The organism is Zobellella iuensis (genome assembly GCF_016746085.1).
Lineage (GTDB): Bacteria > Pseudomonadota > Gammaproteobacteria > Enterobacterales > Aeromonadaceae > Oceanimonas > Oceanimonas iuensis.
The window spans coordinates 1-106599 of sequence record NZ_JAERTZ010000033.1; the positions used below are offsets into that span (position 1 = coordinate 1).

General features: G+C 62.5%; 95 protein-coding genes, 1 rRNA gene and 1 pseudogene. 30 read left to right on the forward strand and 67 right to left on the reverse strand.

Annotated features, from left to right (window positions below; all coding sequences use genetic code 11):
- Positions 1-249: 249 nt before the first annotated feature.
- Entirely contained in the window at positions 250-1566 is a 1317-nt protein-coding gene (paeA, locus tag JKV55_RS18505; RefSeq protein ID WP_202088486.1) for a polyamine export protein PaeA, read from the reverse strand.
- Between the two features lie 386 nt (positions 1567-1952).
- Here paeA and JKV55_RS18510 point away from each other — a divergent pair, with 386 nt between their 5' ends.
- The 3 genes from JKV55_RS18510 (at position 1953) to katG (ending at position 8586) form a co-directional block, all read left to right on the forward strand.
- Complete coding sequence (locus JKV55_RS18510; RefSeq protein WP_237332996.1) at positions 1953-2966, forward strand: substrate-binding domain-containing protein; 1014 nt, start codon at positions 1953-1955, stop codon at positions 2964-2966.
- Positions 2944-6045, forward strand: coding sequence for an EAL domain-containing protein (locus JKV55_RS18515; RefSeq protein ID WP_202088488.1), 3102 nt, complete (start codon positions 2944-2946; stop codon positions 6043-6045). The genes JKV55_RS18510 and JKV55_RS18515 overlap by 23 nt, the downstream gene beginning before the upstream one ends.
- A 351-nt stretch (positions 6046-6396) precedes the next feature.
- Positions 6397-8586 (forward strand): catalase/peroxidase HPI, encoded by a 2190-nt coding sequence (katG, locus tag JKV55_RS18520; RefSeq protein ID WP_202088490.1) that lies wholly within the window; start codon positions 6397-6399, stop codon positions 8584-8586.
- Between the two features lie 52 nt (positions 8587-8638).
- Here the strand turns inward: katG and glmS are convergent, their stop codons facing one another.
- The 32 genes from glmS to gspE all read right to left on the reverse strand — a co-directional run bounded on the left by glmS (position 8639) and on the right by gspE (position 40420).
- Positions 8639-10471, reverse strand: a complete 1833-nt coding sequence (gene glmS, locus JKV55_RS18525) for a glutamine--fructose-6-phosphate transaminase (isomerizing) (RefSeq protein WP_202088492.1) — start codon at positions 10469-10471, stop codon at positions 8639-8641.
- A 10-nt stretch (positions 10472-10481) separates the two neighbouring features.
- Positions 10482-11252 (reverse strand): DeoR/GlpR family DNA-binding transcription regulator, encoded by a 771-nt coding sequence (locus JKV55_RS18530; RefSeq protein WP_202088494.1) that lies wholly within the window; start codon positions 11250-11252, stop codon positions 10482-10484.
- A gap of 225 nt (positions 11253-11477) precedes the next feature.
- Entirely contained in the window at positions 11478-12836 is a 1359-nt protein-coding gene (gene glmU, locus JKV55_RS18535) for a bifunctional UDP-N-acetylglucosamine diphosphorylase/glucosamine-1-phosphate N-acetyltransferase GlmU (protein ID WP_202088496.1), read from the reverse strand.
- Between the two features lie 103 nt (positions 12837-12939).
- Positions 12940-13365: a F0F1 ATP synthase subunit epsilon gene (locus tag JKV55_RS18540; protein WP_202088498.1), complete on the reverse strand. Its 426-nt coding sequence runs from the start codon at positions 13363-13365 to the stop codon at positions 12940-12942.
- Between the two features lie 18 nt (positions 13366-13383).
- Positions 13384-14772 carry a F0F1 ATP synthase subunit beta gene (atpD, locus tag JKV55_RS18545; protein ID WP_202088500.1) on the reverse strand — a complete coding sequence of 463 codons (1389 nt, stop codon included), beginning with the start codon at positions 14770-14772 and terminating at the stop codon, positions 13384-13386.
- Positions 14773-14805: 33 nt separating this feature from the next.
- Entirely contained in the window at positions 14806-15666 is an 861-nt protein-coding gene (gene atpG, locus JKV55_RS18550; RefSeq protein ID WP_202088502.1) for a F0F1 ATP synthase subunit gamma, read from the reverse strand.
- 42 nt (positions 15667-15708) lie between these two features.
- The gene (gene atpA / locus JKV55_RS18555) at positions 15709-17250 is read right to left on the reverse strand and encodes a F0F1 ATP synthase subunit alpha (RefSeq protein ID WP_202088504.1); all 1542 of its coding nucleotides are present in this window, start codon (positions 17248-17250) and stop codon (positions 15709-15711) included.
- Between the two features lie 14 nt (positions 17251-17264).
- Positions 17265-17795 (reverse strand): F0F1 ATP synthase subunit delta, encoded by a 531-nt coding sequence (gene atpH, locus JKV55_RS18560; RefSeq protein WP_202088505.1) that lies wholly within the window; start codon positions 17793-17795, stop codon positions 17265-17267.
- A 13-nt stretch (positions 17796-17808) separates the two neighbouring features.
- Entirely contained in the window at positions 17809-18279 is a 471-nt protein-coding gene (gene atpF, locus JKV55_RS18565) for a F0F1 ATP synthase subunit B (RefSeq protein WP_202088506.1), read from the reverse strand.
- A gap of 49 nt (positions 18280-18328) precedes the next feature.
- Entirely contained in the window at positions 18329-18553 is a 225-nt protein-coding gene (gene atpE / locus JKV55_RS18570; protein WP_094038960.1) for a F0F1 ATP synthase subunit C, read from the reverse strand.
- A 61-nt stretch (positions 18554-18614) separates the two neighbouring features.
- Positions 18615-19394: a F0F1 ATP synthase subunit A gene (gene atpB / locus JKV55_RS18575; RefSeq protein WP_202088507.1), complete on the reverse strand. Its 780-nt coding sequence runs from the start codon at positions 19392-19394 to the stop codon at positions 18615-18617.
- A gap of 8 nt (positions 19395-19402) precedes the next feature.
- On the reverse strand, positions 19403-19795 hold the full coding sequence (locus JKV55_RS18580; RefSeq protein WP_202088509.1) for an ATP synthase subunit I: 393 nt from the start codon (positions 19793-19795) through the stop codon (positions 19403-19405).
- 190 nt (positions 19796-19985) lie between these two features.
- On the reverse strand, positions 19986-20891 hold the full coding sequence (locus JKV55_RS18585; protein WP_202088510.1) for a ParB/RepB/Spo0J family partition protein: 906 nt from the start codon (positions 20889-20891) through the stop codon (positions 19986-19988).
- Positions 20888-21691, reverse strand: a complete 804-nt coding sequence (locus JKV55_RS18590; RefSeq protein ID WP_202088512.1) for a ParA family protein — start codon at positions 21689-21691, stop codon at positions 20888-20890. The genes JKV55_RS18585 and JKV55_RS18590 overlap by 4 nt, the downstream gene beginning before the upstream one ends.
- A gap of 9 nt (positions 21692-21700) precedes the next feature.
- A complete protein-coding gene (rsmG, locus tag JKV55_RS18595) occupies positions 21701-22324 on the reverse strand; it encodes a 16S rRNA (guanine(527)-N(7))-methyltransferase RsmG (protein WP_202088643.1) in 624 nt (207 codons plus the stop codon).
- 8 nt (positions 22325-22332) lie between these two features.
- Positions 22333-24222, reverse strand: coding sequence for a tRNA uridine-5-carboxymethylaminomethyl(34) synthesis enzyme MnmG (mnmG, locus tag JKV55_RS18600; RefSeq protein WP_202088513.1), 1890 nt, complete (start codon positions 24220-24222; stop codon positions 22333-22335).
- 490 nt (positions 24223-24712) lie between these two features.
- Positions 24713-25159 (reverse strand): FMN-binding protein MioC, encoded by a 447-nt coding sequence (gene mioC, locus JKV55_RS18605; RefSeq protein WP_202088514.1) that lies wholly within the window; start codon positions 25157-25159, stop codon positions 24713-24715.
- A gap of 95 nt (positions 25160-25254) precedes the next feature.
- Entirely contained in the window at positions 25255-25506 is a 252-nt protein-coding gene (locus tag JKV55_RS20260; protein WP_369409665.1) for a general secretion pathway protein GspB, read from the reverse strand.
- A 427-nt stretch (positions 25507-25933) separates the two neighbouring features.
- Entirely contained in the window at positions 25934-27649 is a 1716-nt protein-coding gene (locus JKV55_RS18615) for an ExeA family protein (protein WP_202088518.1), read from the reverse strand.
- 264 nt (positions 27650-27913) lie between these two features.
- Positions 27914-28561: a LuxR C-terminal-related transcriptional regulator gene (locus JKV55_RS18620; RefSeq protein WP_202088520.1), complete on the reverse strand. Its 648-nt coding sequence runs from the start codon at positions 28559-28561 to the stop codon at positions 27914-27916.
- Between the two features lie 709 nt (positions 28562-29270).
- A complete protein-coding gene (locus JKV55_RS18625) occupies positions 29271-30191 on the reverse strand; it encodes a hypothetical protein (RefSeq protein WP_202088522.1) in 921 nt (306 codons plus the stop codon).
- A gap of 148 nt (positions 30192-30339) precedes the next feature.
- Complete coding sequence (gspD, locus tag JKV55_RS18630) at positions 30340-32427, reverse strand: type II secretion system secretin GspD (protein WP_202088528.1); 2088 nt, start codon at positions 32425-32427, stop codon at positions 30340-30342.
- On the reverse strand, positions 32424-32969 hold the full coding sequence (locus tag JKV55_RS18635) for a hypothetical protein (protein WP_202088529.1): 546 nt from the start codon (positions 32967-32969) through the stop codon (positions 32424-32426). The genes gspD and JKV55_RS18635 overlap by 4 nt, the downstream gene beginning before the upstream one ends.
- Positions 32966-33577 carry a type II secretion system protein GspM gene (gene gspM / locus JKV55_RS18640; protein ID WP_202088530.1) on the reverse strand — a complete coding sequence of 204 codons (612 nt, stop codon included), beginning with the start codon at positions 33575-33577 and terminating at the stop codon, positions 32966-32968. The genes JKV55_RS18635 and gspM overlap by 4 nt, the downstream gene beginning before the upstream one ends.
- On the reverse strand, positions 33574-34656 hold the full coding sequence (locus JKV55_RS18645; protein ID WP_202088531.1) for a PilN domain-containing protein: 1083 nt from the start codon (positions 34654-34656) through the stop codon (positions 33574-33576). The genes gspM and JKV55_RS18645 overlap by 4 nt, the downstream gene beginning before the upstream one ends.
- Before the next feature lie 12 nt (positions 34657-34668).
- Entirely contained in the window at positions 34669-35568 is a 900-nt protein-coding gene (locus JKV55_RS18650) for a type II secretion system minor pseudopilin (RefSeq protein WP_237332997.1), read from the reverse strand.
- A complete protein-coding gene (locus JKV55_RS18655; RefSeq protein ID WP_202088532.1) occupies positions 35558-36229 on the reverse strand; it encodes a prepilin-type N-terminal cleavage/methylation domain-containing protein in 672 nt (223 codons plus the stop codon). Before JKV55_RS18655 ends, JKV55_RS18650 begins: the two co-directional genes overlap by 11 nt.
- A complete protein-coding gene (locus JKV55_RS18660) occupies positions 36226-36627 on the reverse strand; it encodes a type IV pilus modification PilV family protein (RefSeq protein WP_202088534.1) in 402 nt (133 codons plus the stop codon). The genes JKV55_RS18655 and JKV55_RS18660 overlap by 4 nt, the downstream gene beginning before the upstream one ends.
- Positions 36620-37072, reverse strand: coding sequence for a GspH/FimT family pseudopilin (locus JKV55_RS18665; RefSeq protein WP_202088536.1), 453 nt, complete (start codon positions 37070-37072; stop codon positions 36620-36622). The genes JKV55_RS18660 and JKV55_RS18665 overlap by 8 nt, the downstream gene beginning before the upstream one ends.
- Positions 37041-37472, reverse strand: a complete 432-nt coding sequence (gene gspG, locus JKV55_RS18670) for a type II secretion system major pseudopilin GspG (protein WP_369409666.1) — start codon at positions 37470-37472, stop codon at positions 37041-37043. Before gspG ends, JKV55_RS18665 begins: the two co-directional genes overlap by 32 nt.
- A gap of 10 nt (positions 37473-37482) precedes the next feature.
- On the reverse strand, positions 37483-38703 hold the full coding sequence (locus JKV55_RS18675) for a type II secretion system F family protein (protein ID WP_202088544.1): 1221 nt from the start codon (positions 38701-38703) through the stop codon (positions 37483-37485).
- Position 38704: 1 nt separating this feature from the next.
- Positions 38705-40420 (reverse strand): type II secretion system ATPase GspE, encoded by a 1716-nt coding sequence (gspE, locus tag JKV55_RS18680; protein WP_202088556.1) that lies wholly within the window; start codon positions 40418-40420, stop codon positions 38705-38707.
- A gap of 227 nt (positions 40421-40647) precedes the next feature.
- Here gspE and gdhA point away from each other — a divergent pair, with 227 nt between their 5' ends.
- From gdhA to urtE, 6 genes are all read left to right on the forward strand, one after another.
- Positions 40648-42000, forward strand: a complete 1353-nt coding sequence (gene gdhA, locus JKV55_RS18685) for an NADP-specific glutamate dehydrogenase (RefSeq protein WP_202088557.1) — start codon at positions 40648-40650, stop codon at positions 41998-42000.
- A gap of 249 nt (positions 42001-42249) precedes the next feature.
- Positions 42250-43560: an urea ABC transporter substrate-binding protein gene (gene urtA / locus JKV55_RS18690; RefSeq protein ID WP_369409667.1), complete on the forward strand. Its 1311-nt coding sequence runs from the start codon at positions 42250-42252 to the stop codon at positions 43558-43560.
- A gap of 278 nt (positions 43561-43838) precedes the next feature.
- On the forward strand, positions 43839-45437 hold the full coding sequence (urtB, locus tag JKV55_RS18695) for an urea ABC transporter permease subunit UrtB (RefSeq protein ID WP_202088559.1): 1599 nt from the start codon (positions 43839-43841) through the stop codon (positions 45435-45437).
- Between the two features lie 3 nt (positions 45438-45440).
- Positions 45441-46547, forward strand: a complete 1107-nt coding sequence (urtC, locus tag JKV55_RS18700; RefSeq protein WP_202088560.1) for an urea ABC transporter permease subunit UrtC — start codon at positions 45441-45443, stop codon at positions 46545-46547.
- Positions 46544-47389, forward strand: coding sequence for an urea ABC transporter ATP-binding protein UrtD (urtD, locus tag JKV55_RS18705; protein ID WP_237332998.1), 846 nt, complete (start codon positions 46544-46546; stop codon positions 47387-47389). Before urtC ends, urtD begins: the two co-directional genes overlap by 4 nt.
- A complete protein-coding gene (urtE, locus tag JKV55_RS18710) occupies positions 47389-48087 on the forward strand; it encodes an urea ABC transporter ATP-binding subunit UrtE (protein ID WP_202088561.1) in 699 nt (232 codons plus the stop codon). Before urtD ends, urtE begins: the two co-directional genes overlap by 1 nt.
- Positions 48088-48381: 294 nt before the next feature.
- Here urtE and JKV55_RS18715 read toward each other — a convergent pair whose 3' ends face one another.
- Positions 48382-48747 carry a DUF4168 domain-containing protein gene (locus JKV55_RS18715; protein WP_202088562.1) on the reverse strand — a complete coding sequence of 122 codons (366 nt, stop codon included), beginning with the start codon at positions 48745-48747 and terminating at the stop codon, positions 48382-48384.
- Positions 48748-48957: 210 nt separating this feature from the next.
- Between JKV55_RS18715 and JKV55_RS18720 the strand changes: the two genes are divergently transcribed.
- Entirely contained in the window at positions 48958-50421 is a 1464-nt protein-coding gene (locus JKV55_RS18720) for an ATP-binding protein (RefSeq protein WP_202088563.1), read from the forward strand.
- Complete coding sequence (locus JKV55_RS18725; protein ID WP_202088564.1) at positions 50393-51754, forward strand: sigma-54-dependent transcriptional regulator; 1362 nt, start codon at positions 50393-50395, stop codon at positions 51752-51754. The genes JKV55_RS18720 and JKV55_RS18725 overlap by 29 nt, the downstream gene beginning before the upstream one ends.
- Here JKV55_RS18725 and JKV55_RS18730 read toward each other — a convergent pair.
- Complete coding sequence (locus tag JKV55_RS18730) at positions 51751-52101, reverse strand: RidA family protein (RefSeq protein ID WP_202088566.1); 351 nt, start codon at positions 52099-52101, stop codon at positions 51751-51753. The two genes, JKV55_RS18725 and JKV55_RS18730, sit on opposite strands and share 4 nt — an antisense overlap.
- A 97-nt stretch (positions 52102-52198) precedes the next feature.
- Between JKV55_RS18730 and JKV55_RS18735 the strand changes: the two genes are divergently transcribed.
- Positions 52199-53998, forward strand: a complete 1800-nt coding sequence (locus JKV55_RS18735) for a hybrid-cluster NAD(P)-dependent oxidoreductase (protein ID WP_202088567.1) — start codon at positions 52199-52201, stop codon at positions 53996-53998.
- Positions 53999-54110: 112 nt separating this feature from the next.
- On the opposite strand, the gene JKV55_RS18740 is transcribed toward JKV55_RS18735, so the two are convergent.
- The 6 genes from JKV55_RS18740 to JKV55_RS18765 form a co-directional block, all read right to left on the reverse strand.
- The gene (locus JKV55_RS18740) at positions 54111-55229 is read right to left on the reverse strand and encodes a hypothetical protein (protein ID WP_202088568.1); all 1119 of its coding nucleotides are present in this window, start codon (positions 55227-55229) and stop codon (positions 54111-54113) included.
- A 176-nt stretch (positions 55230-55405) separates the two neighbouring features.
- Entirely contained in the window at positions 55406-58213 is a 2808-nt protein-coding gene (locus tag JKV55_RS18745; protein WP_202088569.1) for an FAD-binding and (Fe-S)-binding domain-containing protein, read from the reverse strand.
- 257 nt (positions 58214-58470) lie between these two features.
- A complete protein-coding gene (locus JKV55_RS18750) occupies positions 58471-59124 on the reverse strand; it encodes a LutC/YkgG family protein (RefSeq protein WP_202088570.1) in 654 nt (217 codons plus the stop codon).
- Entirely contained in the window at positions 59124-60542 is a 1419-nt protein-coding gene (locus JKV55_RS18755; protein WP_202088571.1) for a LutB/LldF family L-lactate oxidation iron-sulfur protein, read from the reverse strand. The genes JKV55_RS18750 and JKV55_RS18755 overlap by 1 nt, the downstream gene beginning before the upstream one ends.
- On the reverse strand, positions 60532-61305 hold the full coding sequence (locus tag JKV55_RS18760; protein WP_202088573.1) for a (Fe-S)-binding protein: 774 nt from the start codon (positions 61303-61305) through the stop codon (positions 60532-60534). The genes JKV55_RS18755 and JKV55_RS18760 overlap by 11 nt, the downstream gene beginning before the upstream one ends.
- Positions 61306-61639: 334 nt before the next feature.
- Entirely contained in the window at positions 61640-63340 is a 1701-nt protein-coding gene (locus JKV55_RS18765) for an L-lactate permease (protein ID WP_237332999.1), read from the reverse strand.
- Positions 63341-63499: 159 nt separating this feature from the next.
- Between JKV55_RS18765 and JKV55_RS18770 the strand changes: the two genes are divergently transcribed.
- A complete protein-coding gene (locus JKV55_RS18770; RefSeq protein WP_202088574.1) occupies positions 63500-64405 on the forward strand; it encodes a LysR family transcriptional regulator in 906 nt (301 codons plus the stop codon).
- A gap of 12 nt (positions 64406-64417) precedes the next feature.
- A complete protein-coding gene (locus JKV55_RS18775) occupies positions 64418-65455 on the forward strand; it encodes a Gfo/Idh/MocA family oxidoreductase (protein ID WP_202088576.1) in 1038 nt (345 codons plus the stop codon).
- A gap of 264 nt (positions 65456-65719) precedes the next feature.
- Here JKV55_RS18775 and JKV55_RS18780 read toward each other — a convergent pair whose 3' ends face one another.
- On the reverse strand, positions 65720-66724 hold the full coding sequence (locus tag JKV55_RS18780) for a YeiH family protein (RefSeq protein ID WP_237333001.1): 1005 nt from the start codon (positions 66722-66724) through the stop codon (positions 65720-65722).
- Positions 66725-66907: 183 nt separating this feature from the next.
- On the opposite strand from JKV55_RS18780, the gene JKV55_RS18785 reads away from it, so the two are divergent.
- Positions 66908-67804: a LysR family transcriptional regulator gene (locus tag JKV55_RS18785; protein WP_202088579.1), complete on the forward strand. Its 897-nt coding sequence runs from the start codon at positions 66908-66910 to the stop codon at positions 67802-67804.
- Here the strand turns inward: JKV55_RS18785 and JKV55_RS18790 are convergent.
- Positions 67801-68376 (reverse strand): TetR/AcrR family transcriptional regulator, encoded by a 576-nt coding sequence (locus JKV55_RS18790; RefSeq protein ID WP_202088581.1) that lies wholly within the window; start codon positions 68374-68376, stop codon positions 67801-67803. The genes JKV55_RS18785 and JKV55_RS18790 overlap by 4 nt on opposite strands.
- Before the next feature lie 140 nt (positions 68377-68516).
- Here JKV55_RS18790 and JKV55_RS18795 point away from each other — a divergent pair, with 140 nt between their 5' ends.
- The gene (locus JKV55_RS18795) at positions 68517-69563 is read left to right on the forward strand and encodes an alkene reductase (protein WP_202088583.1); all 1047 of its coding nucleotides are present in this window, start codon (positions 68517-68519) and stop codon (positions 69561-69563) included.
- A gap of 34 nt (positions 69564-69597) precedes the next feature.
- Here the strand turns inward: JKV55_RS18795 and JKV55_RS18800 are convergent, their stop codons facing one another.
- The 5 genes from JKV55_RS18800 to JKV55_RS18820 form a co-directional block, all read right to left on the reverse strand.
- Positions 69598-71226 (reverse strand): methyl-accepting chemotaxis protein, encoded by a 1629-nt coding sequence (locus tag JKV55_RS18800; protein ID WP_202088585.1) that lies wholly within the window; start codon positions 71224-71226, stop codon positions 69598-69600.
- A gap of 147 nt (positions 71227-71373) precedes the next feature.
- A complete protein-coding gene (locus JKV55_RS18805) occupies positions 71374-71838 on the reverse strand; it encodes a YehS family protein (RefSeq protein WP_202088587.1) in 465 nt (154 codons plus the stop codon).
- The gene (locus JKV55_RS18810; RefSeq protein ID WP_202088589.1) at positions 71828-72094 is read right to left on the reverse strand and encodes an RNA recognition motif domain-containing protein; all 267 of its coding nucleotides are present in this window, start codon (positions 72092-72094) and stop codon (positions 71828-71830) included. Before JKV55_RS18810 ends, JKV55_RS18805 begins: the two co-directional genes overlap by 11 nt.
- Positions 72095-72246: 152 nt before the next feature.
- Positions 72247-72969 (reverse strand): polyphosphate kinase 2 family protein, encoded by a 723-nt coding sequence (locus tag JKV55_RS18815; protein ID WP_202088591.1) that lies wholly within the window; start codon positions 72967-72969, stop codon positions 72247-72249.
- Positions 72970-73038: 69 nt separating this feature from the next.
- Positions 73039-73503: an Lrp/AsnC family transcriptional regulator gene (locus JKV55_RS18820; protein WP_202088593.1), complete on the reverse strand. Its 465-nt coding sequence runs from the start codon at positions 73501-73503 to the stop codon at positions 73039-73041.
- Between the two features lie 138 nt (positions 73504-73641).
- Between JKV55_RS18820 and JKV55_RS18825 the strand changes: the two genes are divergently transcribed.
- Positions 73642-74580 carry a DMT family transporter gene (locus tag JKV55_RS18825; protein WP_202088595.1) on the forward strand — a complete coding sequence of 313 codons (939 nt, stop codon included), beginning with the start codon at positions 73642-73644 and terminating at the stop codon, positions 74578-74580.
- 77 nt (positions 74581-74657) lie between these two features.
- On the opposite strand, the gene JKV55_RS18830 is transcribed toward JKV55_RS18825, so the two are convergent.
- Together JKV55_RS18830 and JKV55_RS18835 are read right to left on the reverse strand one after the other, a co-directional pair.
- Complete coding sequence (locus JKV55_RS18830) at positions 74658-75599, reverse strand: PDC sensor domain-containing protein (RefSeq protein WP_202088596.1); 942 nt, start codon at positions 75597-75599, stop codon at positions 74658-74660.
- A 190-nt stretch (positions 75600-75789) separates the two neighbouring features.
- Entirely contained in the window at positions 75790-76419 is a 630-nt protein-coding gene (locus JKV55_RS18835; RefSeq protein ID WP_202088598.1) for a LysE family transporter, read from the reverse strand.
- Between the two features lie 64 nt (positions 76420-76483).
- Here JKV55_RS18835 and JKV55_RS18840 point away from each other — a divergent pair, with 64 nt between their 5' ends.
- The gene (locus tag JKV55_RS18840) at positions 76484-77407 is read left to right on the forward strand and encodes a LysR family transcriptional regulator (protein ID WP_237333002.1); all 924 of its coding nucleotides are present in this window, start codon (positions 76484-76486) and stop codon (positions 77405-77407) included.
- Between the two features lie 28 nt (positions 77408-77435).
- On the opposite strand, the gene mnmE is transcribed toward JKV55_RS18840, so the two are convergent.
- From mnmE to azu, 9 genes are all read right to left on the reverse strand, one after another.
- Positions 77436-78797, reverse strand: a complete 1362-nt coding sequence (gene mnmE, locus JKV55_RS18845; RefSeq protein WP_202088600.1) for a tRNA uridine-5-carboxymethylaminomethyl(34) synthesis GTPase MnmE — start codon at positions 78795-78797, stop codon at positions 77436-77438.
- 78 nt (positions 78798-78875) lie between these two features.
- Positions 78876-80537 (reverse strand): membrane protein insertase YidC, encoded by a 1662-nt coding sequence (gene yidC / locus JKV55_RS18850; protein ID WP_202088602.1) that lies wholly within the window; start codon positions 80535-80537, stop codon positions 78876-78878.
- A 3-nt stretch (positions 80538-80540) separates the two neighbouring features.
- A complete protein-coding gene (gene yidD / locus JKV55_RS18855; RefSeq protein ID WP_176442004.1) occupies positions 80541-80789 on the reverse strand; it encodes a membrane protein insertion efficiency factor YidD in 249 nt (82 codons plus the stop codon).
- Positions 80750-81112 carry a ribonuclease P protein component gene (gene rnpA / locus JKV55_RS18860; RefSeq protein WP_202088604.1) on the reverse strand — a complete coding sequence of 121 codons (363 nt, stop codon included), beginning with the start codon at positions 81110-81112 and terminating at the stop codon, positions 80750-80752. Before rnpA ends, yidD begins: the two co-directional genes overlap by 40 nt.
- Positions 81112-81246: a 50S ribosomal protein L34 gene (gene rpmH / locus JKV55_RS18865; RefSeq protein WP_082633349.1), complete on the reverse strand. Its 135-nt coding sequence runs from the start codon at positions 81244-81246 to the stop codon at positions 81112-81114. Before rpmH ends, rnpA begins: the two co-directional genes overlap by 1 nt.
- 255 nt (positions 81247-81501) lie before the next feature.
- The gene (locus tag JKV55_RS18870; protein ID WP_202088606.1) at positions 81502-82242 is read right to left on the reverse strand and encodes an amino acid ABC transporter ATP-binding protein; all 741 of its coding nucleotides are present in this window, start codon (positions 82240-82242) and stop codon (positions 81502-81504) included.
- A 7-nt stretch (positions 82243-82249) separates the two neighbouring features.
- Positions 82250-82915, reverse strand: a complete 666-nt coding sequence (locus JKV55_RS18875; protein WP_202088608.1) for an amino acid ABC transporter permease — start codon at positions 82913-82915, stop codon at positions 82250-82252.
- Positions 82916-82917: 2 nt separating this feature from the next.
- Positions 82918-83676, reverse strand: a complete 759-nt coding sequence (locus tag JKV55_RS18880) for an amino acid ABC transporter substrate-binding protein (RefSeq protein ID WP_202088610.1) — start codon at positions 83674-83676, stop codon at positions 82918-82920.
- A gap of 203 nt (positions 83677-83879) precedes the next feature.
- The gene (gene azu, locus JKV55_RS18885; protein WP_202088612.1) at positions 83880-84332 is read right to left on the reverse strand and encodes an azurin; all 453 of its coding nucleotides are present in this window, start codon (positions 84330-84332) and stop codon (positions 83880-83882) included.
- A 356-nt stretch (positions 84333-84688) separates the two neighbouring features.
- Here azu and dnaA point away from each other — a divergent pair, with 356 nt between their 5' ends.
- The 6 genes and pseudogenes from dnaA (at position 84689) to JKV55_RS18915 (ending at position 91851) form a co-directional block, all read left to right on the forward strand.
- Positions 84689-86053 (forward strand): chromosomal replication initiator protein DnaA, encoded by a 1365-nt coding sequence (gene dnaA / locus JKV55_RS18890; RefSeq protein ID WP_202088614.1) that lies wholly within the window; start codon positions 84689-84691, stop codon positions 86051-86053.
- Between the two features lie 13 nt (positions 86054-86066).
- Positions 86067-87167 carry a DNA polymerase III subunit beta gene (gene dnaN / locus JKV55_RS18895; protein ID WP_202088615.1) on the forward strand — a complete coding sequence of 367 codons (1101 nt, stop codon included), beginning with the start codon at positions 86067-86069 and terminating at the stop codon, positions 87165-87167.
- Positions 87168-87169: 2 nt separating this feature from the next.
- Positions 87170-88261, forward strand: coding sequence for a DNA replication/repair protein RecF (recF, locus tag JKV55_RS18900; RefSeq protein WP_202088616.1), 1092 nt, complete (start codon positions 87170-87172; stop codon positions 88259-88261).
- A 4-nt stretch (positions 88262-88265) separates the two neighbouring features.
- On the forward strand, positions 88266-90683 hold the full coding sequence (gyrB, locus tag JKV55_RS18905; RefSeq protein ID WP_202088617.1) for a DNA topoisomerase (ATP-hydrolyzing) subunit B: 2418 nt from the start codon (positions 88266-88268) through the stop codon (positions 90681-90683).
- Between the two features lie 109 nt (positions 90684-90792).
- Positions 90793-91367: pseudogene (locus tag JKV55_RS18910) on the forward strand (dihydroxy-acid dehydratase domain-containing protein).
- Positions 91368-91428: 61 nt separating this feature from the next.
- Positions 91429-91851: an Hsp20 family protein gene (locus JKV55_RS18915; RefSeq protein WP_202088618.1), complete on the forward strand. Its 423-nt coding sequence runs from the start codon at positions 91429-91431 to the stop codon at positions 91849-91851.
- Between the two features lie 63 nt (positions 91852-91914).
- On the opposite strand, the gene JKV55_RS18920 is transcribed toward JKV55_RS18915, so the two are convergent.
- The 4 genes from JKV55_RS18920 to glyQ form a co-directional block, all read right to left on the reverse strand.
- Positions 91915-93168, reverse strand: a complete 1254-nt coding sequence (locus JKV55_RS18920) for a valine--pyruvate transaminase (RefSeq protein ID WP_202088619.1) — start codon at positions 93166-93168, stop codon at positions 91915-91917.
- Positions 93169-93305: 137 nt separating this feature from the next.
- On the reverse strand, positions 93306-93647 hold the full coding sequence (locus JKV55_RS18925) for an antibiotic biosynthesis monooxygenase family protein (protein ID WP_202088620.1): 342 nt from the start codon (positions 93645-93647) through the stop codon (positions 93306-93308).
- Positions 93648-93798: 151 nt separating this feature from the next.
- Complete coding sequence (gene glyS / locus JKV55_RS18930; RefSeq protein ID WP_202088622.1) at positions 93799-95868, reverse strand: glycine--tRNA ligase subunit beta; 2070 nt, start codon at positions 95866-95868, stop codon at positions 93799-93801.
- Between the two features lie 4 nt (positions 95869-95872).
- Positions 95873-96784, reverse strand: coding sequence for a glycine--tRNA ligase subunit alpha (glyQ, locus tag JKV55_RS18935; protein WP_202088624.1), 912 nt, complete (start codon positions 96782-96784; stop codon positions 95873-95875).
- Positions 96785-96885: 101 nt separating this feature from the next.
- Here glyQ and JKV55_RS18940 point away from each other — a divergent pair, with 101 nt between their 5' ends.
- The gene (locus tag JKV55_RS18940; RefSeq protein WP_202088626.1) at positions 96886-97455 is read left to right on the forward strand and encodes a DNA-3-methyladenine glycosylase I; all 570 of its coding nucleotides are present in this window, start codon (positions 96886-96888) and stop codon (positions 97453-97455) included.
- A gap of 86 nt (positions 97456-97541) precedes the next feature.
- Positions 97542-98192, forward strand: coding sequence for an OmpA family lipoprotein (locus tag JKV55_RS18945; RefSeq protein ID WP_202088628.1), 651 nt, complete (start codon positions 97542-97544; stop codon positions 98190-98192).
- A 72-nt stretch (positions 98193-98264) separates the two neighbouring features.
- Here the strand turns inward: JKV55_RS18945 and JKV55_RS18950 are convergent, their stop codons facing one another.
- From JKV55_RS18950 to fadB, 4 genes are all read right to left on the reverse strand, one after another.
- Positions 98265-99191, reverse strand: coding sequence for an AEC family transporter (locus JKV55_RS18950; RefSeq protein ID WP_202088631.1), 927 nt, complete (start codon positions 99189-99191; stop codon positions 98265-98267).
- Between the two features lie 79 nt (positions 99192-99270).
- Complete coding sequence (gene tusA, locus JKV55_RS18955) at positions 99271-99516, reverse strand: sulfurtransferase TusA (RefSeq protein WP_202088633.1); 246 nt, start codon at positions 99514-99516, stop codon at positions 99271-99273.
- Positions 99517-99646: 130 nt separating this feature from the next.
- Positions 99647-100810 (reverse strand): acetyl-CoA C-acyltransferase FadA, encoded by a 1164-nt coding sequence (gene fadA, locus JKV55_RS18960; RefSeq protein ID WP_202088634.1) that lies wholly within the window; start codon positions 100808-100810, stop codon positions 99647-99649.
- A 22-nt stretch (positions 100811-100832) separates the two neighbouring features.
- A complete protein-coding gene (gene fadB, locus JKV55_RS18965) occupies positions 100833-102977 on the reverse strand; it encodes a fatty acid oxidation complex subunit alpha FadB (RefSeq protein ID WP_202088637.1) in 2145 nt (714 codons plus the stop codon).
- Between the two features lie 280 nt (positions 102978-103257).
- On the opposite strand from fadB, the gene JKV55_RS18970 reads away from it, so the two are divergent.
- The 4 genes from JKV55_RS18970 to JKV55_RS18985 all read left to right on the forward strand — a co-directional run.
- Positions 103258-103881, forward strand: coding sequence for a YigZ family protein (locus JKV55_RS18970; RefSeq protein WP_202088654.1), 624 nt, complete (start codon positions 103258-103260; stop codon positions 103879-103881).
- Positions 103882-103904: 23 nt separating this feature from the next.
- Positions 103905-105362 carry a TrkH family potassium uptake protein gene (locus JKV55_RS18975; protein ID WP_202088639.1) on the forward strand — a complete coding sequence of 486 codons (1458 nt, stop codon included), beginning with the start codon at positions 103905-103907 and terminating at the stop codon, positions 105360-105362.
- 9 nt (positions 105363-105371) lie between these two features.
- Positions 105372-105896 carry a menaquinone-dependent protoporphyrinogen IX dehydrogenase gene (hemG, locus tag JKV55_RS18980; RefSeq protein WP_202088641.1) on the forward strand — a complete coding sequence of 175 codons (525 nt, stop codon included), beginning with the start codon at positions 105372-105374 and terminating at the stop codon, positions 105894-105896.
- Positions 105897-106258: 362 nt separating this feature from the next.
- A 16S ribosomal RNA gene (locus JKV55_RS18985) occupies positions 106259-106599 on the forward strand; the annotation flags it as partial.

Below are 106599 nucleotides of genomic sequence, written 5' to 3' on the forward strand. Positions count from 1 at the left end.
CCCACACAGTTTGCTTGATAGATTGTTAAAGAGCGTTGACCTTGTTCGGGTCAGGGCTGCGTATTCTACGCCGTCCTTTTAATTCGTCAAGCGTTAAAACCGAAGTTTTTTTTCCGCTTGCGACCCGGCGGGTTGCGCCGTGTCAGTGGATGCGCATTATAGGCAGCCGCGTTTTTTGCGCAAGGGCTTTTTTGTGAAAAACATCACTTTTATGCCCACTCGAACAAAACTTGAGCATAACGCCGTTTTTTACCGCTTTGTCTCTTCCAAAGCAGGCTCGGATGAGCCAATCCGGGTCACCAGCAGCTGATCTATCTTGTAACTGTCGATGTCGACGACTTCAAACTTGTACCCGGAGTGCAGCACGAAATCGGTGCGTTTGGGGATTTTGCGCAACATATACATCATAAAGCCGGCGATGGTTTCGTAGTTTTCGTCACTGGGAAAACCGTCAATATTCAGCACCCGCATCACATCCTCCAGCGGAGTCAGCCCCTCCACCAACCAGGAGTTCTCATCCCGGGCAACAATCTGCTCCTCCTGGGTCTGTACCAGCTCTCCCATCACGATACTCATCACGTCCTTCAGGGTGATAATGCCCACCACCAGCGCATACTCGTTCATGATGGTCGCAAAATCCTCACCCGTGGATTTGAAATGCTCCAGTACTTCATACATGGAGAGGGTGTCGGGGATGATCAAGGGAGTACGGATAATCCCCTCTTTCTGCAAGGAGATGGGCTGCTGATGCAATACCTGCATCAGGATGTCGCGGGAATCCACATAGCCCACCACCCGATCGAGGCTCTCTTCGCAGACCAGAAACTTGGCATGGGGATGCTCGGCAATTTTAGCCTTGATGCTGTCCTGGCTTTCGGCAAGGGTAAAAAAAATCAGACTCTCGCGAGTCGTCATGGCAGAGGTCACGGTGCGCGATTCCATCTCGAACACGTTTTCGATCAGGTGATGCTCCTGCTCCTGCAGCACCCCGGCCTGAGCCCCGGCATCCATCATGGCGATGATGTCTTCCGGTGTAATTTCATCATTACGCATGCTTGGCACCCGGAACAGACGGAAAAACAGGTTGGCCAGGCCATTGAAGAACCAGACCAGCGGCTTGAGCACCACAATAAAGAACCCCATGGGCCTGACTACCGCCACGGCGACACGCTCCGGCGCTATCATCGCCAGCCGCTTGGGCATCAGATCGGCAAACAGGATAAACAGTGAGGTCACAATAAAGAACGACAGAATAAAGGCCGTTTTATCCACCCAGGCGCCATCGAAGAAGAAACCGAGCACAGCTTTCGCAAAAGGCGTAAAAGCCGCTTCCCCCAGGATCCCTCCCAGGATGGCCACGGCATTGAGGCCGATCTGCACTACGGTAAAAAAGTTACCGGGCTGCTCCTGCAGCAACAGCACCTTCTCCGCATTGGCATCGCCGTCGGAGGCCATCAGCCGCAGTTTCATCTTGCGAGCTGCGGCCAGGGCAATTTCAGAAATGGAAAAAAACGAGCTGATCGCGACCAACAGCACAATTACCAGCACATGCTCAAACACTGTCATTTTTATTTACTACCGATATAGCCAAGGAGGGATGCCGACACCGAAGACACGGCGCCCGGCGACAAACGTCTCAACATCATAACACTGAAGAAATGTTCGCCAGAATTATCATAAAGCGGCCGTTTTTTCCACCACTGCCTCCGCGGGTACCTACTATATTGTGCTGTTCCCTTCGACAGGAAGAAACGGCAGGTCTCCGCTCAGATACCATGCCAAGCAGGACTCAAACTTGGCATCCAGCAAAAAGACTCAGATGAACTACACTCATTAAAAATAAAAAGAGAGCACACGGATAGATGCCGGTATCGAGCTGCCTTGCCCGCTGGGCAACAATCGCATTGCTTTTCTCTTGGCCGGGACATGCCGGACAGCAGGAGTATTGGTCGTTGCAGGACTATCTGACCCGCTTTCCGGAACAGCAGGCACGAATGGCGCCTTTCGCCCAGCGGATCAGCAATCCTGCCATTCGCTGGCAAGGCGCCAACGACCGGCCGGTACAGATCGCCATGATTTCCCCCGGAGGCCAGGTTTCCGACTACTGGCGCCGTAACAAGCGCAGTATCTCAGCCCGGCTGGATGATATCGCCCTGCCTTACCGGCTCGACTGCTATTTCGACTCCCCTCACCGCCCGCTCAGGGAACAGGAGCAGCTGCTGGCCGACATACTGGCACGAGATCCCGACTACCTGATACTCACCCTGGATTCCCGCCGCCACCGGGTATTGATCGAAAAATTACTGGCCCGAGGTCGTCCCAAACTGATACTGCAAAATATCACCACGCCACTGAAACACTGGCAGCAGCATCAGCCCCTGCTCTATGTAGGGTTCGACCACGCTCAGGGTACCCAGCAGCTGGCGGCCAGGCTATCGCAACTGGCCTCCCCTCCGATACATTACCTGATGCTGTACGGAACACGGGGCCATGTAAGTATGGCCAGGGGGGACGAATTCATCCGGCAGCTATCCGATGATCCTCGTTTTCATCTACGTCAGCGGGTTTATACGGATCTGGACCCACAAAAAACCGAATCGGCGGTACTGCAGGCCCTGTCCGACATGCCGGAAATCAACCTTATCTATGCCAGCACCACAGATATCGCCCTGGCGACAACCCAGGCCCTGAAACAGGCCGACAATACCGCCGGGATCATGGTCAATGGCTGGGGTGGAGGCCAGGACGAATTGGCGGCCTTGCAACAGGGGGAGTTGGCTCTGACCGTGATGCGGATGAATGATGACAGTGGAGTGGCCATTGCCGAAGCGATTCGCCTCGACTGGGAGGGAAAAACGGAGCTGATCCCCGGTGTCTATTCGGGTGAATTCGTGATTGTCACCAAAGACACGCCTCGGGCCGAACTGGAGCGACTGAAAGCCCATGCATTCCGCTACTCCCGTTAACCCGCCCAAAGCCGCCCGCTTGTTGCGGCGGATCCTGCTGGCCCTGCTTCCCGCTTTTATGGTGCTGGCCCTGGCGTTGCTCGGCCTGACCTACTACAGCTCTTCCCGCATCATGGATGCAAACCTACAAGGCCAGTTCCTGCAGGCAAAGAGCCGGCTGCAAATCAATCTGGATACCTACCTCAACAGGCTAGATACCCTGCTGTCGGCGACGGCCGAACACGCAGGCCTGGCCTCCCTGATGGCAAACGCAAGGCAGGGCGCAGCGGAAACCGCCTTGCACACCGCTCTGGAAAAGCCCGATGGGGAGCATCTGGATATACTGATGCTGCTGCGCCAGGATAACGCCTGGCTGAACCTCAACTCCCCCTACTATGATCTGGCACCGCACGAAGCCACACTGATCGAAGCCGCCAACCAGGATCAGCAATGGGTTTTGCTGCAACTGGAGCCCTATCTGACCGTCCTGCTGCACCGTTACCCCATCATCGCCAACGATTCGGGACGGGTTGAAGGCAGCCTGCTGGGCGGCATTGTGCTAAACGATAACCTGACACTGCTCAACCTGCTCAGCCAGGAACTGGAGCCGATGAATATCCGGCTGCTATACCAGGGCAACCTGCTTGGCCCTGCTGCCAGCGGTAATACCCTGGCCCGGGATATACTGGACACCATACTGGCTGACACCGCCTTCCAGGGCCAGGTACGAGGCCATCATTTCAGTGTCCAGCCCTTGCAACTGGGCCAGGAAACCACCCTGCAGGCCCTGGTGGTGACTGACAATCAAGCCAGCCGACAGCTGCGCCAGGCTTATTGGCATCACGGTCTGCTCGCCCTGGTACTGGTGCTGGCGGCAGCCCTGCTACCCGCCTTTTACACCATGCGACTGATCGCCGCTCCCCTGGCCCGGCTGACCGACTTTGCCGAACATATCGGCAAGGGTCTGCCAGCGCGTTTTCAACCGGGGCGGATCGCGGAATTCAATTTTCTTGGCCAAAGCCTGGAGGAAATGGTCGAGATACTGCACAGAAGAGAACGAGAGCTGGCCAACCTGTTCAACTCGGCCAACTCCCTGACCATTATCCTGGACCGGCATAACCGCATCCAGGCCATCAATCCGGCCGCCGTGCGGCTATTCGAAGGGCACTCCGAGGCCGTGCTCGGCACTCCGCTGTCGGATCACTTCAGTCCGCAACAATTGGCTCCGCTCCGCCAGGCCATCAGCCAAGTCACCAGGGGCCATATCATCAGTGGCGTTGAAGCCGGACTGACCCGCGGCAGCCAAGATCGCCAGCATCAAATCTGGACCCTGGCACCGGTGTACGAGCAAGACTCGGTCGTTGCGGTACTGGCCCAGGGGCAGGATATCACCCCGCTGAAACAGGCCAGGGCGTCCCTGGAGCTCAATGATCTGGTACTGAAGAACATCATGGAGGCCGTACTGATCTTCGATCATCGCCTGCGGCTGATTTATGCCAACCACGCCTTCACCAATCTCAGCGGTTACCAGGCGGTGGAAATGTCCCACAAAAAGCCCGGGGCCGTACTCCAGTTGCAAAGCAGCCACCGACAGCTGATGGCCATGTGGCAAACCCTCAATTCGGCAGGCTATTGGCGGGGGGAAGCATCCGCCCTGCGTAAGGGAGGCACCCCTTACCCGATCTGGCTGTCGGTCACCGCATTGAACACCGCCGGGCCGGGTAAACGGCATTACGTGGCGGTGTTCTCCGATATCTCCATGCTCAAGGAAACCCAGGACCAGCTGCAGAAAATGGCACACTATGACTCCCTGACCGGACTGGCCAACCGCACCCTGTTTGCCGAACTGTTCCGGCAAGCCCATTCCCGGGCCGAACGCCATTGTGCCAGCATGGCCATGCTGTTTATCGACCTGGACCGCTTTAAACAGATCAACGACAGCCTGGGGCACCAAGTCGGCGATGAGTTCCTGCAAATTGCCGCCAAACGCCTTCGACGCCATACGCGCAAGGAAGATATTTTATGTCGCTTCGGCGGTGATGAATTTATTCTGTTGATCACCCACACCCTTTCCCTGCAGCAAGCCCGGGCCACCGCCCAGCGCATCGTGGATGCCTTCGCCAAACCGGTACAGATCCGAGGGCAAAGCCTCTATATCAGCATCAGCATCGGAGTGGCGTTTTCCCCCCAACACGGCACCAGCATGGAAACCCTGATGCAACACGCCGATACCGCCCTCTACCATGCCAAGGAAAAAGGACGTAACCAGGTACAACTGTTTGAAAACGGAATGAATATCCGCGCCGTGAACATGATGAAAATCAGCGGCGAGCTGCACCAGGCACTGGAAAAAAATCAAATGGAGCTGTATTACCAGCCCCAGTTCAGCCTGAGTGACGGCAAGCTGGTCGGGGTGGAAGCCCTGGTTCGCTGGAACAAGCCGGGCGCCGGCCTCGTCTATCCCGGCGACTTTATCCCCCTGGCGGAACAAACCGGCATGATACTGCCCCTGGGTCAGTGGATCCTGGAGTCCGCCTGCCGTCAGTTACAACTCTGGCATGCCCGCGGCCTGGGCCCGTTACGCATGGCCATCAACCTGTCGGCCCGCCAGTTCCGCCAGCCCGGGCTGGTACAGGATATTGCCAGCCTGCTCGATAAACTAAAACTGGATCCCGAGTCCATAGAACTGGAAATTACCGAGAGCATGCTGATGGAAGAGATGGAAATGGCGGTAGCCACCATGGCTTCCCTGAGTAGCCTGGGCATCAAACTGGCGATCGACGACTTTGGCACCGGTTACTCATCCCTCGCCTACCTGAAACGCTTTCCCATCCACCGCCTGAAAATCGACAAGTCCTTTATCAAGGATCTGGCTCGGGAAAATGAAGATGCGGCCATCGTTGCTTCCATCATCACCCTGGCTCACAGCATGAAAATTGCCGTGATCGCCGAAGGCATCGAAAACGAGTATCAGCTACAGCAACTGGGCCGCCAGGCCTGTGATGAAGGCCAGGGCTACCTGCTGGCCAAGCCCATGCCGGCCGAGGAAATAGAACCGCTGTTATGCCAGGATTTCCGCTATCCCGTACTACGGAACTGAACCCTGTCCCTCCGGAGTTGTAACAAAGGATGAGATGAAACGTTGCTCTGGTATTGACTTGCCACGACGCATCTCCTCAATCATGGTGCTTTGGCCGAGGCTTCGAACAACATGCGTGGCCGAGATGACCCGAGGCCTTCACCGTTATGGCTGGCAGCGGAATCCCCACGCCCAATCCCGGTAGTGCTCAAACGGCGCACTGTCATTAATAAACACTCTCTAATTTAGAAAACAAAAAATTTCATAGATAGTCTATCCTCTCATGAGTAGGACTGCTTCACCGCTTCTCCGGCTTAGGCCACAGGTACTCTCTGGTAACAAATCAACCACAAAAAAAAAAGGAGGTTGAACATGAGTCAGCACACCAATAGTGCTTCCGGAAAATGCCCTGTCATGCACGGTGGTCATACCGCAGCCGGGGCTTCCAATATGGATTGGTGGCCCAAGGCACTGAACCTGGACATCCTCCACCAGCATGACACCAAGACCAACCCGCTGGGGGAAGACTTCGATTATGCCGAAGAATTCAAGAAGCTGGATCTGGACGCGGTCAAGCAGGACCTGCGCGCCCTGATGACCGACAGCCAGGACTGGTGGCCGGCCGACTGGGGCCACTACGGCGGCCTGATGATCCGCATGGCCTGGCACGCCGCCGGCACCTACCGTATCGCCGACGGCCGGGGTGGAGCCGGTACCGGCAACCAGCGCTTCGCGCCCATCAATTCCTGGCCGGACAACGGCAACCTCGACAAGGCCCGCCGCCTGCTGTGGCCCATCAAAAAGAAATACGGCAACCGGCTGTCATGGGCCGATCTGCTGATCCTGGCCGGTAATATGGCCTATGAGTCCATGGGCCTGAAAACCTTCGGCTTCGGCGGCGGCCGTGCCGATATCTGGCACCCGGAAAAAGACATTTACTGGGGCTCCGAGAAGGAATGGCTTCAGCCCAGCGGCGGCCCCAACAGCCGCTACTCCGGTGAGCGCGATCTGGCAAACCCGCTGGCGGCGGTGATGATGGGGCTTATCTACGTCAACCCGGAAGGCGTGGATGGTAAACCGGACCCGCTGAAAACCGCGCAGGACGTACGAGTCACCTTCGCCCGCATGGCGATGAACGACGAAGAAACCGTGGCCCTGACCGCCGGCGGCCATACCGTGGGCAAGACCCACGGCAACGGCAATGCCGCCAACCTGGGGCCGGCTCCCGAAGCGGCCGAACTGGAAGAGCAGGGCCTGGGCTGGATAAACCACCAGACCCGGGGCATTGGCCGCGATACCGTGACCAGCGGTATAGAGGGCGCCTGGACCACTCACCCGACCCAGTGGGACAACGGTTACTTCAAGATGCTGCTCGAGCACGAGTGGGAGCTGAAGAAGAGCCCGGCCGGGGCCTGGCAGTGGGAACCGGTCGATATCAAGGAAGAGGACATGCCGACCGACGTGGAAGACTCGTCCATCCGCCGCAAGCCCATCATGACCGACGCCGACATGGCGATGAAGATGGACCCGGAATACCGCAAGATATCCGAGCGCTTCTACCAGGATCCCGCCTATTTATCCGACGTCTTCGCCCGCGCCTGGTTCAAACTCACTCACCGGGACATGGGGCCCAAGAGCCGCTATCTCGGTCCCGACGTACCCAAGGAAGACCTCATTTGGCAGGATCCGGTACCGGCGGTGGACTATACCCTGAGCGACGCCGAAGTGGCCGATCTCAAGGCGAAGATCCTGGCCAGCGGCCTCGGCGTATCCGAGCTGGTCGCCACCGCCTGGGACAGTGCCCGCACCTTCCGTGGTTCCGACTATAGGGGCGGCGCCAACGGAGCCCGCATCCGCCTGGCACCGCTGAAGGACTGGGAAGGCAACGAACCCGCCAGGCTGCAAAAGGTGCTGAGCGCGCTGGAAAACATCCAGTCCGGGCTGAGCAAGAAGGTGAGCATGGCCGACCTGATCGTGCTGGGCGGCTCCGCCGCGGTGGAAAAGGCGGCACGTGACGCCGGTGTTGCCATTACCGTGCCCTTCGCCCCGGGTCGTGGTGACGCCAGCCAGGAGATGACCGACCAGGAATCCTTCGCCGTGCTCGAACCCCTGCATGACGGCTACCGCAACTGGCTGAAGCAGGACTATGTGGTCACCGCCGAAGAGCTGATGCTGGATCGCACCCAGCTGATGGGCCTGACAGCGGCCGAAATGACGGTGCTGGTCGGGGGTATGCGCGTGCTGGGCACCAACCACGGCGGCGGCAAAGACGGCGTCTTCACCGATCGTGTCGGTGTGCTGAGCAACGACTTCTTCGTCAACCTGACCGACATGGCCTACAGCTGGAAGCCGGCCGGCAGCAACAGGTATGAAATCGTCGAACGCAAGAGCGGGGCGGTCAAGTGGACGGCAAGCCGGGTCGATCTGGTGTTCGGCTCCAACTCGGTGCTGCGCTCCTATGCCGAGGTCTATGCCCAGGACGATGCCAAGGAGAAATTCGTCAAGGACTTCGTCAGCGCCTGGACCAAGGTGATGAACGCCGATCGTTTCGATCTGAAGTAAGAGCTTGTGCCGAAAACAACATGCCGGGCTTGCCCGGCATGTTGTTATTTCCTTATTCGACGGTCACGCTCTTGGCCAGGTTGCGGGGCTGATCCACGTCGGTGCCCTTGATCAGGGCCACATGGTAGGACAGCAGCTGCAGCGGCACCGTGTAGACGATGGGTGCAATCAGTTCGTCCACGTGGTTGAGCGGCATCACCCGCATGGTGGCGTCGCCCTTGAAGCCCGCCTGCTTGTCGGCGAACACATAGAGGATACCGCCCCGGGCGCGGACTTCTTCCACGTTGGACTTGAGCTTTTCCAGCAGATCATTGTTGGGCGCCACCACTATGATCGGCATGTCGGCGTCGATCAGCGCCAGCGGGCCATGCTTGAGCTCGCCGGCGGCATAGGCTTCGGCGTGGATATAGGAGATTTCCTTGAGCTTGAGCGCCCCTTCCATGGCGATGGGGTACTGATCGCCGCGGCCGAGGAACAGGCTGTGATGCTTGTCGGCAAACTCTTCCGCCAGGGCCTCGATGTCCTTGGCCAGCGCCAGGGTCTCACCGATATGGGCCGGCAGGCTGCGCAGCGCCTGCACCAGCCGGGCTTCGGTCTCGGCATCCATGTTGCCGCGGCAGCGACCCACCGCCGCCACCAGCATCAGCAGGCCGGCCAGCTGGGTGGTGAAGGCCTTGGTGGAGGCCACCCCGATCTCGGCACCGGCCCGGGTCATAAACGCCAGGTCGGATTCCCGCACCAGGGAAGAGCCGGGCACGTTGCAAATAGCCAGGCTGCTCATAAAACCGGATTCCTTGGCCAGGCGCAGTGCGGCCAGGGTATCCGCGGTTTCACCGCTCTGGGACAGGGTGATCAGCAGGCTGTTCGGACGTACCACCGACTTGCGATAGCGGAACTCGGAAGCGATCTCGATATCACAGGACACGCCGGCCAGGGCCTCGAACCAGTACCTGGCCACCATACCGGAATGGTAGGAAGTACCGCAGGCGATGATCTGAATATGCTCGACTCGTTCGAAGATGCTCCGGGCGCCGTTACCGAACGACTCCACTACTACCGCCGACTCGGTGATACGTCCTTCCAGAGTATCGGTAATGGCCTTGGGCTGCTCGAAGATTTCCTTGAGCATATAGTGGCGGTATTCGCCCTTGTCGCCCGCATCGTGGGAGACCTCGGATTCCAGCTCGTCGCGCACCACCGGGTTGCCCTTCACATCGAAGATGCGGATATCGCGACGGGTCACTTCGGCCACATCCCCTTCTTCCAGGAACATGAAGCGGCGAGTGACCGGCAGCAGCGCCAGTTGGTCGGAGGCGATAAAGTTCTCGCCCAGGCCCAGCCCGATCACCAGCGGCGAGCCGGAGCGGGCCACCACCAGCCGGGACGGATCCCGGGTATCCATCAGCACGGTGCCGTAGGCGCCGCGCAGTTGCTTGACCGTAGTTTGCAGGGCGGCCAGCAGCGAGTCGCAGTGCTGGCGGTGATAATGCACCAGGTGAGCAATCACTTCGGTGTCGGTGTCGGACACGAATTCGTACCCCTTGGCCTGCAGCTCGACCCGCAGCTCCTCGTGGTTTTCGATGATGCCGTTGTGCACCACGGTAATATGGCCCGACACATGGGGATGGGCATTGCGCTCGGACGGCTCGCCGTGGGTGGCCCAGCGGGTATGGGCGATGCCGGTACCACCGGCCAGCGGTTGTTCGTTCAGGGCATCGGCCAGGGCCTGTACCTTGCCCAGCCGGCGCAGCCGGCCCAGTTCGCCGGCACCATCGATAATGGCCACCCCGGCCGAGTCATAGCCCCGGTATTCCAGGCGGCGCAAGCCTTCCACCAGTATTTCCGCCACGTCCCGTTGGGCAACCGCCCCTACAATTCCGCACATAGTCAAATCCTCAGTATTCGGGGGCAATAACCAGGTTAATGCCCTTCTGTTCAAGTTGTTGTTGCGCGTCGGCCGACAGGCCGTCGTCGGTAATAAGGGTGTGGATAGCCGCCCAGGGCAGCTCCAGATTGGGGATCTTGCGGCCAATTTTGTCCGACTCCACCATCACCACCACTTCCCGGGCCACTTCCGCCATCACCCGCGACAGGCCGATCAGCTCGTTGAAGGTGGTGGTGCCCCGGCCGATGTCGATGCCGTCGGCACCGATAAACAGCTGGTCGAAATCGTAGGAACGCAATACCTGCTCGGCCACCAGCCCCTGGAACGACTCGGAATTGGGATCCCAGGTCCCTCCGGTCATCAGCAGGGTCGGCTCGGGTTCCAGTTCACGCAGGGCATTGGCGATATTGAGTGAGTTGGTCATCACTACCAGACCATGCTTGTGACCCAGCTCCCCCAGCAACGCGGCCGTGGTGCTGCCACTGTCGATGATGATGCGGTTATGCTCGCGGATCCGCGCCGCCGCCGCCCGGGCGATGGCCTGTTTGCGTTTGGATACCGGCTCGCCCGCGGGCTCGGCGACCATTTCCTTGGGCACAGTGACGGCACCGCCGTAACGACGCAGCAGCTGGCCGTTCTTCTCCAGGGCCGCCAGATCCTTGCGGATGGTGACTTCCGAGGTCTCGAAGCGGCGGGCCAGTTCATCCACAGTGACTTCTCCCTGCTCGTGGAGCAGGGTCATGATGATATGGCGGCGCTGTTGGGTATTGCGTTTCGACATGTTCGCACTAAGTTTCGAATCGAAACTGAATGCTAGCAGATCAAAAGATAAACGATCAACTAAAAGAAAGCGGTCAGCCATAAGCTGGAAGCGATCAGCTACCCGAGTTGCTGGCTGGTAGCGGCGTATGGTTAACGTGTCGAAGCGATAGCGGGATCAAAAAGCGCGGCTGTGAAATCACAGCCGCGCCGGTCTTTCTTCAAGCTTCCAGCTTAAAGCTTATAGCTATTTTTTAACCGGTCTGGGCCAGTTTTTGATATGGCGCTGGGGCACCCTGGTGATCACCAGCTCGGCCTCGGCCACGTCCTTGGTGACGGTGGAGCCGGCCCCCAGGGTGGCGTTCTTGCCGATGCGCACCGGCGCCACCAGCTGGGTATCGGAGCCGACGAAGACGCCGTCTTCGATGATGGTCTGGAACTTGTTCACCCCGTCGTAGTTGCAGGTGATGGTGCCGGCGCCGATGTTCACCTTGGCGCCGATGTCGGCATCGCCCAGGTAACTCAGGTGGCCGGCCTTGGAGCCCTTGCCCAGCCGGGCCTTCTTCATTTCCACGAAATTGCCTACATGGGCATCCTCGGCCAGCACGGCGCCGGGGCGCAGCCGGGCGAAGGGACCGGCGCTGCTGGCCTCCCCCAGCTCGGCGCCCTCGACGAGGGAGTAAGGCTTCACTTCGGCGTCATCGCCGATGGTACAGTCCTTGAGGATGGCGCCGGCGCCGATGCGCACCCGGTTACCGAGACGGACCTCGCCCTCGATAATCACGTTCACGTCGATCACCACTTCCTCGCCCACGCTCAGGCTGCCACGCAGATCGAAGCGGGCCGGATCCAGCAGGGTCACCCCCTCCCGCATCAGCCGCTCGGCCTGCATCCGCTGATAGGCCCGCTCCAGGCCCGCCAGCTGCAGCCGGTCGTTGGCCCCTTCCACCTCGGCACTGCTGGCCGGGTGCACGGTATTGATATCGCAGCCCTCGGCATGGGCCATGGCGAAGATATCGGTCAGGTAGTACTCACCCTGGGCGTTGTCGTTGTTCAGCCGGCCCAGCCAGGCCTTGAGCTGGCCGGCTTCGGCCACCAGCACCCCGGTATTGACTTCGTCGATGGCCAGTTGCTCGGCAGAGGCGTCTTTCTGTTCGACGATACCTGTCACCTTGCCGTTTTTCCGCACTATGCGGCCATAGCCGGCAGGATTGTCCAGCTTCACCGTCAGCAGGGCGATACCGCCTTGCGGGTAGGCGGCCAGCAACCGGCCCAGGGTCTCGGCCTGCAGCAGGGGGGTATCGCCGTAAAGCACCAGCACCTTGTCGTCATCGGCGATGTCCGGCAGCGCCACCGCCACCGCATGGCCGGTACCCAGCTGCTCGGCCTGATGCACCCAATCGATGCCGGGTTCGTCGATCCTGGCCTTGAGCTGATCGGCGCCGTGGCCGTACACCAGGTGAATGCCGTCCACGCCGCAGGCCCTGGCCGCCGCCAGCACATGGCTGACCATGGGCCTGCCCGCCACCGGGTGCAGCACCTTGGGCAGGGAAGAACGCATGCGGGTGCCCTTGCCCGCCGCCAAAATAACCGCCTGAGTACTCATAATCTTGTAATCCCGTTTCTGTTTGTCGAATTTCACTGCGGGCTATTCTGATTTTTTTATAAAAAAAAAGCGACCCTGAGGTCGCTTTTTCAACACGGTAGTTTTACCGCACATTCTGCTTAAGCAACTGCAGCACACGCAGTTTCGCCATAGCCCGGGCCAGATCGGCGGCCGCTTCTGCATAATCCACATCGTGAGAGGAATTCTGCAGTTTGGCTTCCGCCGCTCGTTTGGCTTCTTCGGCCTTGGCTTTATCCAGATCTTCGGCGCGAATCGCAGTGTCGGCCAGAACCATCACACTGCTGCCCAGTACTTCCAGCATGCCGCCGGACACGTACAGGACTTCTTGTTTACCGGCCTTGGTCACATACTGTACCAGGCCGGGACGAATGGACGTCAACAAGGGGGCATGTCCGTAACGGATCCCCAATTCACCCTCAGAGCCGGAGACAGTCACCGCGCTGACAGAGCCGGAGTACAAACGCTCCTCGGCACTGACAATGTCCAGGTGAAAGCTATAATCAGCCATCAGGTCCTCCTTCGAGGCTTACAGTTTCTTGGCTTTTTCGACCACTTCGTCGATGGAGCCAACCATGTAGAACGCCTGCTCGGGCAACGAATCGTAGTCACCGTCCAGAATGCCTTTGAAACCACTGATGGTATCCTTCAGTGACACGTACTTACCGGGAGAACCGGTGAATACTTCGGCCACGAAGAACGGCTGGGACAGGAAACGCTCGATTTTACGGGCACGGGCTACAGTCAGCTTGTCGTCTTCGGACAGTTCGTCCATCCCGAGGATGGCGATGATGTCTTTCAGCTCTTTATAGCGCTGCAGTACGGTCTGTACGCCACGGGCTACGGAGTAGTGCTCTTCACCGACCACCTGCGGGTCCAGCTGACGGCTGGTGGAATCCAGCGGGTCAACGGCCGGGTAGATACCCAGGGCAGCGATCTGACGGCTCAGTACCACGGTCGCGTCCAGGTGGGCGAAGGTGGTGGCCGGAGACGGATCGGTCAAGTCATCCGCGGGCACGTAAACGGCCTGTACGGAGGTGATGGAGCCGGTCTTGGTGGAGGTGATCCGCTCTTGCAGCACACCCATCTCTTCCGCCAGGGTCGGCTGGTAACCTACTGCGGAGGGCATACGGCCCAGCAGTGCGGATACCTCGGTACCGGCCAGGGTGTAACGATAGATGTTGTCCACGAAGAACAGTACGTCACGACCTTCGTCACGGAACTTCTCGGCCATGGTCAGGCCGGTCAGGGCCACGCGCAGACGGTTACCGGGCGGCTCGTTCATCTGACCGTAAACCAGGGATACCTTGTCCAGTACGTTGGACTCGCTCATCTCGTGGTAAAAGTCGTTACCTTCACGGGTCCGCTCACCCACACCGGCGAACACGGAATAACCGCTGTGCTCGATGGCGATGTTACGGATCAGTTCCATCATGTTGACGGTCTTGCCGACACCGGCACCACCGAACAGACCCACCTTGCCGCCCTTGGCGAACGGGCAGACCAGGTCGATAACCTTGATGCCGGTTTCCAGCAGTTCGGTGCTGTTGGCCTGCTCTTCGTAGCTGGGGGCTTCGCGGTGGATGGACCAGCGCTCTTCTTCACCCACAGGACCTTTTTCGTCGATGGGGTTGCCCAGTACGTCCATGATCCGGCCCAGGGTTTGCACGCCTACCGGCACCTTGATCGGGTTATGGGTGTTTTCGATTTCCAGACCACGGCGCAGGCCGTCGGAGGAACCCATGGCGATACAGCGCACTACGCCGCCGCCGATTTGCTGCTGAACTTCCAGAACCAGACCCTGGCCCTGTCCTTCAGTCGTGATCTTCAGCGCATCGTATACGTGGGGCACCGCATCTTGCGGGAATTCCACGTCCACTACCGCGCCGATGATTTGGACTATGATACCCTTACTCATGTCAAATCCTCTAAACCTTTGAATACCCTTGCCTTATACGGCACCGGCCCCGGCCACAATCTCACTCAGCTCCTGGGTAATCGCGGCCTGACGGGCCTTGTTGTACACCAGTTGCAGATCGTTGATCAGGTTGCCGGCGTTGTCGGTGGCGGCTTTCATCGCGACCATCCGGGCAGCCTGTTCACTGGCCAGGTTTTCTACCACGCCCTGATACACCTGTGACTCCACAAAGCGCACCAGCAGCTTGTCCAGCAGCGATTTGGGATCCGGTTCATAGATGTAATCCCAGCTGTGGCTGGCCACGCTTTCTTCCGATGCAGGCAAAGGCAACAGTTGATCGACCTGGGGCTTCTGTACCATGGTGTTTTCAAACTTGTTGTACACCAGATACAGCCTGTCAATCTCACCGTTATCGTACGCCTCCAGCATGACATTGACGGAGCCGATCAGCTCGCCGAGGGAGGGGTTATCGCCCAATCCCGTCGCCTGCGCGATCACCTTGCCGCCATAGCGGTTGAAAAAGCTCACCGCCTTGCTGCCGATAAGGCCGAGGTCAATGCCCACGCCCTTGTCGGACCATGCCTTCATTTCGTTGATGGCGGCCTTGAACAGGTTGATGTTCAAACCACCACAGAGGCCCCGATCGGTAGAGATGATAATAAAGCCAACGCGCTTGACCTCACGGTCTTCCAGGTAGGGGTGCTTGTATTCCAAGTTCCCCTGCGCGATGTGGCCGATCACCTTGCGTATGGTTTCAGCGTATGGGCGGCTGTGAGCCATCCGATCCTGCGCTCTGCGCATTTTCGAGGCGGCCACCATTTCCATAGCGCTGGTGATCTTCTGAGTGTTTTTCACACTCCCGATCTTGCTACGTATTTCTTTTGCGCCGGCCATGTCGCTTCTCCAATTCAGGTGGCAGCGGCTGCTGCCACATGGTTACCAGGACTGGGTAGCCTTGAAGCTATCCAGCAACGCAGTCAGCTGGGCTACAACATCTTTGTTGTAGTCGGCTTTCTCGTTGACCTCCGCCATCACGGCGGCATGTTCTGAATTGGCATAAGCGAGCAGGGCGGCTTCGAACGTAGTGATGAGCTTGAGGTCAACATCATCCAGGTAGCCGTTTTCGGCGGCGAACAGCACCAGGGCTTGCTCGGCCACGGACATGGGACGGTATTGCTTCTGTTTCATCAGCTCGGTCACTTTCTGACCGTGGCTCAGCTGTTTGCGGGTCGCTTCGTCCAGATCGGAAGAGAACTGGGCAAAGGCCGCCAGTTCGCGGTACTGGGCCAGGGCGGTACGGATACCACCGGACAGTTTCTTCACGATCTTGGTCTGGGCCGCGCCACCTACCCGGGATACGGAGATACCCGGATCAACCGCCGGACGAATACCGGAGTTGAACAGCTCGGTGGTCAGGAAGATCTGACCGTCGGTGATGGAGATCACGTTGGTCGGTACGAACGCAGACACGTCGCCGGCCTGGGTTTCGATGATCGGCAGTGCGGTCAGTGAACCGGTCTGGCCTTTCACTTCACCCTTGGTGAACTTCTCTACGTAGTCGGCGGATACGCGGGACGCGCGCTCCAGCAGACGGGAGTGCAGGTAGAAGACATCACCGGGGTAAGCTTCACGGCCCGGCGGACGGCGCAGCAGCAGGGAGATCTGACGGTAGGCAACGGCCTGCTTGGACAGGTCATCGTATACGATCAGGGCATCTTCACCGCGGTCGCGGAAGAACTCACCCATGGCACAACCGGAGTAAGGCGCCAGGTATTGCAGGGCGGCAGACTCGGAAGCAGAGGCCACCACCACTATGGTGTTGGCCAGGGCGCCGTGCTCTTCCAGCTTGCGTACCACGTTGGAGATGGTAGACGCCTTCTGGCCGATGGCCACGTACACACACTTAATGCCGGAGTCTTTCTGGTTGATGATGGCATCGACGGCCAGGGCGGTTTTACCTACCTGACGGTCACCGATGATCAGCTCACGCTGGCCACGACCGATGGGGATCATGGCGTCAACGGCTTTATAACCGGTTTGCACCGGCTGGTCGACCGACTGACGATCGATAACGCCCGGGGCGATCACTTCTACCGGAGAGAAGGTATCGGCTTCGATGGCGCCTTTACCGTCGATCGGCTCACCCAGGGTGTTGACCACCCGGCCCAGCAGGTTGCGGCCTACCGGCACTTCCAGGATACGACCGGTGGACTGAACCTTCATGCCTTCGGTCAGGTCCGCGTAGGGACCCATGACCACGGCACCCACGGAGTCGCGCTCCAGGTTCAGTGCCAGGGCGTAACGGCCACCCGGCAGTTCAATCATTTCACCTTGCATGATGTCAGCAAGGCCGTGAACACGAATGATGCCATCGCCCACGGAGACGATGGTACCTTCGTTTCGTGCTTCACTGACAACATTGAATTGCTCGATACGCTGTTTTATCAGCTCGGCAATTTCAGTTGAATTCAGTTGCATGCTCTATTCCCCAATCAAGATTGCAGCGTTTCAGCCAAGCGGGACAATCGGCCCCGAACACTTCCGTCGATTACCATGTCACCGGCTTTGATGATGATGCCGGCCATCAGGCTATTATCGACGCTGCAATTCAGCTTCACCTTGCGCCCGAAGCGCTTTTCCAGGGAAGCCTGAATCTTGGCCATTTGTTGCTTGGTCAGTTTGGCGGCGGAAACCACGTCGGCTTCCACTTCCTGGTCCAGCTCCGCCTTCATCAAGACGAATTCCTGCACCACTGCCGGCAACACACTCAAGCGTCCGTTTGCGGCCATCACCTTAATCAGGTTCTGGCCTTGCTCATCGAGCTGTTCGCCACAGACAGCCAAAAACACCCCGGCCATCTTTTCCGCGTTCAGATCGCCGTTGAGAACATCGGCCATGGACTTGTTGCGCGCCACTTCGGCCGCAAAGGTCAGCATGGTCAACCAGTTCTCAACCGCGTTTTTCTCAACGGCAAAATCGAAAGCTGCTTTGGCATAGGGGCGAGCAATGGTTTTCATTTCCATAGCTCTATGTCCCTTACAGTTCAGCTACTACTTTCTCAACAATGTCGCTGTTGGCAGCGGCATCAATCTGACGCTCGAGGATCTTCTCTGCACCCACCAGGGCAAGAGTAGCAACCTGCTTACGCAGTTCCTCTCTGACACGATTGCGTTCGGCGTCAATTTCCGCCTGGGCTTGTGCCAAAATCTTTTCACGCTCGGCCTGGGCCTCACGCGTTGCATCCTCGATGATCTGGGCCTTGCGCTTGTTCGCCAGCTCAACGATTTGAGCGGACTGCAGCTTGGCTTCCTTCAACTGTTCGGTTGCATTGTTTTGCGCCAGGGCCAGGTCTTTCTTGGCCCGCTCGGCTGAGGACAGGCCTTCAGCGATCTCTTTCTGGCGACTTTCGATGGCGGCCATGATGGGCGGCCATACGTACTTCATGCAAAACCAAACGAAGATGATAAACGCGATCGTTTGACCGAGGATTGTTGCGTTCATGTTCATCGCAACGCTCCTTTAAAATGGTTAGCTAACTGATTGAAATACCGAGCCATTAGGCTACGGCGAAGATCAGGTACAGAGCCATACCAACGGTGATCATGGGGATGGCGTCAACCAGACCAACCACGATAAAGAAGTTAGTACGCAGGGCAGGCAGCATGTCCGGCTGGCGCGCGGCACTTTCCATGAACTTGCCACCCAGCATAGAAATACCGATAGAAGCAGCGATAGCAGCCAGACCCAGCATGACGGCGGCAGCGATGTAGATGATTTCCATGTTTTCTTCTCCAGTTGTTAGTGGTTAGAACGACAGCTTGTTAAAGTTTTGTTATCTTTGATTAGTGTTCTTCATAGGCCATCGCCAAATATACGATGGTCAAAATCATGAAGATAAAGGCCTGCAGACTGATAACCAGAATATGGAATATCGCCCAAGGCACATGAAGGGTCCATTGAGACCACCACGGCAGCAGACCGGCGATCAGGATAAACACCAGTTCACCAGCATACATGTTGCCGAATAACCGCAAGCCCAGCGAAATGGGTTTGGCGATCAAGGACACGGTCTCGAGCACAAGGTTAACGGGGATCATGGACCAGTGGTTCAGCGGTTGCATGGTCAGCTCTTTAACAAAGCCGGACACGCCCTTCATCTTGATGCTGTAAAAAATGATCAGGAAGAAGACACCGAATGCCATGGACATGGTGACGTTAACATCAGCGGTAGGAACAACCCTCAGGTAGGGAACGCCAAGCAACTCTGCCCCGTAAGGCAGGTAGTCGACCGGGATAAGGTCCATCAAGTTCATCAGGAAGACCCAGACAAAAATGGTCAGCGCCAGGGGCGCGATCAACGCACTTTTGCCATGGAATACGTCCTTGACGGATTTATCCACGAATTCAACCAGCAGCTCAACGGCGCATTGCCATTTTCCCGGAACTCCGCTGGTTGCACGGGATGCAACCCTGCTGAAGCCCCACAAGAACAGCATTCCCAGGACAACGGAAACAAGCAAAGAATCGATATTTAACGCCCAGAATCCCGAACCGACCTGCAAGTGAGCCAGGTGGTGAGAGATATAACCCTGGGAAGTTAAGACATCTCCTGTTGCAGCCATGTGTTTTCCTAGTAACGGTTGTTGAGAGTGAATGAAAGAATCCACTGCATCAGCAATGCTAGGGCGTAAGCCGTGTACAGGGGGGCGTGAAGCACCTCCATGTACTTGAGCACTATCACGAACAACAGGATAGTACTGCCCAGCTTAATCCCTGCCCCGCTGTAAAAGTCCGCCACAACACTGTGCGGCGTCGCATGGTCGGCGCTATGCACCAGAACCCGTACGCTGAACAGACATTGGGGGACCCAGTAGATTCCGCCCCCAAGGAGGGCGGAACGGGCGGCCGCCTCGCCATACTGATAAAAACACAGCGTGGCGACGGCCACCACCAGGAGCAATTGGCAAAACAGAATCACCAGCGCCACTTGCCTGTCGCTTAGGAGCCACTTCTTCTGCTTCACAACAACTCCTGACACAGTTAGGGGCTTGCTGGCCGCACCGAGGTGTTGTCAGATAAGCCCCAAAAAAGCAGGTCAAATTATACCCGTGAACGGCGCAAATGCAATTGCAGGAAATCCTTATTTTTTGCGGCTTTGCGCGATTTTTCCGACCATTTACAACGGGTTAAACTGATTGAATGTTTACTACACTTCAGAAGTCCGAAACATCATCAAAACCGAAGAATTGACCAATTTTATCCAACTCACTCAATGAGTTGTATGAAATCACCAGTTTACCCTTTTCCTTGTGGGTCGACTTGATTTCTACTTTTGTTCCTAATTTTTCACCAATTCCCTGTTCAAGCTGGCTCATCAGCAAGGATCTGGGCTGCTCGATTTTCTCTTTCTTCGGAGTAATCGTCTGTTTGACCAGTTTTTCGGTCTCTCGCACCGTCAGCCCTTTCTGCGCCACCAGCCGGGCCAGCTCCGTCTGCGGCTCACCATCGAGGGCCAGCAGGGCACGGGCATGGCCCATTTCCAACGAGCCATGCTCCACCAGTTGTTTGACCTCTTCGTTGAGCTGGTTGAGTCGCAACAGGTTGCTGACGGTACTGCGGCTCTTGCCCACGGCCTCCGCCACCGTCTGGTGGGTAAAGCCGAACTCTTCGATCAACCGGCTCAGGGCACGGGCTTCCTCGATCACATTGAGGTCTTCCCGCTGGATATTCTCGATCAGGCCGATGGCCATGGCCTCGCGATCGTCCACCGGCTTGAGCAGGCAGGGCACCTGGCTCAGGCCGGCCAGCCGGGCCGCTCGCCAGCGCCGCTCCCCGGCCAGGATTTCATAGCCTCCCGATTCCAGCGGGCGCACCACAATCGGCTGGATGATCCCTTGCTGGCGGATGGACGTGGCCAGCTCTTCCAGCGCCACCTGGGACATGTCCCGCCGGGGCTGGAATTTTCCGGGGTGCAGTTCGTTCAGGGCCAGGCTCAGCAGCTCACCGTTGGCGCCGGGCCGGGAATGGATCTCGGCCTGGTGCTGGCGCAGGTTGGCCGCAGAACTGGTGCTGAGCAGGGCATCCAGGCCCTTGCCCAGGCCGCGTCGTTTCATGGTCATGCTGTTTGTTCCGAATGTTCCGGGGAGTTCGGCTCCAGTTCGGCCCGGCGCAGGATTTCGCCGGCCAGGGCCAGATAGGCTTTGGCTCCCACCGAAGACTTGTCGTAATACATGGCCGGGGTACCGAAGCTGGGGGCCTCGGCCAGGCGCACATTGCGCGGGATCACGGTGCGATACACCTTGTCGCCGAAATGGGATTTAAGCTGATCGGACACCTCGTTGGACAGCCGGTTGCGATGGTCGAACATGGTCCGCAGGATACCTTCGATCTTGAGCTCGGGGTTGACCACCGCCGCCAGCTTGCTGATGGTATCCACCAGGGCCGTCAGCCCTTCCAGCGCAAAGTACTCGCACTGCATGGGGACCAGCACCGAATCCGCCGCCGACATGGCATTGACGGTCAACAGGTTCAGCGAGGGCGGACAATCGATGAAAATATAATCGTAGTAGTCGCGTACCGGCGCCAGGGCTGTGCGCAGCCGTACTTCCCGGGCAAAAAATTCCATCAGCTTGATTTCGGCGGCGGTGACGTCGCCGTTACCGGCGATCAGGTGATAGCCGCCGCTGGTTTCCCGCTCTACCGCCTGCTCGACGGGCACCTCGTCTACCAGCAGTTCGTAGGCCGTATTGGCCACCTGATACTTGTCGATACCGCTGGCCATGGTGGCATTGCCCTGGGGATCCAGGTCAATCACCAGTACCTTGCGCTTGGTGGCGGCCATGGACGCCGCCAGATTGACACAGGTCGTGGTTTTGCCCACCCCCCCTTTCTGGTTGGCAATGGCGATCACTTTTCCCACCGGAAACCTCTACTGGCTGGCTTGTTGAATGACCACCAGATGGCGGTCCCCTTCCTGCTCGGGCACGGTCAGCGGATAAACCCGGTCCAACGCGAGGTGAGCAGGCAGTGATTGTAACTCCTGCTCGGGGTATTGTCCTTTCAGCGCCAGAAAACGCCCGTCCGGCCCCGGCAGATGCGCACACCAGCTTAGCATGTCGTCCAGGGAAGCAAAGGCCCGGCTGAGTACCCCATCGAACTTTTGCGCCGGGTTGAAGGCTTCCACCCGGCTCTGCACCGCCTCCACGTTGGTCAGGCCGAGATGATGCACCGCCATGCGGATAAAACGGATACGCTTGCCCAGGCTGTCGAGCAGCACGAACTGCTTGTCGGGGTTGACGATGGCCAGCGGCAGGCCGGGCAGGCCCGGGCCGGTGCCCACGTCGATGAAGCGCTTGCCCTCAAGGTAAGGGCTCACTACCAGGCTGTCCATGATATGGCGCACCAGCATGGCATCGGGCTCGCGCACCGAGGTGAGGTTATAGGCCTTGTTCCACTTGTGCAGCAGCGCCACCAGCTCGAGCAGTTGCTCCTGCTGCTCCGGGCTGACTTCCAGACTGGTCTGGGCCAGCAGTTGTTGCAGTTTTTGCCGCATCATGACCCTCACGCCGACTTGCGCAGCAGGCCGCGCTTTTTCAGATGCACCAGCAGGATGGAAATGGCCGCCGGGGTCACCCCGGCAATGCGCGACGCCATTCCCAGGGTTTCGGGCCTGGCCTGGTTGAGCTTGACCACCACCTCGTTGGACAGGCCGGGGACCTCCTTGTAGTCCAGATCCAGCGGCAGCCGGGTGTGCTCGTTGCGCAGCTGCTTTTCGATCTCGTCCTTCTGCCGCTCGATATAACCGGCGTACTTGATCTGGATCTCCACCTGCTCGGCGGCCTGCTCGTGCGCTATGCCCGGGCCTATGCCCTCCACCGCCATCAGGCCGGCGTAGTCCAGTTCGGGCCGGCGCAGCAGCTCTTCCAGGTTGTGCTCCCGGCTGAGCGGGGTTTTCAGTTTTTCGTTCAGGGCCGGCGCCGCCGGGTGTTTGGGGGTGATCCAGCTTGCCCGCAGGCGCTGGGTTTCCTGCTCGATCCGCTCCAGCTTGTCGCTGAACAGGGCCCAGCGGTGATCGTCCACCAGGCCCAGCCGGCGGCCTTCCTCGGTGAGGCGCAGATCGGCGTTGTCCTCCCGCAGCAGCAGCCGGTATTCGGCCCGGCTGGTGAACATGCGGTAGGGCTCACGGGTGCCGAGGGTGGACAGATCGTCCATCATCACGCCCAGATAGGCCTGGTCCCGGCGCGGCGACCAGGCTTCCCGGCCGAAGGCGCGCAGGGCGGCATTGAGGCCCGCCAGCAGGCCCTGGGCACCGGCTTCTTCGTAGCCGGTGGTGCCGTTGATCTGGCCGGCGAAGAACAGGTTGTGCAGGCACTTGTTTTCCATGTTGGTCTTCAGATCCCGGGGATCGAAGTAATCGTACTCGATCGCATAGCCGGGACGGACGATATGGGCCTGCTCGAAGCCCCGGATCGAACGGACGATCGCCAGCTGCACGTCGAAAGGCAGGCTGGTGGAGATGCCGTTGGGGTAGAGTTCTGTGCTGGTCAACCCTTCCGGCTCCACGAAGATCTGATGCGAGTTCTTGTCGGCGAAGCGCATGATCTTGTCTTCGATCGAGGGGCAATAGCGGGGGCCGATCCCCTCGATCACCCCGGCGTACATGGGGCTGCGATCCAGGTTGTTGCGGATCACCTCATGGGTGCGCTCGTTGGTGTGGGTAATGTAACAGGGTACTTGCCGGGGATGATCCGCCCGGCTGCCGATAAAGGAGAACACCGGGGTGGGATCGTCGCCCGGCTGGGGCTGCATCACCGAAAAGTCGACGCTGCGGGCATCGATCCGCGGCGGGGTACCGGTCTTGAGCCGGTCGATCCGCAGCGGCAGTTCACGCAGCCGTTGGGCGAGGGCGATCGAGGGAGGATCACCGGCCCGGCCGCCCTTGTAGTTGTCCAGGCCGATATGGATCAGGCCATTGAGGAAAGTGCCCACGGTCAGCACCACGGTTTTGGCGCGGAACTCGAGCCCGGTCTGGGTCACCACCCCCACCACGGTATCGCCTTCAAGCAGCAGATCGTCACAGGCCTGCTGGAAGATCTTCAGATTGGGCTGGTTCTCCAGCATGGTCCGTACCGCCAGCTTGTACAATTGGCGATCGGCCTGGGCACGGGTTGCCCTGACCGCCGGCCCTTTGGAAGCGTTGAGGGTACGGAACTGGATCCCGGCTCGGTCGGCGGCCTGGGCCATGATCCCGCCCAGGGCATCGATCTCCTTGACCAGATGACCCTTGCCGATGCCGCCGATGGCCGGATTGCAGGACATTTGTCCCAAGGTATCGATGTTATGGGTCAATAACAGGGTGTTTGCCCCCATGCGAGCAGCGGCTGCGGCGGCTTCGGTGCCGGCATGGCCGCCTCCCACTACGATGACGTCAAACCATTCTTCATATTGCATAACAGATACTCTTGAAACGTGCAGGTGTAAGGATCCCGAAGGGCGGACATTTTAGCTGTTTTAACGGATGGATGGAAACCGGATCGAGGGGATCGAAATGATCCTTAATAGATCTTGGATCTCTAGATCGATCTTCTGTTGGATCTATTATTAGTCTCGGCCAGATCTGTGCATAAGCGTTTTTTGATCTTTAAGATCATGCGGTTAGTTAAGATCATTTGATGTGGACAACCGCCCGTGGGCCGGCCGGGGACCGGTGGGTAACCCCTATAGTTATCAACATGTGCCGGCGGGTGATTATTTAATAAATAGGATAACTATAGGTTTAACACCGGTTTCAACGGTAGTTATCAACATGCTCTGTTTTTTATCCGGATCGCCATTGAATGGATCTTGCAACCAGATCTGTTGATAACTTGGTGGAAAGAAATATTCCGGCCCGCGGATCCGGGGGCCGGATGATCCGCGAAGAGGGGGAGGGGGCGAGGATCTAGCGCAGGGATAGCGCCCGATCCAGCCATTGGCCGGCGATCACCTCCGGCAGATCCGGGCGGCTGACATCGATTTCCAGTCGATCGGCGATCCGCCTGGCGCCACAGTCCGTCAGCCGTTGCTCTAGTAAACGAATGGCGTGACAGAAAGTATCATAGCTGGAGTCACCGAGGCCGACGGCCAGAAACGCGAGGCCGGCCAGGTCGGGCTGCTGTTCGAGCAACTGCCGGTAAAAAGCCTGGATATTGTCGGGCAGATCGCCGGCGCCATGGGTGGAACAGACCAACAGCAGATAATGATCGGGTCTGATCAAGATGTGATCAAGCTGGGGAGACGTGTGGATAACCGCCCGATGATGCTGTTGCCTCAGGGTCTCGGCCAGCACCTCGGCCAGATCCTCGGCATTGCCGAGGGTTGAGCCGACCAGCAGGGTAAAATGACTCATAGCATTCCTTGGGGATGAAAAAGCAGTCATTGTAGGCGTCCCTTTCGGTGGCGCAAAGAGCCTTCCCGCTGAAAGCCCCCGGCTCCCGGCCCGGATCAGCCCCCCACCGAAGACAGATGAAACTCCTGCCCTTCAAAACCCAGGATAACCCCCTTGGGCGTGATGTCCCGTACTTGCAGCGGCCCCCATTGTTGTCCTTCACGCAGCATCTGACCGTTGATGTTGGCCATCCGACCGGCCGGCGTCGCCGAATAAATGTGTACCGACAGGGTCAGGGCGGGCAGCCGGGCCCTGATACTGGCAGGCAATTCGCGCAGATCCGGCACGCCCGGATTGAACTCAGGCACGGGGGGCTCCCGGCTTACGGTCGGGGAAGGGACGACCGGGAGGGACGCCGAGAGCGGAACGGGCACCGGCTCGGGCTTGGTAAGGCGGAGGGCGGGGGGATCATCCACCAGGATACGCACCGGAGCTGCGTCGATGATGGCGGGCTCTCTTGGGCCCAGCGAGGAGGGGGGCGCGGGCTCGACGCCGGTTTCCTGCTGCGGGACCGGTGACGAGAACACCGGCCCAGGCGGAGACTGCTGCCATCTTGAGCCGAGTTTACCCAGGCCATAGCCGGCGAGCAGGGCTGCAACCAGCCCCGTTAGCAGCCACCACAGCCAGCGGCGGTAAAAAGGGGGAGAGCTGCTTGGTTCGGGGAACACAGGCTGCAGAGCCATGCCTGCCGTCGGCAGGCGGCGGCGGCGTTGTCGTTCCGATTGTTTTAGCGCATCAAGGATATACGACACTGGTGTTCTCCTGTTGGCCACTGAGCCTGGGCAGGCCGTCGAGCAGGCTGGCACTGAGATAAATGCCGGTTTGCGGACCAAAGATGCCATCGGCGGTCAGCCCCTTGCTGCGTTGAAATGCCCTGATATCACCGGCCAATACGTCGTCGTAGCGTTGATGCTGCCGACGCGGCGCCCGCCCTTGCCAGGAGGCCAGATGTTGCTCAAGCCAGGCCACGGCTTCACCGCGGCTGCCCGGATAAAGCGGGGCCTGGTACAGGGGCGGGGGCTGCCAGAGCAAGACGTAGCTGCCGGGCCAACTGGCCGCCAGCTCGGCCAGGGCAATTTTCCTGGCCTGGCCGCCGATCATGACGTCCGCCCGCTCGCCATCGATGCGGGTCAGGGTGGCGTAGACGGCTCCCTTGTCGGGATGCTCCAGGCGAAAGACCGCCGGGTGGTTCTGCTGTTGCAAGGTTGCCAGGTCTCCGTCCTGAAAGGCGCAGTCCAGCTGGTGCAGGCGGGCGAAGCGACACACCACCGGATGCTCATTCGGGTTGTAATCCAGCCTCCAGAGGGAAAACAGGTGCTGGTAGGCCATGACCTGGCTGATATCGGTATCCAGGGCGGCGGGCCATTGCCAGAATTCCAGTTCTTGTTTTGCGGGCAGAGCGCGCTCCGGCTCGACAGCAGGAAGAGCCGCCATCACCTTGTCGACCGGCAAGGTCGCCGGCTCCGTCTCTTTCATCGGAGAGAGGGGCGAACTGTCCGGATCCTCGTCGGTCGAGGATGCCTGCGACAGCAGGGGAACATCGGCACTCGGCAGCTGCTGTTGCACATCCTGCAGCCACACGGCGGCCAGCAGTACCGCCAGGCATGCGGCCAGGGCCCATGTCCGCCAATACGGACCGGCACCGGGGCGGCCCAACACCTCGGTGGCGGCCCGGTTCATGGTCTTCCGATCCACCCTGGGCAGCCGTTGCACATAGGCGCCGAGCAGGGCCCGGTCACAGATCACGTTGATCAGCCTGGGGACGCCGCCGGTCAGACGGTAAAGCCGGCGCAGGCTGTTGGGATGGAACAGTGAGGCCTCTACGCCCGCCACCGACAGGCGATGGGCGATGTAGGACTGCATCTCGGCGAAGGTCAGCGGAATCAGATGATAACGGGCGGTGATTCGTTGGGACAGCTGGCGCAGCTCCGGCTGCGTCAGCTTCTCGGCCAGTTCCGGCTGACCCAGCAGGATAATCTGCAGCAGTTTGTGGGTATTGGTCTCCAGGTTGGTCAGCAGCCGGATCTGTTCCAGCACCTCGGTCGACAGATTCTGGGCCTCGTCGATAATCAGTACCGCCCGGCGGCCCTGGGCATGGGTATCGAGCAGGTGGTGGTTGATGGCGTCGGTCAGTTGTTTGAGATTGGCCTGTTCCGGCACCGTTATGTCCAACTCCTGACAGATGGCGGCCAGCAGTTCCAGGGCGGTGCACTTGGGGTTGAGGATAAAGGCCAAATCGGTGTGCTCCGGCACTTGCTCCAGCAGGCAGCGACATACCGTGGTTTTACCGGTGCCGACCTCGCCGGTGAGCAGTACAAAACCGCCGTGGCTGCTGAGGCCATATTGCAGGTGGGCCAAGGCTTCCCGGTGCTGCTGGCTGAGATAGAGGTAACGGGGATCCGGGGCAATGGAAAAAGGCAGATCGCTCAGGCCGAAATAGTTGCCGTACATGATGACCATCCTTGGGGGCATGTACTTCTTAATATATAAGCCGAATGCCCCTTCCGGCCAGCCGGCAACAGGGCTTTTTCAGGGTATTCAAACCGGCTGTACTAAACGGGGGTCATCTGTGCCAGGACGGGCCACGGCGCCATGACAACGGAATCAATGGCGTGGAACGGGCCCGGTGATGGTTTGCTGAGCGCCTGGGTGATTGACGATCAGTGCCTGCATGTACACCGGTAGCCCGCATGGGGGGATTTTTCGGAAATCGACCTACCGGCGATCGGCCACCTGCTCGATAGCAAGCCGCAGGCGCCGGTGGATACCCAGCTTGGCGTAGATGTGCTGCAAATGTGACTTGACTGTCAGGTCGCTGATCCCGAGTTGCTTGGCGATTTCCTTGTTGGTCATGCCGCGGGCCACCCACCGTAGGATCTCCTGTTCCCGATCGGTGAGCGCTGCTTGCGCATCGGCAACCGGCGGCTTTGATTGCTGTTTCGTTCTGAGCAACAGTTCGCTGAGCAGTTGTGCCAATAGCCGGCGCGGCGCCCAGAGTTCACCCTGGTGGAGGGCGTGGATGGCTTTGATCAGGTGCTTCGCTGCAAACGCCCGCGACATGCAACCCGGGGCCCCCTGTTCCAGCGCCAGCACGACAAACTCAACATCGGTCGGGTCGGCAAAAACCAGGATCCTCGTTCCGGGGTTGATCTCTGCAATCATGGGCAGGGTGTCCATGCCGCCATGAAGAAGGGCATCCAGCAGCAGGATATCCGGCCGCAGTACTTCCACCAGATGCAAGGCATGGTCGGAGTCCCTGGCTTCGCCGACGACCTGCATGTCTTCCTGTCCGTTCAGGGCATCGAGCAACGCTTCCCGCAGGTGGAAGTCATGGTTGGCTACAAGAATCCGGATTCTGGTCATGTTGCGCTTTGCAGGAAATTATTTAATGGTCGGTGTAACACAATAGTGATGCCGTCCCGGAAACCTGGGTTGTGCAATCGCATGTTCCACCGCAGTCAAACCTTCCTCATCCCTGAAAAACGCCTTCACTTCATTTGTTACGTCCATGTCAACTCTCCTGAGTTAAGGAGTCTCTTATATGGGCACCACAGGCTTTCATACCAGCAACACCTTATACCTGCCTGCGAGGCAATTGCTTGTGCAACAGCACTTTCCCCGGCTGGTTGCTCGCAGCTAGCTGCAACAGGTTCTTTGCCAAATCCAGTCCGATCACGCACATCTTGTTTATGGGCACCATCTTCTCTACCGAGGGGCTGGATAATACCTTCAACTATGGCACCTTGAGGCCGCTTTGGAGGGGGCGGTGTCCATTTCATCTGAGAAATGCCCTGATTTTGCGATAATTGGCACATGCTGACCATCCGGTGCCACCCATGACGCAGTTGACCCTGGCCGAAGCCGGCAGGGTGGCGGAGCGCGACCCGCAGGCTTTCTCCCCCACGGCGGCCGGCTCCTATGCGATTCCTGTCGGTCGGGCCAGTGCTTTGCCTTCGGCTTCCCTCAGACTCCACCTCGCGGAACCGGTCATGGCGGCCCATATAAGAAGAGGGGCTCCGCTCGCGGAGCCCCTACTGTCAGGACGGACTCATCCTGAGGTTCTCATGGCCGGCTACTGCTTGAAGTTGCCGGAGTTGTCGATCGGACAGGCATTCTCCTCCCCGATGCGGCTCGGATCAAAGTGGAAGCCGGGGAGCTGGTCGGTGAGGAAGGCGCCCGTGGCATTGAAGGCGTTCAGCCCGTAGGGGCCGCTGGCCGCGCCGAAGGTGTTGGCGTTCGGCGTGGTCAACACCTGGATCAAGGTCGGGTTGGCCGCCGAGGCGGTGTCGTAGAAGTCCGGGACGACGGTGTCGTTAAAGAGGTCGGTCTTGGCGTGCCCGGTCAGAGCCCAGGCGGCATCGGCTGCATTCCTCCAAAAGCCGGGCGAGCACCAGGCGCCTTCTTCGCCCTCGAAGGGCTGGCAGCCGTGGCTGACCACAAGCTGGACATTGCCCCGGACAGTCCCTTGGTATTTGGCGGTGACAGGCAGTCCGACCAGAGCGTTGTAGTTGTAGTACTGGCTCGCATACTTAAAGGTACCGCCGACCTGGATCATGTCGACACTGCCACCAGGCAGGTTAAGTTTCGCCGAGGTGGCGCCGTTCGCGGTCAGCACCCAGAGGAGGTATGGCTGTCCTTCCTGGTATGGCTGCCCGGGTCCGTTCCAGTCGGCGAACTGGCCGGTGCCGCCGTCGTCGGCGTCGTCCTGCCCCGTCAGACCGCAGCGTTCGTTTTTCAGGTTGGCGGTGGTGTCGTCAAAGGTGAAGCCCTGGCCGGTATAGGTGACTATGGTGCCGGCGAGCGCCGGGGTCGTGGCCACGACGGCGGCCAGGGCGAGCAGGGCACAAAGCCCAATGAGCCTGCCGAGGAGGCGGGTGATCCGGGCGTGGTGCGTGGCCGGGGTTTTCGCACCCCTGGCCACCGCGTCTTCCACAATCGTCGCCCCTTCCTCGTCCTTCTCTAGGGCTTCGACTTTCGCAAATAATGCATCCATGACTCTGTCCTCACAACTTAGGAGCTATGCCGTTGCCCTGAATCGGTGTTCAGCACCGTTCAGGGCCTCTCGACTAGAGCATAGTTCCGGCTTGCAGAGGGACAATACTCCGGAAGGAGCATGCGCCGAGGTGGGTTGCAAATATGAGTTACATCGCCGCTACCCCCAGCAGTTTTCGGCGATATTCCTGGGTCACGGCGCGGGCGTCCTGGGGGTTGGCCACGGCGGTGGGGGTGATCAGCACCACCAGTTCGGTGCGCTTGACGTTGGTGCCGCTGCTGCCGAACAGCCAGCCCAGCACCGGCACATGGCGGATGCCGGGCACGCCCTGGCTGTCCTGGGCCTTGTTCTCGCGGATAAGGCCGCCCAGCACCAGGGTCTCGCCGCTCTGCACCGCCACCCGGGTGTCTATTCTGCGCTGGGTAATGGTGGGCGACTGGATGTTGGAGGAGGTGGTGGTGGCCACGTCGTTCACCTCCTGGATGAGCTCCAGCACCACCATGCCGCCGGCGTTCACCCGCGGGGTGACTTCCAGCAGCACGCCGGTGTCCCGGTACTGGATGGTGCTGGTGACGTTGCCCAGGTCGCTGTTGAGGTTGGTGGTTTCCGAGGTGCGGATCGGCACCTGGTCGCCCACCCGGATCTGCGCCTTCTGGTTGTCCAGTACCATCAGCGAGGGGGAGGAGATCACGTTCACCTTGGAATCGCTGGCCAGGGCGGTGAGCAGGGCGCGGGTGCCGCTGGCGCTGAACACCTCGTAGCTGGCGCTGGAGGCGGCCAGGCTGGTAGCGGTGGGGATGGGCAAGGGCCCCAGGCCACCGGCGCCGGTGCGGCCACTGCCCAGGTTGTTCTTGAAATACCACTGCAGGCCGTAGCGCAGCTCATCCTCCAGGCTTACTTCCACTATGGTGGCCTCCACCAGTACCTGCAGCGGCAGCTGATCCAGCCGCTTGATGGCCTGCTCCACCTTGGCGTAGTCGGCGCTGGCGGCCATTACCACCAGGGCGTTGCGCTCGGTGTCGGCGATCACGCTCACTTCGCCCACGTCCAGGCTGGCGGCGTTGATGCCGGTGGCGATTTGCAGCAGGGCGCGGTCTTCCCCGGGGGCGTTGGCCGGCGACAGTGAGGCATCACCGCGGTTGCGGCGCTGGCTGTCGAACAACTGGTTGAGCAGGGTGGCCAGGTGGTCGGCCTTGCCGTTTTGCACATGGTATACGTACATGTTCAGTCCGCGCGGGTTCTCGGCCCGATCCAGCCGCTCGATCCAGACCCGGGCGTCGGTCAGGTAGCGCTCCTGGGGCGTGATCACCAGCAGGGCGTTGAGCCGCTCTATCGGCAGGTAGCGCACCATGCCGGCCAGGGGGCCCTCGGCTTCGTCGCCGAAAATAGCCTGCAGCTCGCCGGCGATCAGGTCGGCGCTGCTGGCCTGCAGCCGGAACAGGCCCACCGACATGCCGCGCAACTGGTCCACGTCGAACAGGTTGACGGTGTCGCGGATATTGAGCAGTTCATCCCGGGTGCCCACCAGGGTGAGCATGTTGCGCCTGTCGTCCACCATCAGGGTACCCTGGCGGGGTTTCACCGGCTCCAGGATCTTTTCCATTTCCCGGGCGCCTATGTAGCGCAGCGGCAATATCAGCATCTGGTAGCCGCGCTCGGCGGTGGGTGCCAGCCGGGGATTGAGGACGGCGGTGGGCACTTCGCCGGCCGGTATCACGTTGAACAGGCCCTGGCTGTGTACCAGGGCGGCACCGTGGGTCTGCAGCAGGCTTTCCAGGATGGGCAGCAGGGCTTCTTCACGGATGGGCCTGTTGGTTTGCAGGTAGACCTGGCCGAGCACCCGTTCATCGAGGGAATAGTTCAGTTGCAGTATGTCGCCCAGTATGGTCTTCACCACCTCGGCGATGTCGGAGCCCTGGAAGTTGAGGGTAATGTCGCCGGGGGCGGGGGGCGGGATTGCTTCCGCCTGCTCCAGGCGGACGAAGTTGCCCGAGCCCCGGTAGATTTCGCTGCGGGTGGCGGGGCTGTCGGCCGGACCGCTGGTGGCGATGGGCGGGGCGGGCAGCAGCTCTTCGTCCCGGGGAGGGAGGCGCACCGGATCATAGCTGCTGGCCATCCTGGCCTGGCCCCAGGGCTTGTCGAGGGTTCCCCTGTCGCCGGTGGGGGTGGTGCAGGCGATCAGCAGGGTGCAGGAGAAACCAATGCACAGCCATTTGCTCTGGTGAAACTCGCTCATGATGATTCCCCGTTACTTCCCTGTTCGTTGTCGTTGTCCGGTGCGGCGGCGTCTTCGCCGGGCTCGGCCGGGGTGGCGTGCGGATGGTCTTGCGGTGTGTTGGCCGGCGTATCGAGCGACCGGCTGGAAGGCAGCCTGGGCTCCCACAGCTCCAGGCGCAGGCGCAGGACGCCGTCGCTCAGGGTCACGGCGTCCACCGTTATTTCTTCCAGCTGCCAGCTCCCGTCCAGATACATGCCCACCTTGATACGGGCTCGTCCTTCCCCCTGGCGTTCGCTGAACAGTGCCAGTTGCTGGTCGCCTTCCCACACCACCCCGGTCAGGCGCCACTTTTCCCGCATGGCGGCGGCGCTTGCGCTGATGGGATCCCCGCCTGCGCCCGCCTGGGGCCGGCGACTCTCGTCGAACAGCGGCCGGCTGATGATCTCATCGAACTGTTCGAGGGGCGGGTAGGCCGGAGCCGGGGCGTAGCCGTCCTGCGCCCGGGGGGCCGGCAGCCACAACAGTAGTGGCATGGCCAGCAGCAAGAGCCAGGGTTTCATAACGCCTCCCTTTGGGCATAACCGATCAGGTCGAAGCGAACGTCGAGCGAGGGGAGCTGTCGCAGCCGGGGATCCTGGCGGCGAATCACTATGTTCCTGTTCATCTGGATGGCGGATCGGCGCGGGTTGGCGGTGATCACCAGGCTCTGGATAAAAAGCGCGGGCCGCCCCGACTCCAGGGCATGAAGCAGGGGCACCAGTTGGTCCAGCTCGCCGCGCAGGTGCACTCGCAGCACCACGGCCGGCAAGGGACCTTCGGCAGAGAGAGGGGCGTTTTGCACGCTTACCAGCTGGCCGCCGCTACGGCTCACCAGCCGGTTCAGATGTTGCTGCAGCCAGGCCGAAGCCAGGGCGGGGCGGCGTTCCGGCAGGTAAAGCCCGGTGTCGGGAGCGTCGGCCCGCAACCGGTGCAATGCCTGCTCGGTCTGCTCCAGCTCGGCCGACAGCCGCTGGTAGCGGTTGAGCTGATTTTCCAGCTGGCCGATGGTCGCCCCCTGCTGCAGGAAGAGCCCGAGCAGGGGGCCTATGACCAGGCTGAAGGCCAGCATCACCACTACCAGCAGTAGCCCCAGGGCGACCGCCTGCTGCTGCCGGGCGCTCAGGTTCATAAGGCGGTCTCCTCGCCGAAGCGGGCGTCAATCATAAAGCGGTCCTTGTTGGTGGCCGGATTGTTGGTGACCGGTGAGCTGAAGCGCACGTCGAAGAACAGCTGGGAGGCTTCCAGCAGGCCAATAAGCTCGGAGGCGTTGGCCGACTCCCCCCGTAGTTGTACCGTACCCTCGAGCAGCTCGAAGCGGCTGAGCCAGGTATGGTCGGGCAACTGGCGGGTCAGTTCATCCAGCAGCGGCAACACCGAAGGCCGGCTCGCCCTTTCCCGGGCCAGGAACTGTCGGCTTTGCTGCAGCTCCTCCAGTTGCTGCTTGAGGGTGGCGGCCTGCTCCGCTCGCTGCCGGGGGATATCCAGCTGGGCGCCGAGCGCGTCGATCCGGTTTTGCCGCTGGTAAAGCGGCACGGCCACCAACAAAAACAACATCACCAGCACCAGGGCGCCGTTCAGGCGTTTCAGTCGCCCGGCCTTGAGGGCGGCCGCACTTTGGATCACCGGGAGTGGAATGGCCGGCGCCTCCGGGTGTTCGGCATTACAGAGGGAGTCGGGAGCCAGCCCCAGCTCGGCCAGCTCGGCCAGCCTGGGGGCCACCTGGACCTTGGGCGCCAGCGACAGGCTGATCTGGATCTGGGCGCCGTCTTTCTCGCGGGGAGCGGCTTTGAAACCAAAATAGACCTGATCGGAGCTGAAAGGGGTGTACCTGTCCATTTCGAAGCGCAGCACGTTGGCCAGGTTGCCGGCGGTGGCCGCCGGCAGGATGATGCGGGTCAGCAGCAACTCGCCGGCGGGCAGGCAGAGGCGGATGCTGTCGGCCTGTTTCAGCATCCGCTCCAGGGCTTCCTCCTGGGCCGGCGATCCGTTCAGGAACAATTGCTCGCCCTGGGGCTCCAACGTCAGCCGATAGCTATCCTGTTCGGGATAAATGCCGAGCCGTTGCTTCTGGCCGAGCAGGCGCCGGCTCAGGTGGGGAGACAGCAGGCTGAGCAGCTGGCGGCTCCACCATTGCCAGAATAGGGCAAGGTGTTGCCCTAGCCCGCGACCGTAATGATTCAGCTTCTGTACGATATTATCCCCATCCATAGGGAATCTCCGTTAACCGCCCGGCTCGGTGAACAGCGGTACGGATTCCTGGCTGATCCGTTCCACCACGGCCTGGCCGCGACGGTTGAGCAGGCTGGCCGTCAGGTGGTAGCGGTAAACCGTATTCATACGAGCTTCAGTATGAATAGTGTAGTTGACCCCGGGGGCGCCGCCAGAGAGGAAGGGGCGTGGAAACATGCTGGTGGCCGGAGGCGGTTGGCCATTTTCATGGCTCCTGCGTCTGTCTTCGATAAACTGATCGACGGGCGCTTCATCGGTGCCGGGCAGGGCCAGCAACACCTGGCGAGGGGCATAGAGGGGATTGATGCTGTTGCGCGGGTTGTGGATGGTCAGGCTGTGCCTGATCCGGCGGTAGATATCCGGGGTCATGCCCAATACCCGCTGTACTTCCTCCACCGATTCAAAGGAGGCGTTGGCGGGGCCGTAGTCCAGCCCGGCGGCGATATAGTCGTCGACTTCGGCGCCGTGCAGCCGACGCAGATCGTCGCCGTCGCGCCAGTCCATGATGGCGTCCACCAGCCGGGCGCGCTGGCCGTCGTCCAGACCTATGGTGGCCAGCAGGCCATCGAGCAGTTCGGGGCCGGCGGCGTTGAGATCGATGCGCCCGCTTTCATTAAAGATCGCCACCCTGATTTCCATGTCATCCAGTTGAATCAGATGAGGGCTGCCGTCGGCCAGCCAGGGCTGCCGGTCTTGCGGCTGGGCCAGTGCCAGCAGCGCCAGGTGCATGCCCGCATCGGCGGCGTGACGAAGCTGGGCGGCATGGGTGATATTGCTGCTCTGCTGGGCCTGGCTGCGGCTGTTCAGGGAAAGCCCGGTAGCCAGCAGGGTCAGCAGGATCAGCACCCAGAGCACGCTGACCAGGGCGATGCCCCGCGGCCTAGTATTCATCCTTGATCTCATAGCGGTGGTCTCCGGGAGCTATGACCAGGGCGGGCCAGTCCGGGGCCAGCTGCAGCCGGATCAGTGCCGGCAGCCGTTCCTGCTCCAGCCAGTCGGTTTGCCACTCGGGCAGGCGGTTGTCTTCTTCCCGGGCCTGGTAGTGCAGCTTGAACTCGTCCACCTCCAATGCCAGCAAGGGTGGCAGCAGCTCCGGCCGGCGAAAGTCGTCCAGCAGCCGGTACCAGTCGAAGGGCTCGATCGCCTGCTGTTCCGGGTTGTTGCCGGCCATAACGGGCTGGGTTTTCAGCAGCAGCAGGGGATGCTCGGGCTCGGTCTCGTCCAGCGCCAGGTAGAACCAGGCCGGCTGTGCCGGGCCGCCGCCTTTGTGGGGCAGGGGAGCCAGGAACAGCAGCGAGTCCTCGCGCCCCTGGAACGACAGCAACTGGGTTTGGCGGATGTCCCAGATGTCCCTGGGCTCTGCCCGGGACAGCAGGTTGCGCAGGAACAACTGCAACTGCACCTGTTCGCCGAGCCGGTCGTTGTGGCGCTCTACCGTCTCCCAGGTCCGGCCGGCGAGGCGGAAGCCGCCGAACATCAGCCCCGAGAGCAGGGTCAGCAGGGTCAGCGCCACCACCAGTTCCAGCAGGGTAAAGCCTTGTTGCCGCTTCATCGGGCCTCCTGCCGCACCAGCCGCAGGGTGGTGATTTCATATTGCTGGTTGCGGCCCCAGCCCACGATCACCGACAGCCGGTAGGGCATCAGCATGGTGTCGTTGTCCATCAGCTCCCGGCTGTCGAACTCCTCCACCCGGGTTTCCCACCGGTAGTGGTCGTCGAACCAGCCCTGCACCCGTCCCGGCCGCAAGCGGCGGCCGGCATCCAGCTCGGCCAGTTTCGATTCCGCCAGCAGCATGGCCTTCTGTTGTTCCAGGACGCTCTGGGTGGTGCGGATGGCCAGCGAAAAGATGTTGAGCAGCACGCCCAGGGTGATGGTCAGCACCGCGAAGGCGACCAGCACCTCCAGCAGGGAAAATCCCCCCTGGCCGGGGCGGGCCCTGCCCCTAGTCATGGAAGGCCACCCTGCCGGTCAGCCAGTGCACCGCTATGCGATAGCGCTGCCCGGCTCCTGCCACCTCCAGGGTGCCGCCGCTGCTGGCGCCGTCCGGATAAAAGATGATTTCCTGGGGGGCAGATTGAGACTCCTCGCCCTTTTCCAGTGCCAGTTCAATCCGCTCCGGCCAGGGATAGGGTGCCTCCCGCCCGGACAACCGGGTCTGGCGACCTGCCTGGTCGAATACCAGCGCCACTTCCTCACCGGTGGCGATGGCCTGGCTGCGGGCCAGCCGCAGCAGGGCGGCGGTTTGCCGGCTGTAGCTCTTCAGTTCGGCCCCGGGCAGCAGGGCGGCGAAGCGCGGCAGGGCCACCGCCAGCGCCAGGGTGGAAATGGTCAGCACCACCAGCAGCTCCAGCAGGGTAAAGCCCCTACTCCCAACTGACCACGTCCTGATCCTCACCCGTGCCTCCTTCCCGGTTGTCCGCACCCAGGCTGAACAGGTCGAAGCCGTCGTATTGGCCTGGTGAGCGGTAGTGGTAGTCGTTGCCCCAGGGATCCTTGGGAATGGCTCTCTTGGTCAGGTAGGGGCCGTTCCAGCCCCGGGTGTTGGCGGGGGCATTGAGCAGGGCGTCCAGCCCTTCGCTGGTGGTGGGATAGCGGCCCACCTCCAGCCGGTACAGATCCAGCGCCGTGCTTAGCTCCCGGATCTGCAGCTGCGCCGTCTTGGTTTTGGAGCCGGCCAGCTGGCGCAGCACCTGGGGCCCGACCAGGCTGGCCAGCAGTCCCAGGATCACCAGCACCACCAGCAGTTCGAGCAGGGTAAAACCGAGCCGTGATTTCATGGTCTTGTTGTAACGCACCGTTGCCTCCCTATATGGGCAGTTCACTGATGCCGAGAATGGCCACCAGTATGGAAATGATGATGCCGGCGATGATGACCCCCAGGCCGACGATCAACACCGGCTCCAGTATGGTCAGCAGGCGCTGAATGGCGTTTTCCACTTCCCGGTCGTAGGTGTCGGCCACCTTGAGCAGCATCTCCTCCAGTTGGCCGGTTTCCTCGCCCACCCGTATCATCTGTATCGCCAGGGGCGGAAACTGGCCCGATGCCTGTAGCGGTTCGGCCAGCCGGCGACCCTCCTTCAGGCTGCCGGCGGCGTCGCTCAGGGTATTGGCCAGCAACTGGTTGCCGACGGTGTCGCGGGCGATGGTCAGGGCGCTGAGCAGGGGCACGCCGCCCTTCATCAGGGTGCCCAGGCTACGGCTGAAACGGGCCACCTCCAGCCGGCGGATCAGCTCCCCGGCCAGGGGCAGGCGCAGCAACAAGCCGTCCCAGGCCAGGCGCTTGTCGGGCCGGGCCAGCTGGCGCCGGCCGTAGATCAGGGCCAGCAGGATCAGCAGCAACAGCCAGAGACCCATGTCGCGCAGGAATTCGGCGGCGCCGATCACCACCCGGGTGGACAATGGCATGGCCTGGCCCATGTCGGCGAACAGCTGCTGGAATTGGGGGATCACATAGATGAGGATGATCAGCAGGGACGCCGCCGACACCAGCAGCAGTATGATGGGGTAGATCAGCGCCGACATCGCTTTTTCCCGTAGCTGGCGGCTGCGTTCCAGATACAGCGCCAGGTCGGACAGGCCCTGCTCCAGGTTGCCCGAGACCTCGGCGGCCCGGATCATGTTCAGGTAAAAGGGGGAGAAGGCCGCGTCCTGCTCGGCCAGCACCGCCGACAGGGTCTGGCCGCGCTGTATGCCTTCGCGGATCTGGCCGAGCAGGCGGATGTCGTCGCCCTTGTCGCGCACCTGGATCATGATGCCGAAGGCCCGCTCCAGGGGCACGCCGGCCTTGAGCAGGGCGGCCAGATCCTGGGTGAGCGCCTGGATCTGGCGCTCGCCCACCCGCTTGCGGCCCAGTCGCAGCCCCAGACCGGCCGAGGCGGCGCCCCGGCCGTCGGCCGGCTCCACGCTGAGCGGGATCAGGCCCCGCTGTTGCAGCTGCAGCACTATGGTCTGCTGATCGGCGCCTTCGAGCCGGCCTTCCTGCACCTCGCCGCTCTGGCTGACCGCCTTGAAATGGAACAGCGCCACCTCAGGCCTCCTGGGTGACCCGGATCACCTCTTCCACGTGGGTGATCCCCTGCAGGGCCTTGTGCAGGCCGTCGCCGTACATGGTCCTCATGCCGTGGCGAATGGCGGCCTCCTGGATCTTGCCGGCGTCGGCATGGCTCAGCACCAGCTTGCGGATGTCGTCGTTCATGGTGAGCAGCTCCTGGATCGCCAGCCGGCCATGGTAGCCGGTGCCGGCGCAGTGGGCGCAGCCCACCGGCCGGAACAGGCGGATGGGCTCGCCCGCCGCCAGCGGCGCCAGTTTCAGCTCCCGCACCAGCTCCGGCAGTGGCGGGTAGCTTTCCTTGCAGTGGGGGCAGAGCACCCGCACCAACCGCTGTCCGATCACCGCATTGAGGGTGGAGGTGAGCAGGTAGTCTTCCACCCCCATTTCCAGTAGTCGGGTCACGCTGCTGGCGGCGTCGTTGGTGTGCAGGGTGGACAGCACCAGGTGGCCGGTGAGGGCCGACTGCACGCAGATGCGGGCGGTTTCCAGGTCGCGCATTTCCCCCACCATGATGACGTCTGGATCCTGGCGCACTATGGAGCGCAGGGCGCTGGCGAAGCTGAGCCCGATACTCGGCTTGATCTGTATCTGGTTGACCCCCTCCAGCTGGTATTCGACCGGATCTTCCACCGTGATCAGCTTGCGCTCCGTGGTGTTGAGCTGGTTGAGGGCGGTATAGAGGGTGGTGGTCTTGCCGCTGCCGGTGGGGCCCGTGACCATCAGCATGCCGTGGGGTATCTTCAGCACCTGGCGCAGCCGGGCCTTGGTGTCTTCGGCAAAGCCCAGGGCGTCGAAGTCCAGCACCACGCTTTCCCGGTTGAGCAGCCGCATCACCAGGCTCTCTCCGTGCATGGTGGGCACGGTGGATACCCGGATATCCAGCTCCATGCCCTGGATTTTTAGCTCGATACGGCCGTCCTGGGGCAGCCGGCGTTCGGCGATGTTGAGGCGGGCCATGATCTTGATGCGGGAGAGAATGGCCGGGGTCATGTTCACCGGCGGAGCCTCGCTCTCCTGCAGCACGCCGTCGATGCGGTAGCGGATCTTGAGTAGATTCTCGAACGGTTCCACATGGATGTCGGAGGCGCGCAGATCCACCGCCTTCTGGATGATCAGGTTGACCAGGCGGATCACCGGCGCCTCGCTGGCCATGTCCTTGAGCTGGGCGATGCTTTCTTCCGTTTCCTCTTCCTGCTGCACCGCCGAGAGGATATCGCCCATCTTGCTCTGGCCCTCGCCGTAGAGCCGCTCGATGGCGGCGGTAATCTCCGAGTTCACGCCCACCTGCAGCCGCACCGGCTGGCGACACATCATGGCCATGGCCCGGACGGCGAAGTCGTCCCTGGGATCGACCATGGCCAGTACCAGGGCGTCCGGCTCCTGGCGCAGCGGCAGCAGATGATGCTCTTTCAGGAAACGGTAGGACAGGGCCATGTCCAGCGGCGGGGACAGGGGATATTGCTCGGCGGTGGTGAGCGGTAGCCGGGTCAGTTCGGCCAGGCAGCGGGCCAGCTCCCGCTCCGACATCATGCCCAGGTTGAGCAACAGGGAGGCCAGGGATCCGCCATCGGCCTGACCCTGGCGCATGCGTTCCAGGCGGCTCAGCTCTTTCTCGGTGATGTGGCCCTGCTCGATCAGGAACTGGCCCAGACGGCTGTCGTCGGGGGACGAAATCGTTCCGTTGGCATCCATACACTTGCTCCCCTGTTTTCTGGATCAAGCATAGACCGATTTACCAACGAGCTGGTGGGCCGGGCGGGGAAGCGGCACGCACAAAAGGAATAAATATTCGCTTTTTTAGCAATAATTATTTACTCGTCAGCCATTGACCGGATGACTGTATCCATATATCAATACCAGCGGGTCTTAATATGTATCCCAGATGAAAAGTTCAACAAGATAACAACAAGGAAGATATCGTGACGTATATCCACGACACCATCGTCAAGCTTCAAAAAACCAGTCCGGCACAAGCAGAGTTCTATCAGGCGGTAGAGGAGGTGCTGGATTCGCTGCAGCCCATCCTCGAAACCAACGAGAAGTACAAGCTGCACTCCATCATCGAACGCATGGTCGAGCCCGAGCGCCAGATCATGTTCCGGGTGCCCTGGGTGGATGACCAGGGCAAGGTCCAGGTCAACAAGGGCTACCGCATCGAGTTCAACTCGGCGTTGGGGCCTTATAAAGGCGGCCTGCGTTTCCACCCCAGCGTGAACGCCGGCATCATCAAGTTCCTCGGTTTCGAGCAGATCTTCAAGAATGCCCTCACCGGCCTGCCCATCGGCGGCGGCAAGGGTGGCGCCAACTTCGATCCCAAGGGCAAGTCCGACGGCGAAATCATGCGCTTCTGCCAGTCCTTCATCAACGAGCTGTACCGCCATATCGGCCCCACCACCGACGTGCCCGCCGGCGACATCGGCGTGGGCGCCCGGGAAATCGGCTATATGTTCGGCCAGTACAAGCGCCTCACCGGCCACTACGACGGCGTCTTCACCGGCAAGAGCCTGCTGTGGGGTGGCTCCCTGGTGCGCAAGGAGGCCACCGGCTACGGCTGCGTCTACTTCGCCCAGTACATGCTGGCGGACAAGGGCGATACCCTGGCCGGCAAGCAGTGCCTGGTGTCCGGCGCCGGCAACGTGGCCATCTACACCATCGAGAAGCTGTATGAGCTGGGCGCCCGCCCGGTGACCTGCTCCGACTCCAGCGGCACCCTCTACCATGAAGCCGGCATCGACCTGGCCACCCTGAAGGAGCTGAAGGAAGTGCGCAAGGTGCGGCTGAGCGAGTACCTGACCGCCCATCCGGATGCCAGGTTCATCCCGGTGAACGACTACCCGGCCGACGGCCACGCGGTATGGCGCATCCCGGCCCAGCTGGCCTTCCCCTGCGCCACCCAGAACGAGCTGACCGAGGCCGACGCCCAGGCGCTGGTGGCCAACGGCGTGATCGCCGTGTCCGAAGGCGCCAACATGCCCTCCACCCAGGAGGCGGTGGAAGTCTTCCTCGACGCCAAAATCTGCTACGGCCCGGGCAAGGCGGCCAACGCCGGCGGCGTGGCCACCAGCCAGCTGGAAATGGCCCAGAACGCCAGCATGCAGCGCTGGAGCTTCGAGGAAGTGGACGAGAAGCTGAAGGTGATCATGAAGAACATCTACCTCAGCGCCAGCACCACCGCCGCCGAGTTCGGCGAGCCCCACAACCTGGTGCTGGGCGCCAATATCGCCGGTTTCCGCAAGGTGGCCGACGCCATGATCGAGCAGGGTGTGGTGTAAGCGAGCGGCTCGCTTCACCCCGTTTAAAGGCCCGGTATTCCGGGCTTTTATTTTTTCCGGCCCGCCCAACTTTGGTGCGGGCCCAGCCTCGCCCTCCCGGTATTGCACCTTTTTGGAGGGGAAGGGGAGAAAACAGGATACCCAATAATAGGTATACCACTGTTTTGGTAGATGCTTCTGTGCTGGCACAGCCTTTGCTTCAAGCGAAGCAGGCAATCGAAAAAAGTGTTTCAGCACAAGGAGCTTATCGTGAAAAAATCCCTCTGTTATACCGCCCTGCTGGCCGCCGGCCTGGCAGCCTTTACCGCCCAGGCCCAGGATGAGGTGATCAAGGTCGGGGTGCTGCACTCCCTGTCCGGCACCATGGCCATCAGCGAATCCACCCTGAAAGACACCGTACTGATGCTGATCGAGCAGCAGAACGCCGCCGGCGGCCTGCTGGGCAAAAAACTGCAGCCGGTGGTGGTGGATCCGGCCTCCAACTGGCCGCTGTTCGCCGAGCGGGCGCGGGAGCTGCTGGCCCAGGAGAAGGTGGACGTGATCTTCGGCAACTGGACCTCGGTGTCGCGCAAGGCGGTGCTGCCGGTGGTGGAAGAGCTGAACGGCCTGCTGTTCTACCCGGTGCAGTACGAGGGCGAGGAATCCTCCCAGAATGTGTTCTACACCGGTGCCGCGCCCAACCAGCAGGCCATTCCGGCGGTGGACTACCTGATGCAGGAGCTGGGCGTGGAGCGCTGGGTGCTGGCCGGCACCGACTATGTGTACCCGCGCACCACCAACCGCATCCTCGAGGCCTACCTTAGGGATCATGGCGTGGCCGAGGCCGACATCATGATCAACTACACCCCCTTCGGCCACTCCGACTGGCAGAACATAGTGGCCGAGATCAAGCGCTTCGGCAGTGCCGGCAAGAAGACCGCCGTGGTGTCCACCATCAACGGCGACGCCAACGTGCCCTTCTACCGCGAGCTGGGCAACCAGGGCATCGACGCCGCTGACATCCCGGTAGTGGCCTTCTCGGTGGGCGAGCAGGAGCTGTCCGGCATCGACACCGGCCCCCTGGTCGGCCATCTGGCGGCCTGGAACTACTTTATGAGCGTGGATACCGACGCCAACGGCGATTTCATCGACGCCTGGACCGCCTTCACCAAGAACGACGCCGCCGTGACCAACGACCCCATGGAAGCCCACTATATCGGTTTCAACATGTGGGCCGAGGCGGTGCGCAAGGCCGGCACCACCGAGGTGGACGCGGTAAAGGACGCCATCATAGGGGTGACGGTGCCCAACCTGAGCGGCGGCTACGCCACCATGTTGCCCAACCACCATATCACCAAACCGGTCCTCATCGGCGAGATCCAGGACGATGGCCAGTTCGAGGTGGTCTGGCAGACCACGGGTACCGTGATGGGCGACGCCTGGTCCGATTACCTGCCCGGCTCCCGGGATCTGGTGGCGGACTGGACCGCGCCCATGCGCTGCGGCAACTACAACGTGACCACCGGCAAGTGCGGCGGCAGCCAGGCCGTGGCGGAAGCCCAGGCGGCGCTGGGGAATTAAGCCGGAAGCTGAAAGCGGGAAGCTGGAAGCTATCAGGCGGATCCCTGCCATGACTTGTGGGTGGCATGCCCCCTTGGGGCGCGGGCGGCCCGCCCGCATAAGGGTGGCACGGGGTGGGGCAAGGCACGGCGCAACCCGCGATGCCTGTTCTGCCTCGAGTCCTTGTAACGCCGCGATGTGGTGGGCCAATCCGAGGGTTCGCGCCGTGCGCGAATGCAGGCGGGCCGCCTGCGCCCCATTCCGTGACCCGGAAACCTTGGGAAATAAAGGACAGCACCATGAATATTTTCAGGATCCTGATGGTCCGGCTATGGCTGGTGGCGGGGCTGCTGGCCCCGGCGCTGCCGGTGGCGGCCCAGGTCGATGCCGGCCAGGCTTTGCTCGAGGCGCTGGATGCGCGCGCCTTTTCGGCCAAAAGCGAGGCCGTCGACGCCATTGTCGCCAGCCGGGATCCGCGGGCGCGGGACTGGCTGGCGGCGCTGCTCGACGGCCGCCTGCAACGCGGCAAGGAAGACCGGCGCTTCGTGCTGGTGATGAGCACCGGCGGCCGGCAGTGGCCGGTGGTCGATGCGCTCAGTCATGAGCCTCTGGGCACCCTGGGGCGCCGGGAGCTGGACCGGATCAGCATCAACAACAGCCTGCGCAACCAGCTGCGCAGCACCCTGGCGGTGCTGGATCTCCATGCCGACGACCCGGCCCTGCGGCGGGCCTCGGCCGAGCGGCTGCTGGGCGAGGTGGATGCCGAACTGGCGCCCACCCTGGCGGTGCTGATCCCGGAGGAGGCCGACGGCCAGACCCGGCGGCGGCTGACCCAGGCCCTGGCCATCCACCGGCTGGAGCAGGGCGACATCAGCGCCATCGAAACGCTGGCAGGCAGCCTGCACAGCCGGGTGCGCATCGCCCTCAACCGGGCGGCAGCAGGCGACGGCGAGCTGGCCGAGGCGGCCCGCAAGGCGCTGGCCGGCATAGAGCAGAACCTGAAGCTCAACCGCGCCGCCGAGACCCTCTATTTCGGCCTCAGCCTGGGCTCGGTGCTGGTGCTGGCGGCCATCGGCCTGGCCATCACCTTCGGGGTCATGGGGGTGATCAACATGGCCCACGGGGAACTGATCATGCTCGGCGCCTACACCACCTGGATGCTGCAACAGCTGCTGCCGGGCCAGCCGGGGCTGGCGCTGCTGCTGTCCATTCCCGCCGGTTTCCTGGTGGCGGCGCTCGCCGGCATCGCCATCGAGCGCGGTGTCATCCAGTTCCTCAAGGGGCGGCCGCTGGAAACCCTGCTGGCCACCTTCGGCGTCAGCCTGATCCTGCAGCAATTGGTGCGCACCCTGATCTCTCCGCTCAACCGCACCGTGGTCACCCCCGAGTGGATGAGCGGCTCCCTGGTGGTGAACGACGCCCTGTCGCTCACCCTCAACCGGCTCTATGTGCTGGGCTTCGCCCTGCTGGTGTTCGCCGGTCTGATGTGGGTGATGAAGGGCACCCGGCTGGGGCTGGAGGTGCGCGCCGTCACCCAGAACCGCACCATGGCCAGGGCCATGGGCATTCGCGCCACCCGGGTGGACATCCTCACCTTCGGCCTGGGCTCCGGCGTGGCCGGCCTGGCCGGGGTGGCCCTGTCCCAGCTCACCAACGTGGGGCCCAACCTGGGCCAGAACTACATCATCGACTCCTTTATGGTGGTGGTGTTCGGCGGCGTGGGCAGCCTCTGGGGCACTCTGGTGGCCGGGCTCTCGCTCGGGGTCATCAACCAGATCCTGGAACCCTGGGCCGGGGCCGTGCTGGCCAAGATCATGGTGCTGGTGTTCATCATACTGTTCATTCAAAAACGGCCGCGCGGGCTCTTCCCGCAGAAGGGCCGGGCGGCGGAGGCATAACGCATGTGGTTGACCCAACCCCTTAAAGAGCGCCAGACCCGGGTTTTTCTGGCGGTGTTGCTGGCGGCCCTGCTGCTGGTGAGCCTGGCCAACCTGCTGCTGCCGGCGGCGCACCCGCTGCACGTGTCCACCTACACCGTCACCCTGCTCGGCAAGTACCTGAGCTATGCCCTGCTGGCGGTGGCGGTGGACCTGGTGTGGGGCTATCTCGGCATCCTCAGCCTGGGCCACGGCGCCTTCTTCGCCCTGGGCGGCTACGCCATGGGCATGTACCTGATGCGCCAGATCGGCGACCGGGGCGTGTACGGCCACCCGGAGCTGCCGGACTTTATGGTGTTCCTCAACTGGGACAGCCTGCCCTGGTACTGGGCCGGCTTCGACATGGCCTGGTTCGCCTTCCTGATGGTGCTGTTGGCGCCGGGACTGCTGGCGCTGGTGTTCGGCTTCCTGGCGTTCCGCTCCCGGGTCACCGGGGTCTATCTGTCGATCATCACCCAGGCGCTGACCTTCGCCCTGATGCTGGCGTTTTTCCGCAACGAGATGGGCTTTGGCGGCAACAACGGCCTCACCGACTTCCGCGAGCTGCTGGGCTTCGATCTGCGCGCCGACACCACCCGGGTGGGGCTGTTTATCGCCTCCGGCATCGCTCTGGCGCTGGGCTACTGGCTGTGCCGGGCCCTGGTGCTGAGCAAGCTGGGCCGGGTGTGCGTGGCCTCGCGTGACGCCCAGGCCCGCACCCGCTTTATCGGCTACCGGGTGGAGCGGGTGCAGCTGTTCGTGTTCGTGCTGTCCGCCATGCTGGCCGGGGTGGCCGGGGCCCTCTACGTGCCCCAGGTGGGCATCATCAACCCCAGCGAATTCTCGCCGCTGTTCTCCATCGAAATCGTGGTGTGGGTGGCCCTGGGCGGCCGCGCCACCCTCTACGGCGCCGTGTTGGGCGCCCTGCTGGTGAACTACGCCAAGACGGTGTTCACCGGGGTCATGCCCGACGCCTGGCTGTTCGCCCTCGGCGGCCTCTTCGTGGTGGCGACCGTGCTGTTGCCCAGGGGCATCGCCGGCCTGCTGGCCCGCCGCCGTTCTTCCGCTGCACCCAAGGAGGCAAGCGCATGAAGATGTTCAAATCCCTGGCCCGCCGGGATCAGGTGTTCGACTTTATGGTGCCCGAGGTGTCGCCGGTGGACGTGCGCCACGGCCCCATCCTTTACCTGGAGGACGTGAGCGTGAGCTTCGACGGCTTCAGGGCCATCAACAACCTCAACCTCACCATCGACGACGGCGAGCTGCGCTGCATCATAGGCCCCAACGGCGCCGGCAAAACCACCATGATGGACATCATCACCGGCAAGACCCGGCCCGATAAGGGCCAGGTATGGTTCGGCAGCAAGCACAACCTGCTGCGGCTGTCGGAGCCGGAGATCGCCAGCCTGGGCATAGGCCGCAAGTTCCAGAAACCCACGGTGTTCGAAGAGCTGACGGTGATCGAAAACCTGGAGCTGGCCATGGCCGCCGACAAGCGGGTGCTGCCCACCCTGACCGCCCGGCTGAGCCCGGCGCAGCGGGATCGCATTCACGAGGTGGTGGCGCTTATCGGCCTCAGGTCCGCCGCCCACGAGCTGGCGGGCATCCTCTCCCACGGCCAGAAACAGTGGCTGGAGATCGGCATGCTGCTGATGCAGCGGCCCCGGCTGCTGCTGGTGGACGAGCCGGTAGCGGGCATGACCGAGCAGGAGATGGAGCTGACCGCCGAGCTGCTGACCAAGCTGGCCGGCAAGGGCAAGCAGTCGGTGGTGGTGGTGGAGCACGACATGGGCTTCGTGCGTTCCATCGCGCGCAAGGTGACGGTGCTGCACCAGGGCTCGGTGCTGGCCGAAGGCACCATGGACCAGGTATCCAACGACCCGCGGGTGGTCGAGGTGTACCTGGGGGAAGAAAGCGGCGCCGAGGTGGCCTGATGCTGACAATCGACAAACTCAACCAGTTCTACGGCGAAAGCCACACCCTCTGGGACCTGAGCCTGGACATCCCCCGCGGCCGCTGCACCTGCGTGATGGGCCGCAACGGGGTGGGCAAAACCACCCTGCTCAAGTGCATCATGGGCGAGGTGGCGGCGAAGAGCGGCAGCATCCGCCTGGACGATGGCACCGAACTCACCAAAAAGCGGCTGGAAGACAGGTCCCGGCTCAGGCTGGGCTATGTGCCCCAGGGCCGGCAGATCTTCCCGCTGATGACGGTGGAGGAAAACCTGCGCACCGGCCTGGCGGCCCGGGGCGATGGCCTGCGCCGGATCCCGGAGCGAGTCTATGAGCTGTTTCCGGTGCTGAAGGAGATGCGCCAGCGCCGGGGCGGGGATCTGTCCGGCGGCCAGCAGCAGCAACTGGCCATCGGCCGGGCCCTGGTGCTGGAGCCGGAGCTGCTGATCCTGGACGAGCCGGGGGAGGGCATACAGCCCAACATCGTCGCCGATATCGGCCAGGTGATCCGCCGGCTGATGACGGAAGACGGCCTCAGCGTGCTGCTGGTGGAGCAGAAACTGCCCTTCGCCCGCAAGTACGCGGATCGCTTCGTGATCCTGGATCGGGGCCGGCAGGTGGCCGAGGGCGAGATCGCCGAGCTGTCCGACTCCCTGATCAAGCGGCACCTGACGGTGTAGATCGGTCCGGATCGCGGCATCGATCTTGTTGCACTGCAAAAAAGCCCGGGCAACCGGGCTTTCAGCTTGCTGACAAAGTCCAGCTCCTGTTTTTTCGCCAGATATTTCCTTTTCCCGCAGCCGTTTTAACCCTAGTCATCTCCGCGAAGGCGGAGATCCATGACATGGTGCACTGGACTCCCGCCTTCGCGGGAGTGACCACAGAGTAATACGAAGGTTTGTCAGTACTCTGAAGCCCGGGCAACCGGTAGGGGGCAATGGCATGGGGCAAGGATGCCCCATGGCCGTTTTGGCTCAGCGCAGGGCCTCAAGCCGCTGCTGCAGTTCGGGGCTGGTCTGCAGCTGGTTGGCGATCAGGTTGTAGTCTTCCACCGACAGGCCCGATTCGGTCACGGCATCCACCATGCTTTCGTTGGCTTCCTGCTGGATGGCCTGGGCCTGCTGCTCATCTTCCACCTGGCTCAATTTGGCCATGGCTTCTTCCTGCAACAGGCTGATCTTGTCCTGGGCGGCGGCGAATTTCTCCAGCTGGGCATCATCGATGCCGGCGGCGGGCTGGGCCGCGGCCGGCGGCATGGCGGCAGTGCTCTGGGCAATGGCCGGGGCCGTGGCCAGCAACAGGGCGGACAGCAGGGCGGAAGCGGTCAGGGTCTTTTTCATCATAAACTCCTCGGTTGGCGTTATAGATTCCCCCTGACTAAGGCCAGGATCGTGCCAACCTTTGAATTTTTATTTTAACTGTCTGTTTTTTATGGTTATTTATATTGTTGCGTGGGTTGCTGTCGTAGCGGATACCGCACCGGAGGACGGGGTCTGTGTCTTTTTGTCATAGTGTGAATTATCCATTCGGGACAGGATGATACAGAGCCCATGTATTACCGGATAAAGAACGGGGTCGGGGGAGGCGGCATCGGCTGGCGGGTGGTGCTCTATGTGGTACTGCCCCTGTGGCTGATCCTGGCGCTGGGCGTCGGCCTGACCCTGCACCATGTCAACCTGGCGCAAGACGAGCGGCTCAAGGAGGACATCAAGCTGATCGCCCGGGCGGTGAGCGGGCCTATCGGCGACGCCCTGGCCGGCGGCGATATCAAGGGAGTCGAGCGCACCCTGTCGGCGGTGTTTTCCATCGGCCAGGTCTATGGCGCCTCGGTGTTCGATGCCGAGGGGCGGGTGCTGGCCTCGTCCGGCATCGCCGACCTCAGCCTGCGCAACCGCCCGGCCGCCACCCGGGTGATGCGGACCGGGGAACAGCAGGAGCTGTATCAGCGGACCGCGGGCCGGGACGTGTTTTCCCACTTCGTGCCGCTGACCGATGCGGGAGGCCGCATCAACGGCCTTATCCAGATCACCCGCCGGGCCAAGGACTTCGAGCAGTCCTTCGCCCTGTTGGCCAGAACCGCCTGGCTCGGCTGGTTGATTTTCGGGGTGCTGATGATGGGAGTGGTGATCTGGGGTCATTACCGGGGGCTGGGGCGCCACGTCAACGGCCTGGTGGCGGTGATGGACAGGGTCAAGGCCGGCGACTGGCAGCAGCGGGCGGCGCTGGCCGGCCCCCAGGAGCTGCGCCGCATCGCCCTGGGGCTGAACGAGATGCTGGGGGAAATCCGCAACCACCGGGCCCAGGAGCGGGCGCTCAACCGGCGCCTGCGGCACCAGCAGAAGATGGCGGCGGTGGGCACTGTGGTGGGCGGCATCGCCCACGAGCTGGGGGCGCCGCTCAACGTGATCGACGGTCGTGCCCGCCGGCTGCAGAAGCAGACCGATGAGCCCGAGGCCCAGCGCCAATTGGGCGCCATTCGCGGCCAGGTGTTGCGCCTGTCGCGCATCGTACGCCAGTTGCTGGATTTCAGCCGGCCCGAGTCCCGGGAGAGTGAGCCGGTGGAGCTGTACCGGCTGCTGGCGCAGAGCGCCGCCGCCGTGCGGTACGAACAATGGTCCGTCGCCGGGCTGAGCCTGCCGCCGTCCGGAAAACCGGTTTGGCTGCGGCTCGACGGTGCCCGGCTGGAGCTGGCCCTGGTCAATGTGCTGCGCAATGCCCTGCAGGCGGCGCGCAGCCGGGTAGAGGTTGCCGTACGGGAGCAGGAAGGGCGGCTTGCCATCGAGATCTCCGACGACGGCCCCGGCTTCGCCCTCGACCCCGAGCAACTGGTGGCCCCCTTCGTCACCACCAAACCCAAGGGCGAGGGCACCGGGCTGGGGCTGGCGATAGTGCACAACATCATGGCCGAGCTGGACGGCGGCCTGACGCTCACCACGGCCCCGGGCGGCGGCGCCCGGGTGATACTGACACTTGCGAGGAGTTCCCATGCCCAAGGCATCCATACTGCTGATTGAAGACGACGCCGCCCTGGCCGAGCTGCTGCAGGAAGAGCTGGAGGCGGAGTCCTACCGGGTGCGCCACGCCGGCTCGGCGGAGCAGGCCAGGGTCGAACTGGCGCGGGAAGTGCCGGATCTGGTGATCAGCGACGTGCGCCTGCCCGGGGCCGACGGCCTCAGCCTGTTGCCCCTGGTCAAGGGGCTGGCGCCGGCGCCGGCCATGCTGATCATCACCGCCTTCGGCACCGTATCCCAGGCGGTGGCGGCGCTCAAGGCCGGCGCCGACGATTTCCTCACCAAGCCCTTCGACATGGATCACTGCCTGCTGACCGTGGCCCGGCTGCTGGAGCACCGGGGCCTGAAGCAACAGCTGGAACGGGTGCTCAAGGGCGAGCGCTTTCACGATATCCTCGGCCAGAGCCTGCCCATGCGCCGGCTGTTCCAGCAGATCCGCCAGGTGGCCGGCGCCGAGGGCCCGGTACTGGTGCTGGGTGAGAGCGGCACCGGCAAGGAGCTGGTGGCCCGGGCCCTGCACCGGGAGAGCGGCCGGGCCGGCGGGCCCTTTCTGGCGGTGAACTGCGCCGGCATTCCCGGCGAACTGCTGGAAAGCGAATTTTTCGGCCATGCCAGCGGCGCCTTTACCGGCGCCAGCAAGGCGCGCACCGGCCTGCTGCGGGAGGCCGATGGCGGTACCCTGCTGCTCGACGAAATCGGCGAGATGCCGCTGGAGCTGCAGGCCAAGCTGCTGCGGGTGCTGCAGGAAGGCACCCTGCGCCCGGTGGGCTCGGACCGGGAGATCAGGGTGGATGTGCGCATCATCGCCGCCACCCACCGGGATCTGGAGCAGAAGGTGGCGGAGGGCAGCTTCCGCGAGGATCTGTTCTACCGGCTGGAAACCTTCTCCCTGCGGGTGCCGCCGTTGCGCGAGCGGGGCGAAGACATAGAGCGGCTGGCGCAGTTGTTCCTGCAGCAGGGGCGCGAGCGCAGCGGCAAGGCGGTCAGGGGCTTCGGCCCGGACTGCCTGGAGCTGTTTCACCGCTACCCCTTCCCGGGCAACGTGCGCGAGCTGCAAAACGCGGTGGAGCGGGCCCTGGTGTTCTGCGAGGAAGAGTGGATCCAGCCGGGCCACCTGCCGGCCCGGATGCTGAAGGCGGGGGCCGAGCCGCCGGTCCCCGCCGTGACCGACTGGCAGGACAGGGTCCGGGAGCAGTTGCCGCCGTTGAGCGAGCTGCAGCGCGACTATATGCGTTACGTGCTGCAGCAGACCAAGGGCAACAAGCAGCGGGCGGCCGAGATCCTGGGGGTGACCCGGCGCACCCTGTACCGCTGGCTGGAGCAGGAAGGGGTTTAACGCTCGGCGGCGATCACCGAGATCTCCACCAGCAGCTCGGGGCGGGCCATGGCGGCTTCCACGCAGGCGCGGGCGGGAGCATGGCCCTCGGGTACCCAGGCGTCCCACACTGCGTTCATGGCGGCGAAGTCGGCCATGGTTTTCAGGTAGATGGTGGCGGAGAGGATATGCTCCCGGCTGGAGCCGGCTTCGAGCAGCAGTTCGTCCACTTTTTCCAGCATGGTGCGGCTCTGTTCGGTGATATCCTGAGTGGCGTCCTTGCAGACCTGGCCGCACAGGTAGAGGGTGCCGTTGTGTTTGACGATGCGGCTCATGCGTTGGCCGATCTGCCGGCGTTCAATAGTCATTTGTACTCCTTTGATACGATAAGAACAGCAATATCCGCCAACCATTACCGATTGGCATGCGGATGTAAACTTTTGGGGATAGAAAGGGTGGAATAATATGGCGGTGATCACGGGGCTCAATCTTTATCCGATCAAATCAACGGCCGGGCTGGCGGTGCGGGACGCCTGGGTCTCCCGCGAAGGCCTGCGCGGCGATCGCCGCTATATGCTGGCCAGGCCGGACGGCACCTTCGTCACCGCCCGTACTCATCCCCGGCTGCAAGGGGTCGGGGTGACGCCGGTGGCCGGCGGCCTGGAGCTGCGCCATGGCGACCAGCCGCTGTCGGTGCGCCACCAGCAGTTCCAGTTGCAGCCGGTGTCCACCGGTGTCTGGGGCGACAGCTTCACCGCCTGGAGTACTCATGTTGATTATGACGCCTGGTTCAGCCGGATTCTGGGTGAGCCGGTGCAGCTGTTGTGGCTGGGCCAGCATTCCAACCGCTACCGGGAAAAGCTGGGCACCGGCGTCAGCTTCGCCGACGGCTACCCCTTGCTGCTGATCTCGGAAGGATCGCTCGCCGATCTCAACCTGCGTGCCGATGCCAAGATCGAGATGTCCCAGTTCCGCACCAACCTGGTGGTGCGGGGCGGCCGCCCCTTCGAGGAGGACGGCTGGCGCCGCATCCGCATCGGCGAGGTGGAGTTCCTGGTGGCCAAGCCCTGCAGCCGTTGCATCATGACCACCATAGAGCCCGGCTCCGAGCGCTTCAACTCCATGAAGGAGCCGCTCGCCACCCTGAGCCGTTACCGCCGTGGGGAAGATGGCGAGGTCTATTTCGGCCAGAACCTGGTGCCCCTCAACGAGGGCGAGATCCGCCTGGGCGACCAGGTGCAGGTGCTGGAATACGCCAGCGCCCCCATCTACCCGGACGCGGCGCCCAAACGCCGGCAGCTGGTGTGCGTGGAGCGCGAGCCCCTGGCCCGGGACATGGACACCTACTGGCTGGAGGCCATGGATCGCAAACCCCTGGCCGACTACCAGCCGGGCCAGCATTTGCCGGTGGCGCTGGACATCGATGGCCGCCGCCACCTGCGCCATTATACCCTGAGCTCCAGCCCGACCCGACCCGGCCGCTACGGCATCAGCGTCAAGCGCCAGCCCGACGGCCTGGTGTCCAACTGGCTGGCCGAGGCGCTGCAGCCGGGCCACGCCCTGCTGGCCCATGCCCCGGCGGGCGACTTCCACCTGCGGCCCGCCCGTTGCTACCTGCTGCTGTCGGCGGGCTCGGGGGTGACGCCCATGCTGTCCATGGTGCGGGCCATGGCGGATCTGGAGCGGCTGGAGGACGTGCACTTCCTGCACCTGTGCCGCGCCGAGGCCGACCTGCCCGCCGCCGCCGAGCTGAAGGCGCTGGCCCGGCGTCATCCCGGCCTGCGGCTCGATTTCGTGCTGACCCGGCCGGAGCGGGGCCAAGGCGGCCGGCTGGAGCTGGGCCAGCTGGCGGCGGTGCCGGCGCTGGCCGAGCGGGACGTCTACCTGTGCGGCCCGGCGGGCTTTATGCGCCAGGCGAGAGCCTGGCTGTTGGCGCTGGGGATACCGGCGGGCCGCATCCACCAGGAGAGCTTCGGCGGCCCGGTCGCCGTCGATGTTGCACGTGAAACAAAAGCGGTGCGGGTGCGCATCGGCGGGCGGGAATTCACCGGCAACAACCAGCAGGATCTGCTGACCCAGGCCGAAGGCCAGGGGCTGCCACTGCCCTGGTCCTGCCGTGCCGGCATCTGCGGCAGCTGCAAGCAGAACCTCAAATCCGGCGAGGTGGCGCAGCCCGAGGCTCCGGCCCTGTCGGCGGCGGAGCGGGAAGCGGGCATAGTGCTGGCCTGCTGCTGCGTGCCCCTGTCGGATGTGGAGCTGGAATAACTAAAAGAGGAGCCGGCTGCTGGCAAAGCTTGGTATTGCTCTGTGGTCACTCCCGCGAAGGCGGGAGTCCATATACGGAACCGACGACGGTTAACAGCGGTGATAAAGGGACTCAGTAGCCCAAGGCCCTGTCTTCCTGCAGCAGCTGTTGCACATCCTTGAGCGTGGTCAGCTGCTTGAGCAGCTTGTTGTTGTGCCGGATATCGGCCTTGAGCTCCTTGGTGTGGTCGGCGAACTGGCGGTCGCTGGAGGTGCTGCCCAGGTGCCGGAAGCGGTTCCAGATGGTCGACTCCAGGCCGTTGTCGGTAAAGACGGCTTCGTATTGCTCTTCCAGCTGGCGTAGCTGCCGGCGCAGCAGTTCGTTGATGCCGTCCAGATCCTGTTGCCCGAGCTGCTCCAGGGTGGCGCTGTCGAAATGCTGCCGGTGCAGTTCGAGCAGGGTGTGGATGTCGTTTTCCTGCCTGGCCGCCAGCAGTTGCTGCATCTGCTCGTGCTTGATCGCCTTTTGGGTCTTGTCCTGCTCCAGATCCGGGTGCAGCCTTTTCGCCAGCTGCTTGTACAGTCGGTGGATCAGAGCCTTGCCCGCGGCCTGGCCGTCGGTCTCGTCGGGGCCGAAAATATCATCCGCTTCCTCTTCTTCATCCTCCTCCAGCCAGTCCTCGTCGCCTTCCTGCATCTTCGCCATCATTTGCTGCAGAAAATCGGCCGGGCTGTGCATAAAGAGGTCGATGTCCTCGTCATCCAGCTCCAGGCCCAGCTCCTGGTAGACATCGCTCCGGATTTGCTCGCGCTCGGATTCCGTCAGCGGTGGGGTATCGGGCTGGGGGTAGTGTTGCTTGATCAGGCTTTCGAAGCGGACCAGTAGCCCGGTCCTGTCCAGCTCGGGAGCGGCGAAGGGATTGCTGGACAGCACTCCCAGCTCGTCATGTATCCAGTCGCAGAGCTCGTCCCTTTGCCACCGGGTCAGGGATTTGCGGGAGAGAAAGGTCAGCAGTCGCTCGACCAGTTGGTACTGGCTGCGGGCATGTTCCCGCTCCAGGGGCAATATCTCGGCGTTGAAGCGATCCACTATCTTGCGGACCCGCTTTTCCTGGCCCGCCAGGCGGGTTTTCTGCTTTTCTATCTTCTCCCACAGCAGCTGAAACTGGCCGGCAGGGGTGTGCTTGGCGGTTTTCTTCGGCTTGGGCCTGGTGGTGGCGAGTCGGGTCATGTCGGCGTCGGTATCGGGCAAAGAGGGGTCTATGTTAGAGGTTGTGGCGGGGAAAAGGCAATTGCCCTTAAGCGGGCAACCCGGCTTGTACTGGACTCCCGCCTTCGCGAGTGATAACGGGGCCGAGGGAGGGCAGGGGATCAGCAGTCGCACAAGGACTGCTGATCGCTTCCAGCTTCTGGCTTCCAGCTTTCGTCTTACCGGCTGGCCTCGTCCACCAGATAGAGGATGGACTCGTAGTTGACGCCGCTGTGGTGGCTGAGGCCCAGCTCGCAGGTGCGGCTGTTGCTCACCCCCCGGGTGCAGCCGGCGGGCACCTGGGCGCGCAGCGGCTTCAGGGCCGAGGCGTTGAGCTCGGGGGTGGTGAAGCCCTTGTCGCCGGCGAAGCCGCAGCAGTCGATGTGTTCCGGCACCACCACCCGGGCGGCGCAGCGTTTGGCCAGTTCCAGCATCTTGTCGGCCAGGCCCAGGTGCCGGCTGCTGCAGGTGATGTGCAGCAATACCGTCTCCTGCACCGGCTTCAGTTCGAGCCGGTCCAGCGCCTGTTCCAGGATAAACTGCACCGGCTCGAAGATGGCCAGCGGCAGCCCGGCCTGCTCCCGGCTGCGCTTGGTGCAGGGGCTGGTGTCCATCAGCACCGGCCAGCGGCCCTGCTCCGAGGCCTGCCACAGTTTCGCTTCCAGCTCGGCGGCCTTGCCGTCGGCCAGCGCCAGCATGCCCTTGCTCTGCCAGGGCTGGCCGCAACACAGGCTGGTGAGATCCGCGGGCAACAGCACGTCGAAGCCGGCCCGCTCCAGCACCGCCTGGGTGACCTCGGTCAGCGGGCGGCCGTCTTTGGCGCCCGGCGACTGGCCCAGGGTGCGGCTGGCGCAGGAAGGAAAGTAGACCACCTTGGGCCGGCCTTCATGCGGACTGCCGGCGCTGGGCCGGTGCCGGTTGGCGGCCGGGGTCTCCGGCAGCCACAGCGGCACCCTGTTCTTGCTGGCCTTGCGCAGCCCCCGGTTGAGCTTGCCCAAGGCCCGTTCGCCCAGCAGCCGGCGGCCGAGGGCGGCCGAGTTCAGGCCCAGGCCCACCAGGGCGGTGGTGGCGGCGAAGTGATCCGCGCTCCAGCGGGCGATGGGCTCGAATTTGCGGTAGCGCGCGGTGCGCAGTTGTCGCACCAGATCACCGGTATTGATGCCCACCGGGCAGCGCTGGGCGCACAGGCCGGTGGCGGCGCAGGTGTCCACCCCCTGGTACTGGAACACCTGCTCCAGGCCGTCCTCGACCGCTTCGCCCTGGGCGGCCCGGCGCTGCAGCTCGCGGAACAGCACGATGCGCTGGCGCGGGGTCAGGCTGAGATCCCGGGACGGGCACACCACCTCGCAGAAGCCGCACTCGATGCACTTGTCGACGATGGCGTCGGCGGCGGGCAGGGGCTTGAGATCCTTGAGATGGGCCTGGTGGTCGTCGTTGAGGATGACCCCGGGGTTGAGGATGCCGTCCGGATCGAACAGCGCCTTGATCTGCTGCATCAGGGTATAGCCGTCCTGGCCCCATTCCAGCTCCACATAGGGCGCCATATTGCGGCCGGTGCCGTGCTCGGCCTTGAGTGAGCCCTGGTATTCCACCGCCACCAGCTGGGCCACGGCGTCCATAAAGCCGCCGTAGCGGTCCAGCTCGGCTTGCGAGTCAAATCCCTGGGTGAACACGAAGTGCAGGTTGCCGGCCAGGGCGTGGCCGAAGATGATGGCTTCCGAGTAGCCGAAGCGGTCGAACAGCTCGGTGAGCCTGCGCACCGCCGGTGCCAGTTGTTCCACGGGGAACGCCACGTCCTCGATGATCACCGTGGTGCCGGTTTCGCGCACCGCGCCCACCGCCGGGAACATGCCCTTGCGCATGGCCCAGAGGGTGGCGCAGCGGGTTTTGTCCTGGGTAAAGGGCACCTCGTTGCGGCGTTCGAAGCCGGCCACCGCCGCCATCGCCTGCTCGCATTTGGCCAGCAGTTCGGCCTCGTCGGCGCCGTGCACTTCCACCAGCAGGGCGGCGGCTTCCAGATCCAGCTCGCGGATAAAGCCGGGCATGCCCGCCTTGTCGGCGATGGATTTCAGCGCCCGGCCGTCCATTAGCTCCACCGCCGCCACTTCGGTGCCGGCCAGGGCGGTCACCGCCCGGCAGGTGGTTTCGATCTCCGGGTACACCAGCAGGCAGGAGGCCTTGAAGGGGTGATCCGGCACTGTGTGATAACTGACCTCGGCCATAAAGCCGAGGGTGCCTTCGGAGCCGATCATCAGGTGGGCCAGGATGTCGAAGGGATCTTCGAAGTCGACCAGGGCGTTCAGGCTGTAGCCGGTGGTGTTCTTCAGCCGGTATTTGTGGCGGATGCGCTCGCAGAGCTCCCGGTTGGCCCTGACCTCCTCGCTCAGTCGTTGGAGGCCGGCCAGCAGTTCGGGCTTCTGCTCGGCGAAGCGGGCCCGGCTTGCCGGGTCCCGGGTGTCGAGCCGGGTGCCGTCCGCCAGCACCAGCGCCAGGCCGTGCAGGGTCTGGTAGGAATTCTGGGCGGTGCCGCAGCACATGCCGGAGGCGTTGTTGGCGGCGATGCCGCCGATCTTGCAGCTGTTGATGGACGCCGGATCCGGCCCTATCTTGCGCCCGAAGGGGGCCAGGTAGCGGTTGGCGTCGGCCCCGATCACCCCGGGTTGCAGGGCGATTTGGTGGCCGTTCTCAATAATTTTGTGCTTGCGCCAGTCGTCGGTCAGGGTGATCAGCACCGAGTCGGACACCGCCTGCCCCGACAGGCTGGTGCCGGCGGCGCGGAAGGTACAGGGGATGCGGTGCTGGCGACACAGTTGCAGTACCCGCACCACTTCATCGGTGCTTGCCAGGCGCAGCACCATCCTGGGGACCAGCCGGTAGAAGCTGGCGTCGGTGCCGTAGGCCAGGCACAGGGACGGATCCTGGATGATGCGCCCGGCGGGCAGGAAGCCGGCCAGCGCCTCGGCCAGTTGTTGGTAACGCGGCTCCATCAGGCGTCCTCCAGGATCAGCACCAGCAGTTCCTTGGGCCCGTGGGCGCCATAGGCCAGGGTCTGTTGGGGTATGAGCGCGGTCATTATGCGTCCTCCAGGATCAGCACCAGCAGTTCCTTGGGCCCGTGGGCACCATAGGCCAGGGTTTGTTGGGGTATGAGCGCGGTCATTATGCGTCCTCCAGGATCAGCACCAGCAGCTCCTTGGGCCCGTGGGCGCCATGGGCCAGGGTCTGTTGGGGTATGAGCGCGGTCATTATGCGTCCTCCAGGATCAGCACCAGCAGTTCCTTGGGCCCGTGGGCGCCGTAGGCCAGGGTCTGCTGGATATCGGCGGTCTTGGACGGGCCGGACACCAGCAGCAGGTTGGTGGGCATGCCCTGGTGCCAGCCCTGGGCGGCCATCATGGCCGGCAGGTTGGGGTGCAGGGTGGAGGCCCTGAGGATGGCGATATGGCGCGGCGGCACCAGCGACAGGGTGCGCGGCTCGGCCGGGCCCGGCCACAGCACCAGGCTGCCGGTGGCGGCGATGGCGCCGTGGCAGCCGGTGATGCCCGCGTCCACCCGGTTGAACAGTTCGTCCTTCCAGGCTTCCAGGGGGCGGTCGAACGGTAGCTGTTCGGCGGTGCCGGCCAGGGCCTGGCTTATTTCCCCGAAGAAGTCGCCGCCGGTGCCGGTGGCGACGCACTGGAGACCGGCCTGCTCCACATGGGTTTTCAGGGTGTCGACCAGTTCGGCCCGGGGCAGGTGGCGTACCTCGGCGTGGTTCTGCTCCAGCAGCTCGGTCAGGCGGGCCAGCATCTCTGCCTGCCCGCTCTGGTTCCAGATGGGATAGTCCGGGTCGTTTACCGGCAGCGGCTGGGCCTGGGCCTGGCGCAGCCGGTCGAGAATGGCGTGACGGGCGTTCGACATTACTTGTTCCTCTCGGCCATAAGCTCGCGCAGGGTTCTGGCGGCGGGTTGAGGGGCGGTGCGGCAGCGGGTCCAGGGGCCCAGTTTCTTCGGCAGCAGGCCGCGCAGCCGGGTCGCGCACCAGCTCAGCATAAGGTACAGGGCCGGGCGGCTGGTGACCAGGCCGAAGCTGCGCCAGATCAAGGCTTCGGTGCGGCTGGCCGCCGCCTTCTGGCCGCGCAGGGGCGGCACGCCGGGGCGCGGGTCCTGCTTGGCCTCGTGGCGCAGCCGCTGCAGCAGCTCGGGGATGGGAATGCGCACCGGGCACACCTCGCCGCAGGCGCCGCACAGGCTGGAGGCGGTGGGCAGATCCTGGGTGGCTTCCAGCCCCATCAGGTGGGGCGAGATGATCTTGCCGATGGGGCCCGGATAGACGGTGCCGTAGGCGTGGCCGCCGATGCGGGTGTACACCGGGCAGTGGTTCATGCAGGCGCCGCAGCGGATGCACTGCAGGGTCTTGCGCATTTCCTCGTCCACAAAGGCCTGGCTGCGGCCGTTGTCGAGCAGCACCAGGTGCACTTCCCTGGGGCCGTCCAGCTCATCGTCCTTGCGCGGGCCGCTTATCATGTTGAAGTAGGTGGTGATGGTCTGGCCGGTGGCGGAGCGGGTGAGGGCGCTGAACAGCGGCGGCACGTCGGCCAGGAACTCCACCACCTTCTCGATGCCGGTGATGGCGATATGCACCTCGGGCACCGTGGTGCACATGCGGCCGTTGCCTTCGTTTTCCACCAGGCAGAGGGTGCCGGTTTCGGCCACCGCGAAGTTGACGCCGGACACCCCGATGTGGGCCTCGCGGAATTTCTCGCGCAGCACATTGCGGCCGGTCTGGATAAGCCGATCCACGTCCAGGGTGTGGGTGAAACCGGGCACGTGCTCGGCGAACAGATCCGCCACCTGCCGCTTGTTCTTGTGGATGGCGGGCATGATGATGTGGGACGGGGTCTCGTTGCCGAGCTGGACGATATATTCGCCCATGTCGCTTTCCAGGCAGCGGATGCCCTCTTTTTCCATCTGGTGGTTGAGCTCGATTTCCTCGCTCACCATGGACTTGCCCTTCACCGCCAGGGTGCCGCCGTGGGCGCGGATGATGTCGGCGAAGATAGCGTTGGCCTGCTCGGCGTTTTCGGCCCAGTGCACCCGGATGCCGTTGGCGGTGCAGTTGGCCTCCAGCTGCTCCAGCAGCTCGGGCAGCTTGCTCAGGCAGCGCTGGCGGATGGCCTCGGCCCGGTCGCGGATGGCCTGTTCCTCGTCGGCGTCGGCGAAGGCGGCCTTGCGCTTGTCGCGCAGGTAGTCCATGGCGCCGCGGAAGTTGGCGCGCAGCTCGGGGTTGGCCAGGGCCGCTTCGGCCTGGGGATGGAACAGTTGGGGCTTATTGTGCATGAGCTCCCTCCAGTCGTTCCAGCAGGAAGCTGGCCAGGTGAATGCCTTTCATCTCTTTCTTCTGGTATTCGAAGGCGCCGTTGATATTGAGCAGGCAGCCCCAGTCGGCACTGATGAGCTGGGCGGCGCCGGTGTCGTTCAGGTGTTGGGTCTTGTCCTGCACCATGGCTTCGCTGATGGCCGGGTGGCGCACCGAGAAGGTGCCGCCGAAGCCGCAGCATTCGCTCTCGTAGGCCTGCTCGCGCAGCTCCACCCGGTCCAGCTGGCCCAGCAGTTGGCGGGCGGTGATGTGCACCTTCATTTCCCGGCGGGCGGCGCAGGAAGTGTGCAGCACCACCGAGGTGGCCGGGCCCTGGTCGCTGAGCCGGATGCGGCAGACCTGCACCAGGAATTCGGTCAGTTCGAATACCCGATCACAGAATTGGTCGGCCTGCTGTTGGTGTTCGCTGCCGGCGAACAGCCGGCGGTAATGGTGGTGCATCATGCCGCCGCAGGAGCCGGACAGCACTACCACCGGCCAGGGCTCGGGGAACAGCGCCATCTGGCTCAGGGCCGTGGTCCTGGCGTCGTCTTCGTAGCCGGAGGAGTAGGCGGGCTGGCCGCAGCAGCTTTGCTTGGGCACGTAGATGACTTCGACCCCGGCCAGCTCCAGCAGGCGGATGGCATCCAGCCCGCTCTGGGGCGAGAACATGTCCACCAGGCAGGTGGCGTAGATATACACCTTTGCGGGTTTGGCCGGATAGATACGGATAGCGGACGACATAGACATTTACCTTCAGTTTTTAACAGAATTTGACAGCCCGGGAGTGGTCGACCAAAGGGCCGACTCCGCCGACACGCTGTTGGACTTGCTCTCGCCCTTTCAGCCTGCTGCGAACATTCACTGGATGTTCGGTCAGGCTGAAAGGGCTCGTCATGGCGAGCAAGCTCGCCCCCTGTACGCTCGGACACGCCTTCCCTGGCGTGTCACGGTCGGCTGAGCCGGTCCCTTTGTTCTCCTACCGGCCTTTGAGTGGCCTGCATGGGCCCGGAAGTCTGTCAGCCACCTGTATTGCTTCTTTTTATGCAGGGAGCCGGGTTTGTCCCGGCTCGGTCTGTCAGGATAACTTCAACAAGGGATCCGAAATGCCCAGGCCATAGATGGCGATCATGCCGATGATGCCGATGGCCACCAGGTAGTAGAGGGTGGGCAGGGCGGTCTTGCGCAGCGTGGTGCCTTCCCGGCCCAGCAGGCCGACGGTGGCCGAGGCCGCCACCACGTTGTGGATGGCCACCATGTTGCCGGCGGCGGCGCCGATGGCCTGCAGCGCCACTATCAGGGCGGTGGACACTCCCAGGGTCTGGGCCACCTCGAACTGGAACTGGGAGAACATCATGTTGGACACGGTGTTGGAGCCGGCGATAAAGGCGCCCAGGGCGCCGATGACGCCGCTGATGGCGGGGAAGAAGTCGCCCACCAGGTTGGCGGCCACGTTGGCGGTCATCACCGGCATGCTGGCGATGTCGGCGCCGTTGACCCCGGAGTTGATGAAGATGCGCACCATGGGCACGGTGAACATCAGCACGAAGCCGGCGCCGATCAGGGTTTTGGACGACTCGGCGATGGCCGGGCCGAAGGAGCGCAGTGAACGGGTCTGGGTCAGCACCGCCACCAGGGACACGAACACCAGTATGCCGCCGGGCAGGTACAGGGGCTGGATGCCGGCGCTGATGCCCGCTTCGCCCAGGATGTTGCTGAAGGCGATGTTCCAGCCGGTGAGCAGGCCCTTGAAGCTGTCGCTGGTGCGGCTCAGCACCAGCAGCACCGGCAGCAGCAGGTAGGGGAACCAGGCCAGGCCCAGGCTGATCGGCTTCTTCCTCAGATCGTCGGTGTTGATGGTGAGCGAGCCCAGCCATTCCGCCGGCCAGTGCTGCTCTTCCGGGAAGTCGAAGCGGCTCTTGGGCACCAGGAAGCCCTTGCGCGCGGCGGTGACCACCAGGGCCAGGCCGACCAGGCCGCCGACCAGGGAGGGGAATTCGGGGCCGAGCAGCACGCCGGTGAGGGCGTAGGGCACGGTAAAGGCCAGGCCGGCGAAGATGGCGAAGGGCAGAATGTCCAGGCCTTCCTTCCAGCTTTTGTTCTTGCCGAAGAAGCGGGTCAGCATCATGCACATGAACAGCGGCATCAGTATGCCGACCATGGCGTGGATCACCGCCACGTTGCTGGTGACGGTTTGCAGGTAGGCGTCCCAGCCGGAGCCGTGTTCGGCCAGGGTACTACCGATGGCGCCATTATCCAGGCCGGTGGTCACGCCGACGATGATGGGGGTGCCGACGGCACCGAAGGAGACCGGGGTGCTCTGGATCATCATGCCCATCAGCACCGCGGCCAGGGCGGGGAAGCCCAGCGCCACCATCAGCGGGGCGGCCACGGCGGCGGGGGTACCAAAGCCGGAGGCGCCCTCGATAAAGCAGCCGAAGCACCAGGCGACGATAATGGCCTGGATGCGGCGGTCGGGAGAAATGGCGGTAAAGCCGTTGCGGATGGTGGTAATGGCGCCGGTATGCTTTAAGGTATTGAGCAGCAGTATGGCGCCGAAGATGATCCACAGCAGCGAAATGGAAATCACAAAACCCTGCAGGCTGGAGGCGATCACCCGGGTGGCGCTCATATCCCAGGCCCAGAGGGCGATGAGGGCGGTGAGGATAAAGGCCAGGGGCATGGCGCGCTTGGCCGGCCATTGCAGGCCCACCAGCAGGATGGCGGCGAGCACTATGGGCGAGAACGCCAGCAGTGCCAGTAGGGTATCATTCAGCATAGTTGGTCACTTCCATGGTTTATTTAGGGTCATCACAGACACGCTTTTTTACTGTAGGGTACGAGTTGCAAACTCGGTGTTAACCGGGTGTAACTTTAATTCCATGTTTTTTGTGGATATATAGATTTAGTGAAACTCATTGTTTCCAAAACGGGATAAATGATGCCGAGAACCGATGATCTCATCCTCTTTGCCCAGGTGATCGAGCTGGGCTCCTTCAGCAAGGCGGCGGAGGCCAACGGCCTGGCCAATTCGGTGGTCAGCAAGCGCATCGCCCGGCTGGAAGAAGAGCTGGGCAGCACCCTGATCCACCGCACCACGCGGCGCCTGACCCTGAGCGAGGCGGGGCAGGTGCTGTATCAGCGGGCACGGCTGGTGGCCCAGTCGGCCCAGGAGGCGTTCGACGCCGTTACCGGCTACAGCCAGGCGCTGCAGGGGCATATCCGCCTGTCGGTGCCGACCATTTCCGGGGAGCTGCTGCTGGCGGAGGCGGTGGCCGAATTTTGTGAGCTGCATCCGGCTATTTCGGTGGACATGTCCCTGGAGAACCGCTTCGTGGACCTGATTGGAGAGGGCTACGACCTGGTGATCCGCACCGGCCACCTGGACGACTCCAACCTGATCGCCCGCCATATCCTGGACTCGCGCTGGACCATCTGTGCCGCTCCCGCTTATATTAGCCGTCACGGCAAGCCTCAGGCGCCGGAAGACTTACTCCAACATAACTGCCTTATCTATAGCTATCAGGAAAGCGGTGCCCGCGATTGGCTGTTCAGCCGCCACGGCGAGATCTACCCCTTGCGGGTGGGCGGCAATTTTTCCACCGACAACGCCGCCGCCCTGCGCAAGGCGGCCATCGCCGGTTTTGGCCTGGCCTATGTGCCGCGTTGCCTGGTCTATCCCGACCTGCAAGCCGGGAAGTTGGTTGAACTGCTGCCGAGCCGGGTGGGCAAGGTGCTGGGCATTTATGCCGTCTATCCCTACAGCCGCCAGCCGCCCCGCAAAATCAAGTTGTTGATCGAGCACATCCGTGCCCGATATATGGATATCAAGCATTACTTTTGATGAGGTTGTCCCATGATTAAAACCGCCGTGATTGGCTACGGCCAGTCCGCCAGTATTTTCCACCTGCCCTTTATCAACAGCCTGCCCGAGTTCGAGCTGGTGGCCATCAGCACTTCCAAGCCGGAGAAGGTGGCCAATGACTGGCCCGGGGTGCAGGTGTATACCGACGTGGATCAGATGCTGGAGGAGTCCGGTGCCCGGCTGGTGGTGATCACCGCGCCCAACGAGGTGCACTACGAGCTGGGGCGCAAGGCGCTGAACGCCGGCCTGCACGTGGTGATGGAAAAGCCCATGGTGACCCAGGTGCACCAGGGCGCCGAGCTGATGAAGCTGGCGGCCGCCAAAAACCTGTGCCTGATCCCCTTTCACAACCGCCGCTGGGACAGCGATTTCCTCACCATCCGCAAGCTGATCGCCGACGACAAGCTGGGCCCCATCCACGCCTTCGAGTCCCATTTCGACCGCTTCCGGCCCACGCCGCGCCAGCGCTGGCGCGAGCAGCCGGGGGAAGGGGTGGGCACCTGGTTCGATCTGGGCGCCCACCTGGTGGATCAGGTGCTGGTGCTGTTCGGCAAGCCGCTGGCGGTGACCGGCCGTTGCCTGGCGATGCGGCCCGGCTCCCAGGTAACCGACTACTTCCATGTGCAGCTGCATTACAGCGACAAGGAAGTGCTGCTGCATTCCAGCTCCTACCATCCGGGCCCGACCCTGCGCTTCAAGCTGCAGGGCGAGCGCGGCTGTTATATCAAGAAAGGGTTCGATCCCCAGGAGGAGCGGCTGCACGACGGCATAGTGCCGGACTCGCCCTACCTGGCCAAGGAAGCCGAGTCGGACTACGGTACCTTCTACTCCGACGCCGAGCCGGAGGTGATCGAATCGTCGATAGGCGGCTACCGCTACTTCTATGAAGCCACCGCCAAGGCCATCCGCGGCGAGGGCCCCATTCCGGTCACCATTCAGGACGCCCTGGACGGGCTCAATATCATCAACCTGGCGATGAAGAGCTCGGCGGAAGGGCGCACCCTGCCGATTGGGGACACCACTTTCTGAGCCATGGACAGGAGTCGCGCCGGACTTTATCGCGGAGCGCCGTTGCAGAAGGGCGGCCCACTCTCGGATTTCTTTGTGGTCACTCCCGCGATTATTCCGTCACTCCCGCGAAGGCGGGAGTCCAGTACACACCTTCATCATGGATCTCCGCCTTCGCGGAGATGACTACAGGGTTAAACCGCGGTGATAAAGGGAAATAAAGCCGGTGATGGACCCTGTCATCAAGCCGTAGCGGCGACCCCAGTGGTCGCCGTTTTTATGGGCTCAGCCGAGCAGGATATAGCCGATGATCAGGGCGGCGATAAAGAGGGTTTCCAGCACCACCAGCAACACCGGTTTCCAGCCCACCGAGAGGATGTCCTTGAGCTGGGTGCGTACGCCGAGGGCGGCGATGGCGGTGAGCAGCAGCCAGGAGGAGCTGCCGGCCAGGGGCTGGCTGACGGCGGTGGGGATCCAGCCCAGGCTGTTGAGCACGAACAGCGCCACGAAGCCGAGCAGGAAACCGGGAATGGCCACGCCCTTGCCGCCCTCGGCGTCGCCGCGGTGGCGGGCCGCGCGACGGATCACGATGCCGATGGCCATGACGATGGGCACCAGCATGGCCACCCGCAGCAGCTTGACGAAGGTGCTGAGATCGCCCACCTCGCTCGACATGCTGTAGCCGGCGCCCACCACCTGGGCCACGTCGTGGATGGTGGCGCCGATAAAGAGGCCGGATTCCTGGGGGCTGAGCCCCAGGCTGGTGCTGATCATGGGGTAGAAGATCATCGCCAGGGTGCTGAGGGTGGTGACGCTGATCACCGTGAACAGGGTGTCGCGCTTGGTCTGCTCGTCCTGCCTGAGCACGCTGCTGATGGCCATGGCCGCCGAGGCGCCGCAGATGGCCACCGAGCCGCCGGTGAGGGTGCCGAAGGCGGAGGAAAAGCCCAGCAGCCGCGCCATCAGGATGCCGAAGCCGATGGTCAGCAGCACCGCCGAGCACACCATCAGCAGCGGCGACCAGCCCAGGGTGAGCACATCGCCGAAGGTGATGCGCAGGCCGAGCATGGCCACCCCCAGGCGCAGCAGGGTCTTGGCGGAAAACTCCAGCCCCGGCAGGCAGTGCTGCTCCTGGCTCAGGAAATTGAACGCCAGCCCCAGCAGCAGCGCCATCAGCATGGCGGGGGCGCCGTACTGCTGGGACAGAAAGCTGGCGGCGATGCCGATGGTGACCGCCACGCAGACGCCGGGAAAGTAGCGTTTTCTCACCTCTTCGATTCGATGCATCATGTCCATTACCTGATTTGGAGTATCCACGGCCATCACTGTCGTCCTTCTGCAAGCGGCGCGCGCCCTGTGGCGCCGATGCCATCATGGTAGGAAGCCGGCCCGGCGGGATCTAATGCCTTATTTCTAGCAGGGCGGTTACTTTTCTGCATAGAATGCCCGGTCGATGGCGGGAACGGAGGGAGCATGGAGAGCAAGTGGCTGCACGATTTCATCGCCCTGGCCGAGCAGGGCAACTTTTCCAAGGCGGCGGAGGCGCGTTTCGTGACCCAGCCGGCCTTCAGCCGGCGCATCCGCTCCCTGGAAAACTGGCTGGGGGTGCCGCTGGTGCACCGGGATCGCCATCCGCTGGTGCTGACCGAGGCGGGGGAGGTTTTTCTCGAGCAGGCCCGGCAGTGGCTGGCCCAGATCTACGGGCTGCGCGGCCAGCTGCGCCAGAGCCTGCATGAACACCAGAGCCTGAGCTTTATGGCCCAGCCCTCGCTGGCGGTGACCTTCTTTCCCGGCTGGATCCACCGGCTGCGGCCCCTGCTGGGCGACAGCCTGATCCGCCTCAATACCGGCCATTACCACGATGCCATCGAGCAGTTTATGGCCGGCTCGGTCGACTTTTTGCTGTGCTTTGCCGGCGGGACGGCCAGCCCGGCGCTGCATCGCCCCGAGGTGGAGCGGCTGGTGGTGGGCCGGGACCGGCTGGTGCTGGTGTCGGCGGTGGATGCGGACGGCGCGCCGCTGCATCCCTTGTCGCCGGACGTGCCGCTGCGGCTGCTGCTCTATCCCCGGGATTCCTTCCTGGGGGCGCTGATCCAGCGGGAGTGCCTGCCGGCGCTGGGCGAGCAACCCTGCCGCCCGCTGTGCGAAAACGCCCTGGGCGAGGGGCTGAAGGCACTGGCCCTGCAGGGGGACGGCGCCAGCTTCCTGCCGGCGGGGCTGGTCGGGGAAGAGCTGGCCCGGGGGCGGCTGGTCGAGCTGCCGTTGCCGGTGCCGGTGCGGCTGGATATCGAGCTGTGTCGGCTGGCGCCGCCCCGCTCCGAACAGGCGGAGCTGTGCTGGCAACAGATCCGGGCGCTGGCCGAGGGCTAGGCTCGCAGCGAGGCCAGCAGCCGGTCGGCGGTTTCCTGCAGGCAGTCCGGGGCGGGGTGCACATGGGCATAGGTGCGCAGGCCGTAGATGCCCACCAGCAGCAGCCGGGCCAGCTGTTCCGGGGTGGCGTCGGCGCGGGCCTCGCCGGCCTGTTGCGCCGCGGCCAGCACCCCGGCCAGGCGCCGCTCCAGATCCTTCAGCAGGGTGCCCAGGCGGGCGGACACTTCCTCGTCCTGCTCGCTTAGTTCCTGCAGGGTCTTGGTCAGCAGGCAGGCCATGGAGTCACAGCTCTGTATCTCGGCCACCACCTGATCCAGATAGCGGCGCAGCCCGGCAAAGGGGGAGACCCCTTCGAAGCAGGCGGCCAGCGCCGCCTGGCGGTCGGCCACATAGTGATCCACCGCCGCCAGCAGCAGCCCCTTCTTGTTGCCGAAGGCGCAGTAGATGCTGCCCGGGTGCAGCCCGGTGGCGGCCACCAGATCCTGCATGGTGGTGGCGGCAAAGCCCTTGTGGCGAAAGGCCTGCATGGCGGACTTTAAAACCTGGTCCCGATCGAAACTTGCTGTGCGCATCGTTATTCTCCCTGTTCCACCCTAGTGTACCCCCGCATGGCGGTGACACCAAAGCATCTTGAATGAGTGTTCAAATAACACTTGAAAACGACGAGGGACGATCCTATCTTGAATGCACATTCAAATAAGAGGACGCCCCTATGACCGCCTATCAACCCCTGTTCGAACCCTATCGCCTGAACGACCGCCTGACCCTGGCCAACCGCATCGTGATGGCGCCGCTCACCCGCAGCATGGCCGGCCCCGGCTTGGTGCCGACCCGGGCCATGGCCGACTACTACGGCCGCCGGGCCGACGCCGGCCTGATCGTCAGCGAGGCCACCATTATCCGCCCCGACGGCCAGGGCTATCCCGATACTCCCGGCATCTACAGCCAGGCGCAGATCGACGGCTGGAAGCAGGTGACGGCGGCGGTGCACCGCAATGGCGGCAAGATCTTCATGCAGTTGTGGCACGTGGGCCGGTTGGCGCACTCCCATTTCACCGGCGAGCAACCGGTGGCGCCCAGCGCCGTCGCCTTCGAGGGCACCCTGCCGCGGATGCGGGAGCTGAGCTACGAGCTGCCCCGGGAACTGGGCCGGGAGGAGATAGCGCAGCTGGTGGCCGACTACGCCCGGGCGGCGGAAAATGCCATCGCCGCCGGCTTCGACGGGGTGGAGATCCACGGCGCCAACGGTTACCTGATCGATCAGTTCCTGCACCATGACACCAACCACAGGGCCGACGACTACGGCCGGACCCCGGAGAACATGAGCCGCTTCGCCCTCGAGGTGGTGGACGCGGTGGCGGCCCGGGTGGGCGCCGACCGCACCGCCATCCGCCTGACCCCGGGTGCCTATGTTCATATGCAGGCGGATGCCCGGGACAGGGCGGTATTCGACCACCTGCTGGGCGAGCTGGAGCGGCGGGAGCTGGCCTACCTGCACCTGGGCATCTTCGACGACAGCCTGAGCTTCGACTTCCTCGGCGGCCGTGCCAGCGAGTACCTGCGCCGCCGGTACCAGGGCACCCTGATCGGCGTGGGCGGCCTGACCCCGCAAACCGCCTCCGAAGGCCTGGCCCAGGGCCGGTTCGAGCTGGCCGCCATCGGCCGGCCCTTTATCGCCAATCCGGACTACGTGCGCCGGGTGCAGCAGGCCGAGCCCCTGGTGGAATACCACCAGGACATGCTGGCCGAACTGGTATAGGAAAAAGGATAGGGCCGGCGGACCGGCCCTCGCTTCAGAGGCTGAATTTCTGCACCATGCGGCCGAGGCCATCCGCCAGCCTGCCCAGGTCTTCCGAGGCGCTCGAGGTCTGGCGGGCGCCGCCAGCTACCGCGTCCGACATCCTGTTGATCTGGCCCACACCGCGGCTCAGCTCGGCGGCGACCGCATTTTGCTGTTCGGTGGCGGCGGCTATCTGCATGTTCATGGCCGTCATCCGCTCCACCGCGGCGCTGATCTGGTGGAGCGAATCCACCGCCTGGCGCGCTTCCTTCACCCCGCCCTGGATCATGTTCCGGCTGTTGTCCATGGCCTGGGTTACCGCCTCCGCCCGCTGCTGCAGGCTGCCGATGGTCTGATTGATGTCGTCTATTGAGTCTTGTGTGCGCCGGGCCAGGTTGCGTACCTCGTCGGCCACTACCGCGAAGCCCCGGCCCGACTCCCCGGCGCGGGCGGCCTCGATGGCGGCGTTGAGCGCCAGCAGGTTGGTCTGCTCGGCGATGTCGCGGATCACCTGCGACACCACCCCGATGCGGGCGCTGTCTTCCCGCAAGGCCTGGGCCAGTGCCCCGGCCTGTTCGATTTCTGCGGCCGCCACCTCAACCTGTTGGGTGGAGTGCAATACCACCTGGTTGCTCTGTGCGGTCTGGCTGGCCGCGTCACGGGCCGCGCCGGCGGCGTCGCTGGTATTGAGGGCAATCTCCTGGAAAGTGGCCTCCATCTGGTGCATGGCGGTGGCGATCTGGGCGATTTCCTGCTGCTGGCCGTGCAGGGCCCCCGACGATTGGGCGGAGAGCTGGCGCAGCTGGCCGGTGGCGCCGTCGAGACGGCTCAAACTGCCGGAGATTTCCTCCACCAGGGTGCGAATACCGGCCTGCATGGCGATAAAGTCATCGGCGGCCTGGCCCAGCTCATCCCGGGAGAAATGGTGCCTGTCCAGCGTTCGGCCCAACTGGCCGCTCTTGAGCAGAGCCATCTGCGCAATCAATAGGCCCAGGGGCAGGCTGATCTTGCGGTTGATGATCATCCCCATGGTCAGCATAAAGGCGGCCAGCAGCAGGCACAGCACCAACACCATAAGGCTGAGGGTGTCGATCACCGCCGACTCCTGATCCTTGATGGTTTCCGCCTCGGCGGCGATCAGGCGCTGGGTGTCACTCAACAGAGTTACTATGGCGTCGAAGGGAGCCAGCATTTCGGTCAGCATCTTGACCCGGGCGGCGTCGATGTTGCCGTTGTCGATCAAGCCGATATAGTCATTCTGCATCCGCTTGTAGTCGGCAATTTTGTCGCGAAAATCATCGATAAAGTGGCGAACATCGGCACTGTCGGCCTGTTGTCGCATGGCCGCCAGATGGCGTTCCACCTGTTCGTCGTTGTGGGTAATCTTGCCCAGGATCTCCGCATGCTCCCGCGGGTCTATGGTCAGGCCGTAGTCGAGGGCGAAGCGGCGGTAGGTGACGGTGCTGTAGCGCAGGTTGGAGATGGTCTGCAGCAGGTTGATATTGCGCTCGACTATGCCCTCCATCTGCTGCTTGATACCCTGCACCGAAAGATAGACGTAAAGGCTGAACGCCAGCACCGCCAGCAGCATGGCGGCGAAAGAACCGGTGAGTAACGCCTTGATGGACAAACGATTGAGCATATCCTTGACTCCGTGGTGGGCAACACCGGGAGTATAAGGAACGGCGATTGAAAGATTAAATTTATAAAATCTCTCGATTCAATCGTTTTTGTCGATGTTACTGTGTATGGCGTCAGTGCCTGGATCGATCCGGCAGTATTCGGGACATCAGTGTCGCTGATGCAGTGCCAGGCCCTGCAGGAAATTGCGCAAGAACTGATCGCCGCATTGCTGGTAGTGCTTGTGGCCGGGTTTGCGGAACAGGGAAGTCAGTTCCGATTTGCCCACATTGAAGCCGGCCTGGGCCAGCATGGCGAGGATGTCGTCTTCCTTCAGTTCCAGCGCCACCCGCAGCTTCTTGAAGACCAGGTTGTTGACAGGCTCGGCGACGGCGGGCCGGGTAACGGGGCCGCCTTCCCTCGGGCCGCGGCGCTGCAGGATCAGGCCGTCGAGAAAGGCCAGCAGCTGCTGATCACCGCAGCTCTGGTAATGGGCTTCGTCTTCCTTGGCCAGCCAGGCCAGCAGTTGTGGCTCGGTGACGTCGGTATCCGCCAGCCGGAACAGGGCGATGGCCTCGGCATCGGGCAGGTTCAGGGCATAGCGAAGGCGGCGCAGGATATCGTTATTGGTCATGGCCGTTTTCCTCCGCCTTGGTGTCGGCTTTCTTCACCCGGATTTTCTGGCCGTCCACTTCGGTGCCGTTCAGGCTCTTGATGGCGGCTTTGGCCTGGGAGGGGTTGGGCATAAAGGCGAAGCCGAAACCTTTGGAATTTTTGGTGTTGGGATCCATCACCAGATGGAAATAATGCACCAGGCCGTAAGGGGCCAACAGGGACAGCACTTTTTGCTCTGTGGTGAGGCGGGACAGGCCCCGGATCATGATTTTCATTGGGTTCTCCAGTACTGCCCTGGGTCGGCAGCGGGTGCGGGGTTGGCGGCGGGCAAGCAGGGCGGGCCGGACGCAAAAGGGCGGCGAGTGTAACAGGTCCCGCCGGCAGCGTCAGCCCCGGCTGGCGTAAAAATCACCAGTTCGGGTGGCGGTTATTTAAAGTACGTGCGGATGTCGGCGGCGGGAGGTGGCGGAGCGAGATCCAGGCCCTGGCCCAGCTCCTCGATCAGCAGCCTGAAGCAGCTCATCCGTGCCTGGTGCTTGCTGTTGGCATCGATGCGGTGCCAGGGCGCCACCTCGCTGTGGGTGCGTTCCAGCATCTCGTCCCGGGCTTGCCGGTAGTCCTGCCATTTTGCCCTGTTGCGCAGATCCTCGGGGGTGAGCTTCCACTGCTTGGCCGGATCCCGGTAGCGGGCCTGGAAGCGGTCGAGCTGGGTGTCGGCGCTGATGTCCAGCCAGATCTTCACCAACCGTACATGTTCGGCGGTGATGGTGCGCTCGAACTCGTTGATCTCCCGGTAGGCCCTTTTCCAGGCGTCCGGCTCGGCGAAGCCCTCCACCCGCTCCACCAGCACCCGGCCGTACCAGGAGCGGTCGAACACCGCCCAGCGGCCCTGGGACGGCAGCCGCTGCCAGAACCGTTGCAGCCAGTGCTGCTCCCGCTCCCGGGCGTCGGGGGCGGCGATGGGCCAGACGCTGAGCCAGCGCGGATCCAGGCACCAGGCCAGCCGGCGGATGATGCCGCCCTTGCCGGCGGCGTCGGGCCCTTCCAGCACGATCACCGCACTCCGTCCCTGGCGGCCCATGGCCTGGTGGATCAGCGCCAGCTGTTTCTGCAGGGGCTTGAGCTCTTCCTTGTGTTGTTGTTTATTCATCTTGTGGTCCTTGTGCCCGCTCGGGGAAAGACTGCCGCAGCAGCCTGGTTTAGGGTAGTTCAGGGTCCGCTACAGCGGCAGGGGGCCGTTCTCCTTGACGGTGCGGATGGCGAAGCTGCTGTCCACGGTTTGGATCATCGGCAGCTTCTGCAGCCGGCGCACCCATTGCTCGAAGCCCTGCAGATCGGCGCTGACCACCTGCAGCAGGTAGTCGAAGGCGCCGGACACGGTGTGGCAGTTGATCACCTCGGGCATGTCCCGCACCGCCTGCTCGAACTGATCCACCAGCGCATCCCGGTGCTGGCTGAGCCTGACCTGCACGAAGATGGTGATGCCCAGCCCCAGCTTGCCCTTGTTCAGGCAGGCCCGGTAGCCCGCGATCAACCCGTCCTGCTCGAAGCGGCGCACCCGCCGGGCGCAGGGGGAGGGCGACAGGCTGACCCGCTCCGACAGCTCGGCGGTGGTGAGTCTGGCGTCCTGCTGCAGGGCATCCAGCAGCAGGCGATCGATGCGGTCCAGTTTGGCGGCGGTCATGGCTTGGCTCTTGTTGCTGTTTGTATGGGTTTTATTGGCTCAGCGAGCCAATAACTGTGGTTATTGTGCGCCACTTTGCCAACATCAGCCAGGCCGACCGGCGCACAATCTAGGCTCTTATCCAGCGGAGTCTGTGCCATGTCCCACGCCACCCTGACCCAAGTGGTTCCCCTCAACGCCAACGCCGCCCAGCGCGGGCTCGGCTACCTGGCCGCCACCGGCACCGTGCTGATCTGGTCGGTCTATTTTCTGTCGCTGCGGCTGGGGGCCCTGTCGCCCCTGGGGCCGCTGGACATCACCCTGTTCCGCTACGCCGTGCCCGGGCTGGTGCTGCTGCCGCTGCTGCTGGCCCGGCGGGCGCGGATCCGGGCGGTGAACCCGTTGTGGCTGCTGGGCATGGTGCTGGGCGCCGGCCTGCCGTTTTTCCTGCTCAGCGTGCTCGGCATGGGGCTGGCGCCGGTGGTGCAGGGCAGCACCCTGATCCCCGGCACCGCGCCCCTGTTCGTGTCCCTGCTGGCGGCCTGGGTGTTCGGCCAGCGGGTGCCGCCCTGGCGCAGGATCGGGCTGGCCACGGTGCTGGCGGGGGTGCTCTGCCTGCTGTGGCAGGGCATGAACGAAAGCGGTGAGCTGGGCCTGGGTCAACTGCTGTTTTTGCTGTGCAGCCTGCTGTGGGCCCTGTTCACCATTTGCGTGCGCCAGAGCGGGCTCCGGCCGCTGGAGGCGGCGGCGGTGGTGACGGTGCCCAACGGCATTCTGGTGGTGGCCTGGCTGCTGTTCGGCCAGACCCCGCTCACCCTGGGCCAGGTGCCGATGCAGGAATGGCTGGCCCAACTGCTGGTGCAGGGGCTGGTGGTGGGCCTGGGCGCGGGCTTTTTGTTCGGCTATGCCATCGGCCGGCTGGGTGCCGAGATCAGCGCCGCCATCGGTTCCCTGACCCCGGTGTGCGCCACCCTGCTGGCCTGGTGCTGGCTGGGCGAGCAAATCACGCCCCTCACCGGCCTGGGCCTGGGGCTGGTGACCCTGGGGGTGATCGGCGCCAGCGGTCTGGTGAGCCGGGCGCGGCAGGAGAACGGCTAGCCCGCTGTCTTGGGGCGCCAGCGGCCCGCCCGCGCCCCAAGAACCGTCGCTGCCTCAGTATTAAGCCAGACGGTGTTCTAGTCCGCGGTTTGGCTATCCCGGCTCAGCTTGAGGTAGACCCCCAGGCCGGCCAGCATGGCCACCGCCGCCATCAGCATCCAGACCGCGTTGATCAGCTGGTTGCCGACGTCGCCGCCGTCGAGCAACGACTTGAACATCAACAGCAAGGCTTCGATGGATACCGCGATGATGATGGCCGCCATAAAGCGGGAGATGGTGCGCCGGGTCGAGTCGTGGTGGTGGATGTCCTTGTTCACCAGCACCTCTTCCTCGAGGATGGTCTTGCCCAGATCGAAGATCGACATGCCCAGGGTGATCAGGATGACGATGCCGAAGGCCCCGGTGGCCACATGGTTGTTTTCGTCGAACAGCGAGAACAGGGATTCCAGCGCCGAATAGAGCAACAGGGCCGCCACCACGATCAGCAGGCCGCCGATAAGGCCGTAGATCCACTGGAAGTAGTGGTGGCAGCGAAAGCGCATCTCGTCGCCGTTGAGGTAGGAGATCAGGCGGCGCAGGTTGAAGTTGATCACCAGGTAGCCGCGATCCCGGCCCTGCTCGTCCACCAGGTGCTGCACCACCGAAATCGCCAGCTGGTGGGTGGCGTTGGACAGGTAGGGGCGGGTGACCACCACGGCGTTGCTGCTCTGCCTGGCGGCCAGGACATAGGGGCGCTGGCTGCGGTCGCTGCCCTTGCCCAGCGAGCGTCGCTTGCGCTCGCTCATGGTGGGGCTGTAGGCGGAGTCCGTCAGCTGGATGCCGTTGCCGTCCAGGCTGTAGAGCAGCTCCACGAAGGGATAGGCCCGGCTGAGGTAATTGATGGTCTGCTGCTGGGCCTGTTGGCTTTGCAGCAACTCCAGCCCGTTCAGGCTGGTCATGATCGACTCCATCAGGCTGTGAATAACGGATTCGTATTGCTGGTACTGTGCCAGCAGGCGGAAATGGTTGTGTGTGCTCACGGCGGAGAAATTCTCTGGGGTCTGGGATTGGGTGGCTGGGAGCACGACTGTAGCGCAGCAAGATGACATTATTCGAGCGCCGAACAAAAAATTGCCGAAAGTTGTGATCTCGCCAGGGGTGGGGGCGCGGTGGCGGGTGGCCATGGGGAACAATATGCCCGTGCGGTAGCACGGGCCGGGAATGATGGGGTTAGCGCGACAGACTGGCGGAGGCCAGCAAGGCGCCGAAGCCGGTCAGCAGCACGCCGAACACCCGATCGACCCAGTGGCGCAGCGCCATCATGCGGGAACGCACTGGGCCGGCCGAGAAGAGCAGGGCCACCAGGGAAAACCAGAGCAGGTGAGCCAGCGAAATAAAGGCGCCGTAGCCGAGCTGGACGGCCAGCGGGGTGCCCGGCTGTACCACCTGCATGAACAGGCTGACGACGAAGACGGTGGTCTTGGGGTTGAGCGCATTGGTCAGGAATCCCGCCCTGAACGCGCCCAGATCCGACAGCGCCGCTGCCGCGCCGCCGTTCCCGTCGTTCTTCCCATCGTCCAGCGGTGTGCTTTTCAGCATCCTGATGCCCAGCCAGATCAGATAGGCGGCACCGGCCAGCTTCAGCAGGTTGAACAGCCAGATCGACTGGGTCATCAACAGGCCCACGCCGAGCAGGGTGTAGCTCAGGTGTACCAGCACGCCCGCGCCGATACCGACGGCAGTCAGCACGCCGGCCCGGCGCGAAAGCAGCAGGCTGTTGCGCGATACCAGGGCGAAGTCCGGCCCCGGGCTTATCACCGCCAGCATGGTTATTGTGATCAAAGCTATCATTTCGGTCATGTTTATCCTCGATGGGTTCGACTATTATCCGCAATATATTGGATGGAGTGGGATAATAAAAACGATGAATACTGACATCTATTGTGAGCAAAACTCACAGAACAAGGGCGCCAGGCTGCCCTCTTTGGCCGCGTTGCGCTGCTTCGAGGCGGCGGCCGGTACCGAGAGCTTCAGCCGCGCCGCCGAGCGATTGAACCTGACCCATGGTGCCATCAGCCGGGCCGTGCGGCTGCTGGAGGATGAATTGGGCGTGGCCCTGTTCGAGCGGAGGGGGCGGCGGGTGTTCTTGACCGACGCCGGCCGTAAGCTGGCCGAGGCGGTACGGCAGGGATTCGGCATGATTGCCGCGACCGCCCGGGAGCTGCGCGAGTCGGGGAAGAGCAGGCCCTTGACCATCTCCTGCGAACCCACCTTGCTGATGCGCTGGCTTATTCCGCGCCTGCCGCAATTCCAGGCGTTGCATCCCGACGTATCGGTCCAACTGGTGGCCGGTGGCGGCCCCGTCGGGTTCGAGGGTGGCATCGACCTGGCCATCAGGCGCAACGATTTCGACTGGCCGGCCCACTACCATGCGGTGCGGCTGTTTGACGAGCGCACCGGCCCCGTGTGCCGTGCCGATCGGATAGCGGAGTTCATCCGGCAGGACGACGATGGCGTGGCGCATCTCCGTCCGGACGCCACCCGCCTCCACTCCCGCACCCGCCCCGAGGCCTGGGCGAGCTGGTGGCGGGGAATGGGCGAAGATAGCGACGAGGCGCCCGGGCAGGTATTCGAGCATTTCTATTTCAGCCTGCAGGCGGCGACAGCGGGCATTGGCGTCGCCATCGGGCCCTGGCCGCTGGTGTGCGACGACATCGACGGCGGCATCCTGGCCGCCCCATTCGGGTTTCGCACCGACGGCAGCGGTTATTATCTGCTGGCACCCAAAGCGTTCGGGCAGAGCAGTTCTCAGGGGTATTTTCAGCGCTGGCTGCATTCCCTGGTATAAGAAGGCAGTCAGGTGGGCATTTTCTTGTTCACTTCCCGATACAAAAGCTCGAGAAAATCCTTCCCAGCAGGTCGTCGGAGCTGAATGCGCCGGTGATCTGGCTGAGTTGCTCCTGGGCCAGGCGCAGTTCTTCCGCCACCAGTTCGCCGGCCATGTACACCTCGAGCTGCTCCTTGGCCATGATCAGGTGCTGATCGGCGTGGTGCAGGGCGTCCAGGTGGCGGCGGCGGGCGCTGAAGCCGCCCTCGGTGCCGCTCTGGTAGCCCATGCAGGCCTTGAGGTGTTCCCTGAGGGCGTCGATGCCGAGGCCGGTCTTGGCGGAAATGGGGTAGACCGGGTGTTCGCCGTCGCTCACCACGGTCAGCGCTTCGCCGCTCAGATCCGCCTTGTTGCGCACCACCGTCAGCCCGATGTGCACCGGCAGGCGGTCGACGAAGTCGGGCCAGATCTCGCGCGGGTGCAGGGCACTGGTGGTGGTGCCGTCCACCATGAACAGGATGCGGTCGGCCTGCTCGATTTCGCTCCAGGCCCGCTCTATGCCGATGCGCTCCACCGCGTCGGTGGCCTCGCGCAGGCCGGCGGTGTCGATAACGTGCAGCGGCATGCCGTCGATATGGATGTATTCCCGCAGCACGTCGCGGGTGGTGCCGGCGATGTCGGTGACGATGGCCGACTCCTTGCCGGCCAGGGCGTTGAGCAGGCTGGACTTGCCGGCGTTGGGCCGGCCGGCGATCACCACCTTCATGCCGTCGCGCATGATGGCGCCCTGGCGGGCCTGGCGCTGCACTTCGGCCAGCCGGTCCATGATGCCGTACAGCTCGCCGGCGATTTTGCCGTCGGAGAGGAAGTCCACTTCCTCCTCGGGAAAGTCGATGGCCGCCTCCACGTAGATGCGCAGGTTAATAAGCGCGTCCACCAGGCCGTGGATATGGGCCGAGAACTCGCCCTGCAGCGACTGCAGCGCCGAGCGGGCGGCCTGCTCGCTGGAGGCTTCGATCAGATCGGCGATGGCCTCGGCCTGGGCCAGGTCCAGCTTGTCGTTGAGGAAGGCGCGTTCGCTGAACTCGCCGGCCCGGGCCGGGCGCAGGCCGGGCAGGGCCAGGATACGGCGCACCAGCATGTCCAGCACCACGGGGCCGCCGTGGCCCTGCAGCTCGAGCACGTCTTCGCCGGTGAAGCTGTGGGGGCCCTTGAACAGCAGGGCGATGCCCTGGTCCAGTACCTGGCCCTGCTCGTCCTGGAACGGCAGGTAGTCGGCATGGCGCACCCTGGGCACCTTGCCGAGCACGGCCTGGGCCACGGCCTCGGCCCGGGGGCCGGAGACCCGGATGATTCCTACGCCGCCGCGTCCGGGGGCGGTGGCCTGGGCGACGATGGTTTCGTTAGACATGCATGACTCCACAACAACAAAAAAGGCGGCCTTCAGGCCGCCTAGTGTATTGGTTTAACGTCTTCCGGGCCAGAGGCCTCAGGACGCGGCCTTGCTGTGCAGGCCTTTCTTCTCCAACTGGCGGAAGATGAACCACTGCTGGACTATGGTGACCACGTTGCTCACCAGCCAGTACAGGGTCAGACCGGCGGGGAACCACAGGAAGAAGAAGGTGAAGATGATGGGCATGAACTGCATCACCTTCTGCTGCATCGGGTCGGTGATGGTGGTCGGGCTCATCTTCTGGATCACGAACATGCTGGCGCCCATCAGGATGGGCAGCACGAAGTAGGGGTCGCGCACCGAGAGATCGTCAATCCACAGGAAGAAGGGCGCATGGCGCAGCTCCACCGACTCCATCAGCACCCAGTACAGGGCGATGAAGATGGGCATCTGTACCAGTATGGGCAGGCAGCCGCCGAGCGGGTTGACCTTCTCCTTCTTGTACAGCTCCATCATGCCCTGGGACATCTTCTGGCGGTCGTCGCCGTAGCGCTCACGCAGGGCCACCAGCTTGGGCTGCAGCATGCGCATCTTGGCCATGGAGGTGTACTGGGCCTTGGTCAGGGGGTACATCAGGCCACGTACCACGAAGGTGGTGAGGATGATGGCCAGGCCCCAGTTGACGGCGAAGCTCTGCAGGAACTGCAGCAGCTTGAACAGCGGCTGGGCGATGAACCACAGCCAGCCGTAGTCCACGGTCAGATCCAGGTTGGGGGCAACGGCGGCCATTTCGTCCTGCAGCTTGGGGCCCAGCCACAGTTTGGCACTCAGGCTTTGTTCCGCCCCCGGCGCTACCGTTACCAGCGGCGCCTTGAAGCCGATGATGGCCTGGCCCAGGTTGTTCAGTGAACGGGTGTACAGCTGGTTCTGCTCGTTTTCCGGGGCGATCCAGGCACTGACGAAGTAGTGCTGCAGCATGCTGACCCAGCCGCCCTGGGTGCTCTGGTTCAGGTTGGCTTCACGCACTTTCTTGAAGTCATACTTGCTGTAGCGGGTGTCGCTGCTGGAATAGGCGGGGCCGCGATAGGCGGCGGCCATCAACATGCCGCTGCCCTTGGCGTCGGGGTCGTTTTCGCTCTGCTTGAGCTGGCCATAGAGCTGGGCCTGTACCGGCTCGGCGCTCTGGTTGTCGATCTGGTAACCCACTTCCACCACATGCTCATTGCGCTTGAGGGTGAAGGTCTTGGTGAACACCACGCCGTTGTCGTTGGTGAAGGTCATGGGCACGGTCAGGCTGTCCTGGCCGTCGGCCAGCCGGTAGCTGGTCTGCTCCACATGGTAGACGGGGCGACCGTCGGCACGGCCATCGGGACCGTCGCGGCCGATCAGGCCGCTCTGGGCCACGTGCACGAAGTTGGGGCTGCTGCTCAGCAGCACGAATTTCTCGTCGGAGTCCAGGGTGCGGTTGTGCTCGAGCAGTTCGGCCCGCACTATGTCGCCACCCTGGGTGTCCACGGTCAGCATGAGCGAATCGGAGCCGATGGTCACCAGGCGGCGGCTGGCGGCCACTGGTGCTTCACCGGTCGGGATTTCACCGCTGGCCTGATCCGCTTCGGGGATGAAGGTCTCATCGCCGAGGCTGGTCTGGCTGCTTTGCGCCGTTTCTGGCTGGGGCGCCTGGTCTGTTTGCCACTGTTGCCAGATGAGGAAGCTCACCAGCAGCAGTGCGATAAGAAGTATATTGCGTTGAGATTCCATAGTTTAGTTTCTTCGCTTGGGTTGCGGGACCGGATCGTGGCCGCTTGGACCTAAAGGGTGGCATTTTAATAGACGTTTGACGGTTAACCAACCGCCTTTTAAAAAACCGTGGAGCCGGATGGCTTCAATGGCGTATTGGGAACAGGTGGGAGTGAAGCGGCACCTGGGTCCGAGCAGGGGGCTGATAACCAGTTGGTAAAGGCGGATAAGGCCTATGCTGAGCCATTGCAGCGGCGAGAAAGGGTGCGCCATAGTCTATCCAGCAGCTCGAACAGTTCGTCATTGGGCACATCCCCTATGCCTTGCTTGGCGATCACTACGATGTCAACGGCGGGCAGCTGGTGTTGCTTGAGGCGGAACGATTCGCGCACCACGCGTTTGACCCGGTTGCGCCAAACGGCTCGCTTGAGCGCTTTCTTGGGCACGGCAAGTCCCAGTCGGGGGTGACCCGGTTCGTTGGGTTTGGCAAGCAAAGTGAGATGGGGAGAAGCGGCTCTGACGGGGTTGTCGAAGACGTTTTTGAATTGTGCGGGAGTTAACAGACGTAACTCCCGTGGAAAGGCATGCCTGGCCATTAGGCGCTCAGACGGGCACGACCTTTGGCGCGGCGGCTGGCCAGTACTTTACGGCCGTTTTTAGTGGCCATACGAGCACGGAAACCGTGGCTGCGCTTGCGCTTCAAATTTGAAGGTTGAAAAGTGCGTTTCATAGTTATTACCGCTGTGTCAGTTTACTGTACAGTTTGACCGCTATGCCGGATAACGCCTGAGCACCACCCGAAACGGCCCCACAAAAGAGGCCGAATTCTAAACAGTTAAGTGCTTGGCGTCAATCGACATAGCATGAATCTCGAAACGGCATTGCCGCATGCTGGCCTTGCCGGATCGATCCCGGATCCATAAAGATCGCGGGGCCTGGATTATACAGGGCCCCGCGGGCTTGGCAACCAAAAGCGCAGCCTGGCTCAGGCACTCGGCAACACCTTGCGCAAAAAGGCACGGGTGCGAGGATCCTGGGGGTTGGTCAGCAGGGTTGCCGGGGGGCCCTGCTCCACGATGCGGCCACCGTCCATGAAGATCACCCGATCCGCCACGTCCCGGGCGAAGCCTATCTCGTGGGTCACCACCACCATGGTCTGGTGCGCCAGCGCCAGCTTTTTCATCAGCCCCAGCACTTCGTCCACCCATTCCGGATCCAGCGCCGAGGTGGGCTCGTCGAACAGCATCACCTTGGCATGGCTGGCCATGGCCCGGCCGATGCCCACCCGCTGCTGCTGGCCGCCGGACAGGGAGGAAGGATAGGCGTCGGCCTTCTCCGCCAGGCCGATATCGCCGAGGATGCGCATGGCCTCGGCGCGGGCGTCGGCCTTGGTTTTTTTCCATACGGTGACCAGCCCCTCGGCGATATTGTCGCGGGCGGTCTTGTTGGCGAACAGGGCATAGTTCTGGAATACGAAAGAGGTGCGCTTGCGCAGCGCTATGGCCTGCTTGCCGCTGTGCCTGGCCAGATCGATACGGAAGCCGTCGATCTCCAGGGTGCCGGCCTCGGGGGTCTCCAGCAGGTTGAGGCAGCGCAGCAGGGTGGATTTACCGGTGCCGGACGGCCCCAGTATCACCACTATCTCGCCTTTGTCGATCGCCAGGTCGATGCCATTCAGCACCGTCTGCCCGTTATAGATCTTGGTCAGGTTATGCAGTTTGATCATGGTGCCCCTAGTATGCCGAGTTCAGGCGCCGCTCCAGCCGCGTCTGCAAATGGGTGAAGAACACCACCACCGCCCAGTAGATCAGCGCCACCGCGATAAAGGCTTCGAAGAACTTGAAGCTGCTGGAGGCTTCTTTCTGGGCCGAGGCCATGATCTCGGCCACCCCCAGGGTGAAGGCCAGGGAGGTGCTTTTGATCATGTCGATGAAGTAGTTCATCAGCGATGGCGTGGCGATACGCGCCGCCTGGGGCAGTATGATGCGTTGCATGGCCTGGCCGCGGGTCATGCCGATACTCATGGCCGCTTCCATCTGGCTCTTGTGGATGCCGAGGATGGCGGCACGGATCGACTCGGCCATGTAGGCGGCAAAGTGCAGGGTCAGACCGATGACGGCGGCGGTAAAGGCATTCATGCCGATGAAGATCGGCATGATCTGCGGCAGGCCGTAGTACAGCAGGAACAACTGCACCAGCAGCGGGGTACCGCGGAAGAAGGAGATGAACAGCTTGGCCAGGGCGTTGAGTCCCGGCGGCTGAAAGGTTCTGATCACCGCCAGCAGCACGGCGATGATCAGGGCGAACACAAATCCCAGCAGCGCCATTTCCATGGTGGTGCCCAGATACTTGAGCAGGATGGGAAACAGCGCCAGGGTATAGTCGAGGTCGAATTGCATGCTTATTTACTGGTGACGTCCGCACCCAGCCATTTTTCGGAAATCTGCGCCAGGGTGCCGTCGGCACGCATCCCGGCCAGAGCGGTGTTCACTTCGGCCATCAGCGCTTGCTGTTCCGGCTTCTTCACGAAGGGGAAGGCGTTTTCCATGGTTTCGAAGGGATGGCCGGCCAGCTGCAACGGCAACCCGGCTTCCTTGATCAATTGCGCAGAGCCGACCCTGTCCATCACGAAGGCATCGATCCGGCCCAGGGCCACGTCCTGTTCCAGATTGGTTTCGTAGGTGATGATGTTGATCTCGTTGTTGGTGTCGTGCTGGCGCATCAGTTGCTCGAAGTTAGAGCCCAGGTTGACGGCCACCTTCTTGCCCTTCAGATCCTCCAGGCCCTGGATGCTGTCGTTGCCCTGCCGCACCACTATCTGGGCACCGTCGTAGACATAGGCATCGGCAAAGTCGTATTTTGCCTGGCGCTCGGCGGTGACGGTGATCTGGTTGGAGATGGTGTCGATACGACCGGTTTCCAGCATGCCGAACAGGCCGGAGAAGTTGGTGGTCACAAACTCCACCTCCCGGCCGATGCGGCTGCCGATCTCGTTCCAGACGTCGACCTCGAAGCCCTGCAGTTTGTCCTGCTGTACGAAGGTAAAGGGGAAGTAGCGGCCGGACATGCCGACCTTGACCGGATCGGCAGCCATGGCCGGGGTAACCAGGGTGGTGGACAGGGCGAGGGCGGCGCCCAACAGTTTGATCTGCTTCAACATGGGATGCTCCAGTAGTAAGAGTAAAGCGCTGATGCTAAGGGAAATCAGGGTTGGAAATAAACCGCTATTTTTTTCTATTGATATAACGACGATTAAATATAGAACGTCTTCTGGCTGGTATCTTGTCCGGTTTAAGGGGCGGAATTAGGGAGAAAAGTGGTGTCGCCACCAGACGGGCGCCGGCAGGCCGGCGCCCGGGATGGCTACTCGGTGATCTTGAAGCTGCCTTTCATCAGGCCGATATGGCCGGGGAAGGAGCAGAAAAAGCTGTAGTCTTCCGCGCTGCTCAGGTTGGCGGTACTGAAGCTGATGGTGCTGCTTTCACCGCCGCCGATCATGTCGGTGTGGGCAAGGATACGTTCATCCTCTGCCGGCAGATAGCCGTTGTCGGCACCGGCGGCGATACCGGCGGTGGCAATGTCCTGCATGTCAGCCGTTTTGCTCAGTACCCAGTTGTGGCCCATGATGTTTTTGGCCAGGTTGCCGCTGTGGTGCAGGGTCAGGGTGACTTCCTGGCAGCTGGCGGGTACGCTCAGTTCCTGCTGGTCGAACTGCATGGCATCGTTGCTGTCGATGGTCAGGGTGCATTCATCCGCCAGCGCGGGGAGGGTGGCGGACAACAGAATGAGTCCTGCCAGGTAGTGGGTCTTCTTCATGCCTTTCTCCTTGTTTGAGGTGGCGACGCCGTCGGCTCAAGGCGGCGGTGAGCCCTAACAGGCTACTATGAAATGGAACTGATAACCATTATCAATGTTGATGTTCGGGGGATGATTTGCCCTGGTTACCGGTTGATAGGGACCGGATCCGCAGCACTTTATTTCACCGGTCAGTCCATCATCATGATGTGGGTAGCTTGTTTATAACGTGGAGGATCCTGTGCATGAGGCTGTGATGATCCGGCATAAGTCAAGGATCATATTTTCCCGGATCGGCGCGATCCGGCTAGAGATCCTGCCCCCGGGTAAGTAGAATAACTGCCCCTTGATTGATCCCTTATGTTCCAGGAGTACTGATGAGCGCTATGCTTTGGCAGCAGTGTCTTAACCGGCTACAAGATGAATTGCCTTCTGCGGAATTCAGTATGTGGATCCGGCCGCTGCAGGCGGAGCTGGGCGACAATACCCTGACCCTGTTCGCTCCCAACCGCTTCGTGCTGGACTGGGTGCGGGACAAGTACCTGCTCCGGATCAACGGCCTGCTCGGCGAGTTTTGCGGCAGCAACTGCCCGCAGCTGAAATTTGAGGTGGGCAACAAGCGGGCTCAGGTCAACCTGGTGGCCAACAACAAGCCCCAGGCCAAGGTGCAGGCAACCCCTTCCTGGATAGAGCAGGCCGAGGACAAGCCGCAGATCAATCACAAGAGCAATATGAATCCGAACTATACCTTCGACAATTTCGTCGAGGGTAAGTCGAACCAACTGGCCCGGGCCGCGGCCCGCCAGGTGGCGGACAACCCGGGCGGGGCTTACAACCCGCTGTTCCTCTATGGCGGCACCGGTCTGGGCAAGACTCACCTGCTGCATGCGGTGGGCAACGGTATCCGTGCCCGCAAAGCGGATGCCAAGGTCATCTATATGCACTCCGAGCGCTTTGTGCAGGACATGGTCAAGGCGCTGCAGAACAATGCCATCGAGGAATTCAAGCGCTACTACCGCAGCGTGGACGCCCTGCTGATCGACGATATCCAGTTCTTCGCCAACAAGGAGCGTTCCCAGGAGGAGTTTTTCCACACCTTCAACGCCCTGCTCGAAGGCAACCAGCAGATCATCCTGACCTCGGATCGCTATCCCAAGGAGATCGACGGGGTGGAAGACCGGCTCAAGTCCCGCTTCGGCTGGGGCCTGACGGTGGCGATAGAGCCGCCGGAGCTGGAAACCCGGGTGGCGATACTGATGCGCAAGGCCGCCGAGAACAACATGCATCTGCCGGACGAGGTGGCTTTCTTTATCGCCAAGCGGTTGCGCTCCAATGTGCGTGAGCTGGAAGGAGCCCTCAACCGGGTGATTGCCAACGCCAATTTCACCGGCCGTGCCATCAATATCGATTTCGTGCGCGAGGCGCTGCGCGACCTGCTGGCGCTGCAGGAAAAACTGGTGACCATCGACAATATCCAGAAGACGGTGGCCGAGTACTACAAGATCAAGGTGGCGGATCTGCTGTCCAAGCGCCGTTCCCGTTCGGTGGCCCGGCCACGCCAGCTGGCCATGGCCCTGGCCAAGGAGTTGACCAATCATTCCCTGCCGGAGATCGGTGATGCCTTCGGTGGCCGGGATCACACCACTGTGCTGCACGCCTGCCGAAAAATCGGCCAGCTGCGGGAAGAGAGTCATGATATAAAGGAAGATTATTCTAATCTCATCCGTACCCTGTCTTCCTGAACCGGAGAACCCCATGCAGTTTACCATCAGCCGCGAAGCGATCCTGCGTCCCCTGCAATTGGTATCCAGTGCCCTGGGGGGCCGCCCCAATCTGCCGATCCTCAACAACATACTGCTGGTGGTGAGCGAGGACTCGCTGTCCATGACCGGTACCGATACCGAAGTGGAGATGGTGGCGCGGGTGCCCTTGGCGTCAGCCGCCGCCGGCCGCACCACGGTGCCGGCGCGCAAGATGCTGGATATCTGCCGGGGCCTGCCCGACGGCGCCGAGCTGACCTTCACCCTGGAAGGGGAACGGCTGCTGCTGCGCTCCGGGCGCAGCCGCTTCAATCTTTCTACCTTGCCGGCGGAAGACTTCCCCAATATCGAGGAATGGAACTCCGAGCTGGAGTTCGATATCAACCAGCAGGCCCTGAAGAAGCTGATCGAATCCACCCAGTTTTCCATGGCCATCCAGGACGTGCGTTATTACCTCAACGGCATGCTGTTCGAAACCGAAGGCCAGTGGCTGCGCACCGTGGCCACCGATGGCCATCGCCTGGCTACCTGCCAGCGCCAGTTGCTGGCGCAGGAGCTGCCGGCCCAGCAGGTGATAGTGCCGCGCAAGGGGGTGCTGGAGCTGGTCAAGCTGCTGGAGCATGAAGACCAGGATGTGCGCTTGCAGATTGGCAAGAGCAACCTCCGGGCGGTGACCCCCGGCTTTATTTTCACCTCCAAGCTGGTGGACGGCCGTTTCCCCGACTACCGCCGGGTGCTGCCGCGGGAATGCGATAAAACCCTGATCTGTGGCCGGGAAGAGCTGAAGCAGGCCTTTTCCCGGGCGGCCATTCTGTCCAACGAGAAGTTTCGCGGCGTGCGCCTGAACATGCAGGAGCAACTGCTCAAGATCACCGCCAACAACCCGGAACAGGAAGAGGCGGAAGAGGTGCTGGACGTGGACTACCAGGGCAGTGAACTGGAGATCGGCTTCAACGTTTCCTATGTGCTGGACGTGCTCGGCACCCTCAAGTCCGACCAGGTCAAAATCAGCCTGAAAGACGCCGGCAGCAGTGGTCTGATTGAAGCGGAAGACAACGGGGATGCGCTTTACGTGGTGATGCCGATGCGGCTCTGAGCATGGCCCTGCTTAATCTACAGCTCAAGGATTTTCGCAATATCCGTCATGCCCGCCTGGTGCCTGCCGCCGGCATCAACCTGCTGGTTGGCCCCAACGGCAGCGGCAAGACCAGTGTTCTGGAAGCCATTCATTATCTGGGGTTTGGGCGTTCCTTTCGCACCCATCTCACCGGTCGGGTGATCCAGCAGGGGGAGCAGGCCTTTACCCTGTTCGCCCGGCTGCAGCGGGATGACGACAGCCTGCCCGTGGGCCTGAGCAAGACCCGCTCCGGCGACACCCGCCTGAAGGTGGCCGGCAGGGCGGCTGAGCGGCTGGCCGATCTGGCGCACATTCTGCCCATTCAGTTGATCCACCCGGAAGGGTATAATCTGTTGACCGGCGGGCCCAAGTTGCGACGGGCCTACCTGGATTGGGGATTGTTTTATTCCCATGCGGGTTTTTTCAGTGCCTGGGGACGGTTTCGCCGCTTGCTCAAGCAGCGCAACGCCCTGTTGCGCCAGCAGCGGCCCTATCGGGAACTGGGTTATTGGGATCCGCAACTGGTGGCGGTGGGTGAGGAGCTGAGTAGCTTTCGGCAGCACTATGCCGAGGCCATCGCACCCGTTATTAAGACAATAGCGGCAGACTTTCTGCCTGAATACGATTTTTCCTTCGATTTTTTCCGGGGTTGGGATCGGCAGGCCGAGCTGGCCCGGGTGCTGGAACAGGGCTTCGAGCGGGATCTGGGGCTGGGGTATACCCAGTCCGGCCCCCATAAGGCCGAGATCCGGATAAAAGCCAGGGGCATGCCGGTACAGGACTTGTTGTCGCGCGGCCAGCTGAAGCTGCTGGTGTGCGCCATGCGCCTGGCCCAGGGACTCTACCTGAAAAGCGAGTCCGGGCAGGACTGCATTTTTTTAATAGATGACTTTGCGTCTGAGCTGGATGAACAAAAGCGCGGCTTGCTGGCCGCCCGGTTGAATGAACTGGGGGCCCAGGTATTTATTTCCGCCATCGATGTGGCCCAGCTCAGTCAGATGATCACACGGGATAACAGTAAGCTGTTTCACGTGAAACAGGGTGAAATCACCGAAACCCAGGAGTGCGAGTAAGCCAATGAGTGAACACACTTACGACTCTTCGAGTATTAAGGTATTAAAAGGTCTGGATGCGGTCCGTAAACGTCCGGGCATGTATATCGGCGACACAGACGATGGCACTGGTCTGCACCATATGGTGTTCGAGGTGGTGGATAACTCTATTGACGAGGCCCTGGCCGGGCATTGCAAGGACATCGTCGTTACCATCCATGCGGATGGCTCTGTTTCCGTGTCCGACGATGGCCGGGGGATTCCGGTCGACATTCACGAAGAAGAAGGCAGGTCGGCGGCGGAGGTCATCCTCACCGTACTGCACGCCGGCGGCAAGTTCGACGACAACTCCTACAAGGTCTCCGGCGGTCTGCACGGGGTGGGGGTCTCGGTGGTGAATGCCCTTTCCGAGAGGCTGCAGCTGACCGTCTGGCGCAGTGGCAAGGTCCATGAGCAGAGCTACCGTCACGGCGAGCCCCAGGCCCCCCTGGCGGCGGTAGGGGAAACCACCAAATCCGGTACCCTGATCCGGTTCTGGCCCAGCCATGAAACCTTTACCGACACCGACTTCCATTACGACATCCTGGCCAAGCGGCTGCGGGAGCTGTCGTTCCTGAACTCCGGCGTGTCCATCCGGCTGCTGGACGAGCGTGACAACAAGGAAGCCCACTTCCAGTATGAAGGCGGCATCCAGGCGTTCGTGGAATATCTCAACCGCAACAAGACGCCGATCCATCCCAAGGCATTCCACTTTGCCACCGAGCGGGAAGACGGCATCGCGGTGGAGGTGTCCATGCAGTGGAACGACTCCTACCAGGAAAATATCTTCTGCTTTACCAACAATATCCCCCAGCGTGACGGTGGTACCCACCTGGCCGGCTTCCGGGCCGCCCTGACCCGTACCCTGAACACCTTTATGGACAAGGAAGGCTACAGCAAGAAAGCCAAGACCTCCGCCTCCGGCGACGATGCCCGGGAAGGCCTGACCGCGGTGATTTCGGTCAAGGTGCCGGATCCCAAGTTTTCCTCCCAGACCAAGGACAAGCTGGTCTCGTCCGAAGTGAAAACGGCGGTGGAGCAGACCATGGCCGAACGGCTGAGCGAGTTCCTGTTGGAGAACCCGAGCGACGCCAAGATAGTGGTCAACAAGATCATCGACGCGGCGCGGGCCCGGGAAGCGGCGCGCAAGGCGCGGGAAATGACCCGCCGCAAGGGCGCCCTGGATCTGGCTGGCCTGCCCGGCAAGCTGGCCGATTGCCAGGAGAAGGATCCGGCCCTGTCCGAACTCTACATAGTGGAGGGTGACTCGGCGGGCGGCTCCGCCAAGCAGGGGCGCAACCGCAAGTATCAGGCGATATTGCCGCTCAAGGGCAAGATCCTGAACGTGGAAAAGGCGCGTTTCGACAAGATGCTGTCTTCCCAGGAAGTGGCCACCCTGATCACGGCCCTGGGCTGTGGCATCGGCCGGGACGAGTACAATCCGGACAAGATGCGTTACCACCACATCATCATCATGACCGATGCGGACGTGGACGGTGCCCACATCCGTACCCTGCTGCTCACCTTCTTCTATCGGCAGATGCCGGAGATCATCGAGCGGGGCTACGTCTATATCGCCCAGCCACCGCTGTACAAGGTGAAGAAGGGCAAGCAGGAGCAGTATCTGAAGGACGAGCCGGCCATGCTGCAGTTCCAGACCAGCCTGGCACTGGATGGCGCCGCCCTGCACGTCAACGAGTCGGCCCCGGCCATCGCCGGCGATCAACTGGAAAAGCTGGTCAACGATTACCGCAAGGTGCAGGAGCTGATCGTACGCTTGTCCCGCCGGGCGCCGGAAGTGGTGCTCAACGAGCTGATCTACCAGCCCGAACTGAGCCTGGAGGCCCTGACCGACGAGGCCCAGGTGCAGGCCTGGGTGGCGGCCATCAACCAGTCGCTGGAAAACAACAACACCAACGGTACCCAGTACCTGCTGGACTACCGCTTCTTCGAGGAGCGCCACTGTTATCTGCCCCAGGTGAAGGTACGCCAGCACGGCATCGAGCGGGAATTTCCGATCAGTTATGACTTTTTCGCTTCCGGTGAATACCGCAGCATAGTGGCCCTGGGCAAGGGCATCGCCAGCCTGATCGAGGAAGGCGGCTATGTGAAGCGGGGTGAGAAAACCAAGCAGGTGGACAGTTTCGCCGAAGGCCTGGAATGGCTGATGAGCGAGAGCAAGCGCGGCCTCTATGTGCAGCGCTACAAAGGACTGGGCGAGATGAACCCGGACCAGCTGTGGGAAACCACCATGGACCCGGGTACCCGCCGCATGCTGCGCGTGACCATCGAAGATGCGGTGGCCGCCGACCAGCTGTTCTCCACCCTGATGGGTGACCACGTGGAGCCCAGGCGCGAGTTTATCGAAACCAACGCCCTCAAGGTGGCCAACCTGGATATCTGAATCCGCATCCCCCTTGTTGCTAGCGCGCCGCCCACCGGGCGGCGTTTTTATTGGTGATTTGAAATATTCCCTGGTGTCCCGGGAGGTCATTGCCGACTCCATCGAGGCGGTGGCCGGTTGCGAGGGCTTTGACGGCCTGGTGGCCATCGGTGGCTGCGACAAGAACATGCCTGGCTGCCTGATTGGCCTGGCCCGGCTCAACCGGCCGGCGGTGTTCGTTTACGGCGGCACCATAACCCCCGGAGACAACCATACCGACATTATCTCGGTGTTCGAGGCGGTGGGTTCACATGCCAAGGGCGACATGACGACCATAGAAGTGAAGCGAATCGAGGAGACCGCCATCCCGGCCCGGGATCCTGCGGCGGCATGTACACAGCCAACACCATGGCCTCGGCCATCGAGGTGATGGGCATGAGCCTGCCGGGCAGCTCGGCCCAGAATGCCACTTCGGACACCAAGCTGAAGGACTGCCGGCAGGCGGGCGAGGCGGTGCTGCGGCTGCTGAAACACAACATTCGGCCGTCCGACATCATGACCCGAGCCGCGCCCGGCATCCCAGGGGGCGGTAACCGACGCCCAGGAGGACGGCCATTGAGCGAGCAAAAAATTATCGATTTGTGCTTGAAAGCGCAAAAAGCCATCCCTATATCTTTTAGTGAACAAGGCGGGTCGCTCGATTGAGGGCCTGCACCGCCCGTCCTAATGGAGGGCAAACCATCATCGCTCATTGGAGGATATGATTATGTCACGCTTCGATTTTTCACCCCTGTACCGCTCCGCCATCGGTTTCGACCGCCTGGCGTCCCTGATGGAAAACGCCGCCAGCGGTACCAACAACGGCTACCCGCCGTACAATATCGAACTGCTCAGCGAAAACCAGTACCGCATCTCCATGGCCGTGGCCGGTTTTGGCCGGGACGAGCTGGAAATTACCAGCCATGAAAACACCCTGATGGTGAAAGGCCACAAGGAGCAGGAGCAGAATCCCAGGAATTATCTCTATCAGGGCATTGCCGAGCGCGGCTTCGAGCGCCGCTTTCAGTTGGCCGACCATATCAAGGTGGTGGGCGCCGATCTGGAAAACGGCCTGCTGCATATCGATCTGGTGCGTGAGGTGCCGGAGGCCGCCAAGCCGAAAACCATCGCCATCGGCCAGGCCGAGTAGCGCCCCGGCCCATCGCGCGGGCTCCGATAACACAACGCCGGCATCATGCCGGCGTTGCTGTGTTTACGGCTGGCCGTAGAGTGCCAGTATTTCCCGCGCCAGTATCTCGATACCGGCCTTCACATCCGCTTCCGGCTGGGCGTAGTTGAGGCGGATGCACTCCTTGCTGTGCTGCCAGTCGCTGTCCTCTATGCCGGGGAAGAAGTAATGGCCGGGCACCACCAGCAGGCCCTGCTGCTTCAGGCGCTGGTAAAGCTCCTGGCAGTGGATGGGCAGGTCTTCGAACCACAGCCACAGGAAGAGGGCGCCTTCCGGCTTGTGGATATGGAACTGGGGCAGGGGAATGGCCTCCTGCAACCAGGCTACCGCCTGCTGCGCCTTGGCCTGGTAAAAGGGGCGTATGACCTGGTTGCTGAGCCGGATCACGTCGCCGCTTTCCATCATCGGCAGGGTCAGGGCCGGGCCCATGCTGCCCGGGGCCAGGTTGATGATACCGCTGATATTGGTGATGGCCTGGATGATGGCGGGCTGGGCCACCACTATGCCGCAGCGCACCCCGGGCAGACCCAGTTTGGACAGGCTCATGCACAGTATGGTGTTGTCGTTCCAGAACGGCTTGGCTTCGGTGAAGATGATGTTGGGGAAAGGGGTGCCGTAGGCGTTGTCGATCAGCAGGGGAATGCCCTTGTCCCGGGCAAGCTCGTCCAGGTGGATGATTTCCTCGTCGGTGAGCACGTTGCCGGTAGGATTGGTGGGGCGGGAGACGCAGATCAGGCCGATATCGTCACCCACCTCCAGCTGCTCGAAGTCCACGTAGTATTTGAACAGGCCATCGTCCAGCTTGCGGATATCCGGCTTGCAGGCGATGAAGTGATCCTCGTCCAGGGCGCTGTCGCCGTAGCCGATGTATTCCGGGGCCAGGGGAAAGAGCACCTTCTTCTTACGGCCATCGGCGAACTCGCCGGCCAGCAGGTTGAACAGGTAGAAGAAGGCGGTCTGGCTGCCGTTGGTGAGGGCGATATGCTCGGGGCCCACCGGCCAGCCCAGCTCCCGGGACAACAGCCTGGCCAGGGCCTGGATAAAGGCATCCTTGCCCTGGGGACCGTCGTAGTTGGCGATGGCCTTCAGCAGATCGCCGGTCTTCAGCAGTTGCTGGGCCTGCTGGTCCAGGTAGGCGAGTACCTCCGGGATGGCGGCCGGGTTGCCGCCGCCCAGCATGATGGTGTTGGGCGCGGTCAGGCCCTGGTTGAGATCGTCCATCAACTGGGTGATACCGGCGTGGCGGCTAAACTTCTGACCGAATGCTGAAAATTCCATGGGATAACTACCAAAGGGGATATTGTTGCTGAAACAGCCACGTTAGCCCATATTGTCCCCGCTGTCGACCGGGGTGAGGGGCAGAATCCATCGGTAGCAAGGGAGCACTGTTTCATGTGAAACAGTGCTCCTTCCATTCAATAGGAATAGGTCTGGGTCGGTTTGGCGTACTTGGAAGCTTGGGCTTCATAGCTGAGTTTGAGGGCCAGCACGGTGCACTTTTCGTCGCTTTCGAGGAAGGGGGAAAGCTCGTTGAGCATATGCTGGCGGTCGGGGGAGTCGTGCCAGCGTTCCCAACTGCCGATATTCTCCCAGTTGGAAATCACATAGAAGTGGTTGGGATGGTTGAGGTCACGGTAGGCATCGCCCTTGAGGAAGCCGGGTCTGTCGGTGATCTGCAGCATCAGGCGGCGCACCGTGTCCTGATAAACCTCTTCCAACCCTTCGGCGACGTGACGTTCGATAATGACTTTGATCATAGGCAGTATCCTTGCTGCTGAATGACATCACTGAGTTAATGGTTTTATCGTATTGCGAGCGGCTATTTAATATGTAACACAGATTCTTCCCGGTTTTGGTAAGACCAGAGAATTTAATAAAAAGCCCCGCGCGGAGCGGGGCTTAAGCCGGTTACTGCAGCAGGGAGATGTCCGCTATCTGCAGGAAGAGGTTGCGCAGCTGGTTGAGCAGGGCCAGGCGGTTGAGGCGGATGGCTTCGTCGTCGGCCATCACCATCACCTGGTCGAAGAAGCTGTCCACCCCTTCGCGCAGGGCGGCCAGTGCGTTCAGGGCGCTGCCGTAGTCGCCGGCGGCGAACAGCGGCGCCAGCCGGGCGGAAAGCTCCGCCAGCTGGCTTGCCAGCACTTTCTCCGCCTCGTCCTGCAACAGGGCCGGGTTCACCTCGGCGGGAATGTCGCCGTCGAACTTGGCCAGGATATTGCCCACCCGCTTGTTGGCGGCGGCCAGGGCGGCGGCGGCCTCCAGCTGGCGGAAGGCGCTCACGGCCCTGACCCGGGCGTCGAAGTCGGCGGGACGGGTCGGCCTGCGGGCCAGCACCGCCTGGATGACGTCCACCCCATAACCCAGATCCTGGTACCAGGCGCGGAAGCGGCCCAGCATAAAGTCCAGCACCTCGTCGGCCACCCGGGCGTTGGAGAGCTTATCGCCATAGAGGGCGCGGGCCTGCTCGATCAACACCACCAGATCCAGGTCGTAGCCCTTCTCGACGATGATGCGCAGGGTACCCAGGGCGGCCCGGCGCAGGGCGAAGGGATCCTTGTCGCCCTTGGGCGCCTGGCCGATGCCGAAGATGCCCGCCAGGGTATCCAGCTTGTCGGCCAGGGCCAGGGCGGCGGAGATGTCCTGGCCGGGCAGCTCGTCACCGGCGAAGCGGGGCTGGTACTGCTCCTTCAGGGCCAGGGCCACGGCCTCGGGCTCGCCGTCGTGGCGGGCGTAGTGCATGCCCATCACCCCCTGGGTGTCGGTGAATTCGAACACCATGTTGGTCATCAGATCGCATTTGGACAGCAGGCCGGCCCGTTCGGCCAGCGCCCGGTCGGCGCCGATGGCGGCGGCGATAAAGCCGGACAGGACGCTGATGCGCTCGGACTTCTCCCGCACCGTGCCCAGCTGCTGCTGGAACAGCACATGGTCCAGCTGCTCCAGGCGGGAGATCAGCGGGGCCTTGCGGTCGGTGTTGAAGAAGAACTCGGCGTCGGCCAGGCGCGGGCGCACCACCTTCTCGTTGCCGCTGATGATCTGGCTCGGGTCCTTGGACTCGATGTTGGTGACAAAGATAAAGGTCGGCAGCAGGCGGCCATCGGCGTCGTACACCGGGAAGTACTTTTGGTCGCCTTTCATGGTGTGCACCAGGGCTTCCGCCGGCACCGCCAGGAATTTCTCCTCGAAGGCGGCGGTGAGCACCACCGGCCACTCCACCAGGGAGGTGACTTCCTCCAGCAGCTCGTCGTCCAGATCGGCGACACCGCCCGCGGCGGCGGCGGCCTGCTCGACCCCGGCCCTGATCATCGCCTTGCGGCGTTCGAAGTCGGCCAGCACCTTGCCGCGCTCTTCCAGCTGTTGCAGGTAATGATCGGCATGCTCCAGCTGGAACTCCTGCTCACCCATAAAGCGGTGGCCGCGCAGGGTGCGGGCGGCGTCGACGCCCAGTATGGTGGCGGGCAGCAGCCGGTCGCCCAGCAGCAGGGTGACGGTATGCACCGGGCGGATGAACTGGGTGGACTTGTCGCCCCAGCGCATGGCCTTGGGGATCGGCAGCCGGCTCAGGGCCTGCTCGACCATGGCCGGCAGCAGCTCGGCGGCGGTCTTGCCCTTGACGTCGGCCAGGTGCACCAGCCATTCGCCCTTGTCGGTCTTCAGCCGGCCGGCCTGCTCGATGCCAATGCCGTTGCCGGCGGCCCAGCCCAGGGCCGCCTTGGTGGGCTTGCCTTCGGCGTCGAAGGCGGCCTGCACGGCGGGACCGCGCTTTTCGATCTGCTTGTCGGCCTGGGTCGCGGCCAGCCCGGTGACCTGCACCGCCAGCCGGCGGGGGGCGGCGTACCAGCGCACCTCGGCGAAGGGCAGCTCGGCGCCGGTCAGCTCAAGACCGAGGTGGTCGGCGAAGGCTTCGCCCAGGCTGCGCAGCGCCTTGGGCGGCAGTTCTTCGGTACCAATTTCTACCAGGAAATTCTGTTCGGCCATGCCCTTATCCTTCTTTCTTACACATGGGGAAGCCCAGGGCTTCGCGGGAGGCGTAGTAGGCCTCGGCGACGGCCTTGGTCAGGGTGCGGATGCGCAGTATATAGCGCTGGCGTTCGGTCACCGAAATCGCCTTGCGGGCATCCAGCAGGTTGAAGGCGTGGCCCGCTTTCAGGATCCGCTCGTAGGCGGGCAGGGGCAGCGGTTTTTCCAGTGCCAGCAGGTGCTGGCACTCCTTCTCGCACTGCTCGAAGAAGCCGAACAGGAAGTCCACATCGGCATGTTCGAAGTTGTAGGTGGACTGTTCCACCTCGTTCTGGTGGAAAATGTCGCCGTAGGTGGTCTTGCCCAGGGGGCCGTCGCACCACACCAGATCGTAGACCGAGTCCACGCCCTGGATATACATGGCCAGGCGCTCCAGGCCGTAGGTGATCTCGCCGGTCACCGGCTTGCACTCCAGGCCGCCCACCTGCTGGAAGTAGGTGAACTGGGTCACTTCCATGCCGTTGAGCCAGACTTCCCAGCCCAGGCCCCAGGCGCCCAGGGTGGGGTTTTCCCAGTTGTCTTCCACGAAGCGGATATCATGCACCAGGGGATCCAGGCCCAGCTCCTTCAGCGAGCCCAGGTACAGTTCCTGGAGATTGTCCGGTGACGGCTTGATGATCACCTGGAACTGGTAATAGTGCTGCAGCCGGTTGGGGTTTTCGCCGTAGCGGCCGTCGGTGGGGCGGCGGGAGGGCTGCACATAGGCGGTGGCGATCGGCTCCGGCCCTATGGCCCGCAGGCAGGTCATGGGGTGGGAGGTGCCGGCACCCACTTCCATATCCAGCGGCTGCACTATGGTGCAGCCTTGCCGGGCCCAGTAATCCTGCAATGTCAGGATCAGACCCTGAAAGGTATTGATATCGAATTTTTGCATGATGTTCGCGCCTTGATATAGGTGCATTCGCAGTGTGAAACTAGGCCAAAGAGTATACCTGCTGACCCGGTGTGAATATAGGCTGAATTCGAGGAGTGACCATGCTGGCACGTTGCGGTTGGGTCAATGAAGACCCGCGTTATATCCATTATCACGATCATGAATGGGGGCGGCCCGAGTACGACGGCCGGGCCCTGTTTGAAAAGCTGTGCCTGGATGGCCAGCAGGCCGGCCTGAGCTGGTTCACCATCCTTTGCAAGATCCCGGGCTACCGGGCCGCCTTCGCCGGTTTCGAGCCGGAGCTGGTCGCCCGCTTTGGCGAGGAGGATGTCGAACGGCTGATGCAGGACAGGGGCATAGTGCGCAACCGGCTCAAGATCCAGTCGGTCATCAAAAATGCCCGGGCCTACCTGGCGATGGAGGAAGAGGGGCTCGATTTCGGCCGCTGGCTGTGGGACTTCGTCGGTGGTGAGCCGGTGGTGAACCGCTGGCCCAGCCTGAGCGCGGTGCCGGCCACCACCCCGGCCTCGGACGCCATGGCGAAGGCGCTGAAGCGGCGGGGCTTCTCCTTCGTGGGCAGCACCATCTGCTATGCCTTTATGCAGGCGACCGGCATGGTGAACGATCACCTGCTGAGCTGCCCCTGCCATCCGGACAACGTCAGCCATTGACATCTGGCCGCAAGGAGTCTTTGTCGAACGCCTTGGAGGGCGTTATATTGTCGGGTACTTGTGCTCGTTATAAACGGAACCCTGATATGAAAAAAATCTGCTTGGCCGTGGCTGCGGCGATGGCCCTTTCTGCCTGTACCACCAACCCCTATACCGGTGAATCCCAGGCCTCCAAGGCGGCGGTGGGCAGTGGCATCGGCGCCCTGGCCGGGGCGGTTATCGGCGGCGCTTCCGCCAGCTCCAGCGATCGCAAGAAGGGTATCCTGATCGGCGCCGCCAGCGGCGCGGCCCTGGGCGGTGGCGTGGGTTACTACATGGACGTGCAGGAAGCCAAGTTGCGGGACCAGATGCGCGGCACCGGCGTCAGCGTGACCCGCAATGGCGACAACATCATCCTCAATATGCCGAGCGCCATCACCTTCGCGGTGAACAGCGCCGATCTGTCGCCCAACTTCTACAACACCCTGAGCGGGGTGGCCTTGGTACTGAAAGAGTACGACAAGACCTGGGTGCACGTGGTCGGCCATACCGACAACACCGGCTCCGCCAGCCACAACCAGGGGCTGTCCGAGCGTCGTGCCGCTTCCGTGGGCCAGTTCCTGATCAGCCAGGGTGCGGCCGCCAACCGGTTCAATATCCACGGCGTGGGCTTCAACCAGCCGGTGGCCAGCAATGACACCGAGCAGGGCCGGGCGCAGAACCGTCGGGTGGAGATCACTCTGAGCCCCATGTCCTGAGCCGGATCGCGGGCGTCTGCCGGTAGGCCGGCGAAATACTGCGTTGAGAGATGCCCGCGTCGCGGGCATTTTTTATGGCCGCAGCCAGGCCAGCAGCGACATCCATACCGGCAATACCGCCATGGCCAGCAGGGTCTGGCCGGTGATGATGGCGGCCATCAGCGGGGCGTTGCCGCCCATCTGCCGGGCCAGGATATAGGACGAGGTGGCGGTGGGCAGGGCGGTGAAGAGCACCACCACCCCCAGCTCGATCTCGCCCAGCCCGGTCAGCCAGCCGATCAGCAGGGCCAGTACGGGCAGGGCGGCGAACTTGATGGCGCAGGCCTGCCAGAAGGCCCGGCCGGTGCCGCGCAACGCTTTCAGCTGCAGCGCCACCCCCACCGCGATCAGCCCCAAGGGCAGGGCCGCCTGGCCGGCCAGGCTCAGGGTATCCCGGCTCCAGCCCGGCAGGCCGATGCCGGTGGCATTGAGGGCGATGCCGATCACGCAGCCCAGCAGCAGGGGATTTTTGGCCAGGGCCTTAATGGCATTCCAGAGCCCGGACTGGTCGCCGCCGTCGACGCCCACGAACATCAGCACGCAGAGGATATTGACCAGGGGTACCATGACGGCGATGGCCACGGCGGCGGCGGTGATGCCGGCGTCGCCGTAGAGGGCGGCGGCCCCGGCCAGGCCCACGTAGGTATTGAAGCGCAGGGCGCCCTGGAATACCGAGGTGAAGGAGGGTATGTCCAGCTCCAGGCGGTGGCGCAGCAGCCACAGCACCGTGGCCAACCCCAGCAGCAGGCCAGCGAGCAGGCCGACCATGCCGGTGAAGGCGACCTGGCCGAAGTCGGCGGTGGCCAGGGTACTGATCAGCATGGCCGGAAACAGCAGGAAGTAGATGAAGCGTTCGGCGCCGTGCCAGAACTGTTCGTCGGGAAAACGCAGCCGGCGGAGCAGGGCGCCGGTGAGGATCAGCAGGAAGAGGGGGCCAAGGGCATGGCTGACGGCCAGCATGGGTATCCTTACAAAGAGTGTTGTTTGGACCCCTAGCTTATCAGCTGGCGCTGGGCGGCCCTATCCGCCTTTCGGCGAGTCATGCGCCTTTCTGGATCAGGAACTGATAGGGCAACTGCTCTATCTGGCTGGACAGCAGCAAATGGTCCATAAAGCGGCAGAAGCTGGGGATATCCCGAGTGGTGGAGGGATCGTCGGCGGTGATCAGCAGGGTCTCGCCGCTGGCCATGTTGCGTACCTGCTTGCGCACCATCATTACCGGCTCGGGACAGCGCAGGCCGGTGGCATCCAGTATGTGTTGGGCATCGGAAAAGGAAAAATTCATGGTTCTACTACCTGGTCGTTAACCCCGTCTATATTACCCTTGCTGAATAAATGGTCAACCGTGACCACGATCAAAAAAGGGCAGGGAAAGCCCCTGCCCAAAATCGACCATAGAAGTTTCTTGTTTTCCCCTAAACCCGTTCAAATACGGTGGCGATGCCCTGGCCCAGGCCGATGCACATGGTGGCCACGCCCAGGGTGGCGTCCTTGTTCTCCATCAGGTTGATCAGGGTGGTGGAGATGCGGGCGCCGGAGCAACCCAGGGGGTGGCCCAGGGCGATGGCGCCGCCGTTGAGGTTGACCTTGTCGTCCATCACCTCCAGCAGCCCCAGATCCTTGAGCACCGGCAGCGACTGGGCGGCGAAGGCTTCGTTCAGCTCGAACAAGTCGATGTCCTGCACCGACAAGCCGGCCCGTTTGAGCGCCTTGTGTACCGCCGGCACCGGGCCGTAGCCCATGATGGAGGGATCGCAGCCCGCCACCGCCATGGCCCGGATGCGTGCACGGGGCCTGAGGCCCAGGGCGGCGGCCTTGTCGGCGGACATCACCAGCATGGCGGCGGCGCCGTCGGACAGGGCGGATGAGGTGCCGGCGGTCACTGTGCCGTTGGCCGGATCGAAGGCCGGGCGCAGCTGGGCCAGGGACGCCAGGCTGGTTTCCGGGCGGATCACCTCGTCGGTCTCGAACCGGGTCAGGCTGCCGTCGGCGGCATGGCCGTTGATGGGCAGTATCTCGTTGGCGAAACGGCCTTCCAGGGTAGCCTGATGGGCCCGCTGGTGGGAGCGTACCGCGAAAGCGTCCTGCTGCTCCCGGCCGATGCCGTGCAGCCGGCCCAACAGCTCGGCGGTCAGGCCCATCATGCCGGCGGCCTTGGCCACGTTCAGGGCCAGGCCGGGATGGAAGTCCACCCCATGGTTCATGGGCACGTGGCCCATGTGCTCGACCCCGCCGACGATGAAGACGTCGCCGTCACCCACCATGATGGCGCGGGTGGCGTCGTGCAGCGCCTGCATCGAGCTGCCGCACAGCCGGTTGACGGTGACGGCGCCCACTTCCTTGGGCAGGCCGGCCAGCAGGGCGGCGTTGCGGGCCACGTTGAAGCCCTGCTCCAGGGTCTGCTGCACGCAGCCCCAGTAGATGTCCTCGACATCGGTGGCGGCCAGGGCCGGGTTGCGGGCCAGCAGCCCCTGCATCAGGTGGGCGGACAGGTCCTCGGCCCTGACGTTGCGGAATGCGCCGCCCTTGGAGCGCCCCATGGGGGTGCGAATACAATCGACAATGACCACGTCTTTCATGCTGTCGTCTCCTTCCGCCAAATCAGTAAAAGGTCTTGCCGTCGGCGGCCATCTGGCGCAGTCCGGGGCTCACTTGATAGAGGGGGCCCAGGTGGGCGAATTTGTCGGCCAGGGCCACGTAACTGGCCAGGCCCAGGGTGTCCAGGTAGCGGAACACGCCGCCCCGGAACGGCGGGAAGCCGAGGCCGTACACCAGCGCCAGATCCGCCTCGGCGGGGGAGCCGATAATGCCTTCTTCCAGGCAGAGCACCACTTCGTTGATCATGGGGATCATCATGCGGGCGATGATGTCGTCCTGGGCAAGCTCCGCCTGGCCGGTCACCACGGCCTGCAGCAGCTGGTAGCTCTGCGGGTCTGCTTCCTTCTTCGGTTTGCCCTTCTTGTCCTGGCTGTAGGCGTAGAAGCCCTTGCCGTTCTTCTGGCCGAAACGCTGCTGTTGGTACATGACGTCGATGGCGTCCTTGCCGGCCTTGCTCATGCGCGCCGGGAAGCCTTCGGCCATGACGGCGGCGGCATGGTGGCCGGTGTCGATGCCCACCACATCGAGCAGGTAGGCGGGGCCCATGGGCCAGCCGAACACCTTCTCCATCACCTTGTCGACCTGCACAAAGTCGGCGCCATCGGCAATCAGTTTGCTAAAGCCGAAGAAGTAGGGGAACAGCACCCGGTTGACGAAGAAGCCGGGGCAATCGTTCACCACCACCGGCGCCTTGCCCATGGCGGCGGCGTAGGCCACCACCTTGTTGATGGTGTCGTCGCTGGTCTGCTCGCCGCGGATGATCTCCACCAGGGGCATGCGGTGCACCGGGTTGAAGAAGTGCATGCCGCAGAACCGCTCCGGGCGCTTGAGGCTGCTGGCCAGGGTCGAGATGGGAATGGTGGAGGTGTTGGAGGCGATGACGGCGTCCTCGCTCACTTTGGTTTCCACCTCGGCCAGCACCTGGGACTTGATCTTGGGGTTTTCGACCACGGCTTCCACCACCATGTCCACGCCCTGCAGGCCGTCGTAGCTCAGGGTGGGAGTGATGCTGGACAGCACCTGGGCCAGCTTGAAGCCGTCGATCTTGCCCCGCTCCAGCTGCTTGTTGAGCAGCTTGCCGGCCTCGTTCATGCCGAGCGCCAGGGCCTGGTCATTGATGTCCTTCATTACCGCCGGTATGCCTTTCACCGCCGACTGGTAGGCGATGCCGCCACCCATGATGCCGGCGCCGAGCACGGCGGCCTTGCGGGTGGCCGGGGCCGATCTGGCCGCCTTCTTGGCCTTGCCCTTGATGAACTGATCGTTCAGGAAAATGCCGACCAGGGCGCGGGCCACCGGGGTCTTGGCCAGCGTGACGAAATTGTCCTGCTCCACCCGGAGCGCGGCGTCGCGGTCCAGGGCGGCGGCGGCCTCTATGGTTTTCACCGCGGTGATGGGGGCCGGATAGTGGGGGCCGGCCTTGGCGGCCACCATGCCCTTGGCGGTGCTGAAGCTCATCATGGCTTCCAGCTTGTCCAGGGTGAGGGGCGCACATTTGCGGGCGCGCTTGCCCCGCCAGTCCTGACGGCCGGCGGCGGCGTCCTGCAGCAGGCGAATGGCGGCTTCCTGCAGCTTGTCACTGTCGACCACGGCATCCAACACGCCCACGGCCAGGCAGGCCTCGGCCTTGTTTTCCTGCCCCGTGGTGATCCATTCCATGGCGTTGTCCGCACCGATAAGGCGCGGCAGGCGCACGGTGCCGCCGAAGCCGGGCATGATGCCGAGCTTGGTTTCCGGCAGGCCGATGCGGGCGCTGGCATCACCGATACGGTAGTCGGTGGCCAGGATGCACTCGCAGCCGCCGCCGAGGGCATAGCCCCTGACCACGCTGAGGGTGGGGAAGGGCAGGTCTTCGATGCGGTTGAAGATGGCGTTGGCTTTGGCCAGCCAGTCGCCGAGCTCGGCTTCCGGCAGCTCGAACAGCGCCAGAAACTCGGTGATGTCGGCACCGACGATAAAAGCGTCCTTGGCGCTGGTCAGCATCAGGCCGCGGATACCGCTGGTCTGTTCCAGTGCCGTCACCGCCTGTTCCAGCGACTGCAGGGTGGCGCGGTCGAGTTTGTTGATGGCGCCTGCGCCATCGAATCGCAGTTCAGCAATACCGTCTTGCAACAGTTGTACAGAGAGGGCTTCGCCTTGATAGATCATCCTCATATCTCCTTGTTCCCTTGGGCTGCTCCGACTCTCCCGGGCAGGGATGGGCTCACTATGAACAGAAAAACAGCGGATTTCAACACCTATTTTAAACAATTGTTTTAATTTTATGTGGCTCCTGTTAACGGCGCTAACCGGCGTACCCGAATGAGCAAAAGATGACTTCCCTGCCCGATTCGGCAACAATGTTGCGCTCTTTTTTCCAGGCCGGCCGACAGGGTCGAATAAACAATAGCAGGCGGGCTTTGCCGTAACCGGGATCCGTACCGTGAATATGTCTCCTTATCCGGTTCCTGCCGCGCCCCTGGTGTGGGAGCAGGACATCAAGAAAAGTCGCTTCATCGTCTATCTGGCCCATACGCCGGACCCAGAGGCGGCGAAAGCCTTTATCGATTCGGTGCGGGCCCGGGAACCTTCCGCCGGCCACCACTGCTGGGCATTCGTGGCCGGTGCACCGCCGGATTCCCGGGTGCTCGGCTTCAGCGACGATGGCGAGCCGTCGGGCACCGCCGGCAAGCCCATACTGGCCCAGTTGCAGGGATCCGGCATCGGCGAGATCACCGCGGTGGTCAGCCGCTACTTCGGCGGCATCAAGCTGGGTACCGGCGGTCTGGTGCGGGCCTACGGTGGCACTGTGGCATCGGCCCTGGCGCAACTGGAGACCCGGGAGCGGCGTATCATGGGGTGTTTGAGGGTCAGCGTCGATTACGGCGATATGGCGCTGCTGGAGTTCCTGCTGGGAGAGGTTCAGGGACAGTGGCTGGAAGTCGACTACGGCGCCGAAGTGAAGGGCGTCTTGTCGGTCGAGGCGCGAACCATTCCCGAATTCTGTCGCCAGCTGCGGGATCGAAGCCAAGGACGAGTGGTTGCCAGGCCGGTTGAATCGGCATCTGGCTAAATTATCAGTGTATTGGAAGCACCATGCATATACGCACAATTATCCGCATCGTGGGCATCTTGGTGGCCTTGTTCAGTGTCACCATGCTGGCACCGGCTCTGGTGGCCTATCTCTACCGGGACGGGGCGGGTCTCGATTTCTTCAGCGCCTTCATCATCTGCCTTATTCTGGGATTGTCGCTATGGTTCCCCAACCGGACCCATAACAAGGAGTTGCGGGCCAAGGAAGGCTTCCTGATCGTGGTGCTGTTCTGGACGGTGCTGGGCAGTGTGGGTGCCATACCCTTTATGCTCAGTGCCGAACCCGGTATGACGATGGCGGAGGCCTTTTTCGAGTCGTTTTCCGGGCTGACCACCACAGGCGCCACCGTGATCAGCGGCCTGGATGAACTGCCCAAGGCGATACTGTTCTACCGGCAAATGCTGCAATGGCTGGGCGGCATGGGTATCATAGTGCTGGCGGTGGCCATACTGCCCATACTGGGTATCGGCGGCATGCAGCTGTTTCGGGCCGAGATCCCGGGGCCGGTCAAGGACAACAAGGTGGCGCCCCGCATCGCGGAAACCGCCAAGACCCTCTGGTATATCTATCTGGTGCTGACCATCGCCTGTGCCCTGCTGCTGTGGCTGGCGGGGATGAACCTGTTCGACGCCATCTGCCACTCCTTCTCTACCGTGGCGATAGGCGGCTTTTCCACCTACGATGCCAGTATCGGCCATTTCAACAGCTCCATGATCAACCTGATCATAGTGGTGTTCCTGATGATTGCGGGAGTCAACTTCACCCTGCATTTCGCCGCCTTTGCCAACAGGGGCATGCGGTTGTCGGTGTATCGCATGGACCCGGAAGTGAAGGCCTTTATCGGGGTGCAGCTGGTGTTGACCCTGATCTGCATGTCGGTGCTGATGGCTCACCGGGTGTATGCCGACCCCTGGCAGGCACTGGACCAGTCCCTGTTCCAGGCGGTGTCCATTTCCACTACCGCAGGTTTCAGTACCACCGGTTTTGCCGAGTGGCCGCTGTTTCTGCCGGTATTGCTGATGTTCGCTTCCTGTATCGGGGGCTGTGCCGGTAGCACCGGTGGTGGTATAAAAGTGGTCCGGATTATGCTTTTGAATCTGCAGGGGATAAGGGAGCTCAAGCGACTTATTCATCCCCGTGCCGTCTATCGAATAAAACTTGGCAACAAGGCGCTAGCTGATAGAGTGGTGGAGGCGGTATGGGGCTTTTTTGCCGCCTATGCCCTGGTGTTTGTGATTTGCATGCTGGCCCTTCTGGCTACCGGTATGGACGAGCTGACGGCCTTTACCGCGGTGGTGGCAACCCTCAACAACCTCGGGCCGGGGTTGGGGGAGGTGGCAGCCAACTTCGGCGCTACTACCGATGCCGCCAAGTGGATCATGATCCTGGCCATGTTATTTGGGCGTCTTGAAATTTTTACCTTATTGGTGCTGTTTACGCCTGCCTTCTGGCGAAGCTAAGAGGAGTCTATGGGAAAACTGTTGGTACTTTATTCGTCTCGCAATGGTCAGACGACAAAAATCATTGATGCGATGCGGGATGAATTTACCGGTTATGAAGTGGAAATGGCGGATTTGCATACTCTGCCCAAAAAAAACCTCAGCAAGTACGATAAGGTGCTGATTGGGGCTTCCGTTCGTTATGGCCATTTTCACGACAGCCTGTACACCTTTGTCCATACCCATAGTGAGCAGCTGGAAGTGGCTGACTCGGCTTTCTTCTGCGTCTGTCTCACCGCCAGGAAGCCGGAAAAGGCCGAACCTAAAAATAACGCCTACATCAAGCAGTTCCTGGCCAAGTCGCCCTGGCGGCCAAGAACCACAGGGGTTTTTGCCGGAGCCCTGAAGTACAGTGAGTACAACTGGTGGCAAACCCTTATTATCAGACTGATCATGAAAATTACCGGTGGCAGCACCGATAGCAGCCGGGATCTGGAGTTTACCGATTGGGACAAGGTCAAGGATTTTGCCCGCCAGTTCGTCCGCCAGCGCTAGGGATCAGTTCATAAAGTGTTCATAAAGGCGCTTTTGGCTCATTTTATGTCCAAAGTCGCCTTTTTTAATAAAAATGTCAAAAAAGCCCTTGCGCAAAAAACGCGGCTGCCTATAATGCGCATCCACTGACACGGCGCAACCCGCCGGGTCGCAAGCGGCAAAAAAACTTCGGTTTTAACGCTTGACGAATAAAAAGGACGGCGTAGAATACGCAGCCCTGACCCGATAAAGGTCAACGCTCTTTAACAATCTATCAAGCAAACTGTGTGGGCACTCGCAGTAGTTGGGAAACAAAAATATTGTTTTTCAATGTCTGTCGAAGTGCACAAACACTTCAGCAATTCATTGAGTATCAAAATCTTAAATTGAAGAGTTTGATCATGGCTCAGATTGAACGCTGGCGGCAGGCCTAACACATGCAAGTCGAGCGGCAGCGGGAAAGTAGCTTGCTACTTTTGCCGGCGAGCGGCGGACGGGTGAGTAAGGCTTGGGTATCTGCCCAGTCGAGGGGGATAACCGTTGGAAACGACGGCTAATACCGCATACGCCCTACGGGGGAAAGCAGGGGACCTTCGGGCCTTGCGCGATTGGATGGGCCCAAGTGAGATTAGCTAGTTGGTGAGGTAATGGCTCACCAAGGCGACGATCTCTAGCTGGTCTGAGAGGATGACCAGCCACACTGGGACTGAGACACGGCCCAGAC

Bases quoted from the DNA above. Each gene is read 5' to 3' on its own strand.
- JKV55_RS18915 (WP_202088618.1), top strand. From the start codon at position 91,429: ATGTCACGCTTCGATTTTTCACCCCTGTACCGCTCCGCCATCGGTTTC.
- fadB (WP_202088637.1), bottom strand. From the start codon at position 102,977: ATGATCTATCAAGGCGAAGCCCTCTCTGTACAACTGTTGCAAGACGGT.
- rnpA (WP_202088604.1), bottom strand. From the start codon at position 81,112: ATGGCCAGGCATGCCTTTCCACGGGAGTTACGTCTGTTAACTCCCGCA.
- yidD (WP_176442004.1), bottom strand. From the start codon at position 80,789: ATGGCGCACCCTTTCTCGCCGCTGCAATGGCTCAGCATAGGCCTTATC.
- JKV55_RS18840 (WP_237333002.1), top strand. From the start codon at position 76,484: ATGAATACTGACATCTATTGTGAGCAAAACTCACAGAACAAGGGCGCC.
- atpE (WP_094038960.1), bottom strand. From the start codon at position 18,553: ATGGAAATCATCTACATCGCTGCCGCCGTCATGCTGGGTCTGGCTGCT.
- JKV55_RS18950 (WP_202088631.1), bottom strand. From the start codon at position 99,191: ATGCTGGCCGTCAGCCATGCCCTTGGCCCCCTCTTCCTGCTGATCCTC.
- JKV55_RS18745 (WP_202088569.1), bottom strand. From the start codon at position 58,213: ATGGAGCCGCGTTACCAACAACTGGCCGAGGCGCTGGCCGGCTTCCTG.
- JKV55_RS18800 (WP_202088585.1), bottom strand. From the start codon at position 71,226: ATGCTCAATCGTTTGTCCATCAAGGCGTTACTCACCGGTTCTTTCGCC.
- JKV55_RS18940 (WP_202088626.1), top strand. From the start codon at position 96,886: ATGCTGGCACGTTGCGGTTGGGTCAATGAAGACCCGCGTTATATCCAT.
- glyQ (WP_202088624.1), bottom strand. From the start codon at position 96,784: ATGCAAAAATTCGATATCAATACCTTTCAGGGTCTGATCCTGACATTG.
- hemG (WP_202088641.1), top strand. From the start codon at position 105,372: ATGGGAAAACTGTTGGTACTTTATTCGTCTCGCAATGGTCAGACGACA.
- JKV55_RS18655 (WP_202088532.1), bottom strand. From the start codon at position 36,229: ATGAAGCGGCAACAAGGCTTTACCCTGCTGGAACTGGTGGTGGCGCTG.
- JKV55_RS18715 (WP_202088562.1), bottom strand. From the start codon at position 48,747: ATGAAAAAGACCCTGACCGCTTCCGCCCTGCTGTCCGCCCTGTTGCTG.
- JKV55_RS18805 (WP_202088587.1), bottom strand. From the start codon at position 71,838: ATGACCAATAACGATATCCTGCGCCGCCTTCGCTATGCCCTGAACCTG.
- JKV55_RS18720 (WP_202088563.1), top strand. From the start codon at position 48,958: ATGTATTACCGGATAAAGAACGGGGTCGGGGGAGGCGGCATCGGCTGG.
- JKV55_RS18730 (WP_202088566.1), bottom strand. From the start codon at position 52,101: ATGACTATTGAACGCCGGCAGATCGGCCAACGCATGAGCCGCATCGTC.
- glmS (WP_202088492.1), bottom strand. From the start codon at position 10,471: ATGTGCGGAATTGTAGGGGCGGTTGCCCAACGGGACGTGGCGGAAATA.
- glmU (WP_202088496.1), bottom strand. From the start codon at position 12,836: ATGAGTACTCAGGCGGTTATTTTGGCGGCGGGCAAGGGCACCCGCATG.
- gspM (WP_202088530.1), bottom strand. From the start codon at position 33,577: ATGAACCTGAGCGCCCGGCAGCAGCAGGCGGTCGCCCTGGGGCTACTG.
- atpD (WP_202088500.1), bottom strand. From the start codon at position 14,772: ATGAGTAAGGGTATCATAGTCCAAATCATCGGCGCGGTAGTGGACGTG.
- JKV55_RS18770 (WP_202088574.1), top strand. From the start codon at position 63,500: ATGATGCCGAGAACCGATGATCTCATCCTCTTTGCCCAGGTGATCGAG.
- JKV55_RS18645 (WP_202088531.1), bottom strand. From the start codon at position 34,656: ATGGATGGGGATAATATCGTACAGAAGCTGAATCATTACGGTCGCGGG.
- JKV55_RS18945 (WP_202088628.1), top strand. From the start codon at position 97,542: ATGAAAAAAATCTGCTTGGCCGTGGCTGCGGCGATGGCCCTTTCTGCC.
- JKV55_RS18615 (WP_202088518.1), bottom strand. From the start codon at position 27,649: ATGTACGGCAACTATTTCGGCCTGAGCGATCTGCCTTTTTCCATTGCC.
- mioC (WP_202088514.1), bottom strand. From the start codon at position 25,159: ATGAGTCATTTTACCCTGCTGGTCGGCTCAACCCTCGGCAATGCCGAG.
- atpG (WP_202088502.1), bottom strand. From the start codon at position 15,666: ATGGCCGGCGCAAAAGAAATACGTAGCAAGATCGGGAGTGTGAAAAAC.
- azu (WP_202088612.1), bottom strand. From the start codon at position 84,332: ATGAAGAAGACCCACTACCTGGCAGGACTCATTCTGTTGTCCGCCACC.
- JKV55_RS18635 (WP_202088529.1), bottom strand. From the start codon at position 32,969: ATGAAACCCTGGCTCTTGCTGCTGGCCATGCCACTACTGTTGTGGCTG.
- rpmH (WP_082633349.1), bottom strand. From the start codon at position 81,246: ATGAAACGCACTTTTCAACCTTCAAATTTGAAGCGCAAGCGCAGCCAC.
- urtC (WP_202088560.1), top strand. From the start codon at position 45,441: ATGTGGTTGACCCAACCCCTTAAAGAGCGCCAGACCCGGGTTTTTCTG.
- JKV55_RS18540 (WP_202088498.1), bottom strand. From the start codon at position 13,365: ATGGCTGATTATAGCTTTCACCTGGACATTGTCAGTGCCGAGGAGCGT.
- paeA (WP_202088486.1), bottom strand. From the start codon at position 1,566: ATGACAGTGTTTGAGCATGTGCTGGTAATTGTGCTGTTGGTCGCGATC.
- JKV55_RS18585 (WP_202088510.1), bottom strand. From the start codon at position 20,891: ATGACCATGAAACGACGCGGCCTGGGCAAGGGCCTGGATGCCCTGCTC.
- JKV55_RS18975 (WP_202088639.1), top strand. From the start codon at position 103,905: ATGCATATACGCACAATTATCCGCATCGTGGGCATCTTGGTGGCCTTG.
- gspD (WP_202088528.1), bottom strand. From the start codon at position 32,427: ATGAGCGAGTTTCACCAGAGCAAATGGCTGTGCATTGGTTTCTCCTGC.
- fadA (WP_202088634.1), bottom strand. From the start codon at position 100,810: ATGAAAGACGTGGTCATTGTCGATTGTATTCGCACCCCCATGGGGCGC.
- yidC (WP_202088602.1), bottom strand. From the start codon at position 80,537: ATGGAATCTCAACGCAATATACTTCTTATCGCACTGCTGCTGGTGAGC.
- JKV55_RS18735 (WP_202088567.1), top strand. From the start codon at position 52,199: ATGGCGGTGATCACGGGGCTCAATCTTTATCCGATCAAATCAACGGCC.
- dnaN (WP_202088615.1), top strand. From the start codon at position 86,067: ATGCAGTTTACCATCAGCCGCGAAGCGATCCTGCGTCCCCTGCAATTG.
- JKV55_RS18835 (WP_202088598.1), bottom strand. From the start codon at position 76,419: ATGACCGAAATGATAGCTTTGATCACAATAACCATGCTGGCGGTGATA.
- atpF (WP_202088506.1), bottom strand. From the start codon at position 18,279: ATGAACATGAACGCAACAATCCTCGGTCAAACGATCGCGTTTATCATC.
- mnmE (WP_202088600.1), bottom strand. From the start codon at position 78,797: ATGTCTAACGAAACCATCGTCGCCCAGGCCACCGCCCCCGGACGCGGC.
- JKV55_RS18870 (WP_202088606.1), bottom strand. From the start codon at position 82,242: ATGATCAAACTGCATAACCTGACCAAGATCTATAACGGGCAGACGGTG.
- JKV55_RS18790 (WP_202088581.1), bottom strand. From the start codon at position 68,376: ATGCGCACAGCAAGTTTCGATCGGGACCAGGTTTTAAAGTCCGCCATG.
- gspE (WP_202088556.1), bottom strand. From the start codon at position 40,420: ATGGATGCCAACGGAACGATTTCGTCCCCCGACGACAGCCGTCTGGGC.
- JKV55_RS18760 (WP_202088573.1), bottom strand. From the start codon at position 61,305: ATGTCGTCCGCTATCCGTATCTATCCGGCCAAACCCGCAAAGGTGTAT.
- JKV55_RS18780 (WP_237333001.1), bottom strand. From the start codon at position 66,724: ATGATGCATCGAATCGAAGAGGTGAGAAAACGCTACTTTCCCGGCGTC.
- JKV55_RS18725 (WP_202088564.1), top strand. From the start codon at position 50,393: ATGCCCAAGGCATCCATACTGCTGATTGAAGACGACGCCGCCCTGGCC.
- JKV55_RS18750 (WP_202088570.1), bottom strand. From the start codon at position 59,124: ATGTCGAACGCCCGTCACGCCATTCTCGACCGGCTGCGCCAGGCCCAG.
- urtD (WP_237332998.1), top strand. From the start codon at position 46,544: ATGAAGATGTTCAAATCCCTGGCCCGCCGGGATCAGGTGTTCGACTTT.
- JKV55_RS18880 (WP_202088610.1), bottom strand. From the start codon at position 83,676: ATGTTGAAGCAGATCAAACTGTTGGGCGCCGCCCTCGCCCTGTCCACC.
- mnmG (WP_202088513.1), bottom strand. From the start codon at position 24,222: ATGCAATATGAAGAATGGTTTGACGTCATCGTAGTGGGAGGCGGCCAT.
- JKV55_RS18650 (WP_237332997.1), bottom strand. From the start codon at position 35,568: ATGAATACTAGGCCGCGGGGCATCGCCCTGGTCAGCGTGCTCTGGGTG.
- JKV55_RS18810 (WP_202088589.1), bottom strand. From the start codon at position 72,094: ATGAAAATCATGATCCGGGGCCTGTCCCGCCTCACCACAGAGCAAAAA.
- recF (WP_202088616.1), top strand. From the start codon at position 87,170: ATGGCCCTGCTTAATCTACAGCTCAAGGATTTTCGCAATATCCGTCAT.
- glyS (WP_202088622.1), bottom strand. From the start codon at position 95,868: ATGGCCGAACAGAATTTCCTGGTAGAAATTGGTACCGAAGAACTGCCG.
- katG (WP_202088490.1), top strand. From the start codon at position 6,397: ATGAGTCAGCACACCAATAGTGCTTCCGGAAAATGCCCTGTCATGCAC.
- urtB (WP_202088559.1), top strand. From the start codon at position 43,839: ATGAATATTTTCAGGATCCTGATGGTCCGGCTATGGCTGGTGGCGGGG.
- urtE (WP_202088561.1), top strand. From the start codon at position 47,389: ATGCTGACAATCGACAAACTCAACCAGTTCTACGGCGAAAGCCACACC.
- JKV55_RS18820 (WP_202088593.1), bottom strand. From the start codon at position 73,503: ATGACCGCCGCCAAACTGGACCGCATCGATCGCCTGCTGCTGGATGCC.
- JKV55_RS18530 (WP_202088494.1), bottom strand. From the start codon at position 11,252: ATGTCGAAACGCAATACCCAACAGCGCCGCCATATCATCATGACCCTG.
- JKV55_RS18795 (WP_202088583.1), top strand. From the start codon at position 68,517: ATGACCGCCTATCAACCCCTGTTCGAACCCTATCGCCTGAACGACCGC.
- JKV55_RS18785 (WP_202088579.1), top strand. From the start codon at position 66,908: ATGGAGAGCAAGTGGCTGCACGATTTCATCGCCCTGGCCGAGCAGGGC.
- JKV55_RS18775 (WP_202088576.1), top strand. From the start codon at position 64,418: ATGATTAAAACCGCCGTGATTGGCTACGGCCAGTCCGCCAGTATTTTC.
- JKV55_RS18815 (WP_202088591.1), bottom strand. From the start codon at position 72,969: ATGAATAAACAACAACACAAGGAAGAGCTCAAGCCCCTGCAGAAACAG.
- JKV55_RS18625 (WP_202088522.1), bottom strand. From the start codon at position 30,191: ATGGATGCATTATTTGCGAAAGTCGAAGCCCTAGAGAAGGACGAGGAA.
- JKV55_RS18920 (WP_202088619.1), bottom strand. From the start codon at position 93,168: ATGGAATTTTCAGCATTCGGTCAGAAGTTTAGCCGCCACGCCGGTATC.
- JKV55_RS18765 (WP_237332999.1), bottom strand. From the start codon at position 63,340: ATGCTGAATGATACCCTACTGGCACTGCTGGCGTTCTCGCCCATAGTG.
- atpB (WP_202088507.1), bottom strand. From the start codon at position 19,394: ATGGCTGCAACAGGAGATGTCTTAACTTCCCAGGGTTATATCTCTCAC.
- JKV55_RS18875 (WP_202088608.1), bottom strand. From the start codon at position 82,915: ATGCAATTCGACCTCGACTATACCCTGGCGCTGTTTCCCATCCTGCTC.
- JKV55_RS18970 (WP_202088654.1), top strand. From the start codon at position 103,258: ATGTCTCCTTATCCGGTTCCTGCCGCGCCCCTGGTGTGGGAGCAGGAC.
- JKV55_RS18825 (WP_202088595.1), top strand. From the start codon at position 73,642: ATGTCCCACGCCACCCTGACCCAAGTGGTTCCCCTCAACGCCAACGCC.
- JKV55_RS18925 (WP_202088620.1), bottom strand. From the start codon at position 93,647: ATGATCAAAGTCATTATCGAACGTCACGTCGCCGAAGGGTTGGAAGAG.
- JKV55_RS18660 (WP_202088534.1), bottom strand. From the start codon at position 36,627: ATGACTAGGGGCAGGGCCCGCCCCGGCCAGGGGGGATTTTCCCTGCTG.
- tusA (WP_202088633.1), bottom strand. From the start codon at position 99,516: ATGAATTTTTCCTTTTCCGATGCCCAACACATACTGGATGCCACCGGC.
- atpA (WP_202088504.1), bottom strand. From the start codon at position 17,250: ATGCAACTGAATTCAACTGAAATTGCCGAGCTGATAAAACAGCGTATC.
- JKV55_RS18755 (WP_202088571.1), bottom strand. From the start codon at position 60,542: ATGCACAATAAGCCCCAACTGTTCCATCCCCAGGCCGAAGCGGCCCTG.
- dnaA (WP_202088614.1), top strand. From the start codon at position 84,689: ATGAGCGCTATGCTTTGGCAGCAGTGTCTTAACCGGCTACAAGATGAA.
- gyrB (WP_202088617.1), top strand. From the start codon at position 88,266: ATGAGTGAACACACTTACGACTCTTCGAGTATTAAGGTATTAAAAGGT.
- atpH (WP_202088505.1), bottom strand. From the start codon at position 17,795: ATGGAAATGAAAACCATTGCTCGCCCCTATGCCAAAGCAGCTTTCGAT.
- JKV55_RS18515 (WP_202088488.1), top strand. From the start codon at position 2,944: ATGCATTCCGCTACTCCCGTTAACCCGCCCAAAGCCGCCCGCTTGTTG.
- JKV55_RS18620 (WP_202088520.1), bottom strand. From the start codon at position 28,561: ATGACCAGAATCCGGATTCTTGTAGCCAACCATGACTTCCACCTGCGG.
- rsmG (WP_202088643.1), bottom strand. From the start codon at position 22,324: ATGCGGCAAAAACTGCAACAACTGCTGGCCCAGACCAGTCTGGAAGTC.